The sequence below is a fragment of the Cellulomonas sp. P1_G12_2 genome, from assembly GCF_056405535.1.
In genome coordinates this window covers 112,475-224,649 of sequence record NZ_JBFUBX010000003.1, presented here as the reverse complement: position 1 = coordinate 224,649, position 112,175 = coordinate 112,475, and the positions used below count along the sequence as shown (strand labels likewise).

Genomic DNA, 112,175 nt, shown 5'->3' with positions numbered 1-112,175 from the left:
GACGCCGTCCACGCACTCATCGACTTCTCGGACCGGCACCTGCTGGCCCAGCTGTCCGACGAGGTGGCCTCGCTGTCGATCGAGCTGGGCAGACCGCTCTCCCTGATCGCCGAGTCCGACCTCAACGACCCCGTCTCGGTCACCCCGACCACCGACGGCGGCTGGGGCATGACCGCGCAGTGGGACGACGACGTGCACCACGCGATCCACGCCTTGGTCACGGGCGAACGGCACGGCTACTACGGCGACTTCGGCTCCCCCGAGGTGCTGCACAAGGTCATGACCGGCGTGTTCCTGCACGACGGCGGGCTCTCCACGTTCCGCGGCCGCGACTGGGGCCGACCCGTCCCGCCCGGCACCGACGGCCACCGGTTCGTCGTCGCAGCGTCGACCCACGACCAGGTGGGCAACCGCGCCCTCGGCGACCGCCCGTCCGCCCGCCTCGACCCCGGCCGCCTCGCTGTGGAGGCTGCCCTGGTCCTGCTGTCCCCGTTCAGCCCGATGCTGTTCATGGGCGAGGAGTGGGGCACCCGCACCCCGTGGCAGTTCTTCACCGACCACCCCGAGCCGGAGCTTGCCGCCGCTGTGCGTGACGGCCGCCGGCGCGAGTTCGGTGGCCACGGGTGGGACGTTCTGTACGGCGGCGACATCGAGGTGCCCGACCCGCAGGCGCCGGACACGGTCCGCGGCAGCGTCCTCACGCGCGACGAGCTCGACGACCCGGCGCACCCCGAGCACCGCCGACTGCTGGACTGGTACCGGACGCTGATCTCCGTGCGGCGGACCGTCCCCGACCTGGCGGCCGGCGACCTCGCGGCGACCGACCTGGTCTGGGGCGGAGCGACCGAGGGCGGACCGCAGGACGTCCCGTGGGACGGCTGGATGGTGCTGCACCGCGGCTCGGCGCGCGTGGTGATCAACCTGTCCGGCGAGGAGGTCGCGATCCCCGTGCACGCCGACGGCCCTGTCGACGTGGCGGCGGCGTGGGACCCGGCGACGGTGGAACCGACGCCGGGAGGGGCGCTCGTGCTCACCCGTCCGCGGTCCGTCGTCGTCCTCGCCTAACCGACGAGCGCGGCACCGTCTGCGGCGAGCGAGCCGAGGCGCGAGAGCGCGCGGTAGTACTTCTTGCGGTAGCCGCCGGCGAGCATGTCGGCGGAGAACAGATCGCTCTCCCCCGCGCCGCCCAGCAGCACGGGCACGTCCCGGTCGTACAGCCGGTCCACGAGCACGACCAGCCGCAGCGCCACGTCCTGCGTCGGCACGGCGTGGACTCCCGTGAGCGCCACGAGCCCGACACCGTCCAGCAGGGCGCCGTACCGGCTCGGGTGCACGGTCGCCAGGTGCGCCAGCAGGTCGCCGAAGTCGTCCAGCGTCGCGTCCTCCCGGCCGGCCGCCGCGGCCCGCACCGCGTCGTCCGACAGCCCCTCGGCGTCCGTGACCACCGCGCGGTGCCGGTAGTCGACCCCGTCGATGCGCAGGACCTCGAACCGGTTGGCGAGCGCCTGGATCTCCCGCAGGAAGTCGTCGGCGGCGAACCGGCCCTCTCCGAGCGATCCGGGCAGGGTGTTCGACGTGGCGGCGAGGGCGACCCCGCGGTCGGCGAGCTCGCGCAGCAGGCGGGACATGAGGACGGTGTCGCCGGGGTCGTCGAGCTCGAACTCGTCGATGCAGACGAGTCGGCGCGTGGCCAGCGCCTCGACGGTGGGCAGGAAGCCGAGCGCGCCGACGAGGTTGGTGTACTCGACGAACGTGCCGTAGGCGGCGTCCTCGACCCCCACGGCGTGCGCGAGCGAGGCGATCAGGTGGGTCTTGCCGACGCCGAAGCCGCCGTCGAGGTAGATCGCGACCGGTGTCGGCCTCGCGCGCTTCAGCCACGAGCGGGACGGCCCCCGCTGGATCTCCTCCGCGGCGGCGGAGAGCCGTTCCACGGCCGCGCGCTGCGACGGGTGCGCGGGGTCGGGGCGGTAGGTGGCGAAGGACTCGTCGGCGAAGTGGCGCGGCGGGACGAGCTCGGCCAACAGACGGTCCGGCGGGACGACAGGCCGGCGCTCGGTCAGGCTGGGGGCGCCGCTCAGGGTGTCCGGGGAGGTCACGATCGAGCAGCCTACGTCGCGGTCGCGACGGCCTCGAATCGCTACCGGATTGGTCTGCTTATCGCGTTCTGGACGCGCGTCCCACATTTCGGCCGCACAATCTCATGATCCGGACGCCCTCTCCCGCGTTCCCCATGCGCGTGACAACCTCGTCGGGTGATCGCCCCCGGGTTCCGCCTCTCGTGTCGGTGCATGTGCACCGCCGCCGCGGACCTGTGCGTGTGCTGCTGTCCGCGGAGCAACTGACCCCGCCCCTCGTCCCCCTCGGGCGCGCGGTCTGCGTCCGGAGTACCGCTTCCCCGAGCGGTGGGTGCAGGCGCACGTCCACGTTCTCCCGGAGATATCGCCCCTATGGCGCACACCAGGATCGCACCGCCCGCAGCTCGCCCCGAGGGCCAGTGGGCGTTCGACCAGCGCGAACCCCTCAACGGGAACGAGCAGTTCAAGCAGGACGACGACGGCCTGAACGTCCGCCACCGGATCGAGACGGTCTACTCGCGCGAGGGCTTCGCGAGCATCGCGCCGGAGGATCTGCGCGGGCGGATGCGCTGGTGGGGGCTCTACACGCAGCGCAAGCCCGGCATCGACGGCGGCAAGACGGCCACCCTCGAGCCGCACGAGCTCGACGACGAGTACTTCATGCTCCGGGTCCGCTGCGACGGCGGCGCCCTGAGCCTCGAGCAGCTGCGGGTCATCTCCGAGGTCTCGGTCGAGTTCGGCCGGGGCACCGCGGACATCACCGACCGGCAGAACATCCAGCTGCACTGGATCCGCGTCGAGGACGTCCCGGAGATCTGGCGTCGGCTCGAGGCCACCGGCCTGAGCACGCAGGAGGCGTGCGGCGACACGCCCCGCGTCATCCTCGGCTCCCCCGTCGCCGGGGTCGCGGCCGACGAGATCATCGACGGCACGCCGGCCATCCGCGAGATCGCGGAGCGGTACATCGGCGACCCGGCGTTCTCCAACCTGCCGCGCAAGTTCAAGACCGCGATCAGCGGCTCTCCGCACCATGACGTCGCGCACGAGATCAACGACGTCGCGTTCGTCGGAGTGGTGCACCCCGAGCTCGGTCCGGGCTTCGACGTGTGGGTCGGCGGCGCCCTGTCCACCAACCCCAAGCTCGGCGTCCGGCTCGGCGCGTTCGTCACCCTCGACCAGATCCCCGAGGTCTGGACGGGCGTCGTGGGGATCTTCCGCGACTACGGCTACCGGCGGCTGCGCACGCGCGCACGCCTGAAGTTCCTCGTCGCCGACTGGGGCGCCGAGCTGTTCCGGCAGGTGCTGGAGGCCGAGTACCTGGGCTGGACCCTGACCGACGGCCCCGCTCCTCCCCCGCCGCCCACCGGCCGCCGCGACCACGTCGGCGTGCACCCGCAGAAGGACGGCAACTTCTACGTCGGCGTCGCACCGACCGTCGGACGCATCTCCGGCGAGCTGCTCGGGCAGGTCGCCGACCTGGTCGAGGTGGCCGGCTCCGCCCGGATCCGCCTGACCGTCGAGCAGAAGCTCGTCATCCTCGACGTCTCGCCGGACAAGGTCGACGCCCTGGTCGACGGGCTGGAGGCCGCCGGGCTGCACGTCCGGACGGCGAGCACGTTCCGCCGCGGCACCATGGCCTGCACCGGCATCGAGTTCTGCAAGCTGGCCATCGTCGAGACCAAGGCGCGCGCGACGCACCTGATCGGCGAGCTGGAGAACCGGCTGCCCACGTTCGACCAGCCGATCACCATCAACCTCAACGGCTGCCCCAACTCGTGCGCCCGGATCCAGACCGCCGACATCGGACTCAAGGGCGCGCTGGCGAACGGAGAGGACGGCTACCAGGTCCACCTCGGCGGCGGGCTCGGGCTGACCAGCGGGCTGGGCAAGACGCTGCGCGGTCTGCGCGTGCCGGCCGAGGAGCTGCCGGACTACATCGAGCGCGTCACGCGCAAGTTCGACGAGCAGCGCACCGAGGGCGAGCTGTTCGCGCAGTGGGCACACCGGGCGGACGAGGAGGACCTGCGATGAGCACCAGCAGCTCCGAGCGAGCGGTCCCGTACTACTGCCCGTTCTGCGCGAGCGAGGACCTGTGGCCCGCCGGCGACAAGCACGGCGAGTGGGAGTGCCGCTCCTGCACGCGCGCGTTCGGGCTGCGGTTCGTCGGGCTGGTGGCGCGCTCATGACCACGACCACGGACCTGCAGGAGCTCGCGGAGCAGGCCGGCCGCGACCTGGAGGGTGCGCACCCCGCCGAGATCCTGCGGTGGGCGGCGCAGACGTTCGGCACCGACCTGGTGCTGGCGTCCTCCATGGGCGACGAGGTGCTCGTGCACCTGGCCGCCGAGGCTGTACCCGGCATCGACGTGATCTTCCTCGACACCGGCTACCACTTTGCCGAGACCCTCGGCACGCGCGACTACTACGCCGACTTCACGAACATCGCGCTCCGCACGATCCTGCCGCTGCGCACCGTCTCCGAGCAGGACGCCGAGCACGGCGCGAAGCTGCACGATCGCGACCCGAACCTCTGCTGCGCCCTGCGCAAGGTCGAGCCGCTCGAGCGCGGCCTGGAGCCGTACACCGTGTGGATCACCGGCATGCGCCGCGAGGACGCCCCGACCCGCACCGACATCACGGTCGTGGGCTGGGACGCCAAGCGCGGCAAGGTCAAGCTCAACCCCCTGGCCGCGTGGACGCAGGACGACGTGGACGCGTACGTCGAGGAGCACCACGTGGTGCTCAACCCGCTGCGCCAGGCGGGCTACGCCTCGATCGGCTGCGCCCCCTGCACGCGAGCGGTCGCGCCCGGTGAGGACCCCCGCGCGGGTCGCTGGTCCGGTACCTCCAAGATCGAATGCGGGTTGCACACATGACGACGACCACCCTGACGCAGCTCGACGCCTTGGAGTCCGAGGCCGTCCACGTCATGCGCGAGGTGGCCGGCGAGTTCGAGCGCCCGGTCCTGCTGTTCAGCGGCGGCAAGGACTCGATCGTCATGCTGCACCTGGCACGCAAGGCGTTCTGGCCGGCTCCCGTGCCGTTCGCGCTCATGCACGTGGACACCGGGCACAACTTCCCCGAGGTCATCGAGTACCGCGACCGCGTCGTGGCCGAGCACGGGCTGCGGCTCGTGGTGGCCAGCGTGCAGGACGCCATCGACGACGGCCGCGTGAGCGAGCGGGCCGACGGCTCGCGCAACGCGCTGCAGACCGTGCCGCTGCTCGACGGGATCACCGCGCACAGGTTCGACGCGGTGTTCGGCGGCGGGCGTCGCGACGAGGAGAAGGCCCGCGCCAAGGAGCGGATGTTCTCGCTGCGCGACGAGTTCGGTCAGTGGGACCCGCGGCGGCAGCGCCCCGAGCTGTGGGACCTCTACAACGGCCGGCACAAGCCCGGTGAGCACGTGCGCGTCTTCCCGCTGTCCAACTGGACCGAGCTGGACGTGTGGCGCTACATCGAGCGCGAGCAGATCGAGCTCCCGGCCATCTACTACTCGCACCAGCGCGAGGTCTTCCTGCGCGACGGCATGTGGCTGGCGCCCGGCGGGTGGGGCGGCCCGCGCACCGGCGAGACGCTCGAGGTGCGCACCGTCCGGTACCGCACGGTCGGGGACATGAGCTGCACCGGCGCCGTGGAGTCGACCGCGTCGACCGTTCCCGAGGTCATCGTCGAGGTGGGCGCCAGCCGCCTCACCGAGCGGGGCGCCACGCGCGCCGACGACCGCGCCTCGGAGGCCGCCATGGAGGACCGCAAGCGCGAGGGCTACTTCTGATGGGCGCCGCCTCCAGCACTGCTTCAGCGACGATCGAGGAGACCTCCACGGTGACCGAGCACGCGACGCGGGACCTCCTGCGCCTGGCCACGGCCGGTTCCGTCGACGACGGCAAGAGCACCCTGATCGGCCGCCTGCTGTACGACACCAAGTCGGTGCTCGCCGACCAGCTCAGCGCGGTCGAGGCCGCCACGCTGGCCCGCGGGGGCGGCGACGTCGACCTGGCGCTGCTCACCGACGGCCTGCGCGCCGAGCGCGAGCAGGGCATCACCATCGATGTGGCCTACCGGTACTTCTCGACGGCCACCCGGGCGTTCGTGCTGGCCGACACCCCGGGGCACGTGCAGTACACGCGCAACATGGTGACCGGTGCGTCCACGGCCGAGCTGGCGATCGTGCTGGTCGACGCGCGCAAGGGCGTGCTCGAGCAGACCCGCCGGCACGCGACCATCACGGCCCTCCTGCGGGTGCCGCACGTGGTGCTCGCCGTGAACAAGATGGACCTGGTCGACTTCGACGAGGCCACGTTCCGCGCCATCGCCGACGAGTTCACCGCCTACGCGGTCAGCCTCGGCATCCCGGACGTCACCGCGGTGCCGCTCTCGGCGCTCGCCGGCGACAACGTGGTCGACAGGTCGACGCGGACGCCCTGGTACGACGGGCCGACCCTGCTGGAGCACCTCGAGTCCGTCGAGGTGGGCCGCGACGCCCTGTCGGAGCCGTTCCGGTTCCCCGTGCAGGTGGTCATCCGGCCGCGCACCGCCGAGCACCCCGACTACCGCGGCTACGCGGGCCGGGTGGCGTCCGGGGTGGTGTCCGTCGGCGACGAGGTGACGGTCCTGCCGTCGGGCAAGCGGAGCACGGTCGTCGGCATCGACACCTTCGACGGCACGCTCACCGAGGCGCACGCGCCGCAGTCCGTCACGCTCCGGCTGGCCGACGACGTGGACGTGGCTCGCGGCGACGTCCTCGTGCCCACGGCCGCCGCGGTCACCGTCGGGTCCGACCTGGAGGGCACGGTCTGCTGGCTGGCCGAGAAGCGCAGCGTCCTGGGCGCCCGCCTCCTGGTCCGCGTCGGCACCCGCACGGTCCGGGCGCTGCTGCGCGAGGTGAACGCCCGCCTCGACGTCGACACGCTCACCGTCGAGGCCTGGGACGGCGTCGACACCCTGCACGCGGTCGACGCCACCGACACCTCCTCGGACATCCCGCCGCGCGCGCTGACGCTCAACGCGATCGGCCGGGTCAAGATCCGGCTGGCGGAGCCGATCGTGCTCGACGAGTACGCCACGCACCGACGCACGGGCGGGTTCCTGCTGGTCGACCCCGCGGACGGCACCACGCTGGCCGCGGGCATGATCGGCGCCACGCTGCTCGACCGCCTCGCGCCGACCTCGGCCGCCCAGGACGACGACGACTGGTTTGCGGGGGCGGGCATATGAGCACGCCCCGGCACCCGCTCCTGCTCGACGTCGCCGGCCGGCGCGTCGTCGTCGTCGGCGGGGGCCCTGTCGCGGCCCGGCGGGCGGCGCGGCTGGTGGAGGACGGCGCGGACGTCGTCATCGTCGCGCCGGCACTGTGCGAGGACCTCGCGGAGCACGCCGCCGCGGGCCGCATCACCTGGCGGGCACGCGAGTACCTGGCCACCGACCTCGAGGACGCCTGGCTGGTGCACACCGCGACCGGAGACCGTGCGGTCGACGACGCGGTGGCGGCGGACGCCGAGGCGTCGCGGCTCTGGTGCGTCCGGGCGGATGACGCGAGCGCGTCGAGCGCCTGGACCCCGGCGGTCGCGCGGTCCGGTGACGTCACCGTCGCCGTCGGCACCGGCGGAGACCCGCGCCGGGCCGTCGCGCTCCGGAACGCGATCTCGCTCCTGCTCGACACCGGCGCCCTCCCCCTGCGCCACCACCGCCCGACGACCGGCCGCGTGACCCTCGTCGGCGGCGGCCCCGGCGGCCCCGGCCTCATCACCACCCGGGGACGCCGCGCGCTGGCCGAGGCCGACGTCGTGGTCGTCGACCGCCTGGCCCCGCGCGCGCTGCTGGCCGAGCTGGACCCGGCGGTCGAGATCATCGAGGCCGGCAAGTCACCGCACGCGCACACCCTGACGCAGACCGAGATCAACGCGGTCCTGGTCGAGCGCGCCCAGGCCGGCCACCGCGTCGTGCGGCTCAAGGGCGGCGACTCGTTCGTGCTCGGGCGTGGCGGCGAGGAGGTGCTGGCCTGCCTCTCCGCAGGCGTTCCCGTCGAGGTCGTCCCGGGCGTGACCAGCGCGCTCGCCGTGCCGGCAGCCGCCGGGATCCCCGTCACGCACCGCGGGATGGCCCGCCAGGTCACCATCCTGTCCGCGCACGACACGGCCCCCGACTGGGCCACGCTGGCGCGCCTGGACGGCACGCTCGTCCTGCTCATGGGCGTCGCACAGCTGCCGTCGCACACGCGCGCCCTCCTCGCGCACGGCAAGGACCCGGGCACCCCGGTCGCGATCATCGAGAACGGCACCCTGCCCGCGCAGCGCACCACGGTCGGGACGCTGGCCGACATCGCGGACCGGGCCCGGGAGCGTGGCGTCGGCAACCCGGCCGTCGTCGTCATCGGGGACGTCGCGGCGCTGGCGGACGTCCTGGCCTAGGTTGGCGAACGTGGCCGACCTCCCCGCGCTCGACGTCCTGCTGCCGCTCGACGCCCCCGTGCGCCACCTGGCGCCGCGCAGCGACGAGGCCGAGCTGGTCGCCATGTTCGCGGACGGAGCGACCACCGGGGTGCACGTCCGCGCCAACATGGTGAGCACCGTCGACGGCGCGGCCACCGGTGCCGACCGCGTCAGCGGCTCGATCAACGGCCCCGCCGACTTCCGCGTGTTCCGGGTGCTGCGCGCTCTGGCGGACGTCGTCCTGGTCGGTGCGGGCACCGCCCGTGCGGAGCGCTACCCGCCGCTGGACGTGCCCCCGGAGCTGCGGGCCGCCCGCGCCGCGCTCGGCCGGCCGGACGCCCTCGAGCTCGCGATCGTCACGGCCAGCGGCGAGCTCCCCGACTCGCTGCTCGACACCGACCGGCCCCCGCTCGTGCTCACCACCGGTTCGGCACCGTCGCTGGACGACCTGCGCACGCGGATCGGGGCCGACCGGGTGATCGTCGCGGACGGTGGTGTGCCCGGCGCCGTCGACCCGCGCGCCGTCGTCGCCGCCCTGAGCCGGCGCGGGCTGACGAACATCCTGGCCGAGGGCGGCCCGACGCTCCTGGCCCAGCTGGTGGACGCGGACCTCGTCGACGAGCTCTGCCTCACCTGGAGCCCGCAGCTGGTCGGTGGCCCGGCGGGACGCGTGACGCACCTGCCCACGTGGTTCGAGCCGGCACGCGCGCTGACCCTCCAGCACCTGCTGCACGCGGACGGCGTGCTGCTGGGTCGCTGGCAGGTGGCTAGGCTCGGCGCGTGACCGACACGATCATCGTCCTCACGGAGGACACCCTGGCCAGCGCCGACGTCGAGCAGCTGCTCGCCCTGCACGAGGGCGAGACGTACGCGTACCGCGTCCTCGTCCCGGCGGACACGAACCGGCCGCTCGTCTCGACCATCATCGACAACCTCAGCCTCGGCGAGCTCAAGGAGGCTTGGAACCGCGCGCTCGGCAAGGAGCCGTCCCGCCACGAGGCCAAGGCGACCGCGGACGAGCAGCTGGCCGGGAGCATCGCGGCGTTCACCGCCGCCGGCCGGGAGGCGACCGGCTCCGTGGTCGACGACGACCCGCTGCCCGCCCTCAAGGCCGCTGTCGCGGACGGTGACGTGGTCGAGGTCGCGGTCGTGACCTACCCGCACGCCGTCGAGGACACGTTCCACCGCGACTGGGCGTCCCGCGCGCGTGAGGAGCTCCAGGTCCCCGTGCTGCACCTGTACGCCGGCACCAGCGAGCTCGGCTGACCCACGACGCACCAAGAGGCCGGCACCCCGCGGGGTGCCGGCCTCTCGCACGTGCTCAGAACCCGGTCGAGGTGAGCTCCGGGTAGTACCGGCGGAACTTGCGGACCTGGTTGACCAGCGCCATCCACACGTAGAGGCGCCGGCGCGGCGACAGGTCCCCGCGGTACTGCAGCGGCCGGGCGACCGCCTTCGCCGCGATCAGTCGGCGCACCCGTGCCGCCAGCTCGGGATCGCGCACGTAGCGCAGCAGGAGCCGGTTCGGGACGACCGAGTAGAGGATCTCCTTGTCGACCACCACCGGAGGCACCGAGCGCCCCTCGACCGCGTCCTCGACCACGAACCGCATCGGATTGGCCCCCGCAGCGGTCACGTAGTAGTTGTTCCGGCCGATCCGCGGGTTGACCTCGAAGAACCGGAACGCTCCCGTGCGCGGATCCACCTTGACGTCGAAGTTGGCGAACCCGCGGTACCCGGTGGATGTCAGGAACGTGCGCGCCTGGTCGAGCATCGCGTCGTCGCGGGACGTGATCATGGCCGCGGGATTGCCCAGGCCGGACGGCGTGTGCTCCTCGAGCAGCACGTGCGCCGAGCACAGCAGGGTGATCTCGCCGTGGGTGTCCACGTACGCGGTGATCGAGCGCATCTGCGTGTCGTCGCCGGGCACCAGCTCCTGCACGACGAACCGGCCGCGGAAGCCCGCACCGCGCAGCGCACCCCAGAGCCACGTGAGCTCGTCGGCCGTGGCGATCTCGAAGACCTTCTTCTTGCCCTCGAACTCGACATCCTGGTAGTCCGCGCTGCTGGCCGCCTTCGCGATCAGCGGGTACTCCAGGTCGACGGGGACGGCTTCCCAGGGCTCCGAGCCGAAGTCCTGCACGATCGTCCGCGGCACCGAGATGCCGAGGTCGTCGCAGATCTCCGCGAACGTGGCCTTGTCGGAGATCCGGTCGAGCAGGTGCTCGGACAGGAACGGGACCACGTAGTACTGCTCGAGCAGCGCGCGGTGCTGGACGACCACCCGGACCAGCCAGTCCGAGTTGGCCATGAGCAGCAGCCTGCTGTCGGGCATGGCCTTCGCCACCTCGACGAGCCGGTCCACCAGCTGGCGCGGGTCGTGACCGTCGGCGACGATCTCGTGCCGGACGATGCGCGAGTGCGCGACCGGCCCGAGCGCCGCGCCGGCCACGACCACCGACGTGACGCCGTAGGCCTCGTGGAACGACCGAGCCAGGGCGTACACGCCGATGTCGGCGCCGAGGATGACGGGCTGCAGCGGCGCCCCGCTCACGCGGTCTGCTCGGTACGGTCGCCGGACCACTCGGTGTGGAACGTGCCGTCCTTGTCGGTGCGCTTGTAGGTGTGCGCGCCGAAGAAGTCGCGCTGCGCCTGGATCAGCGCCGCGGGCAGCCGCTGCGCGCGCACCCCGTCGTAGTAGGACAGCGAGGACGAGAACGCCGGCGTCGGCACCCCGTGCAGTGCGGCACCCGCCACGATGCGGCGCCAGGCGGCCACGCCGTTGCCGACCGCGCCGGTGAAGTACTCGTCCGCCAGCAGCAGCGGCAGGTTCTCGTCGCGCTCGTACGCCTCGGTGATCCGGTTGAGGAACCGGGCGCGGATGATGCAGCCGCCGCGCCAGATCCGGGCCATGGCCCCGCGGTCGATGTCCCAGCCGAACTCGGCGCTCGCTGCGGCGATCTGGTCGAACCCCTGCGAGTACGCGACGACCTTGGAGGCGTACAGGGCCAGGCGGACGTCCTCGATGAACGCGTCCCGGTCGGTGACGTCCCACGCGGTCGTGTGCGCCTGCAGGACCCCGACCGCGGCGGAGCGCTGCGGCACGGAGCCGGACAGCGCGCGGGCGAACGTGGCCTCGGCGATCCCGGTGATCGGCACCCCCAGGTCCAGACCGTTCTGCACCGTCCAGCGGCCGGTGCCCTTCTGCTCCGCCTGGTCGAGCACGATGTCGACGAACGCCGACCCCGTCTCGGCGTCCACGTGCTGCAGGACGTCCGCGGTGATCTCGATCAGGAACGACTCCAGGTCCCCGGTGTTCCACTCGGCGAAGATCTGCCCGATCTCCGCGGCCGAGGCACCCAGCCCCTGGCGCAGGAGGTCGTAGGCCTCGGCGATCAGCTGCATGTCGGCGTACTCGATGCCGTTGTGCACCATCTTCACGAAGTGCCCGGCGCCGTCCGGACCGACGTAGGTGCAGCACGGCACGCCGTCGACCTTGGCGGAGATCTTCTCCAGGATCGGGCCGAGCGACTCGTACGACTCCTTGGTGCCCCCAGGCATGATCGACGGGCCGAGCAGCGCGCCCTCCTCGCCGCCCGAGACGCCGGACCCGACGAAGTGCAGGCCCTTCTCGCGCAGCGCGGCCTCGCGGCGGATCGTGTCCGGGAAGTGCGCGTTGCCGGCGTCGACGACGATGTCGCCCTCCTCCAGGAACGGCACGAGCTCGTCGATGACCGCGTCCGTGGGGCCGCCGGCCTTGACCATCACGACGACCTTGCGCGGCCGGGCCAGCGACGCGACGAAGTCCTCGACCGACTCGGACGGCACGAACGCGCCCTCGTCGCCGTGGTCCGCCACCAGCGAGGCGGTCTTCGCGTACGAGCGGTTGTGGATCGCCACCGTGTAGCCGTTGCGCGCGAAGTTCCGGGCCAGGTTGCGGCCCATCACCGCCAACCCGGTGACGCCGATCTGCGCGGTTCCGGTGGCGGTTCCTGAGGCGACCATGCGGGGCGTGCTCCTTCGATCGACGGCCGGCACGGGCCGCGTCCGCGACGGCGGCGAGCAGGTGCGGGGCACGTGCAGGCGCAGGTCGGGTGCGGCGACGTCCGGGGGTGCTGGGTGCGCGAGCCAGCCTAGTCCGGCATGCCCGGGTCGGGATCGGCATGCCGGACACCGAGACGGCCGCCCGACGGCGGCGGCGTGCCGGACACCCGTTCGGGTCACGTCGCCCGTACGCTCCACCACGTGACACCCGCTGGTCCGGAGGACGTCCCCGTCGAGTTCGTCAGCGCGCTGCGTTCGTTGCGCCGGGTGACCGTCCGCCCCGAGGTGATCCTCGACGAGGTGCCCGGCCCGGCGCGCATCGCGCCCTTCTCCGCGGCACTCACCGCCGAGGTGCGCACCGCTCGCCGGTCCGTCGCCGCCTCCGAGCTGGCGTCGGGGCGTTTCGTGGTCCTGTACGACCCCGCCGGCCAGGAGGCGTGGGACGGGCACTTCCGCCTCGTCACGCTGGTGCGGGCGACGCTCGAGGCCGAGGTCGGCGCCGACCCGATGCTCGCCGAGGTGGCGTGGACCTGGTTCACGGACGCGCTCGAGGAGTCCGGTCTCGACGCGCACGCCGCCGGAGGCACGGTGACTCGGGTGCTGTCACAGAGCTTCGGCGCACTGGAGCGCCGGTCCGAGCAGACCGAGCTGGAGATCCGCGCCTCGTGGACCGCCGCCGACGAGGATCTCGGCCCACACCTGCAGGCCTGGGGCACCCTCCTGTGCACCGCGGCCGGCCTCGAACCCCTGCCCGACGGCGTCGTCGCCTTCGGGCCGAGGCGCTGAACACGAGCCCGGGGGGGCACGCGCAACGCAACCGGCTCAAGTCGCCAGGTCATGGTGCCGATGACTCGCCTGTGACCATCGAGCCTCTCCGACGCGACCTGGCCCCGGTGCGACGTCCGGAGCTGCGGCCCGGCGTGCCCGGTTCCCGCACGGTGCCGCCCACCTCCACCCAGCAGATGTGCGTCGTGGTCACCGAGGTGGCCGACGGCGACGCCGCACCCCTCGTGCGCAACCTCCGCCGCCGAGGAGCTCCGCGGGTCGTGGTGCTCACCCGCCGCGCCAGCCGTCCCGAGCTGGGCATCCTGCTGCAGGGCGGCCTGCGCGGGGTCGTCGCCGGTGCCACGGCGCCGAGCCTGCCGCGTTCAGCGGCCGTCACGGCGCCGCCCCCGCCGCTGCCCGACCTGACCGCCCGTGAGGTCAGCGTGCTCAAGCTCGTCGCGGACGGCCGCACCAACCGCCTCATCGGCGAGGACCTCGGCCTCTCGGCACTCACCGTGAAGAGCCACCTGGCCCGCATCTCCCGCAAGCTGGGCACGGGTGACCGCGCCGAGCTGGTCGCCATCTCCATCCGCGGCGGCGTGCTGTCCTGACCTGCGCGTGTACGGATGCCGCACCCGCGGTCGTACGCGCCGCCCGCGCGGCCTGCGCAGATGCGTCCCCGTCGTCGCTTACCGTTGACCCCATGCGACCTGAGGCGATCCCCGGCGCCCCTGCTGGGGCATCCGAGCCTCCGGAGAACCCTGACGACTCCCCCACGGTGGAACCCGGTCCCGAGATCGTCATGCTCACCGAGCCCGCCGAGGGCATCCCGCCCGTCGTCGAGACGCCCGAGGCCCTGGCGGCCGTCGTCGCCGCGTTCGGGGCCGGTACAGGGCCCGTGGCTGTGGACGCGGAACGTGCGTCGGGCTACCGCTACGGTCAGCGCACCTACCTGGTCCAGCTCCGGCGCGAAGGCGCCGGCACCGCCCTGATCGACCCGATCGCGGTGCCCGACCTATCCTCGCTCTCGGACGCCCTGGTGGGTGTCGAGTGGGTCCTGCACGCCGCCTCGCAGGACCTTCCTGGTCTCGCTGAGCAGGGCCTGCGACCGAGCCGCGTGTTCGACACCGAGCTCGGGGCCCGCCTGCTCGGACTCGACCGGGTCGGGCTGGCCGCGGTCGTGGCGGACGCCCTCGGCCTGGGCCTGGCCAAGGAGCACTCGGCGGTCGACTGGTCCACCCGGCCGCTGCCGGCCGAGTGGCTGCGCTATGCCGCGCTCGACGTCGAGGTACTCGTCGAGCTCCGCGAGGTGCTGGCCGAGCGCCTGGCCGTGGCGGGCAAGGCCGAGTGGGCTGCCCAGGAGTTCGAGGCCGTCCGCACCGCGCCCCTGCCGGCGCCCCGGGTCGAGCCGTGGCGGCGGGTCTCGGGCCTCCACGCCATCCGCGACGCCCGCAGGCTCGCCGTCGTCCGTGAGCTGTGGCTCACGCGCGACCAGAACGCCCGCACCCGCGACATCTCTCCCGGCCGGGTCCTGCCCGACCACGCGATCGTCGCGGCGGCGCAGGCGCTGCCCGGCTCTGTCGCCGCACTCACGGCGCTCCCGGCGTTCGCGGGCAAGGGCACCCGCCGACGCGCGGTCCTGTGGCAGCAGGCCATCGATCGCGGCCTCGCGACTCCCGAGGCAGACCTCCCGTCGGTGCGCGGTCCGAAGAGCGACGCGCCGCCGCCGCCCCGAGCCTGGGCCGAGAAGGACCCCCAGGCGGCCGCACGCCTGGTCGCCGCTCGTGACGTGGTCGCGAAGCTCTCGACGACCCACGAGGTGCCGGCGGAGAACCTGCTCCAGCCCGACCTGCTGCGCCGGCTGTGCTGGACGCCTCCCGCGCGTCTCGATGCTGACTCGATCGCCGGATTCCTGCAGGCGGGCGGTGCGCGGCCGTGGCAGATCGGCCTCGTCGCGGACCTGCTGGCCGAGGCGTTCGCGACCCTCCCCCAGGACTAACGTCCCTGTTACTCTTCAGTAACTTATGGCTGGCCACGCCCGGGACACCCGGGTAGCGTCGGCCGTCACGGGCCCGCTCTCGCGTGCTCGTCGGACACCGCCGTCCCGCCCTGGAGGCTCGATGCCCACCACATCTCCGCGACCCGCAGCCCTCGTCCGCCGCGTCGTGTTCGTCGACGGGGTCCGCACCCCGTTCGGCCGCGCGCGCAAGGACGGTCTGTACGCCCACACCCGCGCCGACGACCTCTCGGTCAAGACCGTCCGCGAGCTGCTCCGGCGCCACCCGCAGCTCCCGCCCGAGCGCATCGACGAGGTCGCCATCGCCGCGACCACCCAGCAGGGCGACCAGGGCCTGACGCTCGGTCGCACCGTCGGCGTGCTGGCCGGGCTCCCCCGGTCCGTCCCCGGCTACGCGATCGACCGCATGTGCGCCGGCGCGATGACCGCGGTGACCAACACCGCGGCGGCCATCGGGTTCGGTGCGCAGGACGTCGCCCTGGCCGGCGGCGTCGAGCACATGGGCCACCACCCGATGGGCTTCGACGCGGACCCGAACCCGCGGTTCCTGTCGGAGCGGCTGGTCGCCAACGACGCCCTGAACATGGGCGTCACCGCCGAGAACCTGCACGACAAGTTCCCGGCCCTGACGCGCGAGCGGGCCGACGCGTTCGGCGTCGCCAGCCAGGACAAGTACGCCGCGGCGCTCGCCGCCGGCAAGATCGACCCCGACCTGGTCCCCGTCGCGCTGCGCGACCCGGAGAACGGCTGGGGCCTGGCCACCGCCGACGAGCCGCCGCGCCCGGGCACCACGGTCGAGGCGATCCTGACGCTGCCCACGCCGTTCCGCGCGGGTGGCCGGGTCACCGCCGGGACCGCCGCACCCCTCACCGACGGCGCCGCGTCCTGCCTGCTCGCCGCCGAGGAGACCGCCGCCGAGCTGGGTCTGCCCACGCGCATGCGGATGGTGTCCTTCGCGTACGCCGGGGTCGAGCCCGAGATCATGGGTATCGGCCCGGTGCCGGCCACCGTCAAGGCCCTCGACCGTGCCGGCCTGTCCATCGAGGACATCGGCCTGTTCGAGATCAACGAGGCCTTCGCCGTGCAGGTGCTCTCGTTCCTCGACGCGTTCGGCATCGCCGACGACGACCCCCGCGTCAACCAGTACGGCGGCGCGATCGCGGTCGGCCACCCGCTGGCGTCGTCGGGCGTGCGCCTGATGACCCAGCTGGCCCGCCAGTTCGAGGAGAACCCGGACGTCCGCTACGGCCTGACCACGATGTGCGTCGGCCTGGGCCAGGGCGGCACCGTCATCTGGGAGAACCCGCACCACGCCGACTACGACGCACTCGAGGGGGCCACCAAGTGAGCACCGAGACCACCGCGCGCCCCGAGCGCGTCTCCCACGCGCTCGCCCGCGACGTCGCGCTGCCCGGCGGCGCCGGCACGCTGGCGCTCGTCACCATCGACAACGGCCTCGACCACACCAAGCCGACGACTCTCGGCCCGCTCGGCATGGCCGAGCTGACGGAGACCCTCACGGCTCAGCAGGCGCGTGCCGCGGCGGGCGAGATCGTCGCCGTCGCCGTCACCGGGAAGCCGTACTACCTGGCAGCCGGCGCTGACCTCACCCAGATCGGCTCCGTGCCCGGCCGCGAGGGCGCGCTGCAGCTCGGCCAGAACGGGCACCGCGCGTACGAGCTGCTGCACACCATGGGCGTGCCCACCTTCGCGTTCGTCAACGGTGTCGCCCTGGGCGGCGGCATGGAGCTGGCGCTCAACTGCGACTACCGCACGGTGGCGTCCGACGTCCGCGCCCTCGCGCTGCCCGAGACCGGCCTGGGCCTGGTGCCCGGCTGGGGCGGCGCGTACATCGTGCCCCGGCTGATCGGGGTGGAGAAGGCGCTCGACGTCATCCTCACCCGGCCTGCGGCCAACAAGCCGTTCGCTGCGGTCGAGGCGACGACGCTCGGTCTGATGGACGTCGTGCTGGACCCGGCGGACTTCCTCGAGGAGTCCATCCGCTGGGCCGCCCGCGTGGTGACCGGCGAGGTCGTCGTCGAGCGTCGCGAGCTCGACTCCGCCGAGGTGTGGGACAGCGTCGTCGCGGCCGCCCGCCAGCGCCTCGACGCGGTCATCAACCGCTCGCGTCCGGCCCCGTACCGGGCGCTCGACCTCGTGGCTGCCGCCCGCACGGCCACCCGCGAGGAGGCGTTCGTTGCCGAGGACGAGGCGCTCGCCGACCTGATCATGAGCGACGAGATGCGCGCGTCGGTGTACGCGTTCGGGCTCGTGTCCGGTGGCAAGAAGCCCGTCGGCGCCCCCGACCGCTCGCTCGCGCAGCCGGTCACCCGCGTCGGCATCGTCGGTGCCGGGCTCATGGCCGCGCAGATCGCGATGCTGTTCGCGCAGCGCCTCGGCGTCCCGGTCGTCATGCGGGACCTGGACCAGGAGCGGGTCGACAAGGGCCTGGCCGCCGTGAGGTCGTCCGTGGACCGCCTCACGTCGACCGGTCGGATGAGCGAGTCGGCCGCCAGCAGGCTGCTCGGCTCGATCCAGGGCACGACCGACCTCGCCGAGTTCGCGTCGTGCGACCTCGTCATCGAGGCCGTCACCGAGATCCTCGACCTGAAGAAGCGGGTGTTCGCCGAGCTGGAGACCGTCATCTCCCCGACGACCATCCTGGCGACGAACACCTCGGCGCTGTCCGTCTCCGCGATGGCGGCCGACCTGCAGCACCCCGAGCGCGTCGTCGGGCTGCACTTCTTCAACCCCGTGGCCGCGATGCCGCTGGTGGAGGTCGTGCAGGCCGAGCACACGTCGCTCGAGGCGCTCGCCACCGGGTTCGCGGTGGCGGCCAAGCTGCGCAAGACGGCCGTCCTCGTGGCGGACCGTCCCGGCTTCGTCGTCAACCGGCTGCTGGTCCTGCTGCTCGGCGTGATCGTCGACGCCGTCGAGAAGGGCACGCCGGTCGAGGTCGCGGACCGCGCGCTGCGGCCGCTCGGCCTGCCCATGCCGCCGTTCGAGCTGTTCGACCTGGTCGGACCGGCCGTCGGCCTGCACGTCCTGACCTCGCTGCGCGAGGAGCTGGGCGACCGGTTCCCCCGCTCCCCCGGCCTCGAGAAGCTCGTCGCCGAGGGCACCACGGTCGTGCTGCCGGCGAGGGCCAAGGGGCTGCCGAAGCCGGTCGACCCCGCCATCCAGGCGGTCTTCGACAGCTCGCGCGAGACGACCGGCACCCCGCTCGACGAGGCGGGCGTGCTGGACAGCGTCCTCACCGCCCTCACCGTCGAGGTCGGGCACATGCTGGAGGAGGGCGTCGTCGCCACCCCGCAGCAGATCGACCTCTGCATGATCCTGGGTGCCGGCTGGGGCTTCCACCTCGGTGGGCTCACGCCGTACCTGGACCGCACCGGCTACTCCGAGCGCGTCCTGGGCCGGCGGATCCTCCCCGACGGCGTCGCGAACGTGCCCGCCTAGTAGACGCTCAGCCCTCGGTCCCGGAACGTCGCGCGCACGCGCTCGACGAGCTCCGGGGCCGGGGGCTGCGTCTCGGCCAGCTCATAGCGCATCCCCAGCTCGTCCCACTTGTCGCGGCCCATCTGGTGGAAGGGCAGCACCTCGACGCGCTCGACGACGGAGCCGAGCTTCACGACGTGGTCGGCCACGGCCTCGACGTTCTCCGGGGCGTCGGTCAGCCCGGGGACGAGCACGAACCGCACCCAGGTGCGCTTGCCCGCGGCCCGCAGCCGCGCACCGAAGTCCAGCGTGGGCTGCAGCGCGCGCCCGGTCGCCTTGCGGTACGTGTCCGGCAGGCCGGACTTGATGTCGAGGAGCACCAGGTCGATGTCCTCGAGCATCGCGTCCGTGCACTGGCTGCCCAGGAACCCGGACGTGTCGACCGTGGTGTGCACGTCCATCGCCTTGGCACCGCGCAGCAATCTGGCCAGGAACGCCGGCTGCATCAGGGGCTCACCGCCCGAGATCGTCAGCCCGCCACCCGTCGCCTTGAACACCGGGCGGTAGCGGGCGACCCGCGCGAGGATCTCGTCGGCCGTCACGTCCGTGCCGCGACGCATCTGCATGGTGTCGGGGTTGTGGCAGTACAGGCACTGCAGCGGGCAGCCGGCCAGGAAGACGGTCAGGCGCGTGCCCGGCCCGTCCACCGCCGTGACCAGCTCCCAGGAGTGGACCGAGCCGACCGCGCCCGACCTGACCGCCGCCATCTTGGCCGCGTGGTCCAGCTCGATCGAGGAGAGCCCCGCCGTCCCGGACCGCGCCCGGGGCAGACCCAGGTGCACGGCCGGCCACGGCGCCGCATCGTGCACCTGGGTGGTCATGACCTCGTCAGACCGATCCGTGGAACGTGCGGGACAGCACGTCGAGCTGCTGCTCACGGGTGAGCCGCACGAAGTTCACGGCGTAGCCCGACACCCGGATGGTCAGCTGCGGGTACTCCTCGGGGTGCTCCATGGCATCCAGCAGGGTCTCGCGGTTGAGCACGTTGATGTTCAGGTGGAAGCCCGACGACATCATGAACGCGTCCAGCAGACCGACCAGGTTGGTGACCTGCTCGTCGCGGGTGCGCCCCAGGCCGGTCGGGATGACCGACGAGGTCAGCGAGATGCCGTCCTGCGCCTCGCCGTAGGGGATCTTCGCGACGGACAGTGCGGAGGCGAGCATGCCGTGCGCGTCCCGCCCGTTCATCGGGTTGGCACCCGGAGCGAAGGGCTGGCCGGCGTGACGCCCGTCGGGCGTGGAGCCCGTGGACTTCCCGTAGACCACGTTCGACGTGATGGTCAGGACGGACTGCGTGTGCAGCGCCTTGCGGTACGTCGGCGTCTTGCGCAGCTTGGTCATGAACAGCTCGACGAGCCACACCGCGATGTCGTCGGCACGGTCGTCGTCGTTGCCGTAGGTCGGGAAGTCGCCCTCGACCTCGTACTCGGTGATCAGGCCGTCGACGGTCCGCACCGGGTGCACGGCCGCGTACTTGATGGCCGACAGGGAGTCGGCGACCACCGAGAGCCCGGCGATGCCGCAGGCCATGGTGCGCAGGATCGCGCGGTCGTGCAGGGCCATCTCGAGACGCTCGTACGCGTACTTGTCGTGCATGAAGTGCACGCAGTTGAGCGCGTCCACGTACGTCTCGGCGAGCCAGTCGAGCATCCCGTCGAGCTTGGCCACGACGTCGTCGTAGTCGAGGACGTCACCGGTGACGGCCGGCGCCGAGGGGGCCACCTGCTTGCCCGTCATCTCGTCGCGACCGCCGTTGATGGCGTAGAGCAGCGCCTTGGCCAGGTTGATCCGCGCGCCGAAGAACTGCATCTGCTTGCCCACCCGCATGGGCGAGACGCAGCACGCGATCGCGGCGTCGTCACCCCAGGAGTCGCGGATCAGGTCGTCGGACTCGTACTGCAGCGCGGAGGTGTCGATGGAGACCTGCGTGCAGAAGCGCTTGAAGCCCTCCGGCAGGCGGTCGCTCCAGAGCACCGTCAGGTTGGGCTCGGGCGCCGGGCCCAGGTTGTAGAGCGTCTGCAGGAACCGGAAGGACGTCTTGGTGACCAGGGTGCGGCCGTCCTCGCCGATGCCGCCGATCGACTCGGTCACCCAGGTGGGGTCGCCCGAGAACAGCTCGTCGTACTCCGGGGTGCGCAGGAACCGCACGATGCGCAGCTTGATGACCAGGTCGTCGACGAGCTCCTGGACGTCCTGCTCGGTCAGCCGGCCCGCAGCGAGGTCGCGCTGCATGAAGACGTCGAGGAACGTGGACGTGCGGCCCAGCGACATGGCCGCGCCGTTCTGCTCCTTCACCGCACCGAGGTACGCGAAGTAGAGCCACTGCACGGCCTCCTTGGCCGTCGTCGCCGGACCGGAGATGTCGTAGCCGTACGTGGCGGCCATCGCCTTGAGCTCCTGCAGGGCGCGGATCTGCTCCGCGTTCTCCTCGCGGTCGCGGATGACGTCCTCCGACGAGCGCTCCTTGTCGAGGTCCGCGCGGTCCTCGCGCTTGGCCGCGATCAGGGCGTCGACGCCGTACAGGGCCACGCGGCGGTAGTCGCCGATGATCCGGCCGCGGCCGTAGGCGTCCGGCAGGCCGGTGATCAGGTGCGAGGACCGGGCCGCGCGCACCGAGGGCGGGTAGACGTCGAACACGCCGTCGTTGTGGGTCTTGCGGTACTTGGTGAAGATCTCGCCGACGATCGGGTCGGGCGCGAAGCCGTAGGTCTCGAGCGCCTTCTCGACCATCCGGTAGCCGCCGTTGGGCATGATCGCGCGCTTCAGCGGAGCGTCCGTCTGCAGGCCGACGATGAGCTCGTGGTGGCGGTCGATGTAGCCCGGCTCGTGCGAGGTGATCGTCGAGGGCGTGTGCTGGTCGATGTCGTAGACGCCGCGGGCGCGCTCCGCCGGGAACATCTCGGTCAGCTTGGCCCAGATGCCGGTCGTCCGGGCGGTCGGTCCCGCCAGGAAGGACGCGTCGTCGATGTACGGCGTGTAGTTGCGCTGGATGAAGTCACGGACGTCGATCCGGTCCACCCAGGGGCCGGTGACGAACCCTTCCCAGGCCGGCCTGACGGCGGGCTCGATCCGAGTGTTCGCGGACACGGTGCTCGTGGACATTTGCGCTCCTCCGACGTTGCTGATACCTCGACGTTACGGAGGCGGCGAGGATTCGTCCCAGGACCTAAGGCCCCGTGTGATGCGGGTCATCACGACGACAGGCCGAGCGCCGCGAGCGTATCGCGGGCGACGTCCGCAGGACGCAGGCGCAGCTCGGTCACCAGCTGCTCGCGGGTGGCGTGGTCGAGGAACTCCCGCGGGATGCCGAACGCCTGCACCGGGGTGCCGATACCGGCCTCGCGCGCACGCTGCGCGACCACCGATCCGAGGCCCCCGTCGACCACGCCGTCCTCGATCGTGACCACGTGGTCGTGGTCGCCGACCAGCTTGGTCAGCGCCGCGGCGACCGGCAGGACCCACCGGGGGTCGACGACCGTGACCCTGAGCTTGTGCGCGGCGAGCACCTCCGCCGTCTCGAGCGCGGTCTGCGCCATGGCGCCGTAGCCCACGACGAGCACGTGCGGCGCGTCGACGGGGCCGTCGTGCCGGGCCAGGATGTCGATGCCGTCCAGGTGGTCGATCGCGGGCACCGGGTCCACGAGGGCGCCCTTGGGGTACCGGACGACCGTGGGGGCGTCGTCGACGTCCACGGCGGTGCGCAGGGCGTCGCGCAGCGTCTCCTCGTCGCGCGGAGCCGCCAGCCGGAGCCCCGGGACGACCCCGAGCATCGCCAGGTCCCACATGCCGTTGTGGCTCGCGCCGTCCGACCCCGTGAGGCCGGCGCGGTCGAGCACGAACGTCACGCCGGCCTTGTGCAGGGCGACGTCCATGAGGATCTGGTCGAACGCGCGGTTGAGGAACGTGGCGTACACGGCCACCACCGGGTGCAGACCGCCGAACGCCATCCCCGCCGCGGACGTCGCCGCGTGCTGCTCGGCGATCCCGACGTCGAACACGCGCGAGGGGAACTCCGCGGCGAACGGCGCGAGCCCGACCGGCTGGAGCATCGCCGCGGTGATGGCCACGACGTCCGGCCGCCGGCGCCCGATCCGCACGAGCTCGTCGGCGAACACGCTGGTCCACTCGAACCGCGAGGGCGCCACGGGCAGCCCGGTCTCGGGGTGGATCTTGCCGACCGCGTGGAACCGGTCCGCGACGTCCTGCTCGGCCGGCACGTAGCCGCGGCCCTTCTCGGTGATGACGTGCACGATGACCGGCCCGCCGAACGCCTTGGCGTTGCGCAGCGCCCGCTCGACCACGCGCACGTCGTGCCCGTCCACCGGGCCGACGTACTTGATGCCCAGGTCCTCGAACATGCCCTGCGGCACCAGGACGTCCTTGATGCCCTTCTTCATGCCGTGCAGCGCGTCGTAGGTGGCGCGGCCGGGAGGCCCGGAGCGGCGCAGCGTGCGCTTGCCCCAGGACAGGACGTTCTCGTAGCCGCGCGTGGTGCGCAGGGTGTCGAGGTGGTGGGCGAGGCCGCCGATCGTCGGCGCGTAGGAGCGGCCGTTGTCGTTGACGACGATCACCAGCCGGCGGTCCTGGCCCGCCGCGATGTTGTTCAGCGCCTCCCAGGCCATGCCGCCGGTCAGCGCGCCGTCCCCGATCACCGCGACCACGTGCCGGTCGCCGCGGCCGGTGAGCTCGTTGGCCTTGGCGATGCCGTCCGCCCAGCTGAGCGCGGTCGAGGCGTGCGAGTTCTCGACGACGTCGTGCACGGACTCCGCGCGGCTGGGATAGCCGGACAGGCCACCCTTGCTGCGCAGCTGCGAGAAGTCGCGGCGGCCGGTGAGCAGCTTGTGCACGTACGCCTGGTGGCCGGTGTCGAACACCATGGTGTCCAGCGGCGACTCGAACACGCGGTGCATGGCGATCGTCAGCTCGACGACGCCGAGGTTGGGACCGAGGTGGCCGCCCGTGCGGGACACCCGGTCGACCAGGAAGGTGCGGATCTCGGCGGCGAGGTCGTCCGCCTGGCGCGCGGTGAGCCGGCGCACGTCGTCCGGGGAGCTGATGCGGTCGAGCTGACCCATGGTGGTGCCTCCTCCTCCGGTGTGCGGCGACGATGCCGCACGCTGCGGACGCCGAAAGCTGTGCCCACACTGTAGATGGACCGGAGCCGGACGACGCGCCGAGGCTGGTCAGGAGCCCGTGGAGGCCCCGTGAAGAGGGACGTCCGACCGACTATCATGGATCGGAAAGGGGACACCCATGCGCTTCCTGCCTGGCCACGCGGCCACCTCCGACCTCACCTACGGAGACGTCTTCCTCGTCCCGTCGCGTTCCGAGGTCACCTCCCGCTTCGACGTCGACCTCACCGCCGTCGACGGCACCGGCACCACCGTCCCGATCGTCGTCGCCAACATGACTGCCGTCGCCGGACGTCGGATGGCCGAGACCGTCGCCCGTCGCGGGGGCATCACCGTCCTCCCCCAGGACGTCCCGACGGACGTCGTGGCCGAGGTCGTGGCCTCGGTCAAGGCGCGGCACACCGTCGTGGAGACCGCCGTCGTGGTCAGCCGCCACGACACGGTGCACACGGCCCTCACCCTCATCGGCAAGCGCTCGCACGGCGCCGCGGTCGTGGTCGACGACGGCAAGCCCGTCGGGGTCGTCACCGAGGCCGACTGCCAGGGGGTCGACCGGTTCACGCAGGTGGAGGAGGTCATGACCGCCCACCCGACCACCGTGGACCTCGCGATCATCGAGCAGGGCGGGCTGCGCGGGCTGGAGGCGGCCTTCGAGAAACTGCACGGCTCGCGTCGCAAGTTCTCCCCCGTCGTGCGCGACGGGGAGCTCGTCGGTGTGCTCACCCGGATCGGCGCGCTGCGCTCGTCCATCTACCAGCCCGCCGTGGACGCCCAGGGGCACCTGCGCGTGGCGGCGGCCGTGGGCATCAACGGTGACGTCAAGCAGAAGGCTCTCGAGCTGCTCGATGCCGGGGTCGACGTCCTCGTGGTCGACACCGCGCACGGCCACCAGCGCAAGATGCTCGACGCGCTGGGCGCGGTCCGCTCCCTCGACCCTCACGTGCCGGTGGTCGCGGGGAACGTGGTCACCGCCGAGGGAACGCGCGACCTGATCGCCGCCGGCGCGGACATCGTCAAGGTAGGCGTCGGTCCGGGAGCCATGTGCACCACGCGCATGATGACCGCCGTCGGGCGCCCGCAGTTCTCCGCGGTGCTCGAGTGCGCCGCCGAGGCTCGGCGCCTCGGCAAGCACGTGTGGGCCGACGGCGGCGTGCGGCACCCCCGCGACGTCGCGCTCGCGCTGGCCGCCGGCGCCTCGCAGGTCATGGTCGGGTCCTGGTTCGCCGGCACGCACGAGTCGCCGGGCGACCTGCACGAGGACGGCAACGGCCGGCTGTACAAGGAGAGCTTCGGGATGGCGTCGGCACGTGCCGTCGCGGCCCGCACCAAGGGTGGCTCCGCGTTCGACCGGGCCCGCAAGGCGCTGTACGAGGAGGGCATCTCCTCCTCGCGCATGTTCCTGGACCCCCGCCGCCCGGGCGTCGAGGACCTCATCGACACGATCACCGCCGGCGTGCGCTCGGCCGCGACCTACGTCGGCGCCACGACGATCGACGAGCTGCACGAGCGCGCCGTCGTCGGGATCCAGTCGGCTGCGGGCTACGAGGAGGGGCGCCCGCTGCCCGACGGGTGGTGACCGACATGCGTCCCGTCCTGGTGATCACGCACGCCCCGCACGAGGGCCCCGGGCTGATCGCCCGCGGGCTCGACGCACCGCTGCGCGTGCGCACCGTCCTCGACCTCGAGGACGCGCGGCTGCCTGCTCTCGACGAGGTCTCCGGGGTGGTCGTCATGGGTGGTCCGATGGACGCCGACGACGTGCGTGGCCACCCGGGCCTGGCCGCCGAGCGGGCGCTCCTCGTGGCGGCCGTCGAGGCCGACGTGCCCGTGCTCGGCGTGTGCCTGGGCATGCAGCTGCTCGCGCTGGCGCTCGGCTCGCACCTGCACCTGCGGGCGGCCACCGAGATCGGGTTCGCGCCCGTCGACATCGACGTCGATGACCCCGTGCTCGGCGCGCTCGGCACCCGTCCGACCGTGCTGCACTGGCACTCGGACACCGTCGACCTGCCGCCGGGCGCCACGCTCCTGGCCTCGACCGAGGCGACGCCCGTGCAGGCGTTCCGGGCGGGCAGCGCGCTCGGCCTGCAGTTCCACCCCGAGCTCGACGCCGGGATGCTCGACCTCTGGCTCTCCACGCCGGACATGGTCGGCGAGCTCTCGGACGACGACATCGACGAGATCCGCTCGGCCGGCGCTCGGCACCTGCCCGGGCTCGTCCCGGCCGCGGAGAAGATGTTCGCCGGCTTCGGGGAGCTCGTCCGGGCCCGCGGATGACGCACCCGACGCCGGACGTCAGCGGGGCGCGCGCCGAGCTCGTCGACCTGTGCGCACGAGGGGTCGACTGGCGGGTCGACCCGGCCCGCGTGCTCGAGGACGTCTCGACGGCGCGGCCCGCTGCGGTCCTGGTGCTCTTCGGCGCACTCGACGGCGCACCGGCGCGGACCGGGTCGCCCGTCGTGGCCCGCGACCTCGACGTGCTGCTCCAGCGCCGCTCCCGGACGCTCGGGCACCACGCCGGGCAGATCGCGTTCCCCGGGGGCCGCCTCGAGCCGAGCGACGCCGGACCGCAGGAGGCCGCGCTGCGCGAGGCGGTCGAGGAGGTCGGGCTCGACGCGTCGGGCGTCGAGGTGCTCGGCACCCTCCCGCCCCTGCCGGTGCCGGTGAGCAACCACCTGGTGACGCCGGTGCCGGCGTGGTGGACGCACCCGTCCGAGGTCGCGGCCGTCGACCACGCCGAGACTGTGGACGTGTTCCGGGTGCCCGTCGCCGACCTCCTGGACCCCGACAACCGCGCGAGCGTCGAGCACACCCGGTGGGGTCGGACCGTCCGGACGCCCGCGTTCACGGTGGACGGCAGGCTGGTGTGGGGGTTCACCGGGATCGTGCTGTCCCGGATGTTCGACGCGCTCGGCTGGGCCGTGCCGTACGACGTCCACCGGATCGTCGGGGCTCGCTGACGTGGTCCACCCCCTCCCCGAGATCGAGGTCACCGAGGATCTCGCCCGCTCCCTCCTGCGCGAGCAGCACCCCGACCTCGCCGACCGGCCGCTGACCTGGGCCGGCACCGGCTGGGACAACGCGCTCTGGCGGATCGGTGAGCACGTCGCCGCCCGGTTCCCCGTGCGGGAGGTCTCGGCGCCCCTGGTGGTCCACGAGCAGCGCTGGCTGCCGGTCCTGGCACCCCGGCTGCCGGTCGACGTGCCCGTGCCGGTCCGTGTCGGGATGCCGTCGGCCACCTACCCGTGGGCCTGGAGCGTCGTGCCCTGGTTCGACGCGGTGGCAGCCCACCGCACACCGGTGCCGGGTCGGTCAGCATGGGCGCCGCAGCTGGCGGAGGTGTTCGTCGCGCTGCACCGGCCGGCCGCCGACGACGCACCGGTCAACCCGTTCCGCGGCATCCCCGTCGGCACCCGCGAGCAGCCGCTGCGCGAGCGCCTCGACCAGCTCGGGCTCGCCGACGCCGACCGGATCCTCGAGCGGTGGCGGGACCTGGCCTCGGCGCCTTTGTGGGACGGCCCTGCCCTCTGGCTGCACGGCGACCCGCACCCGGCCAACCTGCTGGTGCACGACGGCCGGCTGCGCGCGGTCATCGACTTCGGGGACGTCACGTCCGGCGACCCCGCCTCGGACCTGTCGACCGCCTGGCTCACGTTCGACGCCGAGGGCCGGGCGGCGTTCCGGGCGCGGCTGGCCTACGACGACGCGACCTGGCGGCGCGCCCAGGCCTGGGCGCTGCACATGGCGGTCGTCCTGCAGATGCACCCCGTCGACCATCCCCACCTCGCCGAGATCGGACGGCACGGGATCGCCCAGGCGCTCGCGGACTGACCCGGCGCCATACTGGCGGGATGGCGCACGAGCCCAACAAGACCGTCCCCACCGGCGCCGACGTCGAGGCGTTCATCGAGCGGGTGGAGCACCCGGTCCGTCGTCGGGACGCCGAGCGCCTGATCGCCCTCATGAGCCGCGTCACGGGCGAGCAGCCGCGGATGTGGGGGCCGACCATCGTCGGGTTCGGGACGTACCACTACCGGTACCCCTCGGGTCGTGAGGGCGACATGGGCGCGGCGGGCTTCTCCCCGCGCAAGACCGCGACCACGGTCTACCTGCCGGACGGCGTCGACGCGCACGCCGAGCTGCTCGAGTCCCTCGGCCCGCACACGCTGGGCAAGGGGTGCCTTTACCTCAAGGACCTGGACTCCGTGGACCTCGGCGTCCTCGAGGAGGTCGTTCGCCGCTCGTTCGCGACGGTGACCGCGGGGACGTTCGGCACCCGGTTGTCCGGTCCCGGCGCCGGCTGACCGTCAGGATGCCGGTCCCTCGCGGACCATGCCTCGCACCGCGTCCAGGCGCAGCGTCGCGGGGTCGACGTCGGTGAGGACCCACGTGGCGCCGGCCGCGACCCAGGGATCCGGATCGGCCCCGAGGGTGAGGTCGATCGCGACGTCGAAGGCTCGCACCGGGTCGGTCCGCAGGTCACCCACCCGTGACACGGCCTCCGCCAGCTGGTCCGGGGACGTGAGGTTGACCGGGAAGAACCCGTCATGGCGGGCCGCGCGCCGCAGGGGGCGCAGGTTGCCGGGGAACGCGGCGACCCAGACGGGGATGTGACCGCGCACCGGGGTGGGCGAGAAGGTCATGCCGTCGACGAGGTGGTGCCGCCCGTGATGGTGCACAGCCTCACCGGTCCACGCCGAGCGCAGGATCTCGAGGGACTCGTCGAGCATCTCGGCGCGGGTCCGGTCCTGGACGGGCTCGCCCGTGCGTGAGTACTCGCCGGCGAACGAGTCGCTGCCGACACCGACGCCGAGGACGAGTCGCCCGTCGCTGAGCCGGTCGAGGGACACCGTCTCCCGCGCGACCTTGGTGGGACGACGCCGCGCCAGGGGGCTCACCATGGGTCCGAGCGCGATGCGGCTGGTCAGCGCAGCTGCGGCAGCGAGGCTGACCCACGGGTCGGCCACCGCCGTCACCGGCGCCCGCCAGGCGATCTGGTCCCACACGAAGAACCCGTCCCACCCCGCGGCCTCGGCCTCGACGGCAAGCTCGGCGACCACCCGGGGGTCGGCGAGCTCGTCGAACAGCGGCAGCCACACCGCGGACCTCATCGCGCACCCCGGGGTGCGGTGTGCTCCAGCAGCGCCGCGGTGAACTCGTCCCAGCGGGCCGGTGGCAGCTCGTGACCGGCACCCTCGAGCACCACCAGCCTCGCCCCCGGTATCGCGTTCCTCAGCGCGTACGCGTGGGACAGCGGGAAGACCGGGTCCAGCTCGCCATGGACGACGAGCGCGGGCACACCGACGTCGCCGAACCCTCCGTGCACCGGTCCCGGGGTGTCGATGGCGAAGTGGTTGCTCGCGGCGCTCGGGTCCGTGGAGCGCGCCAGCTCGAGCTCGACGAGCCGGCGCACGTGTGCCTCGTCGACGAGGGTGGACTCGCCGTGGTAGGCCCGGATCACCGCGACCGTGTGGTCGACCCACGCGTCGCGGTCGTCGAGAGCCGGGGCGGGCGCCCCGACGGCCTCCCGGAAGGCGGAGGTCGGGCCGGGCAGTCCGGCGTCACCCGTCGTCGTCGACAGGAACGTCACGCTCGCGACGCGGTCGGGGTGGTCGACGGCCAGGATGAGCGCCGTCCCGCCCGACATCGAGCGGCCGACCACGTGGACCTCGTCGAGGCCGAGCGCGTCGACGATCCCGAGGGCGTCGTCGGCCAGGTCCCTCATGTCGTACGCCGGGTGCCCGCCGCGGGAGACCGTCGACCGTCCCGTGTCGCGCTGGTCGTAGCGGATGACGAACCGGCCGCCGGCGGCGAGCCGGTCGCACAGCTCCTCCTCCCACCCGACCATCGACGCGGCCGCGCCGTGGATGAGGAGGATGGCGGGGTCGCCGCGGTCACCGGCGGTCTGGACGCAGAGCTCGACGTCGCCGACCTGGATCAGGGTCTCGGGGTTCATGGGAGCGACGCTAGGACGGCTCCGTCACCGCGCAAAGCGATTGTTCCTGATGCTGATGATCGGTTGGTGCGATACTGCGGCATGCTCGACCTGCGCCTTCTCGCCGCCCTCGACGCCGTGGCCCGCACGGGCACCTTCGGGGCCGCCGCCGTCGAGCTGGGCTACACGCAGTCGACGCTGAGCCAGCAGGTCGCCGCCCTGGAGCGACGTGTGGGCGGCGCCGTGTTCGACCGTCCCGGTGGAGCCCGTCGACCCCGGATCACGCCGCTCGGTCGCCTCGTCCTCACGCAGGCACGGACCCTGCTCGAGGCCGACGTGGTCGCCCGGGACGCCATCGACCGCTTCCACGCCGGTGCCGGGCGCGTCGACGTCGGCACCTTCCAGACGGTGACCAACGTGCTCCTCCCCCTGGTTCTCGACCGGCTCCGGGTCGAGCACCCGGACGCGGACGTCCGACTGTTCGAGGACGAGACCGAGGAACCGCCGCTCGAGCTGCTCGACCTCGCGTTCCTCGACGTCCCCGGCCCGGACGACGCCGACCACGTCGAGGTGTTCCGGGACGAGCACGTCCTGGTGTCCAGGCCTTCCGCCTTCCCGCCCGGACCCGTCCCGCTGGCCGAGCTCGACGGCCGCCCGATGGTGGCCCTCCCGCCGATCTGCGACCAGGCGGTGGTCGAGGCCGCCTTCGCCCGGGCAGCGGTCGCGCCCGACATCGTCTTCCGGACGGTGGACAACCAGGGCATCACCTCGATGGTGCGCGCGGGACTCGGCTCGGCCGTCATGCCTGTGCTCTCCGTGTGGGGTCAGCGCCACGACGACGCCCTGTCGTTCCACCGACTCGAGCCGGCGGTCCCGGACCGCGTCGTGCGGGTGGTGTCACGGGGCACCCTGTCGCCGCTCGCGGCACGACTGCGGGAGCTGTCCGTCGACGCCGGTCAGCAGCTGGTGCGCGACCTCGCAGCCGGCGGACCCGTGCCCTGAGGGCTCGTCGCTCCGCCACTGCGGGTCGTGTCCGCACCCGACCGCCGGGCGCGTCATGATGTCCGGCGTGACCGACTCACCGACCCTGTCCCGAGCACCGCGCGCCGGACTGCGTGCGTGGCTGAGCGACCTCGGTGCCGTCGTGGGGCAGGGCATCCGGCTGTGGGTGCGCACCTGGCCGCTCCTGCTCGTGATCGCGCTGCTCGCCGTCGCGGGGCGGCACGCGGCCGGCTGGGCCGCCGTGAACGCGGCGACCGTGAACAACACGCTCGGCTGGGCGGTGCTCGTGCTCGCGCCTCTGAGCATGGTCGCGGGGATCGTGGCGATGCTGCACGTGCTGCGTCGCGACCTGCCCGCGCTCGACGCCATCGGCCGCACGCGCGGACCCGACGATGCCGCGTCCGGGCACGAGCGCGGCCTGGTCGACGTGCTGGCCTCGGTGTTCGTGCCGTTCCTCGCGCTGTACACCTCCTACGGACTGCTGGACGAGGACCGGGCGCGGTTCCTCAACACGGCCGCGTACCGGGAGTTCATGGAGGGCTTCTCGCTCTCGGGGGACGGCCCCGACGGGTCGTTCGTCGACCTCGCGACCGGTTGGGGGCTCGTCGCCCTCGTCGTGGTGGCGGTCGTGCTCCGCTGGCTGCTCGGCCGGTGGGAGGGGCGCAGCCACCGGCGCGCGCTCGCGTTCGCGGGCGCGTACGTCGAGGCGTTCTGGCTGCTCGCGGTCGCGGCGTTCGCCACCCAGCTGCTCGACGGCGTGTGGACATGGATCGAGTCCCGGCGCGCCGTGGCGATCGTGCTCGAGTGGTGGCTCACGGTCCTCGACGCGCTCGGCCCGGTGGCCGGACCGGTCGACGCGGCGGTGAACGCGGTCGCCGGCGTGCTGGGCAACCTCGACGACCTCGTGGTCATCCCGCTGGCGTGGCTCACCGTCGGCGCGGTCGTCTACGGGCACAAGCTCGCGGCACCGCCCAAGCCCGAGCCGCGCGTGCGCCTGGCCGCGTGGCAGCGGGTGCCGGCGCCGGTGCGTCGCTGGACGACCGAGGCCGCGGCGCCCGTCGTCGGCGACGTGCGGGGGCGGTTCACCGCGCTCGTCGACGGGCTGCGACGGCTCGCGATCGCCGGGCTGGGCCCGATGCTCGTGTTCGCGCTGGCGTTCCTGGTGGCGACCCGGCTCGAGGAGGGCATCCTGCTGCTCTTCCGGGCGATCAGCGGCCCGCAGGACGTCGACACCTGGCTCGCGTTCGCTCCGATGGTCTCGTCCGTCGCGACGGCCGTCGGCCTGACCGTGACGATGGCGCTCCTCGCCGCAGGCGTGGACCGGATCCTCGCGGGCCAGGCGGCGGTCGCGGCGCGGGCACCCGAGCCGGTCGGGGCCTCGGAGGCCTAGCTCGCGACCTCGAGGAGCACGTACTGGGGCATCTGCCACCAGAGGGCGACATCGGTGATCTCCACGCCGTCAGGGACGACGACGACGGGCGACACGGACCACGTGCCCGGTCGGGGCGGGGCGTCCGGGTCGCCGAGCGAGTCCTCGAGGTCGCCCAGCGGCGGCCACGGGCCCGGGGCGTCCTCCGGGACGCACGGCATCGCGGACTGCAGCGCACCCCAGCCGCTCGCCACGTACCCGTAGCGTGTCCCGGCCGCGTCCCGCACGGCGAGCGAGCAGCCCGTGAGCACGGTGTCGGGATCCGCGCTCAGGGTCAGGTCGACCTGCACCGCGCGGGTGCCGTCGGGCAGCACCATGTCCTCGGGCAGGGTCGGCGCGTCGCCCACGCCGTCGAGTCGTACCTCGACATCCACGGGCAGGGTTCCGCCCGCGCCGTCGTAGACGCGCTGGTGGAACGGAGCGGTCTCGCCCGCCTCGACGGTGGTCGGGCGGCGCAGGTCCTGCTCCCACCACAGGGTGCGGACCCGGTCGCCCGCCGCGACGAGCGCGAGCGCCAGCGCGACGGGCAGCGCGACCAGGGCCCAGCGGTTGCGTCGCCACCAGGACCGGGAGGTCGGCGGCGAGTCGGTCGTCGTGCTCAAGGCTGCTCCGGAGGCTCGTCGGACCACGCGCCGGCGAGGACGGGAGTGTCGTCCGCCGCCCACGCGTCCGCGTCGGCCTGCGTGAGGCCCAGGTCGATGTCGGCGACGTCGTCGCGGCGCTGGTCCTTCTGCTCCGACCCGATGCGCAGGTGCGCCCCCGGCACAGCCTCGGGCGGGAGCTCGACGCGCACCGTCGCGTAGCGAGGGACCCCCGGCTGCGCGGTGCCCGGGAGGAACCATGAGCGTCCGCCCGTGAACACGGTGTAAGTGCGACCGTCGCCGCCGAGAAGCTCCGCGAAGCTCAGCGCGCGCGGCTGGCCGACGACCTCGATCGTCAGGGGCACGGTGAGCCACACGCCAGGCGTCGCGAGCAGCGTCCCGTCGTCGTTGTCGAGGACCGTCGAGCCCGCGGGCTCGCCCGCCGTCAGGCGCGCGTACCGGAGCTCGACGGGCTCACCGACGACCGCGGACCGCACGAACGACGCCTGCACGCGCTCGTCGACGGGGAAGGCGGTGACGACGACGTGGCCCACGGCGAGGGCGGCGAGGACGGCCGCACCGGCGCCGAGCGTCTGCCTTCGGGGACGACGTGCGACCGGCTCGGGCACGGTCACTCGTCGACCTCCTCGTCCTCGTCGGACACGGCCTCGCGCACGTCGAGCTCGCCCCGCAGGGTCGTCGTCGGGTCCCACCACGCCACGGTCGGATCGAGGCTGCCGCTGCGCCAGGTGTGCCGCTGCACCAGGACGGTCGCGCTGGTGGGCGGTGCGACGGAGCCGTCCTGCTCGAACAGGAACGCGGCCTCGTACGTCAGGCCCGGCTGCACGGGGCTCAGCGACGAGCCGTCCTCGAGCAGCGCGATCGACGTGGACGTCACCCCCGGGACGATCGGTTTGTGCGCCTTCACCAGCCCGTCGACGTCGGTGAGCGTGAGCGCGTCCCGAAGCGTGCCGCCCAGAAGACCCGCGTCGCTCGTGTTGCGCACCGTCGCGACGACGCCGATCCACCGGTTGCCGGCCTCGGAGAGGTACTGGCCCGGCAGGGCGGTGGTCCACACGACACGGTGGACGGTCAGCTCGAACGGGGCGACCTCGACCGGGGTGTCGACGGCGAGCATCTCGGGGCCGTCCTGCGCCTGCTCCTGCAGACCGCCGAACGCCGCCGTGACCGCGAGGAGTGCGACCGCACCGCCGATGCCGATGCGTCGCAGCGGCTGATCGAGCACGCGACGCGCGACGATGCTACCGCTCTGCCGCGCTCGGGAGCGCAGGTCAGGAGGGGCGGCGGGTCCGGGCACGCGGCCGAGTGTAGGTGCGCCCCAGGGTCAGGGGCGTCAGGTGACCGGTGTCAGTCCGGGACGCGCGCCAGGGCGATCCCGAACCCTGGCAGGAGGTCGTACCACCGCACGTCGACGAACCCGGCACCCTCGAGCAGCACGCGGAACTGCTCGGGCGTGTGGAAGCCGATCCACCCCGGGTCGCCGGCCAGGGAGAGTGCCGACGCCAGCCGGACGAACCACTCCGGGCCCGGGTCGATGATCGCGTAGTGGCCGCCCGGCCGCAGGCACCGCCTGATGCCCGCCGCCGCGGCCGCCGGATCCGGGTAGTGATGGTGCGCGAGGCAGTTGTAGACGAGGTCGAACGCGCCGTCGAGGTCCCGCGGCAGGTCCCCGACGTCGGACTGCACGAACGCCGTGTTGTCCAGGCCTGCTGCCCAGGCCGCCCGGTGCGCGCCCACGACCATCCCGGCGGCCAGGTCGACGCCCACGACCTCTCCGTCGGGGACCCGGCGCGCGACGGCCCGCAGCTCCCGCCCGGGGCCGCACCCGGCGTCGAGCACACGGGCGTCGGGCGTGAGCAGGGGCGCGAGCATGTCGAGGGCCTCGGAGAAGAGCGGGACGGAGAACGGGCGCACGTAGAAGTCGTAGGCCTCGGCCAGGCGGTCGAACTCCTCGACCAGCCCGTCGTTCTTGGTCGGCGCGTCCAGCAGCCGCGGACCCCGCTGCGTCCGGCTGAGCAGCGGTCCCCCGCCGGGGGTCGGCGGGGCGGCGTCCACGACCAGGCGATCGCCACGGGCGCGAGCGTTCTGGCGTGTCGCGCGGGCCGGGTCGGAGACCAGCGCAGCCCACGACCACATCGATGCGGCGAGCACCCCGCTGGCGGTCTCGCTCATGCGTCGGTGCGCCGCAGCACGACGGCGATCGTGCCGGCCGGGATCCCCTCCACGCGCACGGTGCTGCGATGGTCGACGCCGGCCACGACCGAGTCCGGCACGGTGGCCCGCAACGAGACGACGACCGACTCCTTGGCGGCCAGGTCGAGGGTCGAGGGCGTGACGGTGACCTCGACGTCGACCGGCTGGCCGGACGGGTCGCGGAACGGGTCCACGACGACGACGCCCGCCGCCGCGGCGTCCAGCACGTTCTCGACCTCGAACGCCCCGGCGGCCTGCGCGCCCGCCGGCCCCTCCAGCACGAGCGACGCCGCGGCGGGCGCCGGCGCGTCGTCGGCCGTGTGCTGGTGCGCGACGGGCGCGTCGGCGTGGCTGTGCGTCGCCGGCCGGCCGGGCGTCTGGAGCGACACCACGCGGGGGGCCTCCTTGGCCACCGCGGTGACCTCGGCGAGCCAGTCGGTGACGAGGCTTCCCCAGGCCTTGTAGTAGGCGACGTTCGCGTCGACGATCCGGCGCACCAGGTCGTCCGCGCCTGCGGTGGGTGGCGGCTCAGCCATGGACGACCGGGACCCGGCCCTGGCGCGGCTGCGGGCGGCAGCAGGGCTCCTTGTAGAAGTGGTCGTACCAGTGGTGCACCGTGTCGGGCTCGTCCAGGACCGCGACCTCGTGGACGCAGGAACAGCCGCCGTCGGACGACGACACCTCCCACCGCACGACGTGGTCGCGGCAGCCGCGTACCCACAGGAGGGCCGACAGCGACTCGGAGCCGTCGTCGGGGAGGTGCACGGTGGCGGTGAACGTCGCGGTCTCGTACGGCCCGATCTGCTGCTGCACGGGCGTGACCGTCACCGAGCCGGCGTCAGGCCCGGTCACCCGGACGGCGACGAACCGGCTGGCGGGCCACTCGTTGGTCACGACGAGCCGCAGCGTCATCGTGGCGCCCGGGCAGCCGTGCGCCGTGACGGTGGGCAGCTTCTCGGGCAGGAAGCACGCGTCGGGGATCGCGCAGCCGCACGGCTGCGTGCCCAGCGACACCTGCGGCAGGCGCAGGCCGCTCGTGTCGACCTTGCCGGCTGCCGCGACGACGTCCGACACGGGTGTGGACGACCGCATCGCGTCCAGCATCGACCGGCCGAGCTTCAGGCCGGCGCCGACCACCGCGTCGAGCGCGGCCGTCGTCTGGTCGGTCATGCTCTGCTGAGTGCTCACGACGGCTCCTTCGCTCGTGTGCTGCGCTTCCGCGGGGTGGGCACCGGGGCGGTGACCTGGACCTCGACCCGCACGCGCACCCCGGCAACCACCCAGGTCCCCGCGTGCTCGGCGGGCGGGAGGCCGGCCGGGACGTGCACCTCGGCCGCCACGAGCGTGTCGGCGCCCGGCGCGAGGATCCCGGCGCCGTCCGTGACGACCACCCGGGCGGCCTCGGACTGACGGGCGGCCACGGTGTCGGCGACCACCGCCCACCGGTCCAGACCCCGAGCCTTGCCGCTCAGCCCGGCGGCGATCGCGTGCTCGAGCGTCTCCCGCTCCTCGAACGCCAGCACGGCGACCTTGCCGATCTCGACGGGGAGGTTCCCCCGGTTCACCACGTGCACCGACACGGGCACGATCGCGCCGGCCGGTCCGGAGACCGGGACGACGAGCGGCCGGACCTCGGCCGCCTGGGACCCGAGCACCTCGATCCGCACGTCGATGGCCCCGCCGTCCCAGAGCAGCTGCGCCGCCCGCTCCCCCGAGGGTGCGTCGTCGGCCAGCAGCAGCCGGACCTCGGTCCGCGCCGGACCGGCGGGGGCCGTGAGCACCCGCGCGGTCGACAGGACCTCGTCGGGCTCCTTCGACGCCGGCGGCACCAGCACGATCGAGGTGCGCTGGTCGGGGGGGACGTCGACCACTCCGACCACCGCGCCGGGCGGGCCGACGAGCCGCGCGACCCGGACGTCGTCCGCCGCTGCCCGGGTGGCACGAGCCACGGTGTCAGCCGTCCTTCGGGTCGAGGTCGTCGTCGCGGTCCGTGTACCCGCAGCGCTCGCAGGGTCCGGCCTTGTACGCCTCGGAGATCATCTGCGCCTCACCGCACAGCCGGATGCTCAGCAGGTCCATCCCCAGCAGGCTCAGCCCGACCGTGAAGTCGGCGGGCAGGTGGGCGCGCGTCTCGGGGAGCTCGGTCACGGCGAGGTTGAGGTTGACCGGGTTGAGCGTGACGGGGTTGAGGGTGATGGTCGCGTTCAGGGGGTTCAGGGTGACGGGGTCGATGCCCATCTGGATCTTGGGGATCGGCTCGTGGATCGTGATGCCGAACTCGTTGGGGATGCCGGCGACCGTGACGGGACCGATGGCACCGATGTGGTCGACCACCACCGGGTTCATCGAGACGGGTCCGATCGAGCCGAGATGCCCGTCGAGGTGGACGTCGGAGCCCATGGCTACCCCCAGGTTGCCGTGCGGGATGTCGTCACCAAGCAGGATCGACCCGGACAAAGTCGGGCGTCAACCAGCAACGCCGCCCAGTTCGTCGGCCAGCAGGTCCAGCTCGCCCAGCAGCACCATCTCCTCGGGACTGGTCTCCGAGGGGTACCACGCCACCTGCGCGGTCGACGACGGTGCCACAGCGGCGCCCGTGAGGAGCTCGTCCGCGAGCGCCTGCAGCGCCGGCAGCCGCACGGAGGACGCGAGCAGCACCTCGACCACCGCGAAGATCGCCGCCACGTCCTCCACCGTGCCGACGACCTCGATCCGGCCGGTCAGCACGGCGTCCCGCACCTCGAGCCGGGCCTCGAGCAGGTCGACCACGGTCCCCCGGTCCGTGCGGCCCCAGCAGGCCGGTCCGTGGGCGGCGGCCGACGTCACGCGCAGCGCGCCCGCACCGTCGAACCGCACGTCGACCGCCTCGTCGTCCAGGCCGATCCGCGCCTCACGCGCACCGGCGAGCCTCCGCACCCGCGCGCCCGCGTCGGGGTCTCCGGCGTCCAGACCCGCCACGAGCGCCGCCACGAAGGCCGCGAGCCCCCTATCCGGCACGCTCGACCACCCCCAGCCCGACGGAGTCCACCCGCGTCCCGGCGATCAGCCCGACGCAGCGGAACGCCCCGACGAGCTCGTGCAGGAAGGCGGAGCCGGGCTGCGCGGGCTCCGCCATCACCAGCTGTGCCACGTCCCGCACGTCGAACTCGAGGTCCAGCCCGTCGAAGCCGTTGCTCGCGTGCACCACGACGCGCGACGGGAGCCGCTCGGTCGCACGGTCGGTGTGCAGTGCGGCGAGCGCGCCGGGCAGGCGACGCGACGGCCACGTGCGCCCCGTCGTCTCGACGAGCACCTGGTCGTCGACGAACCGGACCACCCGACCGCGGACCTCCACGGTGAGCAGCACCAGGCCGGACCTCGTGTGCGCGCGGTTCGTCATGCGCGAGAACACCACCAGCAGCCCGTCAGGGGCGTGCCAGCAGGCCCAGTCCCAGCCGGCGTCGTCGCCCCACCACCACCGACCCCAGTTGTGGTCCGCATAGCCTCCGGCGCCGTCCAGCGTGACCGTGCGACCGGGGAGGTCGAGGGTGCCGTCGACGCGCAGCCTCGGGTAGACGGCCCAGCCGAGGTACCCGGAGCCGAACGGCATCGTGGACTCCACGCTGAGCTCCGGACCGACCGGCACCCCCTCGAGCGAGAGGTCCAGCCCGTCCCGGGGCAGGCGGGCACGCGCGGCCACCCGGGTGCCGGACGGATCCGCGGCGACCGCGACGCCCGCGGTGGCCAGGGCGAGCACCCCCGTCTCGACCGAGCCGCCCGACACCACCTCCGCGTTCCCCGCCCAGCCGGTCCCCGGCTCGTGCACCAGCGCCGCGCCGACCGCGCGGGACGCCGGCGCGGCGGGGTCGCCGTGCACCGACACGTTGACCAGCGCGATCAGCCCGGTCTCGTGGTCGAACGCGTTGACGTGCAGCCACTCCTTGTACGCACCACGCGCAGGATCGTCCGCCGACGGGCGTCGCAGGTGGTCGCGCACGGTCAGCGCAGGACGCCGCCGTCGACCCGCGCGGGTGCGGGGCGACCGGGCAGCACGGTGGCAGGCGGGAGGCCGGAGCTGTCCGCGAGCGCCTGCACGAGGTCGACCGTGTCCTTGGCCAGCACCCACATCCCCACCATCAGGTCCAGCGGGTCGATGCGTTCGGGGTCGGTCGGCCGGTCCGCGCCCGTGGGCTCCGCGACCAGCGGCGGCAGCTCGAACGTCTCGGCGAGGTCGTCCACCAGGAGCAGGGCGGCGTCGTTGCGCAGCTGGTCGAGGACCCGGCTCGGCGGCATCGTCGAGAGCCACCGCTCGATGCCCAGCTGCTTCCAGAGCAGCGCGGCATTCGTCGCCGGGCGTCCGTGCGCCAACCCCTCCCGGAGCCGGCGGCCCTCGGTCGTCTCCGCCGTCTGCCGCCCGAGCGCCGCCACACCGGCCGCCAGTGCTCCGACGACGTCGGCCCCTGACACCAGGGAGAGCGCCGCCAGCCGGCCGGAGAGCGAGGCGACGAGTGCCGCCGTCGTCCGGCCCGCCCGGTCGGGCTCGTCGACCAGCCGGACCTCGGCGCGCGCCGTCACGCGACGACCTCCGTCACGGTGACCTCGAGCGGCACCCCCGCCGGGTGGAGCCCGCGCAGGGTCACCAGGCCGCGGTAGAGCCCGGGTGGGACGTCGCCCGGGACGCGGAGCCGGACCGTGACGCGCGCCTGCTCGGCGGGGGCGAGGAGCCGGAACGCCGGTCGTGCGTCGGCGTCGACGAACCACGTCGTGCCGTCGTCGCCGACCAGCGGGGTGAGGACGGCCGCGAGGGCTGTGTGCACCCGCTGCCGATTCTCGACGTCCAGCTGGACCTGGGCCCGGCCGCCCAGCGGCGCGGTCACCGCCAGCGCGTCCGGGGCGTCCGGTCGCAGCACCGTGCCGGGGCTGTGCGGCTCGAACATGCCTTGCACCCGCCGCAGGTACCGGAGCGTCTCGTCGACCATCCGACCCTGGAACTCGGTCTGCAGGCGCAGGATCTCGCTCAGTGCGTCGCCGGCTCCGTGCGGTGGCTCCGTCATCGACTCCCCCAGCTACAGCGTCCGGTCGATCACGTAGTGCAGCATCTCGCGCAGAAAGTGACGATAGTCCGCCGAGTCGTCGTCGCGGGAGGGGCCCAGCACGCGGGACTCGAGCTCGAGGGCCTTGCGCGAGTACCGCTGCGCCAGCGCGCGCCCGTGGTCGATCGACCCGCCCCGCCCCATGGCGCCCGCCAGCCACGCCACCTCGTCACCGTCCTTGTCCGGCCGGGGGACGGTCAGCAGGCGCAGCGCGCGCTCGCGATCCGGCGTGGGGGCCGTCCGCAGGAAGTGCAGGAGCATGACCGTGCGCTTGCCCTCCCAGAGGTCGCCGGCGGACTCCTTGCCGTAGGCGCCCTCGTCGGCCACGAGGTTGAGCACGTCGTCGGTGATCTGGAACGCGACGCCGGCGTGGAACCCGAGGGAGACGAGCGCGAGGAGCTCCTGCTCGGTGGGCCGGCCCTCCCCCGGCGGGCTGCCGCAGATCACGCCGATGCGCAGCGGCGCGATCACCGTGTACCAGCAGGTCTTCTTGTAGACCATGCGCACGTAGTCGCGGTCCTGCAGGTCGAACGTTCCGGCGGCTATCCAGTCGAGCTCGATCGCCTGACCCTCCACCGACTCGCGTGCCATCCGCTCGAACTCCCGCAGCACCAGGAGCGCCTTGCGGACGCCGATGCCCGACACGTTCTCCAGCAGCACGCCGACCGAGAGGATGTTCGTCGCGTCCCCCACGTTGATCGCCACCGGGACGCCACGGTCCGCGAACAGGGTGGCGCGGCCGCGCCGGAACGTGGAGGCGTCCTCGATGTCGTCGTGCACCAGGAAGCCGTTGTGCAGGAGCTCCAGGGCCGTCGCCGAGCCGAGCGCCTGTTCCGTGCGGCCACCCGCGGCGATGGCCGCGCTCAGGCAGATGGCAGGACGCAGACCCTTGCCCTCCCGGAGCGGGTAGTCCGCGACGAGGTCGTACAGGGGGCCGTAGCCCGTGGCCCGACGACGCGCGACGAGCTCCGCGATCTCTCCGCGCACGAGGTCGCGCGCGTCGGCGAGGACGCGCGCGACCAGTCGTTCGTCGTGGGCCATGGGCCCGTCCTACCGCACGACGACGGCCCCCGACCACCGCGGGGGTGGTCGGGGGCCGTCGGTCGCGCTGGTCAGGCCTTGACGAGCGAGCGCAGGACGTACTGCAGGATGCCGCCGTTGCGGTAGTAGTCCGCCTCGCCGGGGGTGTCGATCCGCAGCACCGCGTCGAACGCGACGACCGTGCCGTCGGTCTTCGTCGCGGTCACGGCCAGGGTGCGCGGCGTGGTGCCCTCGTTCAGCGCCGTGACGCCCGTGATGTCGAACGTCTCGGTGCCGTCCAGGCCAAGCGAGTCGGCCGACTCCCCCTCCGGGAACTGCAGCGGCAGCACGCCCATCCCGATGAGGTTGGAGCGGTGGATCCGCTCGAAGCTCTCGGTGATGACCGCCTTGACGCCCAGCAGGCTGGTGCCCTTGGCGGCCCAGTCGCGCGACGAGCCGGAGCCGTACTCCTTGCCACCGAGCACCACGAGCGGGATGCCGGCCGCCTGGTAGGCCTGCGCGGCGTCGTAGATCGACGACTGCTCACCGGTCAGCAGGTTCTGCGTGAACCCACCCTCGACCCCGGGGACCAGCTGGTTGCGCAGCCGGATGTTGGCGAACGTGCCGCGGATCATGACCTCGTGGTTGCCGCGGCGCGAGCCGTAGGAGTTGAAGTCGCGACGGCCCACGCCGTGCTCGGCCAGGTACAGGCCGGCCGGGCTGTCGGCCTTGATCGAGCCGGCCGGGCTGATGTGGTCGGTGGTCACCGAGTCGCCCAGCTTGGCCAGGACGCGGGCGCCGTGGAAGTCGACGACCGGCGCCGGAGCAGCCTGCATCCCGTCGAAGTACGGGGGCTTGCGGACGTAGGTGGACTCCTGGTCCCACTCGAACGTGTCGCCCTCGGGCGTGGGCAGCGAGCGCCACCGCTCGTCGCCCGAGAAGACGTCGGCGTAGTCCTTGGTGAACATCGCGCGGTCGATCGAGGCGTCGATCGTGGACTGCACCTCGTCGGGCGTCGGCCAGATGTCCGCCAGGAAGATCGGCTGACCGGCCTCGTCGCGGCCCAGCGGGTCGGACGCGAAGTCGAAGTCCATGGTCCCGGCCAGCGCGTACGCGATGACCAACGGCGGCGACGCCAGGTAGTTCATCTTGATGTCGGGGTTGATGCGCCCCTCGAAGTTCCGGTTGCCCGACAGGACCGCGGCCACGGCGAGGTCGTGCTCCTGCACGGTCTCCGAGACCTTCTCGTCGAGGGGGCCGGAGTTGCCGATGCAGGTGGCGCAGCCGTAGCCGACCAGGTGGAAGCCCAGCTTCTCGAGGTACGGCCACAGGCCGGCCTTCTCGTAGTAGTTGGTCACCACCTGCGAGCCGGGCGCCATGGACGTCTTGACCCAGGGCTTGGCGACGAGGCCCTTCTCGACCGCCTTCTTGGCGACGAGGGCCGCGGCGATCATCACCGACGGGTTCGACGTGTTGGTGCAGCTGGTGATCGACGCGATCGCGACCGCGCCGTGGAACAGGTCGAACGACCGACCCTGCGTGTCGGTGGTCGGGTACACCCGCATGGCCGACGACGTGATCGCGGGCGAGTCGGACGCCGGGAACGACTCGCGCTCGGCCTCGTCGACCCCGTTGGTGACCTCGGGCGCGTAGGTCGGCAGGTCGCGCTGGAACTGCTCCTTGGCCCGCGACAGCTCGATGCGGTCCTGCGGTCGCTTCGGGCCGGCGATCGACGGCACCACGGTGGACAGGTCGAGCTCGAGGTACTCGGAGAACAGCGGCTGGACGTAGCCCTCCGACGTGGGGTCGAGCCACATCCCCTGCTCCTTGGCGTACGCCTCGACGAGTGCGAGCTGCTCCTCGGAGCGCCCGGTCAGGCGCAGGTACTCGATCGTCACGGAGTCGATCGGGAAGATCGCGGCGGTCGAGCCGAACTCCGGGCTCATGTTGCCGATGGTCGCGCGGTTGGCCAGCGGCACGGCCGCGACACCCTCGCCGTAGAACTCGACGAACTTGCCGACGACGCCGTGCTGACGCAGCTTCTGCGTGATCGTAAGCACGATGTCGGTGGCGGTGACGCCCAGCGGGATCGTGCCCGTGAGCTTGAAGCCGACGACGCGCGGGATGAGCATCGACACCGGCTGGCCGAGCATGGCCGCCTCGGCCTCGATGCCGCCGACGCCCCAGCCGAGCACGCCCAGGCCGTTGACCATCGTGGTGTGGGAGTCGGTGCCGACGCAGGTGTCGGGGTAGGCCTTGCCGTCACGCACCATCACGACGCGCGCCAGGTACTCGATGTTCACCTGGTGCACGATGCCGGTGCCCGGCGGGACGACCTTGAAGTCGTCGAACGCGGTCTGGCCCCAGCGCAGGAACTGGTAGCGCTCGCGGTTGCGCTCGTACTCGAGCTCCACGTTGCGCTCGAACGCGTCGGCGCGGCCGGCCACGTCGATCTGCACGGAGTGGTCGATGACCAGCTCGGCCGGAGCCAGCGGGTTGATCCGGCTGGCGTCGCCACCGAGCTCGACGACGGCCTCGCGCATGGTGGCCAGGTCGACGACGCAGGGCACGCCGGTGAAGTCCTGCATGATCACGCGGGCGGGCGTGAACTGGATCTCGGTGTCGGGCTGGGCGTCCGGGTCCCACTCGGCGAGCGCCCGCACGTGGTCGGCGGTGATGTTGGCGCCGTCCTCGGTGCGCAGGAGGTTCTCCGCGAGCACCTTCAGGCTGAACGGCAGGCGCTCCACCCCCGGCACGGCCGAGAGCCGGTAGACCTCGTACGAGGCGTCACCGACCTCGAGTGTTCCCTTCGAACCGAAGCTGTCGACGCTGCTCACGGGGGCTCCTTCGCTGGCGAGTCTGCCGGTGTTCCTGCCGGGGATGAAAGTCACCCGGACCGCTGGGCGGTGCGACCTCCCAGCCTAGGTGGCCGCCGGGGTCGCGATTTATCTCGACATCAAGATACATGCTTGCGGGCCTCCGCGCACACGCGTCCACGTCGGCGTGGCGCGTGCGCGCGAAGGCCCGTCAGCGCCTCGGTCAGCTCTTCGCGGCCCGCTCCGCGTCCACCGCGTCCTGCGCCTTACGCTCCGCCTCGATCGCCCGCTCGTGCGAGCGCGGGTCGTACTCGGGAGTGCCCTGCTTGTGCAGCTCCTGGGTGACCAGTCGCTTCGCCTCCGCCAGCCGGCTGACCGCGTCCTTCTCGCTCACCGTGCTCCCCTCCGCCGGGCCGCTCCGGTCCGGCTCTCGCGTTCCACGCTAGTCCGGAGCCCCGCGGCGTGCACCCACTCAGCGCGTGAGGACGGCGACGGCCTCGAGGTGGTGCGTCATGGGGAACAGGTCGTACGCCTGCAGGTCAGCCAGCGCGTACCCGGCGTCGGCGAACAGGGCGATGTCCCTGGCCAGCGCGGCCGGGTCGCACGCGACGTAGACCACGCGCTCCGGGCGCAGCTCGGTGATCCCGGCGACGACCTTGCGGCCGGCCCCCGTCCGGGGCGGGTCCAGCACGACCGCGTCCGCGTGCACGACGTCGGAGTCCGAGTCCACCCGGCCGGTGAGCACCTGGGCGACGTCACCGGCGTGCAGCTCGACGTTCGAGCGGGCGTGCAGGTTGCGTCGCGCGTCCTTGACCGCACGGGCGTCGCCCTCGATCGAGATGACCTCGCCCGTCTCGCCGACCGCGTCCGACAGGGGTGCCGTGAACAGCCCGGACCCGGAGTAGAGGTCCAGGACCGCGGCGCCGTCGACGTCGCCGAGACCGGCGAGCACCGCGCTGACCAGCAGGTCGGGCGCCTCGCGGTGGACCTGCCAGAAGCCTGCACCCGCCACGCGGAACTCGTACCCGACCTCGCCGTGCTGGACGTGCTCCTTGACGGCCGTGCGTGCGTTCGGGCGTCCGTCCATGCGTCCGCGGCCGAGGTCGAAGGGCGCACCGTCGACCAGGACGAGGGGCGCGTCGCCGCTGGACGGGGCGACCGCCTCCACCCGCGCGCCACCGGTCCAGCGCCGGCCGAACAGGTCGAGGGCCGCGATCGCCTCGTTGGCCAGGGGCATCGAGTCGAGCAGGTGCACGTCGTGGGAGCGGAAGCCGTGCATGCCCGCCCGGCCCTCGGCATCCGTCACCAGCTCGATCCGGGTACGCCAGCCGAGGCCCCCGCGCTCCTCGTCGCCCGGCGCAGCCTGCACGGGGACGTCGAGGTCGAGCTTCGCCAGCCGGTGCAGCTGCTCGGCGAGGACCGCGGTCTTCCAGGCCCGCTGGGCCGGCAGGGACACGTGCGCGAGCTCTCCTCCGCCCACCCCACCCGGACCGGCGGCCGGCCAGGCCGACTCGACGCGGTCGGGGGACGCCTCCAGCACCTCGACGGCGTCGGCGCGCCAGAACTTGGCGGTCTCCCCCGCGTCGGTCAGTCGTGCCCGGACCCGCTCGCCGGGCAGCGTGTGCCGGACGAAGATCACGCGCCCGTCGTGCCGGGCGACACAGTGACCACCGTGCGCCACCGGGCCGATCTCGAGCTCGACGAGCCCGTCGATGCGGTCGGTTGCAGAGTCAGTAGCCACGCGGAACGGTACCCCGGACCGGCTCCTCGAGCCCCGTCTGCCCCTCGGTGGACGCCAGCTGCCACGGCACCGAGGCCACGACGACGCCCGGGGTGAACAGCAGCCGCCCCTTCAGGCGCAGGGCGCTCTGGTTGTGCAGCAGGTGCTCCCACCAGTGCCCGACGACGTACTCGGGGATGTAGACGACGACGAGGTCGCGCGGGCTGTCGCGCCGGATGGCGCGGACGTAGGTCAGCACCGGGCGGGTGATCTCCCGGAACGGGGAGTCGAGAACGCGGAGCGGAACCGGGATGCTCWGGGCCTCCCACTCGGCACGCAGGACCTCGACGTCCTCCGGGTCGACGCCGACGGTCAGCGCCTCCAGGACCTGCGGGCGCGAGGCGCGCGCGTAGGCCAGCGCGCGCATCGTCGGACGGTGCAGGTGCGAGACCAGCACGATCGCATGCACCCGGCTGGGCAGCGCGCGAGCCGCCTCGGCGTCGGTGCCCAGCGCCAGCTCCTTGCGCACCAGCGCGTAGTGCCGGTGGATGGACTGCATGAGCACGTAGACGACCGCCATCGCCAGGATCGCGATCCACGCTCCGTGCGTGAACTTGGTGATCAGCACGACGACGAGCACCGTCGCGGTCATCGCCAGACCGACCGAGTTGATGATCCGCGAGCGCTTCATCCGAGCGCGCACGTTCGGATCGGGCTCCGTGCGCAGGTGCCGCGTCCAGTGTCGGACCATACCCAGCTGGCTCACCGTGAACGACACGAAGACGCCCACGATGTACAGCTGGATCAGGCGAGTGACCTGCGCGTCGAACGCCCAGATCAGCACGATCGCCGCAAGTGCCAGGGTGACGATCCCGTTGGAGAACGCCAGCCGGTCGCCGCGGGTGTGCAGCTGGCGGGGCAGGTAGCCGTCACGCGCCAGGATCGAGCCCAGCACCGGGAACCCGTTGAACGCGGTGTTCGCCGCGAAGAACAGGATCAGCCCGGTGACCACCGCGATGAGGACCGCCACGACCGGCACGCTCTGGAACACCGCGGCCGACAGCTGGCTGATCACGGGGTGCTGGTCGTAGCCCTCGCCCACGGGCACGCCATCGCGCAGCAGCTGGGTCTGGGGGTCGTCGGCGAAGATCACGCCTGTGGCACGGGAGAGCAGCAGGATCGACATGATCATGACGATCGAGAGGCTGCCCAGCAGCGCCAGGGTGGTCGCGGCGTTCTTGGACTTCGGCTTCTTGAACGCGGGGACGCCGTTGCTGATGGCCTCCACGCCCGTGAGGGCGGCGCAGCCGGAGGAGAAGGCGCGCAGGATGAGGAAGAAGCCCGCGAGGCCGGTGAGCCCCTGGTCGAACGCCGCGTCGGGCGCGAGCTCGAACCCGGAGCTCTCCGCCATCGCCAGGTTGCCGGTGAGCAGCTGGACCGATCCCACGACCGCCAGAGCGCCGATCGCGAGCATGAACATGTAGACCGGGATGGCGAACAGGCTCCCGGACTCCTTGACGCCGCGCAGGTTGGCCACCGTCAGCAGCACGACGAGCCCGACCGCGAACGCCGCCTCGTGCCCCCGCAGCGCGGGGAGGGCGGTCGCGGCGTACTGCGCGGCCGACGAGATGGACACCGCGACGGTCAGCACGTAGTCGACCAGCAGCGCACTGGCGACGGTGACGCCGGCGTTCTTGCCCAGGTTCGTCGTCGCGACCTCGTAGTCACCTCCCCCAGAGGGGTAGGCGTGCACGTTCTGCCTGTAGGAGGCGACGACGACGATCATCACCGCGACGACCGCCAGACCGACCCAGGGCGAGACGACCAGCGCCGCCATCCCCGCGAGCGAGAGCGTCAGCAGGATCTCGTCGGGCGCGTAGGCCACCGACGAGAGCGCGTCCGACGCGAAGACCGGCAGCGCGATGCGCTTAGGCAGGAGCGTGTGGCCGAGCCTGTCGCTGCGGACGGGACGTCCGAGCAACAGGCGTTTGGCGGCATCCGAGAGGTCCGACACGATCCGCAATGCTAGGCCCGCGCGCGGCCGTCCACACCACCCGTCCCGGCGCGCCGGGAGAGGCGGACGGTATAGCGTGCCCCACTGTGCACTTCGTGATCATGGGATGCGGCCGGGTGGGAGCGACTCTCGCCAAGAGCCTCGAGGACAACGGCCACTCGGTGTCCGTCATCGACCAGAACCCTGAGGCCTTCCGGCGACTCGACCCGGAGTTCGGCGGCAACAAGGTCACGGGGCTCGGTTTCGACCGGGACACCCTGACGCAGGCGGGGATCGAGGACGCGTTCGCGTTCGCCGCGGTGTCCGACGGGGACAACTCGAACATCCTCGCCGCGCGCGTGGTGCGGGAGACCTTCGGCGTCGAGAACGTCGTCGCCCGCATCTACGACCCGCACCGCGCGGAGATCTACCAGCGGCTCGGCATCCCCACGGTCGCCACCGTGCGCTGGACCGCCCACCAGGTGCTCCGACGGCTGCTGCCCATGGGCGCCACGGACGAGTACCGCGACTCCTCCGGCCAGATCCAGCTCTCGCAGGTGGACGTCCACGAGGGGTGGGTGGGCAAGCCTCTGCGCGTCCTGGAGGAGGCCACCGGGGCCCGGATCGCGTACGTCACCCGCTACGGCGACGGCCTGCTGCCGACGCCGACCACCGTCCTGCAGGAGAACGACACCGTGCACGTGCTCATGCGGGCGGACACCTCCGCCCTCGTCGAACGCATCCTCACCAGCGCCCCGGCGGTGACCGCGTGAGGGTCGTCATCGCCGGCGCCGGCTCCGTCGGGCGCTCCATCGCACGCGAGCTCCTCGGGCACGGCCACGAGGTCACGCTCATCGACCGTCAGCCGTCCGCCATGCGCGTCTCGCAGGTCGCGGACGCCGACTGGCTGCTCGCCGACGCCTGCGAGCTGCCCACCCTGCGCCAGGTCAAGGCCGACGAGTGCGACGTGGTCGTGGCCGCGACCGGCGACGACAAGGCGAACCTCGTCATCTCGCTGCTGGCCAAGACCGAGTTCGGCGTCCCCCGCACGGTCGCCCGGGTGAACAACCCGAAGAACGAGTGGATGTTCGACGAGGCCTGGGGCGTCGACGTGGCCGTGTCCACGCCGCGGATCATGACCGCGATGGTCGAGGAGGCCGTCACGGTCGGTGACCTGGTGCGCATCTTCACGTTCCACCAGTCGCGCGCGGACATCCTCGAGCTCACGCTCCCGGACGACTCCCCGCTGGCCGGCGTGCGCGTGGGTCAGATCCAGTGGCCGGCCGACACCGTGCTCGCGTGCATCGTGCGGGACGCGCGACCGATCGCCCCGAGCCCCGACGACACGCTCGAGGGCCGGGACGAGCTGCTCTTCGTCACCGCTCGGGAAGCGGACGAGGCTGAGCTGGAAGCGCTGCTGACCCACGGACCAGCGACCAGCTGAGCCAGAGGGTCAGCGCGGTCAGCGGCAGGCCCATGGCCAGCTTGGCCGTGCCCAGCCACGCGACCTGGTCCGCCAGGTACAGCGGCACCTGGACCGCGAGCCGGACGGCGAACATGGCGACCCACGGCCACGTGGCGAGCGCGTAGCGGCGCCGCAGCATCGGATCGGCGCGCCACGCCACCGCGGCACCCCAGGAGCCGTTGCTCGACAGCGGCCCCTCGGCCCGGAAGAGGCCCATGACAAGTCCGACCAACGGCCAGCCGGCGAGGATCGAGACCAGCGTCGCGAGCAGGTAGGCGACGTTGACCCAGAGCCCGTAGGCGAAGTAGTCGGAGGCGTCGCCGGAGCGCCACGCCCAGATCACGCCGATGCCGACGCCGACGAGTCCCGAGAACGCCTGCGTGACGGGCGTGCGCTGCACGAGCCGCACCACCACCGCGACCACGGCCGCGCCCGCCGCCGCCACCAGGGCGGGGGTGAGCTGCTGGCCCGACGCGAGGTACACGACCACGAACAGCAGGCCGGGGGCCACGGACTCGACGACCCCGCGCACTCCCCCGACCGCGTCGGCGGCCGAGAACTGCTCGGCCGTGAGCGCGCGCATCCCGCGCAGGCCACCTTCCTCGGGCGGCACGACGTCGTCGATCGCGTCCATCCCCCGCAGGGGATCGGCCGCGTGGTCGTCACTCACCGGGACGCGGCCGCAGCTCGTAGCGCGGGTTGAACACGGTGCGGCGACCGTCGATCAGACACACGAGGCCCTCGATCTTCAACCGACGACCGGGGGTGATGCCGGAGATCTCCCGGCGGCCCAGCCAGACGAGGTCGAGCGACCCGCTCCCGTCGTACAGCTCCGCCTCCAGCGCGGGCACGCCCTCGCGCGGCCGCAGCGTGACGGACCGGATGACGCCGGAGACGCTCGCGCGCGACCTGTCCTGCAGCTGGTCGACGGGCGTGCACCCGACCGAGCGGTGGGCGTCGGCGCGCTCCTCGTCGGCCTCGATCTCGGCCTGGGACGCGACCGCCTTCTTCAGGCGCTCCTTGAGGCTCATCGGATCTCCGTGATCTCCGGACCGCGGGTCATCGGGTCGAAGTCGGGCGTCGCCGGCCGGTCCTGGTCGGCGGCCGGCTGGTCGGACTGCAGGTTCGGCGTGCCCGGTCCGGGCAGCCGCAGGGTCAGCAGGTCGCGGGGCGGTCGGGCGTCCTGGCCGCGGACCACGACGATCCCGGCGAAGAGCTGCTCCAGGGCGGTGGCCGCGGACGGGTCCACCGCAGCGCGACCGGTGATCACGCCGCGCACGAACCAGCGCGGACCGTCGGCGCCGACGAAGCGGGCGGGCCGGTGACCGGTACGGCCCTCCGGCGTCCGGATGGGCAGCCGGGCCAGCAGCTCGCGGCCGAACGGACCGGGAAGGTCGTCGGCCGAGCCGCCCTGCTGCGTCACGGACTCCGCGATCTCCGCGCGGATCTCGTCCCAGATGCCCTCCGTGCGCGGCGCGGCGAACGCCTGCACCTGCAGCGACGAGCCGTCCAGGAGGATCGACGCCGCGGAGACGACGTCCGTCGCCTTGTCGATCTCCATGCGCAGCTCCATGCCCGGGACACCGGGCAGGAGGATCGCTCCGAGATCGACGCGCGGGAGGTCGTCGTCCACCTGGGAGGCGTCCCAGGGGCCGCCGGTGCGCTGGACGGGGGCGGGAGACGCGTCGTCACCCGGCTGGTCGTCGACGACGGGCGACTCCTCGACCTCGGTCTCGACCGTGTCGTCTGGTGCGGAATCCTTGCCACCACGCCGGAACAGCGCCACGTGCTCACTCCTCTTTCGACGCGCTCGCGCGCATCAGTTGCTGACAGATCGACAGTAGTCCCGACCTAGGCGGTCGGCGCAGCCTTCCAGCCGCCGCTGGACCCGAAGCCGCCGTCCCCGCGGTGCGAGCCGGGCAGCTGCTCGGCCTCCACGAAGCGCACGCGCTCGACCCGCTGCACGACCAGCTGCGCGATTCGGTCGCCCCGGTGCAGCTCGAGCGGGTGCTCGACGTCCGTGTTCAGCAGGGTGACGGCGATCTCGCCCCGGTAGCCGGCGTCGACGGTCCCCGGAGCGTTGACGATGGTCAGCCCGTGGCGCATGGCCAGGCCGGAACGCGGGTGCACGAACGCCGCGAAGCCGTCCGGCAGCGCGATGGCCACGCCGGTCGGCACGGTCACGCGTCCCTGCGGCGGGATGACCACGTCGATCCGGGAGACCAGGTCCGCGCCGGCGTCGCCGGGGTGCGCGTACGCGGGTGCGGGAAGGTCGGGGTCGAGGCGCAGGAGGAGCACCTCGGTGCTGGGGTCGGCCGTCACGGGGCCCGACCCTACCTGCCGGATGGGATGCTGGGTGCATGTCCGACGCGCCCCGTGGCACCCCGCTGTCCTCGTCCCGGGCCGCCGCGCCCACGTACGTCGAGAGGCTCTGGCTCGGTCCGCTCGGGTGGGTGCTCCTGGTGGCCTTCGCGACCATGGTGTTCGTGGCGTTCGTCCCCGTCGACCTGCGCGTCGCCGGAGCCGTCGGCGTCGCGGTGCTGGCCGCGGGTGCGGCCGTGCTCGCCGGTGCGGCGCCGCGGGTCGAGGTGCGGGACGGGACGTTCCGGGCCGGCGGTGCGCACATCCCCCTGACGGTCCTCGGGACCGCCGTCCCGCTCGACGCCGTCGCGACGCGGTCCGAGCTGGGTCCCCGGCTGGATGCCCGCGCCCACCTGTGCCTGCGCGGCTGGATCCACACGGCGGTGCGGGTCGAGGTCAGCGACCCGCTGGACCCGACCCCCTACTGGATCGTCTCCACCCGCCGTCCGGCTGAGCTGGCCGCCTCGTTGAACGGCTGAAGGCCCGCCGCCCGGTACTCCGGGTGACGGGCCCTCAGGTCGGTCGTCAGGCGTGGGCGGAGGCGATCAGGCCGCGCACTCCGAGCAGACGGGTCGTCCGTCGCGCTCGTAGGCGAGCTGGCTGCGGTGATGCACGAGGAAGCAGCTCGAGCACGTGAACTCGTCCGCCTGCCTGGGCAGCACGCGTACCGAGAGCTCTTCGCCGGAGAGGTCCGCGCCCGGGAGCTCGAACCCTTCGGCTGCTTCGGTCTCGTCCTCGTCCACCACGCCCGAGTTCTTGTCGGAGCGCCGAGCCTGGAGCTCCTGGAGCGAGTCCTCGCTCAGGTCCTCCTCGGTCTTGCGCGGGGCGTCGTAGTCGGTAGCCATGTGTGGCGTCACACTCCGTGTCTGGATGGAATCTCGTACGCGGGATCAATGCACGCGACGTGCTTTTTGTTCCCGCGCGCGGTGGGATTCTGCACCACTTTCGAGCCTCGAGCGAACCAGACGCCTGACCAATTTCGCCGCGAGCGCGGTGGGAGCGTTTTCAGGCGTCCGAGTCGGCGCCGAGCTCCTCGAGGAAGGACCGCAGCTCCTCGAAGGCCCCCGGTACGCCCCCGACCGTCATCGCCTCCTGCGCCTGTCCACCCCGCAGACCCGTGACCTGCGCACCTGCCTCCTGGGCGATCAGCGCACCGGCGGCCAGGTCCCACGGCTGCAGCCCACGCTCGTAGTAGAGGTCGAGGCCTCCGGCGGCGAGAGCGCACAGATCCAGCGACGCACAACCAGCGCGACGAATATCACGTACCCGCGGCAACAGTTCTGCCACGATTCGGCCCTGCGCCCGCCGTCTCGAGGCCACGTAGCCGAACCCCGTGCCCACCAGCGAGTCGATCAAGGGGCGTGCAGAGTTCACCCGCAGCACACCCCCGTCGAGCGTCGCGCCGAGCCCGAGCCCGGCGGTGAACGACCGCCCGTCCTCCGGGGAGAAGACGCACCCGGCGAGCGCGGTCCACGTGGCCGGGTCGGGCGCGACCGTCGGGTCCGGTCCCCGCACCGCCGCCACGGAGACCGCGTAGGGCGAGTGCCCGTAGAGGTAGTTGACCGTGCCGTCGATCGGGTCCACCACCCAGGTGATGCCCGACGTGCCCGGGTGGAACGCCTCCTCCTCACCGAGGACGGCGTCGTGCGGCCGCAGCTCGGAGAGCCGGCGGCGCAACAGCGCCTCCGAGGCCAGGTCCATCGCCGTCACCACGTCCTGGGCGCTCGACTTCGTGGCGGACACCGTGACGTCCCGACGACCCGCCCGGACCAGGGCGCCGGCCTCCCGGGCGATCGCCTCGGCGACGTCGACGAGCTCGCGGACCTGGTCAGGGGTGTCGGGGTTCACCCGACCATCCTCTCAGCGCACGGTCCCCCGCCACGGCCCGGGCGCCTTGAGCTGGAACCGCAGCGCACCCACCCGCAGGGCGAACACCGCGATCACGACCGTCACGCTGGTCGCGGTGGTGACGGCCCCCTGCCACCACAGCACGGCGGTCGCGGTGGACCCCAGCAGCGCGGGGATGGCGTAGAGCTGCCGGTGGTGCAGCACGACCGGGACCTCGCCCGACAGGAGATCGCGCAGCACCCCGCCACCGACGCCGGTCATCACCCCGACCACCACGGCTGCCGTGAGCGTCGTGCCGTACTCGAGCCCCTTGATCGTCCCGACGACGCTGAACAGGGCGAGCGCCCCCGCGTCGAGCACCACGATGAACCGGCGCGCACGCTCCAGCCGGGGGTGGAAGAAGTAGATGACGGTCGCGCCGACGACGGCCGTCATGATGAACCGCCAGTTGGAGATCCCGACCGGCGGCACCGCGCCGATGAGGACGTCGCGCAGGATGCCGCCGCCGAGGCCGGCCGCCCAGGCGAGCACCATGATGCCGAACACGTCGAACTGCTTGCGGACCGCAGCGAGCGCACCCGACATCGCGCCGACGAAGACCCCGATCAGCTCGAGGATGGGCTCGAAGGGGATGTCCGTGTCCACGCGGCAGATCATCGCAGCGTCGGCCGCGTGCGGCGCGATCCCGCGCCGCACCGACCCGGGTGCGCGCCGTGGGGCCGGATCGGTGGCAGGCTCGTGCCCGAGGTACCGGGAGGTCGCATGGGTGAGCTGGAGCTGGTGGGTCTGCACGAGGACGGGGAGCACCTCGTCCTGGTGGCCCCGGACGGCGCACGCTTCCGCGTGCGCATCGACGAACCGCTGCGTGCCGCCGTGCGACGCGACCGACCGCAGCTCGAGCAGCTGCGCGCGGAGAGCGCCGGTACGCTGAGCCCGCGGGAGATCCAGGCGCGGATCCGCGCCGGTGCGACGACGCAGGAGGTCGCGGACTCCGCGGGACTGCCTGTGGAGCGCGTCCGTCGGTACGAGGGACCGGTGCTCGCCGAGCGGGAGCACATCGCCGAGCAGGCCCGCGGCACGCGTGTCGGTCGGGAGACCGGTGCGCCGACCCTCGGCGACCTGGTGACGGACCGGCTCGCCGCGCGCGGCGTGGAGCTGGCGTCGCTCGCGTGGGACGCCGCCCGTGAGTCGTCCGGACCGTGGGTCGTCCTCGCCCGGTTCGCCGTCGACGAGACCGAGCACGAGGCCCGCTGGACGTTCGACCCGGCGAAGCGCACGGTCGTCGCCGACGAGGACGAGGCACGCTGGCTGTCCGAGACCGAGCTCCCCGACGAGCCGGTGTCACGGCGCCACCTCGCGGCGGTGCGTGACGTGGTGTTCGACTTCCAGGGCGACGGCGCCACCCTGCGCGGGGCGCACGACGCGCCCGAGCCGGTCGAGCCCGAACCCGTCCCGGACCCGCAGGAGCAGACGGCCTCGCTCCTGGACGACCTGCGCAGCCGTCGCGGCGTGCGGCAGGCGGTGGAGCTCGGCGACGAGGACGACTCGGAGGAGTTCGAGGGCTTCGGACCCCAGCACGCGTTCGACTTCGGTCGGCTGGACGCCTCCGTGCCCGGTGCTCACCCCGTGGACGCCGACGACGACGCGGAGGCGCAGGTCTACCCGGCGCCCGTCGCGGTCCCGGAGCCGGTCACCACGCCCGCAGCTGCGGCCGACCACGACGAGATCGAGCGTCCGCGGTCCCGCCGCGGACGCGCCAAGGTACCCAGCTGGGACGAGATCGTCTTCGGCGCGAAGCCAGAATGACCGGCGGTCGCTGACCGGCGTCAGATGGTGAGCTCGTCCACGGACGCGAGCGTCTGCGGGCTGGGCGAGGACGCCCGGGCGGCAGCCGCGGTCATGTGCCGCATGTGGTGCCGTCGGCACAGGACCTCGTAGCCGACCTCGTCGGCGCCGGCCTCGACGTCGCCGACCACCACCTGCGCGCCCTCGACCACCATGGTCCCGCCGATGGTGCGTGCGTTGTGCGTCGCGCGCGCCCCGCACCAGCACAGCGCGCGGACCTGCAGGATCTCCACGCGGTCGGCCAGCTCGACCAGCCGGGCGGCGCCGGGGAACAGGCGTGCGCGGAAGTCGGTGGAGATGCCGAAGACGTAGACGTCGACACCGAGCTCGTCCACCACCCGGGCCAGCTGCTCCACCTGCGCGGCGGTGTAGAACTGCGCCTCGTCACCGATCAGGTAGTCGACCGGCCGCCCGTGCGTGCGACGCGCGATGACGTCCGACCAGAAGTCCGTCGAGTCGTCCACCTCGTGCGCGCGCTGGGTCAGGCCGAGCCGCGACGAGATGGTCGCCGCCCCCGCCCGGTCCTGCCGCGTGAACAGCACCCCGTCGCGCCCGCGCGCCGCGTGGTTGTGGTGCATCTGGAGCGCGAGCGTCGACTTGCCGCTGTCCATCGTGCCGGAGAAGAACACCAGCTCGGCCATCAGGCGACCACCAGGCACGGGACGAGCATCTCGAAGCGGGTCAGAGAGCCGTGCACCCCGACGATGTCGAGCGACGCGGGCGTCTGGGTGCGCGAGTCGACGACGGTGGCACGCCCGGTCATGGCCACCACCACGTCGCCGATCACCGGGAGCACGTGCGGGGAGATGTCGCCGAACCAGGAGTCCTCCGCGGCCTCGGTGCGCGTCGCCACGACCGCCGCCTCGCCGAGCACGCCCCGCCACCGGTCCGCCACCTGGTCGGCGTCGACCTCGGGCTCGAGGTGCAGGTGCAGCGCGCGCGGCTCCCCCGCCACGAGCTCGACGCCGTCGCCCAGCACGGGGTGGGTCGCCGCGTCCCAGCGCAGGGACCGGTCGACGTCGACCATCCCGTGGTCGGCCGTGATGACCAGAACCGTGTCGCGCGGCAGCGACCGGGCGAGCCGGCCGAGCTCCGCGTCGACCTCGGCGAGCGCGTCGCCCCACTGCCACGACCCCCAGCCGTGGCGGTGCCCGGCCTTGTCGACGTCGCCCCAGTACAGGTAGGCGACGCCCGGCCGGCGGAGCACGTCGAGCGTGGCGTCGACCCGCGCGGCGAGCGACTCGGCCGCCTTGTACGTGGGGCCACGCAGCGCGGCCTCCGTGAGCCCGGAGCCCGAGAACCGCGCAGGGCCGATGCTGGTCACGTTCGTGCCGGCGTCGACGAGCCGCTCGAAGACCGTCGTCTCGCGCTGCCACTCGCGGGCGGGCGGCAGCCCGGTCCAGCTGACGAGGTTGCCCAGCTCACCGGTGGCGGGGTCGCGGACCGTGTACCCGAGCATCCCCGTGCGACCCGGGGGGAGCGCCACCCCGAAGGTGCCCATCGCGGTCGCGGTCGTCGAGGGGAACGTGCTGGTCAGGGGCGAGGAGTCGGCGAGACGCCGGCGCAGGAACGGCGCGTGCCCGGCGCGCTCCGCGAGGTTCGCGTGCCCGAGGCCGTCGACGAGCACCACGCAGACGCGCGACGCGTCGGGCAGTCCGAGCAGCCGCTGCGAGAGGTCCGCCTCCGGGACGTCCGTGACGCCGATCGCTGCGGCGACGGCCGGCAGCACGCGCCCGAGGCACGGGAACAGCGATCCCGGGGCCACCAGGTCCGCCGCGTCGAGCGCGTCCTGGAGCCGTGACGGCGTCGCCGGCGCCTCGAGGTCGGTCATCGCGCGCGCGCGCTCGCGGCGGAGAGCTGCCGCGCGAACGCCGTGGCGGCACGCACGGAGTCGAGCCCCTCCGCGGCGGCGCTCACGCGGACCACGACGTCGTCGGGTGCGAGCGTGCCGGTGAGGCCGTGGTCGGCGTCGCAGCTCGGGTCCCCGCAGGTCGCGGGCTCGAGGTCCACCCGGGAGACCGCACCCCAGCCGATCACCAGGGTCAGCTCCTGCGCGAGCTGTCCGCGCTCGTGCTTCTCCGGGAGAGGCACCACGTGCGTGAGCGCCACCGACGTCAGCTCGGCGAGCGGCACGGCCTCGGTGGTCGCCGAGGCGGACGCCGACGGGTGCTCGGAATCGGCCGGGTGGTCGTCGACGTGCGCGACCACGAGGCGGGTCGGGGTCAGCACCAGCACGGTGACGTGGCGGCGGACCTCGGCGGCGTCGAACGTGGTCTCGGGGTGGACCAGGTGGGCCACGACCTCCTCGTCGGCGAGGGCCACGTCGAGCACGTCGACGACGAGCTCCGGGTAGTAGCCGGCACGGTGGAGATCATGGTGCAGGGCGGGAGCAGCAGCAGGCACCCGCCCATCCTCCCACCTCGACGGCCGTGGCCTGCGACCAGGCACCGTCACACCCTCGACAGTCGACGGGTGGCGTCCGCGCGGTCGGCCCGCGACACCGCGACCCGCGCGCCGAGCACCACCGCGCCGTGCTCCGAGACCACGACCGGGTTGAGCTCGAGCGAGCGCAGCTCGGGCAGGTCGTCCGCGAGCACCGCGACGCGGGCGATGAGGTCCTCGAGCGCGGCGACGTCGAGCGCGGGCAGACCGCGGTAGCCGAACAGCCGGGGAGCCGCCCGCGCCGTCCGGACCAGCTCGGCGACGTCGACGTCGGTGAGCGGCGGGACGCCGTAGGCGATGTCACCGAGCAGGTCCGACGCGTCTCCGGCCAGCCCGAAGCTGATGATCGGGCCGAACAGGGGGTCCTCCACCGAGCGCACCACGCACGCCGACCCGTGCGGGGCCATGGCCTGGACCTCGAGCGGCGCGTCGACGTCCCCCTGCTCGTGGCTCGCGGCGAGGGCGAGCACCTGCTCCACGTCGGCGCGCAGCTCGGTCTCGTCGGCGACGTCGAGCCGCACGCCGCCGAGGTCCGCGCGGTGCCGCAGGGCGGGGACCGTGGTCTTGATCGCCACCGGCCACCCGATGCGCTCCGCGGCGGCCACCGCCTCGTCCGCGTCCTGCACCTGGAAGGACGGCAGGACGCTCAGACCGACCGTGGCGAGCAGCTCGGAGATCCGGTCCGGTCCCAGTGCCAGGACCGCGTCGCCCGACGCCTCCGCCTCCAGCCACCCCGCGACGAGCCGGCGGGCGGCGCGCGTCTCGACACCGTCGGGGTGCAGGGGCCGTCCCCGGTCCCCCGCCCGCCACTGCGCGTACCGGGCGGCGTGCCCCAGAGCCAGGGCGGCGTCCTCCGGCGTGCTGTACGCGGGCACGGTCCACTCCCGGCCGTCGTCGTCCGCCGCGGTCAGCTCGGCCGTGAGCCCGTGCAGGTCGTAGATGCAGGCCACCGTCGTGCGCCCGGAGCGTGCGGCGCCACGCGCGACGGCCTCCTGCAGCACGGTGTCCGGTCCCCCCACCGTCGGGATGCGGACGACCACCACGACGTCGCTGTCGGGGTCGGCGTACAGCTCGTCGACGGCCGCACCGACCTGCTCCGCGGGGGCGTCCTCGGGCAGCAGCTGCACGTGGCCGCTGACCACGAGCCCCGCCGCCGCCACGGCCTCGGCGACGAGCGCGGCGACCGAGGCGGAGCTCGCGAGGATCGCGGTGCGTCGTCCCGTGGGCAGCGGCTGGTGCGCGAGGACCTGGGCGACGTCGAGCATCTGGTGCGTGTTCTCGACGCGGACCACGCCGGACTGCCGGAGCATCTCGGCCAGGGTGCGCGGCGGCGCGTGCGTCGGCCGGACCGCGTGGCCCGGCGGCACCACCTGCCCGGACCGGCCGGCCGTCACGACGATGACCGGCTTGAGCAGCGAGAGGCGCCGGGCCACGCGCGAGAACTTGCGCGGGTTCCCCAGGGACTCCAGGTAGAGACCGACCACGTCCGTGTCGACGTCGTCCGCCCAGAACTGCATGAGGTCGTTGCCGGACACGTCCGCCCGGTGCCCGGCGGAGACGAACTGCGAGATCCCGATCCCCCTGCGGCGGACCGCCGAGAGCAGCGCGACGGACAGCGGTGCGGACTGGCAGAAGAGCCCGATCCGGCCGGTCGGCGGGGGCTCGGCCGACAGCGACGCGTTGAGCTGGAGACCGCCGGCGCGCGTGGAGATCACCCCGTAGGACCCCGGGCCGACCACGCGCATCCCCGCCCCGTGGGCGACGCGCAGCAGCGCACGCTGCCGGTCCAGGCCGTCAGGACCCTCCTCGGCGAAACCCGCCGTGACGAGCACGACGCCGTGCACCCCGAGGCGGGCCAGGGCCCGGACCACGTCGGCGGCCTCGTCCGAGGGCACCGCGACGACCGCGAGCTCCACCGGCGCGGGCACGTCCGCCACCTGCGCATGCAGCGGGAGGGCTGGGTCGCCGGGGACGCCGACGGCGTGCACCAGCACCGACGGGTCCCCGAGCAGGAGGTCCGCCAGCACGCGCGACGCCAGGCGGCCGGCGAGGGTCTCCCCCGCGTCCACCCCGGGGCCGACCACCACCACCGAGCCGGCGTGGAGCAGGTCCCGCATGGATCGCGCCTCGGCGCGGTGCTCCCGGTCGGCCATCACGGCAAGCGACCGGTCCGTGGGGTCGATGTCGAACCCGACCGCGACGATGCCGTCCTCGGTGCGCTGGCGGACCTCGTAGCCGGCGTCCTTGAACACCGAGATCATCCGGCCGTTCTGCGGCAGGACCTCGGCGACGAACCGCCGCACGCCCCGCTCCCGGGCCGCCGCGGCGAGGTGCTCGAGCAGCACGGACCCGAGCCCGCGCCCCTGGTGGGCGTCCGCGATGTTGAACGCGACCTCGGCCTCGTCGGTGCCGATCCGGTCGTAGCGCGCGACGCCGATGATCTGGTCATCGTCCTCGGGCTCCGTAGCACTCGACACCGCGACGAGCGCGACGCGGTCGACGTGGTCGACGCTCACCAGCCGCGCGAGGTCCCGCTCGGGAAGCCGCTCCAGCGGGGCGAAGAACCGCATGTACGTCGAGCGCTCCGACTGACCGATGTGGAAGGCCTGCAGGGCGTCGGCGTCCTGCGGCCGCAGGGGGCGCACGTGCGTGGTGGATCCGTCGTGCAGCACGACGTCGGCCTCCCATGCGGCCGGGTAGTCGGGACCCGGTCGCGGGGTGTCGTCAGCCGTGACGTCTGCCATGACCGTCACGGTAGTGCTGCCAGCCGCGCGCCGCGGCCCGTCCGACTGCCGCGACGGTCCACAATGGTCGCCGCACCGCAGACCGGCACCGAGGAGCAACACCCATGGCGCGTCGCCCCGCGACTCCCGAACTCCCGCCCGAGGACCTCGTCGAGCGCATCGTCGACATCGACGTCGCGACCGAGATGGAGGGCTCGTTCCTGGAGTACGCCTACTCGGTCATCTACTCGCGCGCCCTCCCGGACGCCCGGGACGGGCTCAAGCCGGTGCAGCGCCGGATCCTCTACCAGATGTCCGACATGGGCCTGCGCCCCGACCGCCCGTACGTGAAGTCCGCGCGCGTGGTCGGCGAGGTCATGGGCAAGCTGCACCCGCACGGCGACGCCGCGATCTACGACGCCATGGTCCGTCTGGCGCAGCCGTTCTCGTTGCGTCTGCCCCTGGTGGACGGCCACGGGAACTTCGGCTCGCTCGACGACGGGCCGGCCGCGCCGCGCTACACGGAGGCGCGCATGGCGCCGGCCGCGCTGGCCATGACGACCGGGCTGGACGAGGACGTCGTCGACTTCGTGCCCAACTACGACAACAAGCTCACCCAGCCCGAGGTGCTCCCCGCGGCGATCCCGAACCTGCTGGTCAACGGCGCGGCCGGCATCGCGGTCGGCATGGCCACCAACATGGCGCCGCACAACCTGGTCGAGGTGGTCGCGGCCGCCCGGCACCTGGTGCTCCACCCCGACGCCACGCTCGAGGACCTCCTGCGGTTCGTCCCGGGACCCGACCTGCCGTCGGGCGGCAAGATCGTCGGTCTGGAGGGCGTCCGCGAGGCCTACCGGACGGGACGCGGCGCCTTCCGCACCCGCGCGACGGCCCGGATCGAGAACGTCACCGCGAAGCGCAAGGGCATCGTCATCACCGAGCTGCCGTACACGGTGGGCCCGGAGAAGGTCATCGAGAAGATCAAGGAGGGCGTCCAGAGCAAGAAGCTCTCGGGCATCTCCGACGCGGTCGACCTCACCGACCGCCAGCACGGCCTGCGCCTGGTGATCGAGATCAAGACCGGCTTCCACCCCGAGGCGGTGCTCGAGCAGCTCTACCGGTACACGCCGCTCGAGGACTCGTTCTCGATCAACAACGTCGCGCTCGTCGACGGCCAGCCGCGCACGCTCGGCCTGCGCGAGCTGCTCGTCGTCTGGGTGGAGCACCGGATCGTCGTGGTCCGCCGCCGGTCCCAGTTCCGGCTGGCGAAGCGGCTCGAGCGGCTGCATCTGGTGGAGGGTCTGCTCGTCGCGATCCTCGACATCGACGAGGTCATCCAGGTCATCCGGACGTCCGACGACGCGGACACCGCCCGCGCCCGGCTGCGCAGCGTGTTCGACCTGTCCGAGCCGCAGGCGGAGTACATCCTCGAGCTGCGGCTGAGGCGCCTCACCAAGTTCTCGCGGATCGAGCTCGAGAAGGAGCAGCAGCAGCTCGAGCAGGAGATCGCCGAGCTGCGCGAGATCCTCGGCGACGAGGCCCGCCTCCGGACCCTCGTCTCCGCGGAGATGGCCGAGGTCGCCGCCACCTACGGCACCCCGCGCCGGACCATCCTGCTCGAGTCGGCGGGCGGGACCTCGATCACCGGTGCCCCGGCAGCCCGTGGCACGGCCGCTCCGCTGGAGATCGCCGACACCCCGTGCTGGGTGCTCCTGTCCGGTACCGGCCTCCTGGCCCGCACCGCGTCGGAGGACCTGCCGTCGAGGGTCGAGGGCGCCCGACGGTCCAAGCACGACGTCGTGACCGCCGCAGTGCCGACGACGGCGCGCGCCGAGGTGGGCGTGGTGACGTCGCAAGGACGGATCGTCAAGGTGTCGGTCCTCGACCTGCCCGGGCTGCCCCCCACCGACGGCGCACCCTCCCTGTCCGGCGGCGTCCCGCTGGGCGAGGTGGTGACGCTCCTGCCGCGCGAGCGCGTCGTCGGCCTCACGTCGCTCGCCGCCGACGCCCCGACGCTCGCCCTGGCCACCGTCCAGGGCACCGTCAAGCGCGTCACCGCCGGCGACGTCCCCGGGAACCGCGACGCGTGGGAGGCGATCTCGCTCAAGGACGGCGACGAGGTGGTCGGCGCCGCCGCGGTGACCGACACCGACGAGCTCGTGCTCCTGTCCTCCGACGCCTCCCTGCTGCACTTCCCCGCATCGGCCGTCCGGCCGCAGGGTCGTGCCGCGGGCGGCATGGCCGGCATCAAGCTCGCCGCGGGCCAGCGGGTCGTGGCCTTCGGGTCCGTCGCGGCCGACGAGGCGTCGAACGCGGTCGTCGTGACGATCGCCGGGGCTTCCGGCGCGCTGCCCGGCACGCAGGCAGGCTCCGCGAAGGTCACCCCGTTCGACGCCTACCCGGGCAAGGGGCGCGCGACCGGAGGGGTCCGTGCGCACCGATTCCTGCGGAACGAGGACGCTCTGCTGCTCGCCTGGGTGGGCACCGCGCCCGCGTGGGCGACGGGCTCGGGCGGTCAGCCGATCGAGCTGCCGGCCCTCGACCCGCGCCGCGACATGTCCGGCACGGCGCTCACCTCACCGGTGCACGCGATCGGCTGACGCCGCTCAGACGAAGGCGACCACGTTGTCCCGCACCGGGGGGTGCTGGACGAACGTGCGGGCCGGGGCAGGCTCGGGCGCCCTCCGCTCGGCGACGTTGCGGGCCACGACAGCGGCCGCGATGAGGCCCTGCCCGACCGAGTAGGTGAGCATGACCCAGAACCCCTGGCCGGCGAGCTCCCACGAGGGCACGAAGGCCTCCAGCGCGATCAGGGCGTCGCTCACGAGGAAGACGGCGCCGCCGATCCCCGCGACCCGGCCGAGGCCGGTGGAGAGCACGGCCATCGCGGTCAGCACGCCGCCGTACACCGCGACCGGCACGAGCAGGCTGTCCGCACCCGGCGCGCACAGGGCGACGAGCGCGACGAGCACCGCGGCGTACGGCACGAGCAGGACGGGTCGGCGGTAGACGATCGACGCGCGGACCGACGGGGCGAACGCGACGACGTAGGCCGTCTGCGCGAGCAGGAAGAACCCGACCATCACGAGGAACGCGGCATCCTCCCCGACCAGCGACGGGACCAGGTCACCGAGCCAGGAGAACCCGAGCGCGACCAGCACCCACGTGACCAGGCGTCCGCGCGGCCAGCGGGTCGCGGTGAGGACGACCGCCGCGAGGGCCGGCATGAGCAGCCACTGGCTCACACGCTCGAACCCCTCCGGGCCGGTCAGCTGCGCGACCAGGTGCACCAGCACGAGCACGACGAACACCGCGACCCACGCGCGCGCGGCCCTGGACAGCGAGCGTCCCACGACGACCTCCTCGAGGCCGGACGCCTTCGTCCGGCGACAGAAACGGCCGGACGTCGTCGTCCCGCCGCGCCGATGCTAACCCGCGGGCGCGGGCGCGCGGCACGGTTCGACGCTGCCGCTCAGAGCTCGATGGAGAACATCGTCGAACTGTGGAACACCGCGTAGCCCAGGCCCTCGTACAGGCGGTGCGCGCCGGACTGGTTCGCGGTGTCCACACCGAGCTCGGCCATGTCCATCCCGTCCGCCCGGTACGCCGCCATCACCGTGGCGAGGAGAGCCGCAGCGAGCCGGCGGCCACGCCACGCTCGCCGCACACCGAGCAGGTCGGTGTAGCCGGCCTTGTAGCCGATCACGGGCCAGTCGTGCTCGTACCGCCCCGACAGCAGGTAGCCCGCGACCTCCCCGGTCGCGTCGTCCACCGCCACGAAGCTCCACGCCGGGGCGAACATGCTGCGGCCCTGTACCCACTCCTCGGCGGTACGCGGCTCGCTCCCCCAGTGGTCGGCGAACGCCTCGTTGTGCGCGAGCCGCACCTGGTCGTCCAGCTCGGTGGTCCACGGGACGATGCTCAGCCCGTCGGGCACGTCGACCGGGGGGAGCTCGACGTCCAGCGGGCGCCGCATCTCCGCGTAGAACCGCACCGGGGTGAAGCCGCCCGCACGAGCCAGCCGGACCGTCGCCTCGGCCTCGTCCTGGGTGAACACGGCGAGCCTGCCCGGCAGCTCCTTGCCCGAGGCCGCCAGCAGCTGCCGCCCACGAGCCGTCTGCCACGCGAGGACCTCGCGGCCGATCCCCCGCCCGCGCCACAGCGGGTCGACGGCGCCGTCGAGGAAGGCCCGGACCACCCGCGCGTCGCCCGGGGGCTGGTTCACGCGCGCGTAGGCGCGCATCACCCCGTCGGCGTCGACGCCCGCGAGCGAGTCGCGGGCGTGGTCCTTCCAGTCGCCGTCGAACTCGTCCTCGACCTCCTCCGCCGACGTCCTGAACGGAGCGGCGTCGGCCTCCTCGACGACGTTGAGCAGCCGCGTGAGCGCGGGCACGTCGTCACGGGTCAGCGGCCGCCACGAGAGCCCGTGGGTGTCGGAGGGCAGCGGAACGTCGGCGGGAGCGGCGGCGCGCTCGGCGATGGGCGCGAGGTCGGTGGAGGTCACGCCCACCACGATCCCCGGCCCGGAGCCGCCACGGCAACCGAAATGCCGGTCAGGCGTCGATGCGGCTGCGGTCCAGGCCTTCGGCGCCGGCGACGATGAAGTCCTTGCGCGGCGCGACGTCCGACCCCATGAGCAGCTCGAAGATCTCCTCGGCCCGCTGGGCACCCTCGACGGTGACCCGGCGCAGCGTGCGGTGCCGCGGGTCCATCGTCGTCTCCGCCAGCTGGTCCGCGTCCATCTCGCCGAGGCCCTTGTAGCGCTGGATGTCGTCCTTGTAGCGCTTGCCGGCGCGGTCGAGCTTCTTCAGCGTCGCCGCCAGCTCCGCCTCGGAGTACGTGTACACGTACTCGTTCTTGCGACCGCCGCCCCCGATGACCTCGATGCGGTGCAGCGGCGGCACGGCGGCGAAGACACGACCCGCCTCGACCAGCGGTCGCATGTACCGGAACAGGAGGGTGAGCAGCAGGGTGCGGATGTGCGCGCCGTCCACGTCGGCGTCCGTCATCAGCACGATCTTCCCGTAGCGCGCCGCCTCCAGGTCGAACGAGCGACCCGACCCCGCTCCGACCACCTGGATGATCGCGGCGCACTCGGCGTTCTTCAGCATGTCCGTGATGGACGCCTTCTGGACGTTGAGGATCTTGCCGCGGATGGGCAGCAGGGCCTGGAAGTCGGAGCTGCGGGCCAGCTTGGCGGTGCCGAGCGCGCTGTCGCCCTCGACGATGAACAGCTCGCTGCGCTCGACGTCGTCGCTGCGGCAGTCGGCCAGCTTGGCGGGCAGCGAGGACGTCTCGAGCGCGTTCTTGCGCCGCGAGATCTCCTTCTGCTTGCGCGCGGAGAGCCGCGCGCGCATCTCGCCGACCACCTTGTCCAGCAGCAACGACGACTGCGCCTTGTGGTCGCGCTTCGGAGAGCTGAAGATCGCCGCGAGCTCGGTGTCGATGACCTTGCCGACGATGGCGCGGACCGGCCCGGTGCCGAGGACCTCCTTGGTCTGCCCCTCGAACTGGGGCTCGGCCAGCCGGACGGTCACGACCGCGGTCATCCCCGCGAGCACGTCCTCCTTCTCGATGCGCTCCGAGGTGTCCCGCGACGAGATCTTCAGGCGCCGCGCGTTGGCGTCGACCGCCTTGCGCATCGTGCGCAGGAGCCCGGCCTCGAAGCCGGCCAGATGCGTGCCGCCCTTGGGCGTCGAGATGATGTTGACGAAGCTGCGGACCTCGGTCTCGTACCCGGTGCCCCACCGCAGCGCGATGTCCACGTCGCAGGTGCGCGAGACCTCCTGCGCGGTCATGTGCCCGCGGTCGTCCAGCACGGGGACGGTCTCCGTGAACGACGCCGACCCAGTCAGGTGCCAGGTGTCCGTCACCGCGGTGTCCGGCGCCAGGTGGTCCACGAAGTCGACGACGCCGCCGCTGTGCAGGAAGGTCTCCTCGTGCGGCCCGTCGGCACCGGGTGTCCCCGCGATGCCGCGCTCGTCGCGCACCGTCAGGGTCAGACCGGGGACCAGGAAGCTCGTCTGCCGCGCGCGGGTGACCAGCTCGTCGTACGCGAAGACGGCCGTCTTGGGGAAGATCTGCGGGTCCGCCCAGTAGCGGACGCGCGTGCCGGTCCGCGCACGGGCGACCTTGCCGCCGACCGCGAGCTCGGAGCCGGAGACGAACGGCTCGAACGGGTTGTCGGGGCCGACCCCGGCGCGGTCGTCGAACGTGCCCGGCTCGCCCCGGTGGAACGTCATGCGGTGGGTGCGGCCGCCACGGTCGACCTCGACGTCGAGGCGCGCCGACAGGGCGTTGACCACGGACGCACCGACCCCGTGCAGACCGCCCGACGCACCGTACGAGCCACCGCCGAACTTGCCGCCCGCGTGCAGCTTGGTGAACACGACCTCGACGCCGGTCAGCCCGGTCTTGGGCTCGATGTCCACGGGGACGCCGCGCCCGTTGTCCCGCACCTCGACCGAGGAGTCCGCGTGCAGCACGATCTCGATGCGGTCGCCGTGGCCGCCCAGGGCCTCGTCCACCGAGTTGTCGATGATCTCCCAGAGGCAGTGCATGAGACCGCGGCTGTCGGTGGTCCCGATGTACATGCCGGGGCGCTTGCGGACGGCCTCCAGGCCTTCCAGCACGGACAGGTGCCGGGCGGTGTAGCCGGACTGCGGGGAGGTCGTCGTCACGGGCCCGATGGTAGTCGTCGGGGCCCGGAGCACCGCGGCACCATGCCGCCGGCCACGGCTGTGTTGCAGGCTGGTTACAGTCCACTACGCGGTGAGCGAACCACCCGCTCCCGGTGCGAGGGATCGGCGACCGGGATGGTTCTATGGACTCGTGACCGGGACCATGACGCATCCACTGACCGCGGCCGACCGCTGCGACCGCTGCGGCGCACAGGCCTATGTCCGAGTTGTTCTTCCCGTGGGAGAGCTCCTCTTCTGTGCGCACCACGCGCGCGAGCACGCGCCCAAGTTCGCCGAGCTGGCCACCCACGTGCAGGACGAGACCGACCGCCTGCTCGCCGAGCACGGAGCGGGAGCCGGCGCCGCGACCTGACGTCTCGGCACCACGCAGACGATCGCACGAGGCCCGGACCCGCTGGTCCGGGCCTCGTTCGTATACCCCCGGCCGCCGTGTCTCCTAGGCTCGGGGCGTCCGGCACCGACGCCGGTCCCGACCGAGCAGGAGACGCACCATGAGCGAGCCCGACGTCGACAAGGCCGAGCAGCTCGAGCTCGTCCGCCGCGGTCTGCTGGAGGGTGAGGAGGTGCTCGCCGTCTACGACTGCATCGGCACGGGTACCGGCTTCCTCGGGATCACGACCCTGCGCGTCGTCATCCAGGACAAGAGCTTCGTCGGGAAGCGCGTCGCGATCACCTCGATCCCGTACCGCCACGTGCGGTCGGTCTCGATCGTCAGCAACACGTCCTTCGCGGGCAAGTTCGCCTCGAACAGCAGCATCGCCATCGACATCGGTGGCACGGTCCACGAGGCCGACTTCCGCGGCGTCGAGAAGGCGCACCGCGCCCACGACCTCATCCTCTGGTACCTCACCCGCTGAGGTCAGGCCAGCACGTTGGTCCAGGCCAGCACCCGGTAGGACCGCACCACACCGTGGACGACGAACGGGTCCGCCGCGGCGAACTCCTCCGCGGCCTCGCGCGTGGTCAGCACGCACATCGACCCGTTCACCTCGGGCTGCTCGAACGTGCCGATCGCCACCAGCAGGCCGCGCTGCGCGAAGTCCTCGTAGTGGGCGACGTGCGCGTCCATGTGCACGGGAGCCAGCTTCAGCACGTCGGGCCCGGACTCGTACAGGACGACGTGCCGGACCTGCCTCACGACGGGCCGCCCTCGGCGTACGCCACCAGCCGGGCCAGGATCATGCCCCAGCCCCGCACGTACGACCCGCCGCGGTAGCCCTCCGGCAGCGCGCAGGCGCCACCCAGCTGCTCCTCGGTCATCCGCTCCCAGCCGCGGTGCTCCACGGAGACGCGAGTGAGCGCAGCGCCCAGAGGCCGGAAGCTCAGCTCGACCTCGGTGGGCTCGGGCGTGAGCAGCCATGACATGGTGAACCCGTGCGGCGGGTCCCACGCGACGAGCTCGCCCCAGACGTGCACGGTGCCGTCGTCCCAGGTCTCGACGACGTTCCCGCCGAGCCGCCGCTCCATCGTCACGTCCCGCACGCGGTCGCCGCCGGACGAGAACGGTTCGACCGGCCACCACACGCCGATCTCGCGCACGAAGACGTCGAACGTCCTGGTCACGTCCGCCCGCACGGTCGTCGCCTGGTGGACGGGAGGTGCGGCCAGCGTCGTGACCTCACGCGGTGGCACGGTCGTCCCTCTCGCTGCCGTCGGGCTCGAGCACCCCGACCTCGATCTCGACCAGGCGCCGCGCGGTGTCCAGCGAGGACGCCCAGGTCTCGTCGAGGTACGCGCGCAGCCCGGCGAGCCCCTCCGGTCGGGACCGGTAGAAGTTGCGGGTCCCCTCGGTCCGGCGGGTCACCAGGCCGGCGTCCTCGAGCACCCTGAGGTGCTGGCTCACCGCGCTGCGCGTCACGTCGACCTCCTCGGCCAGCCGCCCGACCGGGACCTCGTCCAGGGCGAGCAGCGAGAGGATCTCGCGGCGTCGCGGCTCCGCGAGCGCCCGCAGCACGGCGTCGGTGTCGCTCACGCCCACAGTCCTACCGCGTGGCCGTCGGGGTCGGCCAGGACGGCGACGCTCCCGCTGTCCGCCGGGAGCGCGGTGGGCGGCTGCAGGGTGGACCCGCCGAGCTCCTCGGCCCGCGCGAGCGTCGCTGCCAGGTCCTCGACCCGCACGTACAGCAGGATCCCCGGGGGCAGACCCTCAGGGTCGGCCGCACCGATCCCCCCGCCGACGGTCTCGGCCGGTGCGCCGGTGTCGATCAGCGTGTAGCCGCCCAGCTCGGGCGGTGCGTCCGCCGACCAGTCGAACAGCTGCGTGTAGAACTCGCGCGCCCGCGCGGGATCCGTGCTGTTGATCTCGAACCACATGACGGGACTGCCCATGACCCACCTCCGGCTGATCCGACTGACCCGTCTATGGTCAGTGATCACTAACCGTTAGTCAAGACTGTCGGAACGACAGAACCCCGCCCCACCGAGGTGGGACGGGGTTCTGATCGGGACCTGTCAGTCCAGGTAGTCGCGCAGCACCTGCGAGCGCGACGGGTGCCGCAGCTTCGACATGGTCTTCGACTCGATCTGCCGGATCCGCTCGCGCGTCACGCCGTAGACCTTGCCGATCTCGTCGAGCGTCTTCGGCTGGCCGTCGGTCAGGCCGAACCGCATCGAGACCACGCCGGCCTCACGCTCGGAAAGCGTGTCGAGCACCTGGTGGAGCTGCTCCTGCAGGAGCGTGAAGCTCACGGCGTCCGCGGGCACGACGGCCTCGGAGTCCTCGATGAGGTCACCGAACTCGCTGTCACCGTCCTCGCCGAGCGGCGTGTGCAGCGAGATGGGCTCGCGGCCGTACTTCTGGACCTCGACGACCTTCTCGGGGGTCATGTCGAGCTCCTTGGCGAGCTCCTCGGGCGTGGGCTCGCGGCCCAGGTCCTGGAGCATCTGCCGCTGGACGCGTGCGAGCTTGTTGATGACCTCGACCATGTGCACCGGGATGCGGATGGTGCGCGCCTGGTCGGCCATGGCGCGGGTGATCGCCTGGCGGATCCACCAGGTGGCGTAGGTCGAGAACTTGTAGCCCTTGGTGTAGTCGAACTTCTCGACCGCGCGGATCAGACCGAGGTTGCCCTCCTGGATCAGGTCCAGGAACAGCATGCCGCGGCCGGTGTAGCGCTTGGCGAGCGAGACGACGAGGCGCAGGTTGGCCTCGAGCAGGTGGTTCTTGGCGCGTCGACCGTCGTTCGCGATCCACTCGAGCTCGCGCTTGATCTTGGCTTCCATCGTGATGCCCGCGTTGAGACGCTCCTCGGCGAACAGGCCCGCCTCGATGCGCTTGGCGAGGTCGACCTCCTGCTCCGCGTTCAGCAGAGCGACCTTGCCGATCTGCTTCAGGTAGTCCTTGACCGGGTCCGCCGTCGCGCCGGCCGTGACGACCTGCTGAGCGGGGGCGTCGTCGTCGTCCGCGTCGGAGTAGACGAAGCCGCTGTCCTCGCTCTCCTCCTCCTTGGCGGCAGGCTTCTTCTCGCCGTCCTCGTCCTCGTCGTCGGTCTCGGCGGCGTCCTCGACCACCTCGACCACCTCGACGGCCTCCACGACGACCTCCTCGATCGACGCGATGTCGGGCTCGTCGCCCTCCACCACCTCGACGTCGGGGTCGACCGGCTCGGTCGTCGCCTTCTTGGCGGCAGCGGTCTTCGCGGCCGCGGGCTTGGCGGCCGTGGCCTTCGCTGCAGCGGTCGTCTTGGCGCGGGTCGTCTTGGCGGGTGCGGCGGCGCCCTCCTCGGGCGGCACCACCGCCTTGGCGGACGGGCGCGCCTTGGCGCTGGTGGCGGCGACGGCACGAGCAGGGGCAGCGGGCTCGCGGACGCCGATTCCGGCGGTGGCGAGCCCACGGACGACGGCGCGAAGACGCTTGGCGTCCTGGACGTCCGCCTGCTCGCACGCGGTGCGCAACTCCTCGGCGCCCACGGTGCCGTGGGTGCGCCCACGCAGGACAAGGTCCTGGAGAGCAGGGTGCTCGAACTCACGCGGAAGAGCGGGATGCGGGGTCTGGGACGACACGAACGACCTTTCGGCAGCGCGACACCCGGAACGGGGCCGGGAGGTAGATAGATATTGTACCGACCTCACGGGCCGGTCGGCGCTATCACGGCACGACGACACGGCCGTCGAGGACGGCGGTCGGAGGGTTCTCGTTCACAACGAACGACACGAGCAAGAGATTCCCGAGATGACGGGCTGCTGCGTGAGCCGGGCTGGTGCCGGGTCAGCCCGGACCAGGCTTGACGGTGAGCACGGGGCACGGCGCGTCGAAGAGCACCCGCTGCGCGTTGGCGCCGAGGATCAGCTTGCCCACCGGGCTCCGTCGACGCAGACCGAGGACCACGAGCTGGGCACCGACCTCCTCCGCCGTCGCGATGAGGTCGTCCGCGACGTCACCGCCCGTGAGCAGTCGCACCTCGTGGTCGACGTCAGCCGCCGCGAGCTCGGTCCGCACCTTCTCCAGCTCCGCCTCGACGGCTGCGCGCTGCTCCTCCGGTTCGTCCGGGCGTGCGCTCACGACGACCACGACGCGCGTCTCACGCTGCCGTGCTTCCTCGATCGCCGCCCCGAGGGCCGCCCGACCTTCCGGAGTGGCCAGATAGCCGACCACGATGCCCATCGGTCCTCCCCTCGTCCGCGGCAACACCGCCGTGTGCGTGACGCTACCGGAGCGGAGGGGTCGCCACGAGCGCTCCGGTCGCATCTCGGCGCAGGTCAGTCGGTGTGGCGCACCCACCCGGGCGGCACCGCCGCGCTCAGCGCGTCGTCGAGGAGCTCCGCCAACCGGTAGCCCGGCTCGGCGTCGAGCGCCCCGTCCAGCAGCACGCGCGAGCGCGCGCCGTCCCCACGCCACCAGGCCAGCAGGGCCAGGAGCGTCAGCGCCGGTGCCTGTGCGCCGGTCCGGCCGCGGGCGACGACGGCCTCCAGGACCGCCTCGTGCACCGCGGTCGCTCGCTCCGGGGGCACGACGCCACGCACGGGGTCGATGATCATCGCCATCGCCCGGCCGAGCGCGGCATCGAGCTCCGGCGTCGACTCCGCGCCCCGGACGCACCGCTCGGCCAGGTCCGCGGTGCCGGGCACCAGCGCGACCAGCACACCGTCCCGCACCCGCCGGTCGGCCAGTCCCGCCTCGAGCCGACCCCACGGCGCTCCCCCGGTGCCTGCTCCGTCCGACTCGACCAAGGACACCGCGCAGCGCCACGCCACGAGCGACTCCACTCGCCACCGGGACACCGCGTCGGTCCCGGCGACGAGGGCCTCCTCCCACCTGCGCTCCCACCGACGCCGGACGCGGGCGACCGATCGGCGGACCTCGCCCTGCTCCGGACGGATCCGGGCGACGTCGTCCCGTGAGTCCGCCACCGCCGAGCCGGCCAGCACCAGCGTGGCGCCCACCTGGGTGGAGTCCAGGTCGCGCAGCGGCCGGCCACCGGGCGGGCAGCAGTCCTGCGCGCAGTCGAGCGCCAGGTAGCCGCTCGGCGTGACCACCCAGACCTGCACGTCCCCGAGCGCAGCCGCGGCGGCGTCCCGGAAGTGTCGCGCCGCGGCGTGCGCGGGGCCGTCCCCGCCGCGGGGGTCACGATCGGTGTAGAGCACGAGGATGCCCCGACGGGCGCCGTCCCGACCCAGGTGGGCGACGAGCGTGCGGGCGAGCAGCGGGCCGTCCGAGACGTCGGCGAGGTGCGGCAGGTCCACGCGGACGACGAGGCCCACCGCCCCCCGCGGCGGACGCAGGCTCACGGCGACAGCACTGTCCGCGGGGCGGAACCCGAGCCGGTGCGGGACGAGAGCGAGGATCTCCTGGGGTTCGCTCACCCGGAGCGTGGTGGTCTGCATGCCGTCAGCCCACCCGACGCGCCGGGTCCACGGGCCCGCCTCACCGGATCTGTGCACCGGGCCACAGCTCCAGGGGCATGTGGGCGTCTCGATGCAGGGCGTGGGCCGCTAACCTGTCGCGATGCCCCGTCCTGCGCCTCTGCCTGCGCGCGCCCGGTCCGGCGTCACGGCCGTCGCGGTCGCGCTCGCGGTCGCCGCCTCGACCGTGGCGTGCACGACCAGCGGCCCCGGACGCGAGACCCCGACCGGGAGCGCCCTCGCCCTGGCCACTCCCACGCCCGGCCCCACCGAGACGCTGCTCCCCGACGACGACGGTTCCCACTCGGCGGTCGGCGAGGTGGTCGACGGCTTCCCCGTGGACCTCGTCCCCGTCCCCGACGGCGCGGAGGTCCTGCTCTCGTCCGCCGCACCGGTCGACGGCACCGACCTCACCGAGATCAGCCTGAACCTGCGCTCGGACCAGGACGCAGCGGGGCTGCTCGCGGCGGTGCGCGCGCCCCTGGTGGCCGCCGGGTTCACGGAGGGCACACCACCGGCCGCCGAGGCCGGGCTGGCCGCGCAGTCCACCTTCGCCAGGAGCGCCGGCTCCGAGCTCTTGGTCGTCGGCATCCTCGACCGCGACGACCAGCGCACCCTCACGCTGGGCGGGCGGGTCCGCGCGGCCGCGCCGTAGGCTGCCCCGCGTGAGCACAGCGACCCCGTCCCTCGTCGACGTCGAGGACGTCCGACCGCGTATCGACGCCGTCCTGACCAGCCACGTCGCGCAGCTGCGCACCGTCCTCGCGGCGGCGAGCGGTGACGCGGACGTGCTCGCCGACGCGGTGGCGCAGATCCTCACCGGCGGCAAGCGCCTGCGGGCCGCGTTCTGCTACTGGTCCTGGCGCGCCCACGGCGGGGTCCCCGGCACACCGGAGGCCGACGCCGTGCTCCGCGTGGGCGCCGCGCTCGAGCTGTTCCAGGCGGCCGCGCTGTTCCACGACGACGTGATGGACGACTCGGACACCCGTCGCGGGTTCCCCGCCGCGCACCGGGCGTTCGCCCTCCTGCACGCCCGGCACGGGCTGACCGGCGACGCGGAGCGGTTCGGCATGTCAGCCGCGATCCTGCTGGGCGACCTCACGCTCATCGCGAGCGAGCAGGAGTTCGCCGGCGCCCTGGCGATGCAGCCGCGACCGCGCGCCGAGCGCGCACGGGCCGTGTTCGACCTGATGCGCACCGAGGTCACGGTGGGCCAGTACCTCGACGTGCTGGCTCAGGCCATCCCGTGGGGCGACGACCCCGTCGGCGACGAGGCACGGGCGCGGGAGGTCATCCGGGCGAAGGCGGCGCGCTACAGCGTCGAGCACCCGATCGTGCTCGGTGCCGCGCTCGCGGACGCCGGCGAGGACGCGCTGGACGCCTGCCGCTCGCTCGGCCTGCCTCTCGGCGAGGCGTTCCAGCTGCGCGACGACCTGCTCGGCGTGTTCGGCGACCCGCAGACCACGGGCAAGCCTGCGGGCGACGACCTCCGCGAGGGCAAGCGGACGGTCCTGGCTGCCCGTGCGGTCGCCCGCGCCCGGGCGCGTTCCGACGACGCCACGGTGCGGCTGCTGCGCGAGCGGCTCGGCGACCGCTCGCTCACCGAGGCCGACGTGACGGTCCTCGCCGACGCCATCCGGAGCACCGGGGCGCCCGACGACGTCGAGACCCTCATCGAGGACCTCGCCGGCCGCGCGTTCACTCTCATGGACCAGCGGCCGTGGGCCGAGCCGGCTCGCTCCCAGCTGGTCGGTCTGGCGCACGCGGCGGTCGACCGGCGCGCCTGAGTCCTCAGAGCTCCGCGGCTGCCCGCCGGCGGATCTCCGTCTTGCGCCCGGCGCGCAGTGCGTCGATGGGCGTGCCCGGCAGCGACTCGTCCGGCGTGAAGAGCCACTCGATGGCTGCCTCGTCCGTGAACCCGGCGTCGGACAGCACCGTGAGCGTGCCCTGGAGCGAGGCGAGCACCGCCCACGGCTGGTCCGGGTCGCGGTTGGTCGGCTGCGACGGGTTGGCGAGGTGCCCCGGCACGAGGAACGCGCCCGGCACGGAGAACACCCGCGGGTCGCCGCGGCGGACACCGATGATCCGGCGCTCCTGCACGATCCGGCGCACCCTCGAGGCGTCGAGGCCGAGCCGGTCGGCAACATCAGGGACGGTGAGCCACTCGTCGACCAGCCGGTCGAGGGTCTCTGCAGAATCGTTCACCCGACAAGAGTACGCATCTACGAATTACACCCGCGCAATTCCCCCGTGCGCTTTCCCCGCGTGCCGTATTCGGATACGTTCGCATTCTGTCACTCCAGTCACACAGGCACCATCCGTTCACTTCCGCACCATGAGGTAGGCCCCATGTCGCACCACGCCACCGCCCGCAGAGTGGCCAGCGGGACCGGCGCGACCCTCGCGCTGGCCGTCGTCGGCGTGACCGCGACCGGGGGCGCGGCGCATGCCGACGACGCCTACAAGGTCCGCTCCGGGGACACCGTCAGCCACATCGCCACCCGCACCGGCACCACCGTCGCGGCCATCGCGCGCGCCAACGCCCTGGCGGACGTGTCGCGCATCCGGATCGGGCAGGTGCTGACGATCCCGACGTCGTCCTCCGCAGCCGCGTCCGCACCGGCCGCCGTGGCGACACCGGCCGCGGGGTCGTACACGGTCGCCTCGGGCGACACGGTCAGCCACATCGCCGCGAAGCTCGGGACCTCGGTGCAGGCGATCGTGGCAGCGAACGGGCTCGACGCACGCGCCTTCATCCGCGTCGGCCAGACACTGGCGGTCCCGGGGTCCACCGCAGGCGCCGCAGCCGCACCCGCCCCGGCCGCTGCCGCTCAGGCGGCGAGCACCGTCTCCCACACCGTGCGGTCCGGCGAGACGGTCACCGCCATCGCCGCCAAGCACGGCGCCACCGTCGCCGCGATCGTCGCTGCCAACGGCCTCGACTCCCGCGCGCTGATCCGCATCGGGCAGACCCTCACCGTGCCGGTCCCGGCCGCCGCACCTGCATCCGCAGCCGTCGGCAACACGTTCGCCGGACGCACCTACTCCGACTCCGTCGTCGCCGCCGCCAACGCGAACCTCGCCACCCTGCGCAGCACCGGGACGCCGTCGAAGGCCGAGATGCAGGCCAAGGTCGCCGCGACGGCCCGCGCGATGGGCGTGGACCCGGCGCTCGCCCAGGCTGTCGCGTTCCAGGAGTCCGGGTTCAAGCACGCGGTGGTCTCCCCCGCCAACGCCATCGGCACCATGCAGGTGATCCCCACGTCGGGCCAGTGGGCGTCGGACCTCGTCGGTCGTCGGCTCAACCTCGTGAACCCGGACGACAACGTCACCGCGGGCGTCGCCATCCTGCGCGCGCTCGTCGGCAACGCCCCCGACCTGCCCACGGCGATCGCCGGCTACTACCAGGGCGCGGCGTCGGTGAAGAAGAACGGGATGTTCGCGGACACGCGGCGCTACGTCGCCAACGTCCAGACGCACATGACGCGCTTCCGCTGAGGTCGCGCCTGCCGCACCGGCGGGGCTCGCGACCGTAGACTCCCTGCCGTGGGAGCCACCATCACCGATCCGTTCGTCGGCCGCCTGGTCGACAGCAGGTACGAGGTCGTGTCCCGCATCGCCCGCGGGGGCATGGCGACCGTCTACCTGGCCGTCGACCGGCGGCTCGACCGCGACGTCGCGCTCAAGGTGATGCACGCCCACCTGGCCGAGGGCACGTCCGGGTCGGACTTCGTCGCACGGTTCCGTCGCGAGGCCCGCACCGCCGCCCGCCTCACGCACCCCGGCCTCGTCGGGGTGTACGACCAGGGTGTCGACGGCGAGACCAGCTACCTGACGATGGAGTACATCGACGGCAGCAACCTGCGTCGGCACATCGGCGAGCGTGGCGCCCTGACCGTCGCCGACGCGCTGCGCATCGGTGAGAGCGTCCTCGACGCGCTGGCCGCGGCCCACCGCGTCGGCCTGGTGCACCGCGACATCAAGCCCGAGAACGTGCTGCTCGCCTCCGACGGGCGCGTGAAGCTCGCGGACTTCGGCCTGGCGCGCGCGGTCACGGAGGTCACCTCGACCACCACCGGGACGGTGCTCGGCACGGTCGCCTACCTGGCCCCGGAGCTGGTCACCCGCGGGGTCAGCGACGCACGCACCGACGTGTACGCGATCGGGATCCTGCTCTTCGAGATGCTCACCGGACGGCAGCCCTTCACGGGCGAGACGCCGATCCAGGTCGCGTTCCAGCACGTCAACAACGACGTCCCCGCGCCGTCGGAGCTCGTCGACTGGCTACCCATCGAGATCGACGACGCCGTCCGGGCGCTCGCCTCCCGCGACCCCGACGACCGGCCTGTCGACGCCGCAGCCGCCCTCACCCTCCTGCGCCGCACGCGCGCCGCGCTGGACGACGAGACGCTCGCCCGGCACGCGGACGTCAGCCCGTCGATCGTGCTCCCCGCGGCGACGGACCCGGCCGAAACCGACCTGGACGCCGAGACGGACGAGGACGCTGCCGACGAGGGGCAGGACCTCGACGAGCCGGACTCCGACCCGGACGAGACCACCCTCATCGAGGTCAACGACGCCCGCGGGACCACCGTCGCGCTGCCCATCGGGCTCGGCGTCGCCGCGGAGCTGCTCACCGGCCGGCCGCCCGAGCCGACCCGGAAGGGTCATCGCGCCCGCTGGATCATCGTGCTCACCATCCTTGCGGCGCTGGTCGGCGGCGGCACCTGGTGGTACCTCCAGCAGGGCCCGGGCGCTTACACGACCGTCCCGACGATCATCGGGCAGGACGCCGAGGAGGCGACCGCGATCCTTGCGCGGGCCGGTCTCGGCGCCGACCCGACGTCCGCCTTCGACGCCGAGGCGCCCGTCGACACGGTCTTCCGCACCGACCCCGGCCAGGGTGACCGGATCCGCAAGGACGGCACCGTGGCGTTCACCGTCTCCAAGGGCCCCGACTACGTGCTCGTGCCCGCGGGTGTCATCGGCGAGGCGCAGGCGAAGGCGGAGGCCGCTCTGGCGGCCGCCGACTTCGAGGTCGCCTACACGGAGCCGGAGTTCAGCGACTCGGAGGGCCTCGGCGAGGTCATCAGCGCGACGCTTCCCGACGGCACGCCCGCCGCGCCCGACACTCAGACGATCCGCGGTACGACCGTGACGCTGACGCTCTCCGACGGACCCGCGCCGGTCACGATCACCTCCGTGGTCGGGATGAGCGTCGAGGACGCGACCGCCGAGCTCGTGACCGACAACCTCAAGCTCGCACCGACCGAGGCGTTCAGCGACACCGTGGCGGCAGGCCTGATCATCGACCAGAACCCCGCAGCCGGAGCCGAGGGCCACCGAGGCGACACCATCGCGGTGAACGTCTCCAAGGGCCCGGAGAACGTCGAGATGCCCAACGTCGTCAGCAAGCAGTTCGACGCCGCCAAGGCCCAGCTCGAGAAGCTCGGCCTCACGGTGAAGCGCGAGAACGTGCTGGGCGGCTTCTTCGGGACGGTCCGTGACCAGAGCGCGCCCGCGGGTCAGCCGGTCAAGGTCGGTACGGAGATCGTCCTCACCGTGGTCTGAGACGACGAAGCCCGGCACCGCGCAGGCGGGACCGGGCTTCGTCGTTCACGACCTCAGGACGCGCGGAGCAGCTCCACGACCTGGAACGCCATCTCCAGCGACTGCTGGTGGTTCAGACGCGGGTCGACGAGCGTCTCGTACCGCCGCGCCAGGCCCTCGTCGTCGATCTCCTCGGACCCGCCCAGCACCTCGGTGACGTCGTCGCCGGTGAGCTCGATGTGCAGGCCACCGGGCACCGTGCCGAGGCCGCGGTGCACCTCGAAGAAGCCGGCGACCTCGTCCATGACGTCGGAGAACCGGCGCGTCTTGTAGCCGGACGCCGACGTGATCCCGTTGCCGTGCATCGGGTCGCAGACCCACGTCACGGGACGACCGTCGGCCGTCACCTTCTCGACGAGCGCGGGCAGCAGGTCACGGACCTTGCCGGCCCCCATGCGGGTGATGAACGTGATGCGCCCGGCCTCGCCCTGCGGGTTCAGCTTGTCGATGAGCGCCAGCGCGTCGTCACCGGTGGTCGTCGGGCCCAGCTTGATGCCCAGCGGGTTCTGCACGCGCGAGAAGTAGTCCACGTGCGCGCCGCCGAGCTGGCGGGTGCGCTCACCGATCCACACGAAGTGCGCCGAGCAGTCGTACGGGAGCCCGGTCCGCGAGTCGATGCGGGTCAGCGGGCGCTCGTAGTCGAGCAGCAGGCCCTCGTGGCTGGAGAAGAAGTCGACGGAGCGCAGCGCGTCGAAGTCGGCACCGCAGGCCGCCATGAACCGGATGGCCCGGTCGATCTCCGCCGCGATCTCCTCGTAGCGCGAGTACGACGGGTTGGCCATGAAGCCGCGGTTCCACTCGTGCACGCGCAGCAACGAGGCGAACCCGCCGGTGGTGAACGCCCGGATGAGGTTCAGCGTCGACGCGGAGGTGTGGTACGCCTCGAGCAGCCGCTGCGGGTCCGGCGTGCGGGCCTCGGTGGTGAACTCGTAGTCGTTGATGATGTCGCCGCGGAACGCCGGCAGCGTCACGCCGTCGCGGGTCTCCGTGTCGGAGCTGCGGGGCTTGGCGTACTGCCCGGCCATCCGGCCCATCTTGATGACCGGCAGGCTGGCGCCGTACGTGAGCACGACGGCCATCTGCAGGATCGTCTTGATCTTGTTGCGGATGTTGTCCGCCGTCGCCGTGCTGAACGTCTCCGCGCAGTCACCGCCCTGGAGCAGGAACGCCTCGCCACGCCCGGCGGCCGCCAGCTGCGCGCGCAGGTGGTCCGCCTCGCCCGCGAACACGAGCGGCGGGAGCGTCGACAGCCGAGCCGTCACCGCGTCGAGGGCGGTCGCGTCCGGCCACTGCGGCTGCTGGAGCGCGCCCATCGACCGCCAGGCGTCGAGCCCCGCGACGACCTGCGGGTCCGGCTCGACACTCATGAGTGGCTCGCCGGGACCAGGGACTGTCCGATGTCCTCCAGCAGCGCACCGAACCAGGGCTGCGACACGTCGAACGCCTTGCCGCCCGCGATGCGCGGGAACTCGATGGCGCGCAGCACGTCGCCCTGCTCCTCGTCGTGACCGATGACGCCGGACTCGCCGCGCAGCGCGGACTCCACGGCCAGGTCGGTCATCGACTTGATGAGGCGCAGGTCCTCGGCGTTCGCCGCCGCGGCGCGCGAGTAGTACCCGGACTTCTGCACCATCGTCTTCTCGGCGCCCAGCTTCTCGCCGAACTGCTTGGCGAACCACTGGCCCGGGTTCACGGTGTCGAGCTTGACGTGACCGAACGGGTCGCGCTCCACGGGCGTGCCGGCGGCCTCGAGCTGCTCGACGATCTCGTGCATGCCGGCGCCCTCGGACAGGAAGATGTTGACGTTGCCCTGCTCGTCCATGATCGCCTTGAGGCGCGCGGCCTCGGCGTCGATGTCGAGCGCCAGCTCCGGCACGAACACGGCGTGGATGTCCCAGCGCTCGCGCGTCAGGCCGATGCCCGGGACCCACTCCTGCGTGTCGAGCCACTTGCGGTACTCGGCGGCCGCGGCGGCGGTGAGCCACCCGCAGTGCCGGCCCATGACCTCGTGCACGATGAGCATGCGCGGGCCGGAGCGGTGCTCGCCGATGATGTTCGCGGCGAACCCGGCGGCCTCCTCGGCGGCGGTCCAGGCGCCCAGCGACTGCTTGATGGGCACCACGTCGTTGTCGATCGTCTTGGGCAGGCCGACGACGGTCAGGTCGTAGCCGTTCTCGTGCAGGTACGCGGCGAGGTCGGCAGCCGTCGTGTTGGTGTCGTCGCCACCGATGGTGTGCAGGACGTCCACGCCGTCGGCCTTGAGCTGCTCGGCGGCCACCTTCAGCGGGTCCTGCCCCTCCTGCACGAGGCCGCGCTTGACGCAGTCCTTCGCGTTGGTGAGCTTGACGCGCGAGTTGCCGATGGGCGAGCCGCCGAACTTGTGCAGGATGCCGGCCTTGGCACGCGTGTCCGCGTCGACGACGATCTTGTCGCCGCGCAGGAGGCCGTAGTACCCGTGCTGGTACGCGATGATCTCGATGTCGGGAGCGATCTCCGTGTACCGCTCGATGAGCCCACCGACGGCGGACGACAGGCACGGAGCGAAGCCACCTGCGGTCAGGAGGGCGACGCGACGAACCGACATGAGAAACACCTCTCGTAGACATTGCCTTCGACGCGCACGATCTGTCGGGCGCGCCCACGGTGCCGACGCTCAGGCCGACCGCGTCATCCTACTGACGTCCCGGACCCGTCCTGCGGGGGGACCGGCACCTGGACGTCCGGCACGGGACGTCCTCCCGGCGCGGCGGGAAGATGGTCGGCCGCGTCGCCCGCGACGGCCGGGTGGCCGGTGGCGATGCGCGCCTTCTGGGTGGCCGCGTAGACGTCCACGTACTCCTGGCCGGACAGGCTCATGATCGCGTACATGATCTCGTCGGTCACCGAGCGCAGGATGAACCGGTCGTTCTCCATGCCCTGGTAGCGGCTGAAGTCGAGGGGTTCGCCGATGACCGTGCCGATGCGCATGACCTTCGGGATCCTGCGACCGGCAGGCTGCGCCTCGTCGGTGCCGACCATCGCGACCGGGATCACGGGGGCGCCGGACTCGAGCGCCAGGCGCGCGATGCCGGTCTTGCCGCGGTACAGCCGGCCGTCGGGGCTGCGGGTGCCCTCGGGGTAGATGCCGAACAGGTCGCCGTCGTTCAGGCGTCGCAGCCCGGTGCGCAGGGCCGCCTCGCTCGCCTTGCCGCCCCCGCGGTCCACGGGGATCGTGCCGACGCCGCGCATGAAGCCCGCCGTGAGGCGACCTTTGATCCCCGAGCCGGTGAAGTACTCCTGCTTGCCGATGAACACGAGCTCACGGTCGAGCACGAGCGGCAGGAAGAACGAGTCGATCACCGCGAGGTGGTTGCTCGCCAGGATCGCGGCACCCTCCTCCGGCACGTTCTCGGCGCCGCGCACCCACGGCCGGTAGACCAGGTGCAGCAGCGGACCGACGAAGACCCGCTTCATCAACCAGTAGAACAACGGTTCACCTCTCGACCCGACTCACGGACTGACCGCCCACCCGAGCCCTGCGCTCGCCCCCCGACGACTCCCTGCGGAAGCCGGGGCCGAGCACCTGCCACCCCGACTACCCGGTCCGACTCTAGAGTGCTCCTATGGCACCTCGCCCCGACGACCCCGACGAGGGGGTCCAGCCGACGGGCGCCGACGAACCGCCGGCTGCCGGTCTGCCTGCCGGCCCGCCCGACGGGCCGCCTGATCATGCCGCACCACCGCCGCTCTCGGACGACGAGGTGTGGGCCGCCATCGTGGCCGACCTCGGTGAGCTCGACGGGTTCGACGAGGACCAGGAGCCCCCCACGACCCCCACGCCCCCACCGGGAGCGACGACCGCCGAGCCCGCGACCGGCCTGTCGTTCCCCGTCGCGCCGTGGGTCGCCGACCGACGCGTCGTGCGGCCCGCCCAGGAGCCGACGCGTGAGCCCGAGCTGTCCGGGCGCGACTGGGACGGGACCTCGCAGATCGACGATGCCGAGAGCGCCGTCGACGCCGAGGAGCACTTCGTGCCGCCCGATCCCGGGCCGATCCTCGGGGGTGACCCGCTGCTCACGATGGCATGGTTCGCCGCCGCGGGCGTGCCGCTCTTCCTGCTGGTGGTCCTGGTGGCGTGGCGCGACGCACCGCCCGCGCTCGTGCAGGCGGCCGCCGCCCTCTTCGTCGTGGGCGTCGGCGTGCTCCTGTGGCGGATGCCGCACCGCCGTGACCCCGACGACGACGACACCGGCGCGGTGGTCTGACCCGGTCGCACCCGTCCTCAGAGGCGGGCGAGGTCGGCCGCGCCGACCATCCCCGCGTCGTTGCCCATCGACGCGACCACGATCTTCGCCTCGGGCCGGTGCCCACGTCCGGACAGCTGCTCCGCGAAGCCCTTGCGGGCGGGAACCAGGAGCAGATCTCCCGCGTCCGCCACGCCTCCCCCGACGACGATCAGCGCCGGGTCGAGCAGCGCAGTGGCCGACGCCGCGCCCTCGCCCACCCAGCGTCCGAGCTCGGCGAGCAGCTCGACCGCCAGCGGGTCACCCTCCTGGGCCGCCTGCGTGACCTGCGGACCGTTGAGCTTGTCGACGTCTCCGCCGGCCAGCTCCAGGAGCCGCTTGGCGCGGTCGGGCTCGATGATCACGGTGGCCTGCGCGTCGCGCACCAGGGCGCTCCCCGAGGCGTACTGCTCCCAGCAGCCCTCGTGGCCGCAACCGCAGTAGTGGCCCCCGGGGACCACGCGCATGTGCCCGATCTCCGCGGCGACACCCCACGCCCCGCGCACGAGCTCGCCGTTGGACACGATGGCGCCGCCCAGGCCGGTGCCGACGGTGAGCATGAGCATGTCGTCGACGTCGCGGCCCGCACCGAACCGGAACTCGGCCCAGCCGGCGGCGTTGGCGTCGTTCTCGACGACGACCAGCACGTCGTCGTTCTGGAGGATCGCCTGGACCCGCTGGCGCAGGGGGTAGTCGCGCCACGCGATGTTCGGGGCGAACAGGACGGACGAACGGTCGGCCGAGACGAACCCGGCGGCGGCGACGCCCATGGCGCTGACCTCGTAGGAACCGCTCAGCTCGAGGTAGACCTCGGCGATGGCCTTGTCGATCCCCGCGACGTCGTCGGGCGACGTCTCCCGGCGCGTCTGCGCGAGGATCGTGCCCTCCTCGTCGACGACTCCCGCCGCGATCTTGGTCCCGCCGATGTCCACACCGATGGCGTGCATGTTCGTGTGTGCTCCTACGCGCTCGTACCGTGCTCGCTACCGTCCGGTGCGGGCTTCCACGCTATCCGCCTGCGCGGCCCCCGGCCCACGTGCCCGGAAGACCCCGCGACCAGGCCCGCCGCAGAGCGTACCCATTCGGCTGCTGCCCACAGGGCGACCGAAGTCCCGTATCGTCGGGGCCACACTTCGCCCCCCTGTCACTGGAGCCAGCATGGACGAGTTCCACATCCCTTTGCGCGTCGAGGTCGATCCCTCGAAGAACCTCAACGACCTGCTCGCCGCCCGGGTCGCGAGCACGCCCGACGGCGTCCTCGTCGAGCACAAGACGCACGAGGGCGGCCCGTGGATCCCCCTGACCTCGCGGGAGTTCGACGCGGAGATCGTCGCCGTGGCCAAGGGTCTCGTCGCACGAGGCGTGCAGCCCGGTGACCGCGTCGGCATCATGTCGCGCACGCGGTACGAGTGGTCGCTGATCGACTGGGCCGTCTGGGCCGCGGGCGCCGTGCCGGTCCCCCTGTACGAGACGTCGTCGGCCGAGCAGGTCCTGTGGATCCTCACCGACGCGGACGTCTCGCTGCTCGTCGTCGAGACCGCAGCGCACGCCGCGGTCGTCGACGAGGTCCGCGCCGATGCGCACACCCTGCGCGAGGTCCTGATCCTCGACGACGGTGCGATCGACACCATCGTCACCGGCGGAGCGAGCACGTCCGACGAGGAGATCACCCGTCGCCGCGGCCTCGCGGTGCTCGACGACGTCGCCACCATCATCTATACGTCGGGGACGACGGGCCGGCCGAAGGGTGTCGAGCTCACGCACGGCAACTTCTACCTGCTCACCGTGAACGCGGTCGAGGACATCAACGAGGTGTTCGCCGAGCCCGGCGCGCGCACGCTGCTCTTCATGCCGCTCGCGCACGTGTTCGCCCGGTTCATCGAGGTGCTCTGCATCCCCGCCGGCGCCGTCCTGGGCCACAGCCCCAGCACCGCCACCCTCATCGACGACCTCGGCTCCTTCCGGCCGACGTTCATCCTCGCGGTCCCCCGGGTGTTCGAGAAGGTCTACAACTCCGCCGAGCAGAAGGCTGCCGCGGGCGGCAAGGGGTCGATCTTCCAGCGGGCCGCGAAGACGTCGATCGTCTACTCGCGCGCGCTCGACAACCCGCACGGCCCGAGCCTCTGGCTGCGCCTGCAGCACAAGGTGGCGGACGTGCTGGTGCTGCACCGCCTGCGCAACGCGCTGGGCGGCAACGCGCGGTGGGCCGTCTCGGGCGGCGCTCCGTTGGGCGAGCGGCTCGGTCACTTCTACCGCGGTCTCGGCCTCAACGTGCTCGAGGGCTACGGACTGACCGAGACCACCGCACCCGCGACCGTGAACCGCCCCGGACGCGGCACCAAGATCGGCACGGTCGGCATCCCCCTGCCGGGCAGCGGCGTGCGCATCGCCGAGGACGGCGAGGTGGAGCTCCAGGGCATCCAGGTGTTCCGCGGCTACCACAACAACGAGGCGGCGACCGCGGAGGCCATGCACGACGGGTGGTTCCGCACGGGCGACCTCGGGTCCCTGGACGACGACGGCTACCTGCGGATCACGGGTCGCAAGAAGGAGATCATCGTCACGGCCGGCGGCAAGAACGTGGCCCCCGCCGTGCTCGAGGACCGTATCCGCGCGCACCCGCTCATCAGCCAGGTGGTCGTGGTCGGTGACCAGCGCCCCTTCATCGGCGCGCTCATCACCCTCGACCCCGAGGGCGTCCCCGGCTGGCTGTCCGCGCACGGCAAGCCGGCGATGACGCTCGCCGAGGCGGCCAAGGACGCGGACGTCCTGGCATCCCTGGACAAGGCGGTCGAGAAGGCGAACAAGGCGGTCTCCCGGGCGGAGTCGGTGCGCAAGTACCGGATCCTCGAGTCGGACCTCACCATCGCCAACGGCTACCTCACGCCGAAGCTGAGCATCCGTCGCAACGAGGTGCTCAAGGACTACGCCGGCGAGATCGACGCCCTCTACGAGGGCCCGGCGGGAGACTGACGGCTCACACCGCGCGCACCAGACGCAGGGGCGGGACGAGACCCGACGCCGCGAGCACGCCGATGGCGTGCTGCTCCGCTGCATCGAGCTCGACCGCCCCTGCGGCGGTCGCGACAGGCATCGCCTCGGGCGTCGTGGTGCGCACCGGGATGGTCAGGAAGGTCACGACGCAGTCCGCGCACGCGGCCCCGCGCTCCGTGCAGGTGTCGCAGTCGATGATCATGCCGGGGACGCTAGCCACGACCACCGACACACTCGCGGTCAGAGGCGCTGCAGGCGCGCGACCAGCGTGCTGGACGGCACCACCCAGGCGCCCGCGGCCTCGACGTCGCGCACGACCTCCTGGTCGCTGGTCACGACGACGAGCACCCGGCCGGGAGGCTCGGCGTGCACGAGGCGTCGGATGAGGTCGTCGGCGATCTCCCCCACCGCGAAGAGCACCCGGACACCGCGCGCGTACCCGCCGGGCGGGTGCTGCTGACCCTCCTGGCCGTCGAAGCAGCACGTGACCTCGGCGCCGGTCCGGGCGGCCACCTGCGCGAGCCCGTCGACGAGCCGACGCCTCTGGTCGGCCAGCGACAGCTCCCCGAACCCGGACTTCGAGACGTTGTACCCGTCGACCATCAGGTGCGCCCACGGCTGACGCAACAGCTCGTCCAGCAGCTCCGGGTCCTCGACCGACCGCCCGCGCGAGCCCGGCCGCACCGCCGTGCGCTCCGTGGGCGGACTGACGAGGTCGGCCGGCAGGTCCGCGACCGGCGGCAGCGCGAGCTCGGAGCGCAGCCCGCTCGCGGCGTCGACGATCGTGTCGAGGAGGAGGCGGACGCGGACGTCGGCGAGCTTGCGGGCCGCCCGCAGCTCCGCCCGGGCCGCCGTGCGCTCGGCCTGCGCCGCCCGACGTTCCTCGACGGCCCGCCGGAGGTCGTCGGCGGCGCGTGCGTGGGCGAGCTCCGCCGCGTCCTGGGACGCGCGCGCCTCCTCGGCCGCGCGGCGCCCCTCGCTGCGCGCTCGGTCCGCGTCGGATCGCAGCCGTCGCAGCTCGCGCTGCAGCGCTCCGAGCTGCTCCTCGGCGGCTCGCGCCTCGTCGCGGGCCGCCGCGGCGTCCGCCCGGACCCGCTCCACCTCCGCCTGGGCGCGCGCCAGCCTGGCCTGCGCCTCCGCACTCACGGCGCCGACCGGCGACTCCTCCGCAGGCATCAGCTCCTGCCACCCCGAGCCCAGGAGCCACGCGCCGACCGCGGCCTGTACCGACGGCTCAGCCGGCTCCGGGGCGTCCGGAGCCACCTGGGCGGCCAGCTCGGGGTTCGCCTGCGTCCACACGCGCGCCACCCGTGCCCGGTACGCGTCGTCCTGCAGAGCGCTCCACAGCGGCCCCGCCCCCGCGGTCGCGCGTCGACGTGGGGCGAACCGGTGGACGGCGCGCAGCGAGGGGGGGACCTCGACGGGCTCCGTCGTCCCCAGGACGTCGGCTGCCACCTGCACCAGCGCCGTCCGCAACGTCGTCGGCACCTCGGTGGCGTCGTCGCCGGTCCCGCGTTCGCCGCTCATGACCAGCACCCTAGGTGCCGCGGGCAGTCGACGCCGGGACCCGGCCCGGCGGCCACCGGATGAGGGGTGACCGCCAGGCCGGGTCCGCCGCGACGTCAGGGGGTCGTGACCCCCAGGACGTACGCGCCGGAGCCGGAGTACGCGTCGACGACGTACCGGTAGGTGCCGGCGGTGCCGGAGTAGGTGAACGCCTCGTTGGGCGACGACGTCGTCCCCCGTGCGACCGTCGACCAGGCGGTCCCGCTCCGCTTCTGCAGGTAGAGGTCGAAGTCGGCGCCGGTCGGACCTGCGAGGCAGAGCCGGAACGTGCCGCTGCGGGTCACGCTCACCGAGCCACCCGAGGGCTGGGCCACGGCGGAGCCGGAGGAGAGGGTGCCCTGGTAGGTGGCCGCGTAGCCCGAGCAGGACGTCGTCGGGGGCGGGGTGGTGCCGCCTCCCCCGGTGGTCAGCGTGAGCCCGTAGGCGGACAGGATCTCGTTCACCGGCTGGAAGTAGGTGGTGCCGCCGGAGGAGCAGTTCCCGGACCCGCCGGACGTCACGCCCTGCGCCTGGTTGCCGGCGATGAGGGAGCCTCCGGAGTCGCCGGGCTCGGCGCACACGTTGGTACGGATGAGCCCGCTCACCGTGCCCTCGGCGTAGGTCACGCTGGCGCCACGGGACTGGATCGTCCCGCAGTGCCAGCCGGTGGTCGATCCCGACCGGCAGACCGAGGCGCCCACCGCGGCGTCGGTGGACCCGGCGACGGAGACCCGGCTGCCGTTGTACTGGTTGACCGCGCCGATCGGGGTGTTGCCGGCGGCGGCGCCGATCCACGAGTAGTCGTTGCCCGGGAAACTGGAGCCCCGGAACGTCCCGGTCGGCGTCGCGGTCGTCGCCCCGGTCTGACCGCAGTGGCCCGCGGACACGAACCCGCCCGTGACGGAGAAGCCGACGGAGCAGCGGCTGGTCCCGCCGATCGTGTAGGCGTTGCCGCCGACGATGTCGATGAAGGTCCTCGGCGCCTCGGCCGTCGGCTGGAACGTCACCGAGTCCGCCGGCACCCCGGCCCGCTCGACGAGCCGGCGTGCGGCGGTCTCGCCGCCTGCGCGCACCGACACGACGACCGAGTTGGTCGTGACGTCGACGTACCAGCTCGGCACGGCCGCGGCAGCCTCGGCGGTGGTCGCGTCGAGCGAGGACTGCCACTGCTCGAGGTCGGCGAGCGTGTGGTCGACGACGACGGCCTGCGCACCGGCCGCCTGCACGGTCGAGGCGGCACCTCCGTCGGCGACGCCGACGTACAGCACGTTCTTCGTGGGGTCGATCCAGGCGCCGGCGTACGTGGCTCCCAGTCGTGCCTTGAGCACGCGCTGCTTCCCGGCGGCGTCCGCCTGGAAGGTGAGCCGCTTGGCGGCAGCGGACGGGCTGAGCCCGAGGTCGCGCTCGAGCGCCTTCTGGATCGCGGGGTCGACCTTCTGCTGGATGCCGAGCTCCTGCGGGCTCGTGGATCCGGGGTCGGATGGTGCGGCAGTCGATCCGACCGCCAGCGGTCCGGCGAGGAGCGCGCCGGCCGCACAGGCCGTCACCGCCGCCCTCCAGGTGTGTCGCGTCATGTCCGTCGTCCCTCCGTCGTCACATCGGCCGGTAGGCCGTCAGTCACACTAGGCGTGACGGGAGTCGAAGAACAGATCACTCGGTGGGCATAGCACCGCGGTTATGCCCTGGAGGCGGCCAGCCAGTCGAGGAACCGGGGGCTGCTGCGGCTCACGGCCTCGGCGTGGGCGCGGACGGCGGCCTCCACGATGCCGTCGACCGGCAGCGGGGGCGCCTCGTCGTGCCAGCCCACGTGGTGCGCCCACTGCAGCGGCACGCCCGCCAGGGGGACCACGCAGACCCCGGGGGTGTCGGGGAACGTCGGTTGCACCAGGGCGACACCGTGACCCGCCCGGACCAGGTCGACGCACGCCGCCCGGTCGGCCTCGCTCACCTTGCCCGGAGTGAACCCGGCCCGCGCGCAGGCGGTGACGAAGCAGCGCTGGAAGCACCCGGCGCCGGACACCCCGAGCCAGTCGGCGTCCGCGAGGTCCGTGAGCGCGACGACCGCCCGGGTGGCCAGCGGGTGGTCGTCCGGGACGAGCACGAACACCGGGTCCGTGCTCACCCGCCACCACCGGACACCGCCCGCCGTCGGCGGTGACGCGTTCCCGCACATGCCGACCAGGGCGATGTCGAGCGTCCGCGCCGCCAGCTGCGCCGAGACGCCGTCGACGTCCGGCAGCGTGACGCTGGTGACCTCGGCGTGCAGTCCGGACACCAGGTGGTTGACGAAGAGCCCACCCAACGCCGTGGCCGCCGTGCCGACCCGCACCGACCGCGCCTGCTTGTCCCGGCCGGCCACGATCCGGTGCGCGTCCTCGACCAGCGCGGACATCGCCGGGAGCAGCACCTTGGCGCGGCTGAGCACGAACTCTCCGAGGGCGGTCGGCCGCGCGCCCCTCTGGTCACGCGTGAACACCGCCGCTCCGAACGTGCGGTCGATCCGGTTGAGCTGGGCCGTGAGGGCGGGCTGGGTGAGTCCGAGGGTCGCGGCCGCGCGGGTCACCGAGCCCTGTTCCGCGACGGTGACGATCAGACGGAGGTGGCGCAGCTCGAGCTCCATCCGGCGAAACTATCGACCCGCCACCGTCGTGGGGAGACATACGGCCAGGTCGCGACGCACCGGGGCAGGAGCCGAGTCGTGTCGGTGCCCGTGGGTAGCGTCCCAGCCATGTCGTCCGTCCGCCGCCTGCGCCCCGTCTGGGCGGACGCCACCCCGGACCCGGCCGCGCGTCCGGTGCAGCAGACGCTGGACGACCTGGGCACCCCGTTGTCGGACGTCACGTTCGTCGTCGTGGACCTCGAGACCACGGGCGGCACCCCGGCGGACTGCGCGATCACCGAGATCGGTGCCGTCAAGGTGCGCGGCGGCGAGGTGATCGGCGAGTTCCAGACGCTCGTGGACCCGGGCGGTCCCGTGCCGGCCTTCATCCAGGTGCTCACGGGCATCACCACGACGATGCTCATCGGGGCGCCGCCGATCGAGGAGGTGCTGCCCAGCTTCCTCGAGTTCTCGCGCGGGTCCGTGCTCGTCGCGCACAACGCCCCGTTCGACATCGGCTTCCTCAAGGCAGCCGCCGCCCGGACGGGTCACGCCTGGCCGGGCAACAAGGTGGTGGACACCGTCCGGCTCGCGCGCCGGGTGGTCACGCGCGACGAGGCCCCGAACCACAAGCTGTCCACCCTCGCCTACCTGTTCCACGCCACGGTCACGCCCAACCACCGGGCCCTCTCCGACGCCCGCGCGACGGTCGACGTGCTGCACGCGCTGCTGGCGCGCCTGGCTCCCCTGGGCATCACCCACCTCGAGGACCTCGCCACCGCCACGGACCCCGTGCCGGAGGACGTGCGCCGCAAGCGCACCCTCGCGGACGGCCTGCCGGACGGGCCGGGCGTCTACCTGTTCCGGGGACCCGGCGACGAGGTGCTCTACGTCGGCACGTCCACGACGTCGCTGCGCCAGCGCGTCCGCTCCTACTTCACGTCGGCGGAGAAGCGCAGCCGGATGATCGAGATGGTCCGCGTCGCGCAGCGCGTCGACCCGATCCCGTGCGCGACCCCCTTGGAGGCGCGCGTCCGAGAGCTCCGCCTCATCGCCGCCCACTCCCCCCGGTACAACCGCAGGTCCCGGTTCCCCGAGCGCATGCCGTGGGTCCGCCTCACCTCCGAGCCCTACCCGCGCCTGTCGGTGGTCCGGGAGGTCAAGGACGGCGACGGCACGACCTACATCGGACCGTTCTCCTCCGCGTCGACGGCCCAGCTGGCCGTGGAGGCCCTGCACGAGACGTTCCCCATCCGGCAGTGCACCCGCAAGCTCCCCCTCGTGGCCGCGCCCGGCTCGTCGGCGTGCGTGCTGGTCGAGATGGGCAAGTGCGGAGCCCCGTGCACCGGTCACCAGGGACCGGCCGGCTATGCGGAGGTCGTCGACCGCGTCCGGCACGCGATGGTCGCCGACGCCGCCCCCGTGGTCGAGGCGCACGCCGACCGGATCGCGTGGCTGGTGGCGCAGGAGCGGTTCGAGGAGGCCGCGACCGTCCGGGACCGCCTCGGCGGCTTCCTGCGTGGCGCGTCACGAGCCCAGCGGTTCGCCCCGCTCGCCACCTGCGCCGAGCTGGTGGCCGCTCGACGTGCCGACGACGGCGGGTGGGAGCTGGTGCTCGTGCGGTTCGGACGTCTCGCAGGGACCGCACGGGTGGACCGGCGAACCGACCCGCGGCCCGCCATCGCCACCCTCCAGGCCACCGGCGAGCAGGTCGAGCCCGCCGTCGCTCCTGCCACGGCCGCGCACCCGGAGGAGACCGACCTGATCCTCGCCTGGCTGGAGAAGCCGGGGGTCCGCCTCGTCGCGGTCGACGTGCCGTGGGCGTGCCCCGTGCGATCGGCCGAGGCGCTGGGAGACCCGGCGACCGCCGTCGCGACGCTGGTCAGACCGCGACTCGCCCCCGAGCCGGACGGCCTCGTGGTCCACCTGCCCCGGGTGGGCGCGGAACGCGAGCTCGACGTCGTCGAGGCGCGGCCGGTCAGGCTGGAGCTCGACGACGCGCAGGTCATCCCGTTCAGCATCCACCCGCCGCGCACGGCATGATGACGAGCATGCTGACCGCCATCGTGCTCATCGACTCGGACGCCGCGAGGATCCCGGAGGTCGCCGCCGCGATCGCCGAGCTCCCCGGAGTCAGCGAGGTCTACTCCGTCACCGGAGAGGTCGACCTCATCGCCATGGTGCGTGTCCGCGAGCACGACGACCTGGCCGACGTCATCGCGGACAAGGTGAGCAAGATCGAGGGCGTCATCCGCACGCAGACGTACATCGCGTTCCGGACCTACAGCCAGCACGACCTCGAGCAGGCGTTCGCCCTCGGTCTGGAGGACTGACGTGGAGCGCAGCGGAGGCTGAGGGCGCGGGAGCGTCACTCGGCCGGAGCGAGCGCGAGGTCAGCACGAGGACTAGCTCAGCGCGCGCTCGCCGCCCTCCAGCGCGCCAGGACGTCCGCCGCAGCCCCGCTGTCCAGCGACTGCCGCGCGTGCCCGCTCGCTGCGACCAGACGCTCCACGAGCGTCCCGACGCCGGTGCCGGGCAGCGTGCCGTCGGCGACGAGCGCCGCGGCCGTGTTCAGCACGACGGTCTCGCGCACCGGGCCGGTCTCCCCGCCGAGCAGACGCCGCGCGACGTCGGCGTTGTAGTCGGCCTTCGCGCCCCGCAACGAGTCGAGCGCGATGCGAGGCACGCCGAGGTCGGCCTCCCAGTCGATGACGGACTCCGTCACGTCGCCGCCGCGGACCTCCCACAGCCGGGTGGGACCCGTCGGAGCGATCTCGTCGAGACCGTCCTCCCCGCGGAAGACCATCGCGCTGACCCCGCGCTGGGCCAGGACACCCGCCATCAGCGGCGCCATCCGTGCGTCCGCCACGCCGATCGCCGCGGATCCGGGCTGCGCCGGGTTGGTGAGCGGGCCGAGGAAGTTGAACGCCGTGCCGACGCCGAGCTCGGTGCGCGCGGCCGCGGTGTGGCGGAACGACGGGTGGAACACCTGCGCGAAGCAGAAGGTGATCCCCACCTCCGTGGCGAGCTCGGCGACGCGCGCCGGCGGGTGGTCGAGCCGGATGCCGAGCGCTTCGAGCACGTCGGCCGACCCGGACGACGACGAGGCCGCCCGGTTGCCGTGCTTGACGACGGTGATGCCCGCCCCCGCGATGACGAGGGCCGACATGGTCGAGATGTTCACGGTGTGCGATCGGTCGCCGCCGGTGCCGACGATGTCCAGCGTGCGCCCGGGCACCTCGATCCGGACGGCGTGCGCCAGCATCGTGTCGGCGAGGCCCGTGAGCTCGTCGACCGACTCGCCCTTGGTCTTCAGACCGATGAGGAACGCGGCGACCTTGGGGGTCGAGGCCGCGCCGCTCATGATCTCGGACATCGCCCACGACGTCTGGTCGATCGTGAGGTCCCGCCGGGCCGTGAGCGTCGCGAACAGGTCCGGCCAGGTCGGGGCGTCGGTCATCGGATGACGGCCTGCGCCTCGACGATCGCCGCGACCGCGCCGTGCAGCTCGACCGGGTCGAGCGGCCGGCTGACCACGGCGTCGGCGTTCGACCAGGACGCCAGCCACGCGTCCTGCGGGCGACCGGTGAGCACGAGGGTCGGCGGGCACCGGAAGATCTCGTCCTTGAGCTGCCGCGCCAGGCCGAGGCCGCCCACCTTGTCCGCCTCGCCGTCCAGGATCAGCAGGTCCAGCCCACCCGACTCGGTCTGCGCGATGACTGCGGCGGCGGTGGCCACCTCGACCCACTCGATGTCGGGCGCGCCGCGCCGGAGCCGCCGGCCGACGGCGAGCCGCACCTGCGCGCGGGCGTCGACGTCGTCGCTGTACAGGAGGATCCGCGGGCCGGTGGTGGCTGCGTTGTCGGGGTGCGCCGTGCTCATGGAAGTCCCTCACTCGTCGTCGACGTGCGTCCGTCCGGAATTCTGGCACGGGTGGTCCCGCCTCGGTGGTCAGGCCCGCCACAGCACGTCCGGGACGCATAGCACGGAGGCCACGACGCGCCGCGCGTCGAGACGCGTCCAGGGCGCTGCGCGCGGCCGTCGACGCACGCCAGATCCGCGTGATCTCCGGCCGTGGGCTCGCGCGCGACTCCTCGGATCCTGACGGTGTGACATTTACCTGTGGCCACGCTGAGGGCCTAACGTCCCATGCGGGGGCGTCATCAGCCATAATGACGATCGTGTCGACCGCAACGGCTGCCCCGCGCACCAGCCCCCACGTGAGCGTCAACCGACCGAACCCCGTGTCGGTAGGGACGATCGTCTGGCTGGCCAGCGAGCTCATGTTCTTCGCCGGCCTCTTCGCCATGTACTTCACGCTGCGTGGCGCAGCGCCGGAGGCCTGGGCGGAGAACACCCCGAAGCTCAACATCACCTTCGCCGCGATCAACACCACGGTGCTGGTCCTGTCGTCGGTGACGTGCCAGATGGGTGTGTGGGCCGCGGAGCGGTTCCAGCCCGTGCGCACCGGCTCCCTGCTCCAGGTGAACCGCTGGGGCATGAACGAGTGGATGGCCCTGACGTACCTCATGGGCGCCTTCTTCATCGGCGGCCAGATCTTCGAGTACGCCGAGCTGGTGCACGAGGGGCTGACCATCGCGTCGAGCCCGTACGGATCTGTCTTCTACCTGACGACCGGGTTCCACGGTCTGCACGTCGTCGGCGGCCTGCTCGCCTTCCTCTTCCTGCTCGGTCGCTCGTTCAGCGCCAAGCGGTTCGGCCACCACGAGGCCACCTCCGCGATCGTCACGTCGTACTACTGGCACTTCGTCGACGTCGTGTGGATCGCGCTCTTCGCGGTGATCTACCTCCTGAAGTAGCCGGCGCCGGGCTCACGGGCCCGTCGCTCCCAGACCCCCATCCCCCACGTGCGAGACGAGGATCGATCCGTGAAGGCACTCGCAGCCCGCAGGCAGGATCGGCGTGCGCCGATCGTGCTGCTCCTGCTGGCGCTGCTGCTCACCGGTGGCCTGTACGCGGTGCTGGCACCGACGTCGGCCGATGCCGCGCCTGTGAAGGCGAGCACCAACGACATCGCGACCGGCGAGAAGCTGTTCCAGGCCAACTGCGCCACCTGCCACGGACCGTCCGCGTCCGGCACGGAGAGCGGCCCGTCCCTCATCGGCGTGGGCGCCGCGGCTGTCGACTTCCAGGTCGGCACGGGTCGCATGCCCATGCAGATGAACGGGCCGCAGGCCCAGGTCAAGCCCGTGCAGTTCGACCAGGAGCAGATCAACCAGCTCGCCGCGTTCGTCGCGTCGCTGGGTGTCGGTCCGGCCATCCCCACCGCGGAGCAGGTCGACCCGGCCCTCGGTGACGTCGCCAACGGCATGCTGATCTTCCGCACCAACTGCGCGATGTGCCACAACGCCGTGGGTGCGGGCGGCGCGCTCTCGCAGGGCAAGTTCGCACCGAACCTCTGGGCGACCACGCCCACCCACCTGTACGAGGCCATGCTGACCGGCCCGCAGTCGATGCCCGTGTTCAACGACGCGAACATCACGCCCGAGGAGAAGCGCGACATCATCGCGTTCATCGACCAGCAGGGCGGCACCTCCCCCGGCGGGCTCGACCTCGGCGCCCTCGGCCCGGTGAGCGAGGGCCTCTGGGCCTGGGTCGTCGGCATGGGCCTGCTCATCGGCGCAGCAGTCTGGATCGGAGCGAAGTCCTCGTGAGCAACCACGACACTGGCCACGAGGCCGGCAACGAGCTCGTCACGCACGCGCCCGGCGCGCTGCCCGACAAGTTCGAGGACCCGGGTCACCCGGCGCACCACGATCGTCTGGGCGACAACGACCCGAAGGCGAACAAGAAGGCGGAGCGCCAGGTCGTCGTGCTCTTCGCCGTCTCCGTGCTCGCCACGCTCGGCTTCCTGGTCGCCTACTTCACGCTCCCCCCGGGCGAGACGCCGGAGTCGATGCTGCGCTCGAACCTGGCCCTCGGGCTCGGTCTCGCCCTGTCCCTGCTGGGCATCGGCCTCGCCGCCGTCCACTGGGCCAAGGCGCTCATGAACGACCACGAGAAGTCCGAGGAGCGGCACGTCCAGCGCAGCTCCGACGAGAACCGGGCCGGCGCGGTCACCGCCCTCAAGGACGGCGCTGCGGACTCGGCCATCGGTCGGCGCGGCGTGCTCCAGGGCGCCATGATCTCGGCGCTCGCCCTGTTCCCGCTGGCGATCATCGTGCCCATCGTCGGCAACGTCGGTGGTGACTGGAACGTCTCGAAGTTCCGGCACACGATGTGGAAGAAGGGCACCAAGCTCGCGACGGACCCGACCGGCCGGCCCATCAAGGCCGCGGACGTGACCATCGGCTCGGTGTTCCACGTCATCCCCGAGGACCTCGACGAGGCGGAGCACCCGCTGGACGAGAAGGCCAAGGCCGTCGTCCTGCTGGTCCGGCTCGACCCGGCCGACCTGAACGAGGCCGAGGACCGCAAGGGCTGGTCCTACGACGGGATCGTTGCCTACTCCAAGATCTGCACCCACGTGGGTTGTCCGGTCGCGCTGTACGAGCAGCAGACCCACCACCTCCTGTGCCCGTGCCACCAGTCGACGTTCGACGTGGCCAACGGAGCGAAGGTCGTGTTCGGACCGGCGAAGCGGCCTCTGCCGCAGCTGCCGATCACCGTCGACGACGAGGGCTACCTGATCGCGCAGAGCGACTTCACGGAGCCCGTCGGCCCGAGCTACTGGGAGCGTCTCAAGTGACGACCACAGCCACCCCGACCCCGGTCGAAAAGCTTGCCGCGGGAACTGCGGACTACCTGGACCAGCGCACCGGCGTCGGCACGTTCGTCAAGACGTTCGCGCGCAAGATCTTCCCCGACCACTGGTCGTTCCTGCTGGGCGAGATCGCGCTGTTCAGCTTCATCACGATCCTGATCTCCGGCGTCTTCCTCACGCTCTTCTTCGTGCCCAGCATGAACGAGGTGCACTACGACGGGCCGTGGGAGGCGATGCAGGGCGTCCAGATGTCCGAGGCGTTCGCCTCGACGTTGCGCCTCTCGTTCGAGGTGCGCGGTGGCCTGCTCATGCGGCAGATCCACCACTGGGCCGCCCTGATCTTCATGGCCGCGATCGTCACGCACATGATGCGCGTGTTCTTCACCGGGGCGTTCCGCAAGCCGCGCGAGGTCAACTGGGTGGTCGGCTTCACGCTGCTCATCCTCGGCCTGGCAGCCGGCTTCTCCGGGTACTCGCTCCCGGACGACGTGCTCTCCGGCAACGGCCTGCGCATCACCGACGGTGTGGTCCGGTCCATCCCGATCATCGGCAGCTACACGTCGTACTTCCTGTTCGGCGGCGAGTTCCCCGGCCAGGCGCTCATCCCCCGCCTGTTCACGGTGCACATCCTGCTGGTGCCCGGGATCATCCTGGCGCTCATCGGCCTGCACCTGTTCTTCGTCGTCCTGCACAAGCACACGCAGTACCCGGGCTCGGGGCGGTCGGACAAGAACGTCGTCGGCTACCCGCTGTTCCCGATCTACGTGGCGAAGGCCGGCGGCTACTTCTTCACCGTGTTCGGCGTCATCGCGCTGATGGCGGCGACGATGTCGATCAACCCCGTCTGGAACTACGGCCCGTACGACCCCTCACCGGTGTCCGCGGGAGCCCAACCCGACTGGTACATGCTGTTCCTCGAGGGATCCCTGCGTCTGATGCCAGGGTTCACCGAGTTCGTCGTGCTCGGGTTCACGGTGTCGCTCAACGTGCTGATCCCGGCCATGGTGGTGCCGGGCATCCTGTTCACGCTGCTGGCCGCGTACCCGTTCATCGAGGCGTTCGCGACCGGTGACAAGCGCGAGCACCACGTGCTCGACCGCCCGCGCAACCGACCGTTCCGGACGGCGTTCGGCGTCTCGCTGCTGACCGCGTTCTTCATCCTCGTGCTGGCCGGGTCCAACGACCTGATCGCGACGCACTTCCGCCTGTCGATCAACGACATCACGTGGGTGTTCCGCGTGCTGATCTTCGTCGGGCCGGCGTTCGCGTTCTGGGTGACCAAGCGGATCTGCCTCGGCCTGCAGCGCAAGGACCGCGAGCTCGTCCTGCACGGTCACGAGACCGGCCGCATCGTCCGGTTCGCCAACGGTGAGTACATCGAGGTGCACAAGCCGCTGGACGCCCACGAGCGCTGGCTGCGGGTGCAGCACGACGCCATCCGTCCGCTGGAGATCGAGCCGGCCGAGGACTCCCGCGGCGTGCGGCGCAAGGGCTACGCGCTCGACCGGATGCGCCAGCGCCTCTCGCAGACGTTCTACGAGGACCGCATCGAGCCCGTCACGCCCGCCGAGCTGGCCGCGTCGCACTCGCACGGCGAGCACGACGCCGTGGGTCCGGCCGACGAGCACGCACCGGCCGCCCTGACCGGTGCCGTCGGTGGCGGGCAGCACCTGGTGGATCCGCAGGATGAGACGACGCCCGACGGGCGGAATCGCTGATCCTGAGCAAGAGTTGACCGTGGAGTCGGGCGGCTCGCCGTAACGGCGGGCCGCCCGTTCCTCTGTACAGAGCGGACCGCGGCATGCGGTCCCAGACCGACGCAGGAGAGGTGTACTCACGCATGGCTGACTACTCGCTTCCGGATCTGCCCTACGACTACGCGGCCCTCGAGCCGCACATCTCGGGCCGGATCATGGAGCTGCACCATGACAAGCACCACGCCGCGTACGTGACCGGCGCCAACACCGCGCTGGAGAAGCTCGCCGCCGCCCGCGCGGCCGACGACTTCGCCGCCGTGAACCTGCACGAGAAGAACCTCGCGTTCAACCTCGGTGGTCACGTCAACCACTCCGTGTTCTGGCAGAACCTCTCCCCCGACGGCGGCGACAAGCCCACCGGGGAGCTGGGCGCCGCGGTCGACGAGTTCTTCGGCTCGTTCGAGGCGTTCCAGAAGCACTTCGCCGCCAACGCCCTCGGCATCCAGGGGTCGGGCTGGTCGATCCTCGCGTGGGACTCGATCGGTCAGAAGCTCGTGATCGTGCAGCTGTACGACCAGCAGAGCAACATCGCCCTCGGCCTGGTCCCCGTCGTCGTCCTCGACATGTGGGAGCACGCGTTCTACCTCGACTACGTCAACGTCAAGGCGGACTATGTCAAGGCGTGGTGGAACATCGTGAACTGGGCTGACGCCGCCGCGCGGTTCGACCGCGCGCGCACCCAGACCGCGGGGCTCATCGTCGCCGTCTGACGACCTGCAGCAACGGCTGAGGGCCGCCCCCGTCCGCGGAGGTGGCCCTCAGCCGTGTCGTTCAGGAGTTTGGCTGGAGCGTGCCGATCTCGATGCCGTTCTCGTCGACGAAGACGAGGTTCTCGCCCTCGAGCGTCGCCTTCACCGCCAGGGACAGCCAGGTGTCGACGCTCTGGCAGGCCATCCGTGTCGTGGCCCACTCCCCGAACGCCACCTGGGTGTCGTTCTGCTCCCAGGTCCCGACCATCCGGTTGCACCCGTCGGTGCCGGTGGCGGTGCCGTCCTCGGCCAGCTCGAGCGAGGCGATCCCCTCGGTGTCCTGCATGCCCCACACGCCTGCGACGTCCTCGACAGGAGCGCTGCCCGCGGAGCCGTCGGCACAGGCCGCCAGCGCCGCACCCGCGAGCGTGACGGCGATGATCGACGCGGTCGCCCGGGATCGGTTCACTCAGACTTCTCCAGCGTCCCGATCTCCTTGCCGCCGTCGCCGAGGATCGTCATCTCGTCGCCGTCGACGGTCGCCGACGCGGCACCCGAGAGCCACGTGTCGACGTCCTCACAGGCCATCATCGTCGCTCCCAGGTCCCCGAAGTCGACCCCGGTCCCGTCGACCTCCCAGGACCCCGTGAGCTGGTTGCAGCCGTCACTGCCGGTGAGACCGCCGTCTTCGGCGAGCTCGAGGTAGACCGGTGGCTTGGAGTCCGTCTGCGTCCACTTCCCCTCGACGTCGGTCCCCGAGAGCTCGGCACCCGAGCCGGAGCTGCTCGCACATCCCGCGAGCGCACCCCCAGCGACGACGACGAGCACGAGGAAACGGGCCGCAGGTCTACGCGAATGCCTCATACCGCCGACGCTAGCGCAGCACGCGCAGGAAAGGCCCCCACTGGCGGTGAGGGCCTTTCCGGGGGCAGATCAGTGCGCGTGCTGGCCGCGGGAGAACTCGAACACCCAGCCGACCAGGCCGATGACGCCGAACGCGATGCCGATGTACGAGAGCCACCAGCCGACCGCGAGGCCGGCGAACGTGAGCGCGCCGGACACGCCGAGCACCAGCGGCCACCAGCTCCACGGGCTGAACACACCCTGGTCGCCGGCGCCCTGCTCGATCTCGCCGAGCGGGTCGTCCTCCGGGCGGTCGTCGATGCGGCGGGACAGGAGCGCGAAGTAGGCGCCGATCATGCCCACCAGGCCGCCGACGAGCGGGATGCCCACGGTGCCGACCGGCTCGCCCTTGCTCCACGCGGCGTAGATCAGCCCGACGGGGACGAAGAACAGCACCCCGTAGAGGAAGAGCTTGGTCTCGAGCTTCATCGGGTGCCCTCCTCGTCGGTGCGCGGCCGGTCGTCGACGATGGTCGCGGACGACTGCTCCTGCTCACCCTTGTCGTTCACCACGCGGTCGGTCGCGACCTCGCTCTCGCCACGCCTGTCGGCCTCCCAGTCCAGCGGGCCCGGGTTGGGCTCGACGTGGTCCATGGCGGCGACCTCGGGGTGGTGCAGGTCGAAGGCGGGGCGCTCGGAGCGGATCCGCGGCAGCGACGTGAAGTTGTGCCGCGGCGGCGGGCAGCTGGTGGCCCACTCGAGCGACGCGCCGTACCCCCAGGGGTCGTCGACCGTGACCAGCGGGGCGTTGCGCCAGGTCGTGTAGACGTTCCAGAGGAACGGCAGCGTCGAGGCGGCGAGGATGACCGCACCGACGGTCGACAGCTGGTTCATCCACGTGAAGCCGTCGTCCGGTGAGTAGTCCGCGTACCGACGCGGCATGCCCTTGACGCCCAGCCAGTGCTGGATGAGGAACGTCGTGTGGAAGCCGATGAACAGCATCCAGAAGTGGATCTTGCCCAGCTTCTCGTCGAGCATCCGGCCCGTCATCTTGGGCCACCAGAAGTAGAAGCCCGCGAACATGGCGAACACCACGGTGCCGAACACGACGTAGTGGAAGTGCGCGACCACGAAGTACGAGTCCGAGAGCGAGAAGTCGAGCGCGGGGCTGGACAGGATGACGCCGGTCAGACCACCAAAGAGGAACGTGACGAGGAAGCCGATGGTCCAGAGCATCGGCGTCTCGAACGTGAGCTTGCCGCGCCACATCGTGCCGATCCAGTTGAAGAACTTCACACCGGTCGGCACCGCGATGAGCATCGTCATGAAGGCGAAGAACGGCAGGAGCACCGAGCCCGTCACGTACATGTGGTGGGCCCACACGGTCACGGACAGGGCGGCGATCGCGATCGTCGCGTAGACCAGACCCTTGTAGCCGAAGATCGGCTTGCGGCTGAACACCGGCAGGATCTCGGTGACGATGCCGAAGAACGGCAGCGCGATGATGTAGACCTCGGGGTGCCCGAAGAACCAGAACAGGTGTTGCCAGAGGATGGCCCCACCGTTCTCGGGGTTGAACACCTGCGCGCCGAGGCGGCGGTCGGCACCGAGGGCGAACAGCGCGGCGGCCAGCGGCGGGAACGCCATGAGTACCAGGAGCGACGTCACCAGGGTGTTCCAGGTGAAGATCGGCATCCGGAACATCGTCATGCCGGGCGCGCGCATGGTGACGATCGTGGTGATGAAGTTGACGGCACCGAGGATGGTGCCGAAGCCGGCGAACGCGAGGCCGAAGACCCAGAGGTCACCACCGAGTCCCGGCGAGTACACGGTGTTCGAGAGCGGTGCGTACGCGAACCACCCGAACGAGGCCGCGCCCTGCGGCGTGAAGAACCCGGCGCCGGCGATCGTTCCGCCGAAGAAGAACATCCAGTACGCGAGCATGTTGAGCCGCGGGAACGCGACGTCGGGCGCGCCGATCTGCAGCGGCATGATCACGTTGGCGAAGCCCGCGAACAGGGGCGTCGCGAACAGCAGCAGCATGATCGTGCCGTGCATGGTGAACGCCTGGTTGTACTGCTCGCGCGACTGGAAGATGTCCATGCCGGGCGCGAACAGCTCGGCGCGGATGAGCAGCGCCAGGATGCCGCCGATGGCGAACCAGACGAACGACGTGATCAGGTACAGGTACCCGATGGTCTTGTGGTCGGTCGAGGTGATCCACTTGATCACCGTGCGCCCGAGGGTCTGGCGCGACGGCGCCAGGCCGGGGATGTGCTCCGCGACGGCGGCCATCAGTTCTCGCCTTCCTTCGGAGCGCTGTCCAGGTCCTGCTGGCGGCTGTACTCGAGACCGAGCGAGCCTTCCTGACCCTGGGCCTTGAGCTCCTCGATGTGCGCGTCGTACTCCTCGCGCGTCACGACCTTCACGTTGAACAGCATCGACGAGTGGTACTCGCCGCAGAGCTCGGCGCACTTGCCCAGGTAGGTGCCCTCCTCGGTGGGGGTGACCTGGAACGTGTTCGTCTTGCCCGGGATCATGTCCATCTTGAACAGGAAGGCGGGGACCCAGAACGAGTGGATGACGTCGCGGGAGTCGAGGGTGAACTCGACCCGCTCGTCGACCGGGAGGTACAGGGTGACCTGGTCCTTCAGCACGCCGGTGCCGGCGGAGCCGACGTTCTGCGCGTGCTGACCGGTGTCGAACGCGTCGTCGTCGAGGTAGTTGAAGTCCCAGCTCCACTGCTTGCCGATGACCTGCACGTGGAGGTCCGGCTCGGCGGAGGTGTCGACGATCGCCGAGGTGTCCCGGTTCGTGTAGTAGAAGAGCACCCCGACCATGATGATCGGCAGGATCACGTACATGACCTCGAGCGGCACGTGGTACCGCAGCTGCACGGGGAGGGTGTCGTCACCCTTGCGCTTCCGGTAGACCGCGACGCACCAGAGCATCAGGCCCCAGGTGATCAGGCCGACGATCAGGGCGGCGATCCACGACCCGACCCACAGGTTGGCGATGCGGCCTGTCTGATCGGTGATCTCGGCGTCCGAGCTGCCGGGCAGGAAGCCTCGCTGCACCTCGGCGGAACAACCGCTGAGGACGACGGCGGCGACGCCAAGCAGGCCGGCCAGCAACAGGGCTGGTCGCCGCGTGCGACGGGGGGTGTCCGGGTGCAACGGGGGACCTCTCACTCGCGTCCCGTCGACGCCCTCGAGCACTGCTGGAGGGAGCCACCCGGGACCTTCGTCCTCGACCCGTGCAGCCTAGCGCGCCGACCACATCCTTTCGTGCTGACGACACCCTTTCGCGACACGGTGTCAGCACCATCACACCGCGAGACCTCCACCGCGTCCGACGATCGCCTGCGACCCGGAAGCCGGTCGTCCCGCGCCTGGTCACGCCTCCGCGGGGTTACGGTGCCCCCGTGAGCAGCAGTCGCGACCTCGAGCCCGACACGTCCGCGGGACCGGGCGCTGTGACGCACGCCACTGCCCGGCGGGCAGTCCTCGACGCCGGCGGCCGGGCGCCGCTGCTGCCGGAGGCCCGGACCGCGTTCCTCGAGGCGCTGGACCAGGGCTGGGCCGATCCGCGACGGCTGCACGCTGAGGGCCGGCGCGCGCGCATGCTGCTCGACGGCGCGCGCGAGGCGATCGCCTCCGTGGTCGGCGCGCGGACCGAGGAGGTCGACCTCGCTCCCTCCCACACGGCCGCTCTGCACGGGGCGGTCCGAGCGGTGGCCCGCGGTCGGCGCCGCACCGGGACGCAGGTCGTCGTCGGTGCGGTCGAGCGGGCGGCCGTGCTGAACGCCGCGGACTTCGTCGGTGCCCGGGTGACGGTCGGCGTGGACCGCGACGGCCGGGTCGACGCCGACGCGTTCAGCGACGCCCTCGCGCAGCCGGGTGTCGCGCTCGCCGCGCTGCAGCACGCGAACGGTGAGGTGGGCACCCTCCAGCCCGTCGACGCGGTGCACGCCGCCGCCCGTGCCGCGGGTGTGCCCCTCCTCGTCGACGCGGGTGCCAGCCTGGGTCACGTGGACGTCGGAGCCACCTGGGACCTGCTCGCCGCCGACGCGGGCGACTGGGGCGGCCCGGCGGGGCTCGGCGTGCTGGTGACCCGCTCCGGGGTCCGGCGCTCGCCCGACTGGCCCGAGGACGAGGACCGCTGGTTCCCCGGCGGCGTGAGCGTGCCCGCTGCGCTCGCCGCGGCGGTCGCGCTGCAGGTGGCCGTCTCGACGCGGTCGGCCGACGACGCCTCCCGACGCCTCCTCGTGGAGACGATCCGGACGCGCGTGGCCGCCGAGGTCCCCGACGTCGAGGTCGTCGGGCACCCGGTCGATCGCCTGCCCCACGTCGTCACGTTCTCGTGCCTCTACGTCGAGGGCGAGGCGTTGCTGTCCGCGCTGGACGCACGCGGGTTCGCGGTCGGTTCGGGGTCCGCCTGCACGTCGAGCGCCCTCGAGCCGAGCCACGTGCTCGCGGCCATGGGCGCCCTGACGCACGGCAACATCCGGCTGGCGCTCCCCCGTGGCACCCAGGAGGAGGACGTCGAGCGGTTCCTCGCCGAGCTGCCGGGGATCGTCGCCGGAGTGCGGGAGGCCTGGGGGGTCGGCGGCCTGTGATCACGGTGGACGCCCGCGGGCTGCGCTGCCCGGCGCCGGTGATCCGGCTGGCCCGTGCGGCGGCCGACGCCCCACCAGGTTCGGAGCTCACCGTGCTCGCCACGGATCCCGCCGCGGTGCACGACGTGCCCGCGTGGGCGCGGATGCGCGGGCACGCGATGGTCGGCGCCACCGAGCACGACGGCGTCCACACGCTCACCGTGCGGACGCACGCATGACGACGGCCCGGTCCCCGAGGGGATCCGGGCCGTCGCCGGTTGCTCAGCTCAGCTGAACGAGCCGCCGCACGCGCAGGCGCTGCCGGCGTTCGGGTTGTCGATCGTGAAGCCCTGCTTCTCGATCGAGTCGGCGAAGTCGATCGTCGCGCCCTCGAGGTACGGGACGCTCATGCGGTCGACGACGACCTCGACACCGTCGTAGTCCTTGACGACGTCGCCGTCGAGGACACGCTCGTCGAAGTACAGCTGGTAGATCAGGCCGGAGCAGCCACCGGGCTGGACGGCGACACGGAGACGGAGGTCGTCGCGGCCTTCCTGCTCGAGGAGGCTGCGGACCTTCGAGGCGGCGAAGTCGGTGAGGAGGACGCCGTGCGTCTCGGTCGCGGTCTCGGTCGCGGTGGTCTCGCTCATGGTCTCTCCTGGGTGCTCGCTGGACAGCACTTCTGTTGCGTCAACCTCTGGCAACAGAGCCGGCCCCGAGGTTGTTCCCCTCCAGGGTACGACCCCGACGACGACATCCCGCTCAACGTGACCAGGTTCTCGCCACGCGGGCCGCGCGGGCCGCGAGGGTCTCCGCGGGCGCGGCCAGCGCGGCGGCGACCTGCTCGGGGCTCTCACCGACCGCGTAGGCGGCCGTGATCCCCGCGGCCGACAGCTCGCGGCGGCCGACCAGCACCTCCCCCGCGACGACGACGGTCGGGACGGCGTGGGCCAGCGCACGCGACGCCACCTCGGACGCGACCTTCCCGTGCAGGGACTGCCAGTCGAAGCGGCCTTCCCCGGTGACGACGACGTCGTGGTCCGCGATGAGCGTGTCGAGCCCCACGGCGTCGGCGACGAACACGGAACCGGGTACCAGCCGCGCGCCGAGCAGCGCCAGCCCGAACCCGAGCCCGCCCGCAGCCCCCGCGCCGGGTGCCGCCGCCAGACGTGAGGTCGCCGAGGTGGCACGCGCGCCGGCGAGCAGGTCGGGGCGGACCGCATCCCCCAGGGCGGCTGTCGCGGCGTGCGCGAAGTGTCCGAGCGCGCGCTCCAGGTCTTGCGCCTGCTCCGGCGTCGCACCCTTCTGCGGGGCGAAGCCGGCGCTCGCACCGTGCAGTCCGAGCAGCGGGACGTCGACGTCCGTCGCCACCACCAGCTCGACGCCGCGCAGCCGGGCGCGCAGGTCGCGCAGCCCGGCCAGGTCGTCCGGCGTCACCGACCCGAGCGACCCGCCCCCGGAGTCCAGCAGGTCGCCGGGCCCGTCGAGGCCGAGGGCGCGGGCGAGCCCGACGAGGGCGCCCGCTCCGCCGTCGTTGGTCGCGGAGCCGCCGAGACCGACGACGACGCGGCGGGCCCCGAGGTCGAGCGCGGCTGCCACCAGCTCACCGGCGCCGCGGCTCGAGGTGCGCGTCGGGTCGCGGAGCTCGGCCGGCACCAGCGGCAGGCCGATCGCCTGAGCGGACTCGAGGTAGACCGTCGTCCCCACCCGCAGGATCACGGCGGGCACCGGCACACCGACCGGCGAGGTCACGGTCACCGCGACCAGCTCGCCGCCGAGGGACGCGTGCAGGACCGCGACGAACCCCGGTCCGCCGTCCGACAGCGGGCACACCGTGACCTCGTCGCGCGGCGCCGTCGATCGCCACGCCCCGGCGATGGCCTGGGCGGCCTCGTCGGCCGTGAGGCTCGAGCCGAAGCTGTCGGGGGCGATGAGCACGCGCACGCCGTGCATCGTGGCACGGCGGCCGACCGCGAACGCACCGTCACCGTGTGGGAAGATCGCGACGTGAGCGTGAGCACCTTCTCCGAGCCGGCTCCGTCGGCCCTCCTGCTGCTGGGACGCGGCGTCGACCTCGACTCCGAACGTGGCGTCGAGTGCGTCGGCGGCCTGCCCGCACCGAGCGACCCCGACCTGGTCGAGCGCGCCCGCGCGGCCCGTGCGGCCCTCGGCAGCCGCGCCTTCGTCCTCGGGCACCACTACCAGCGCGACGAGGTCATCGAGTTCGCCGACGTCACCGGCGACTCCTTCAAGCTCGCGCGCGAGGCCGCGGCCCGGCCCGAGGCCGAGTTCATCATCTTCTGCGGCGTGCACTTCATGGCCGAGTCCGCCGACATCCTCACGTCCGACCAGCAGCAGGTGATCCTCCCGGACCTCGCGGCGGGCTGCTCCATGGCGGACATGGCGGCCATCGACCAGGTCGAGGACGCGTGGGACGTGCTGATCGACGCCGGCGTCGCCGAGTCGACCGTGCCCGTGACCTACATGAACTCCGCGGCGTCGATCAAGGCGTTCACCGGCCGCCACGGCGGGACGATCTGCACGTCGTCCAACGCGCACGTCGCTCTGCGCTGGGCGTTCGACAAGGTCGGCGGCGTGGCCGGCACCGGCAAGGTGCTGTTCATGCCCGACCAGCACCTCGGCCGCAACACCGCGGTCCAGCAGCTGGGCCTGTCGCTCGACGACTGCGTCGTGTTCGACCCGCGCAAGCCGGGCGGCGGTCTGACCACCCAGCAGCTGCGCGACGCGCGGATGATCCTGTGGCGCGGCCACTGCTCGGTGCACGGCCGGTTCTCGGTCCGGAACGTCACCGACATGCGGGCGGCGGTGCCCGACGTCACCGTGATCGTGCACCCCGAGTGCCAGCACGAGGTGGTCCTCGCGGCGGACCTGGTGGGCTCGACCGAGTACATCGTCAAGGCGCTCGACGCCGCCGCGCCGGGCAGCTCCTGGGCCGTCGGCACCGAGCTCAACCTGGTGCGCCGGCTCGCCGCCGCGCACCCGGACAAGAACATCCACTACCTCGACTCCACGGTCTGCTTCTGCTCGACCATGAACCGCATCGACCTGCCGCACCTGGTGTGGGCGATGGAGTCGCTGGTGGCGGGCCGGCCGGTCAACCGGATCGTCGTGGACGCCGACGACGCGCACTGGGCACGCGTGGCACTCGACCAGATGCTCGCGCTGCCGGGCTACTGAGCATGCCGACGGGGCACCACCTGCGGGTGGGCATCTTCGTGTTCGACGACGCCGAGGAGCTGGACGTCGTCGGGCCGTACGAGGTCCTGTCCGCCTGGGCGAACGTCTCCGAGCTGCGGCCCGAGGTGGTGACCTTCTCGCGGGACGGCAGCGGGATCCGCTGCGCCAAGGGACTGCGGCTCGTCCCGGACACCGGCGCGGACGACGTCGGCCCCCTGCACGTCCTGGTGTACCCGGGAGGCTTCGGCACTCGTGCGCTGCTGCGCGACGCCGCTCATCTCGACTGGGTGCGCGCGACGCGTGCCACCACTGCCCTGATGGCCAGCGTCTGCACCGGAGCGCTCGTGTACGCGGCCGCGGGCCTGCTCTCGGGCCGCCCGGCGACCACGCACTGGAGCGCGTTCGACGAGCTCGCCGTGATCGACCCCAGCGTGCTGCTGGACACCGAGGCCCGGTTCGTCGACGACGGTGACGTGGTCACCTCGGCAGGCGTGTCCGCGGGGATCGACATGGCCCTGCACCTGGTCGCCCGGCTCGAGTCGGTCGACGTCGCGCGCGCCGTGCGCCGCGAGATCCAGTACGACCCCGAGCCGCCGGTCTGACCGGGACCTACCGTTCCCGTCGTACCTACCCGCGGGTAACATCCGGCGGATGACCCGGATGATCCAGCTCGCCCTGGCCACGACCCGCCCCCGCCGTGCCATCCCCGGGCAGGGTCTGTTCGACCCCTCCCTCACGCGCCTGCGGGTGCGCCTGGGCGACCTCGACTTCTACCGGCACGTGAACAACGGCGTCTACCTGCAGATGATGGACGTGGCACGCAGCAACTTCCTCGCCGACCTCGGCGCGTTCCCGCTGCTCAACAACCGCGGCTGGTACCCCGTCGTCGCGTCGTCGACCATCTCCTACCGCCGCTCCCTCACGCTGGGCCAGCGCTTCGAGATCAGCACCCGGCTGCTCGGCTGGGACCCTCGCTGCGCGTACCTCGAGCAGACCTTCACCCGCCGGGGCGAGCATGTGGCCCGCGGCGTGATCGCCGGCCGGTTCCTCGCCCGGGACGGGTCCCGCGTGCCGGCCCCGGACGTCATCGACCTGCTGGGCACGCACGACGGCCCCTCGCCCGAGCTCCCCGCGGAGGTGCAGGCGTGGGCCGAGGCCGTCGGCGTCGCCCACCGCGAGACCGCCTGACGCTCAGCCGGCCGCGAGCCGCTCCAGCAGCAGCGCCTCGGCCAGCACGACCTTCTCCAGCTCCCCCAGGTGCACCGACTCGTTGGCGCCGTGGGCGCGGGAGTCGGGGTCCTCGACGCCGGTGACCAGGATCGCCGCGTCCGGGTAGACGTCCAGCAGGTCGGCGATGAACGGGATGGACCCGCCCACGCCGATGTCCACGGGCTCGGTCCCCCACGACTGCGCGAACGCCCAGCGCGCGGCCTGCATCGCGCTGGAGTCGGCCGGCGCCTGGAACGGCTTGCCCTGCTCGCCGTCGGTCACGGTGACCCGTGCACCGAACGGGGCATGACCCTCCAGGTGGGCACGCAGGGCAGCCATCGCCTCCGACGGGTCCTGCCCCGGAGCGATGCGGACCGAGAGCTTGGCCGACGCCCGTGGGGTGATGGTGTTCGACGCGCTGGCGACGCGGGGGGCGTCGAAGCCGATGACGCCGATCGCCGGACGCGTCCACAGCCGGGCGGTGATCGGTCCGGTGCCCGCCAGCCGGACCCCGTCCAGCAGGCTGGTGTCGGCGCGGAACGCCGCCTCGTCGTAGTCGACCGAGGGGTCGGGGGCGTGCACGAGGCCCTCGACCGCGACGTTGCCGTCGTCGTCGTGCAGGGTCGTGATCAGGCGGGCGAGCAGGGTCGGCGCGTCGAGGACCGGGCCGCCGAACATCCCGGAGTGGATGGCGTGCTCGAGCACGGCGACCTCGACGACGCAGTCGACCAGACCGCGCAGCGACGTGGTCAGGCCCGGCACCCCGACGGCCCAGTTGGACGAGTCGGCGACGACGATGACGTCCGCCTCGAGCAGGTCGCGGTAGGTGTGCAGGAAGCCGGCGAAGGTCGGCGAACCGATCTCCTCCTCGCCCTCGATGAAGACGGTCACGCCCACGCCGAGCTCGTCGCCGAGCACGCGCAGCGCGCCGACGTGCGCGATGACACCGGCCTTGTCGTCGGCGGCGCCCCGGCCGAACAGCCGTCCGCCGCGCTCGGTCGGCTCGAACGGCGGGCTGTCCCAGTCGGCGTCGTCGCCGGGCGGCTGGACGTCGTGGTGCGCGTACAGCAGGACGGTCGGTGCGCCCTCGGGGGCGGGTCGGCGGCCGACGACCGCCGGCGCACCACCCGGGACGGAGAGCACCTGCACGTCGTCGATGCCGGCGCCGCGCAGGAGCGCCACGACGGCGTCCGCGCTCGCCGCGACGTGCGCCTGGTCGAACTCGGCGTTGGACACGCTCGGGATCCGGACGAGGTCCTCGAGGTCGGCGCGCAGTGCGCCGAACGCGGAGGCGGTCCTGGACCGCAGGGCGTCCGTGCGGTCGCCGGGGAGGACGGAGGAGAGGGGGGAGGCGTCGGTCACGGACAGGCACGCTACTCGACTACCCTGGCGGGGTGTTCGGACGCAGCAACGACCCCCAGCCCGTGACTCCCGCCCTGACGGAGAGCACCCCGCCCTCGGACGCGGGCAAGGGCCGCCCGACACCGAAGCGCAAGGTCTCCGAGGCCGCGAACAAGCGCCCGCTGGTGGCTCCGACCACCAAGAAGGCCGGCCGCGAGCAGGCCAAGGCACAGCGCGACATCGAGTACCGCGCGATGCAGACCGGCGACGAGCGCAACATGCCGCTCAAGGACCGCGGGCCCGTGCGCCGGTACATCCGCGACGCCGTCGACGCCCGCTGGAACCTCGGCGAGTTCTTCCTGCCGGTGGCGGCGGTGTTCCTCGTCATCCAGTTCGCGCTCGCCAAGACCGGCTTCGCGGTGTTCGCGATCCTGGCCCTGTACATCTACATCATCGCGGCGGTCATCGACGGCTGGCTGATGTGGCGCAGCGTGAAGAAGCGGCTGATCGCCAAGTTCGGGATCGAGCAGATCCCCCGCGGCGCGGCGATGTACGGCGTCCTGCGGGCGTTCCAGATCCGCCCGTCGCGCATGCCCAAGCCGCAGGTCAAGCACGGGCAGCGACCCGCCTGACGCCGCCGTAGGGTGGCGGCCATGGTTTCCTACCGCTACCTGGGCCGTTCCGGCCTGAAGATCACCGAGATCACCTACGGCAACTGGCTCACGCACGGCTCGCAGGTGGAGAACGACACCGCGAAGGCCTGTGTGCGCGCCGCGCTCGACGCGGGCATCACCAGCTTCGACACCGCCGACGTCTACGCCAACACCAAGGCCGAGACCGTCCTCGGCGAGGCGCTGAAGGGCGAGCGGCGCCAGTCGCTCGAGATCTTCACCAAGGTCTACTGGCCCACCGGCCCCGGCGGCGCCAACGACAGCGGGCTGTCGCGCAAGCACATCCTCGAGTCGATCGACGGCTCCCTGCAGCGCCTCCAGACCGACTACGTGGACCTCTACCAGGCACACCGGTACGACGAGTCGACGCCGCTCGAGGAGACGATGCAGGCGTTCGCCGACGTCGTGCGCGCCGGCAAGGCCCTGTACATCGGCGTCTCGGAGTGGACCGCCCCGCAGATCCGCGCCGGGCACGCGCTGGCCAAGGACCTCGGCGTCCAGCTCATCTCGAACCAGCCGCAGTACTCCGCGCTGTGGCGGGTCATCGAGGGCGAGGTCGTCCCCACGTCGGCCGAGCTCGGCGTCTCCCAGATCGTCTGGTCCCCCGTCGCCCAGGGCGTGCTCACCGGCAAGTACAAGCCGGGTCAGGCACCGCCCGCCGGGTCGCGGGCGACCGACGACAAGGGCGGGGCCCGGATGATCGGGCGCTTCCTGGAGAAGCCGGACGTGCTGCAGCGGGTGCAGGACCTCACGCCCGTGGCCGACGAGCTCGGCCTGTCGCTGGCGCAGCTGGCCGTGGCGTGGGTGCTGCAGAACGAGAACGTCGCCGCCGCGATCATCGGCGCGTCGCGCCCGGAGCAGGTCACCGAGAACGTCAAGGCGTCCGGGGTGACCATCCCGGCGGAGCTGCTGGCGCGGATCGACACGATCCTGGGCGACTCGGTGGTCTCCGACCCTGCCGAGACCGCGAGGAACGCACCGCCCGCCCGCTGACCGGCGAGCCGGCCCCGGACTCTGTCCGGGGCCGGCTCCCGCTCACACCGCGACCGGCTCCTCGACCCGGACCTCGGCCACGGTGAGCCACGCCAGGAACACGTGCACGAGCGGGCCGATCGCGAGCGCGTAGGCCAGCGTCGCGAACCCGACCGTCCCGCCCAGCACCCAGCCGACC

At 72.6% G+C, this 112,175-nt stretch carries 114 protein-coding genes (2 of these 114 running past the window's edge); 48 read left to right on the top strand and 66 right to left on the bottom strand.

Annotated elements, in window-relative coordinates; genetic code table 11:
• A protein-coding gene (gene treZ / locus AC1DXT_RS13565; protein ID WP_477061832.1) for a malto-oligosyltrehalose trehalohydrolase crosses the window boundary here: on the top strand, positions 1-1,065 show its 3' portion. The gene continues 723 nt to the left of window position 1, outside the view; 1,065 of the gene's 1,788 nt are visible here — the last part of the coding sequence; its start codon lies beyond the left edge, outside the window; it ends in the stop codon at positions 1,063-1,065.
• Here the strand turns inward: treZ and zapE are convergent.
• A complete protein-coding gene (zapE, locus tag AC1DXT_RS13560) occupies positions 1,062-2,096 on the bottom strand; it encodes a cell division protein ZapE (RefSeq protein ID WP_477061831.1) in 1,035 nt (344 codons plus the stop codon). The genes treZ and zapE overlap by 4 nt on opposite strands.
• A gap of 351 nt (positions 2,097-2,447) precedes the next feature.
• Here zapE and AC1DXT_RS13555 point away from each other — a divergent pair, with 351 nt between their 5' ends.
• From AC1DXT_RS13555 to AC1DXT_RS13520, 8 genes are read left to right on the top strand one after another with little or no spacing between them, the layout of a single operon-like run.
• On the top strand, positions 2,448-4,106 hold the full coding sequence (locus tag AC1DXT_RS13555; RefSeq protein ID WP_477061830.1) for a nitrite/sulfite reductase: 1,659 nt from the start codon (positions 2,448-2,450) through the stop codon (positions 4,104-4,106).
• On the top strand, positions 4,103-4,261 hold the full coding sequence (locus AC1DXT_RS13550; protein ID WP_477061829.1) for a hypothetical protein: 159 nt from the start codon (positions 4,103-4,105) through the stop codon (positions 4,259-4,261). Before AC1DXT_RS13555 ends, AC1DXT_RS13550 begins: the two co-directional genes overlap by 4 nt.
• Complete coding sequence (locus AC1DXT_RS13545) at positions 4,258-4,950, top strand: phosphoadenylyl-sulfate reductase (protein WP_477061828.1); 693 nt, start codon at positions 4,258-4,260, stop codon at positions 4,948-4,950. Before AC1DXT_RS13550 ends, AC1DXT_RS13545 begins: the two co-directional genes overlap by 4 nt.
• The gene (gene cysD, locus AC1DXT_RS13540) at positions 4,947-5,849 is read left to right on the top strand and encodes a sulfate adenylyltransferase subunit CysD (protein ID WP_477061827.1); all 903 of its coding nucleotides are present in this window, start codon (positions 4,947-4,949) and stop codon (positions 5,847-5,849) included. The genes AC1DXT_RS13545 and cysD overlap by 4 nt, the downstream gene beginning before the upstream one ends.
• Complete coding sequence (locus tag AC1DXT_RS13535) at positions 5,849-7,291, top strand: sulfate adenylyltransferase subunit 1 (RefSeq protein WP_477061826.1); 1,443 nt, start codon at positions 5,849-5,851, stop codon at positions 7,289-7,291. Before cysD ends, AC1DXT_RS13535 begins: the two co-directional genes overlap by 1 nt.
• Positions 7,288-8,484: a uroporphyrinogen-III C-methyltransferase gene (cobA, locus tag AC1DXT_RS13530; RefSeq protein WP_477061825.1), complete on the top strand. Its 1,197-nt coding sequence runs from the start codon at positions 7,288-7,290 to the stop codon at positions 8,482-8,484. The genes AC1DXT_RS13535 and cobA overlap by 4 nt, the downstream gene beginning before the upstream one ends.
• Positions 8,485-8,494: 10 nt before the next feature.
• Complete coding sequence (locus AC1DXT_RS13525; protein WP_477061824.1) at positions 8,495-9,289, top strand: dihydrofolate reductase family protein; 795 nt, start codon at positions 8,495-8,497, stop codon at positions 9,287-9,289.
• A complete protein-coding gene (locus AC1DXT_RS13520) occupies positions 9,286-9,771 on the top strand; it encodes a hypothetical protein (protein ID WP_477061823.1) in 486 nt (161 codons plus the stop codon). Before AC1DXT_RS13525 ends, AC1DXT_RS13520 begins: the two co-directional genes overlap by 4 nt.
• Before the next feature lie 55 nt (positions 9,772-9,826).
• Here AC1DXT_RS13520 and AC1DXT_RS13515 read toward each other — a convergent pair whose 3' ends face one another.
• Positions 9,827-11,059: a carboxylate--amine ligase gene (locus AC1DXT_RS13515; protein ID WP_477061822.1), complete on the bottom strand. Its 1,233-nt coding sequence runs from the start codon at positions 11,057-11,059 to the stop codon at positions 9,827-9,829.
• The gene (gene gndA, locus AC1DXT_RS13510; protein WP_477061821.1) at positions 11,056-12,510 is read right to left on the bottom strand and encodes an NADP-dependent phosphogluconate dehydrogenase; all 1,455 of its coding nucleotides are present in this window, start codon (positions 12,508-12,510) and stop codon (positions 11,056-11,058) included. The genes AC1DXT_RS13515 and gndA overlap by 4 nt, the downstream gene beginning before the upstream one ends.
• A gap of 240 nt (positions 12,511-12,750) precedes the next feature.
• Here gndA and AC1DXT_RS13505 point away from each other — a divergent pair, with 240 nt between their 5' ends.
• From AC1DXT_RS13505 to AC1DXT_RS13485, 5 genes are all read left to right on the top strand, one after another.
• Positions 12,751-13,335 (top strand): DUF3000 domain-containing protein, encoded by a 585-nt coding sequence (locus AC1DXT_RS13505; RefSeq protein WP_056092118.1) that lies wholly within the window; start codon positions 12,751-12,753, stop codon positions 13,333-13,335.
• 71 nt (positions 13,336-13,406) lie between these two features.
• Entirely contained in the window at positions 13,407-13,925 is a 519-nt protein-coding gene (locus AC1DXT_RS13500) for a helix-turn-helix transcriptional regulator (protein WP_477061820.1), read from the top strand.
• Between the two features lie 92 nt (positions 13,926-14,017).
• Positions 14,018-15,313: an HRDC domain-containing protein gene (locus AC1DXT_RS13495; RefSeq protein ID WP_477061819.1), complete on the top strand. Its 1,296-nt coding sequence runs from the start codon at positions 14,018-14,020 to the stop codon at positions 15,311-15,313.
• 121 nt (positions 15,314-15,434) lie between these two features.
• Positions 15,435-16,679 (top strand): thiolase family protein, encoded by a 1,245-nt coding sequence (locus AC1DXT_RS13490; protein WP_477061818.1) that lies wholly within the window; start codon positions 15,435-15,437, stop codon positions 16,677-16,679.
• Positions 16,676-18,790 (top strand): 3-hydroxyacyl-CoA dehydrogenase NAD-binding domain-containing protein, encoded by a 2,115-nt coding sequence (locus AC1DXT_RS13485; RefSeq protein ID WP_477061817.1) that lies wholly within the window; start codon positions 16,676-16,678, stop codon positions 18,788-18,790. Before AC1DXT_RS13490 ends, AC1DXT_RS13485 begins: the two co-directional genes overlap by 4 nt.
• Here the strand turns inward: AC1DXT_RS13485 and pflA are convergent.
• The 3 genes from pflA to dxs all read right to left on the bottom strand — a co-directional run bounded on the left by pflA (position 18,787) and on the right by dxs (position 23,904).
• The gene (pflA, locus tag AC1DXT_RS13480) at positions 18,787-19,650 is read right to left on the bottom strand and encodes a pyruvate formate-lyase-activating protein (protein WP_477061816.1); all 864 of its coding nucleotides are present in this window, start codon (positions 19,648-19,650) and stop codon (positions 18,787-18,789) included. The genes AC1DXT_RS13485 and pflA overlap by 4 nt on opposite strands.
• A gap of 7 nt (positions 19,651-19,657) precedes the next feature.
• Positions 19,658-21,931 (bottom strand): formate C-acetyltransferase, encoded by a 2,274-nt coding sequence (pflB, locus tag AC1DXT_RS13475; protein WP_477061815.1) that lies wholly within the window; start codon positions 21,929-21,931, stop codon positions 19,658-19,660.
• Positions 21,932-22,020: 89 nt separating this feature from the next.
• On the bottom strand, positions 22,021-23,904 hold the full coding sequence (gene dxs, locus AC1DXT_RS13470; protein WP_477061814.1) for a 1-deoxy-D-xylulose-5-phosphate synthase: 1,884 nt from the start codon (positions 23,902-23,904) through the stop codon (positions 22,021-22,023).
• A 178-nt stretch (positions 23,905-24,082) separates the two neighbouring features.
• Here dxs and AC1DXT_RS13465 point away from each other — a divergent pair, with 178 nt between their 5' ends.
• The 5 genes from AC1DXT_RS13465 to AC1DXT_RS13445 are packed head-to-tail and all read left to right on the top strand — an operon-like array spanning position 24,083 to position 28,262.
• Positions 24,083-25,537: a GuaB1 family IMP dehydrogenase-related protein gene (locus tag AC1DXT_RS13465; protein ID WP_477061813.1), complete on the top strand. Its 1,455-nt coding sequence runs from the start codon at positions 24,083-24,085 to the stop codon at positions 25,535-25,537.
• A 5-nt stretch (positions 25,538-25,542) separates the two neighbouring features.
• On the top strand, positions 25,543-26,235 hold the full coding sequence (locus AC1DXT_RS13460; protein WP_477061812.1) for a type 1 glutamine amidotransferase: 693 nt from the start codon (positions 25,543-25,545) through the stop codon (positions 26,233-26,235).
• Positions 26,232-26,918: an NUDIX hydrolase gene (locus AC1DXT_RS13455; protein WP_477061811.1), complete on the top strand. Its 687-nt coding sequence runs from the start codon at positions 26,232-26,234 to the stop codon at positions 26,916-26,918. The genes AC1DXT_RS13460 and AC1DXT_RS13455 overlap by 4 nt, the downstream gene beginning before the upstream one ends.
• 1 nt (position 26,919) lies before the next feature.
• Entirely contained in the window at positions 26,920-27,789 is an 870-nt protein-coding gene (locus tag AC1DXT_RS13450) for an aminoglycoside phosphotransferase family protein (protein WP_477061810.1), read from the top strand.
• A gap of 20 nt (positions 27,790-27,809) precedes the next feature.
• Positions 27,810-28,262 (top strand): DUF1801 domain-containing protein, encoded by a 453-nt coding sequence (locus AC1DXT_RS13445; protein WP_477061809.1) that lies wholly within the window; start codon positions 27,810-27,812, stop codon positions 28,260-28,262.
• Between the two features lie 3 nt (positions 28,263-28,265).
• On the opposite strand, the gene AC1DXT_RS13440 is transcribed toward AC1DXT_RS13445, so the two are convergent.
• Entirely contained in the window at positions 28,266-29,069 is an 804-nt protein-coding gene (locus AC1DXT_RS13440) for an LLM class flavin-dependent oxidoreductase (protein WP_477061808.1), read from the bottom strand.
• Positions 29,066-29,914 (bottom strand): alpha/beta fold hydrolase, encoded by an 849-nt coding sequence (locus AC1DXT_RS13435; protein ID WP_477061807.1) that lies wholly within the window; start codon positions 29,912-29,914, stop codon positions 29,066-29,068. Before AC1DXT_RS13435 ends, AC1DXT_RS13440 begins: the two co-directional genes overlap by 4 nt.
• Before the next feature lie 81 nt (positions 29,915-29,995).
• Between AC1DXT_RS13435 and AC1DXT_RS13430 the strand changes: the two genes are divergently transcribed.
• Entirely contained in the window at positions 29,996-30,895 is a 900-nt protein-coding gene (locus AC1DXT_RS13430; protein WP_477061806.1) for a LysR family transcriptional regulator, read from the top strand.
• A gap of 67 nt (positions 30,896-30,962) precedes the next feature.
• Complete coding sequence (locus AC1DXT_RS13425) at positions 30,963-32,285, top strand: hypothetical protein (protein ID WP_477061805.1); 1,323 nt, start codon at positions 30,963-30,965, stop codon at positions 32,283-32,285.
• Here the strand turns inward: AC1DXT_RS13425 and AC1DXT_RS13420 are convergent.
• From AC1DXT_RS13420 to AC1DXT_RS13340, 17 genes are all read right to left on the bottom strand, one after another.
• On the bottom strand, positions 32,282-32,926 hold the full coding sequence (locus AC1DXT_RS13420; RefSeq protein ID WP_477061804.1) for a hypothetical protein: 645 nt from the start codon (positions 32,924-32,926) through the stop codon (positions 32,282-32,284). The genes AC1DXT_RS13425 and AC1DXT_RS13420 overlap by 4 nt on opposite strands.
• The gene (locus AC1DXT_RS13415) at positions 32,923-33,540 is read right to left on the bottom strand and encodes a hypothetical protein (RefSeq protein WP_477061803.1); all 618 of its coding nucleotides are present in this window, start codon (positions 33,538-33,540) and stop codon (positions 32,923-32,925) included. The genes AC1DXT_RS13420 and AC1DXT_RS13415 overlap by 4 nt, the downstream gene beginning before the upstream one ends.
• Positions 33,537-34,151 carry a hypothetical protein gene (locus AC1DXT_RS13410; RefSeq protein ID WP_477061802.1) on the bottom strand — a complete coding sequence of 205 codons (615 nt, stop codon included), beginning with the start codon at positions 34,149-34,151 and terminating at the stop codon, positions 33,537-33,539. Before AC1DXT_RS13410 ends, AC1DXT_RS13415 begins: the two co-directional genes overlap by 4 nt.
• Positions 34,152-34,273: 122 nt before the next feature.
• Positions 34,274-35,098: a class I SAM-dependent methyltransferase gene (locus AC1DXT_RS13405; RefSeq protein ID WP_477061801.1), complete on the bottom strand. Its 825-nt coding sequence runs from the start codon at positions 35,096-35,098 to the stop codon at positions 34,274-34,276.
• On the bottom strand, positions 35,095-35,655 hold the full coding sequence (locus AC1DXT_RS13400; RefSeq protein WP_477061800.1) for a hypothetical protein: 561 nt from the start codon (positions 35,653-35,655) through the stop codon (positions 35,095-35,097). Before AC1DXT_RS13400 ends, AC1DXT_RS13405 begins: the two co-directional genes overlap by 4 nt.
• Positions 35,648-36,307, bottom strand: coding sequence for a hypothetical protein (locus tag AC1DXT_RS13395; protein WP_477061799.1), 660 nt, complete (start codon positions 36,305-36,307; stop codon positions 35,648-35,650). Before AC1DXT_RS13395 ends, AC1DXT_RS13400 begins: the two co-directional genes overlap by 8 nt.
• Positions 36,304-37,068, bottom strand: coding sequence for a hypothetical protein (locus AC1DXT_RS13390; protein WP_477061798.1), 765 nt, complete (start codon positions 37,066-37,068; stop codon positions 36,304-36,306). Before AC1DXT_RS13390 ends, AC1DXT_RS13395 begins: the two co-directional genes overlap by 4 nt.
• Before the next feature lie 4 nt (positions 37,069-37,072).
• On the bottom strand, positions 37,073-37,519 hold the full coding sequence (locus tag AC1DXT_RS13385) for a hypothetical protein (protein WP_056090752.1): 447 nt from the start codon (positions 37,517-37,519) through the stop codon (positions 37,073-37,075).
• 66 nt (positions 37,520-37,585) lie between these two features.
• A complete protein-coding gene (locus tag AC1DXT_RS13380) occupies positions 37,586-38,116 on the bottom strand; it encodes a hypothetical protein (protein ID WP_477061797.1) in 531 nt (176 codons plus the stop codon).
• Positions 38,106-39,095 carry a hypothetical protein gene (locus AC1DXT_RS13375; protein ID WP_477061796.1) on the bottom strand — a complete coding sequence of 330 codons (990 nt, stop codon included), beginning with the start codon at positions 39,093-39,095 and terminating at the stop codon, positions 38,106-38,108. The genes AC1DXT_RS13380 and AC1DXT_RS13375 overlap by 11 nt, the downstream gene beginning before the upstream one ends.
• A gap of 2 nt (positions 39,096-39,097) precedes the next feature.
• The gene (locus tag AC1DXT_RS13370; RefSeq protein ID WP_477061795.1) at positions 39,098-39,673 is read right to left on the bottom strand and encodes a hypothetical protein; all 576 of its coding nucleotides are present in this window, start codon (positions 39,671-39,673) and stop codon (positions 39,098-39,100) included.
• On the bottom strand, positions 39,670-40,152 hold the full coding sequence (locus AC1DXT_RS13365; protein ID WP_477061794.1) for a hypothetical protein: 483 nt from the start codon (positions 40,150-40,152) through the stop codon (positions 39,670-39,672). The genes AC1DXT_RS13370 and AC1DXT_RS13365 overlap by 4 nt, the downstream gene beginning before the upstream one ends.
• 12 nt (positions 40,153-40,164) lie before the next feature.
• Entirely contained in the window at positions 40,165-41,232 is a 1,068-nt protein-coding gene (locus AC1DXT_RS13360; RefSeq protein WP_477061793.1) for a polyprenyl synthetase family protein, read from the bottom strand.
• A 71-nt stretch (positions 41,233-41,303) separates the two neighbouring features.
• Positions 41,304-44,048, bottom strand: a complete 2,745-nt coding sequence (acnA, locus tag AC1DXT_RS13355) for an aconitate hydratase AcnA (RefSeq protein ID WP_477061792.1) — start codon at positions 44,046-44,048, stop codon at positions 41,304-41,306.
• Between the two features lie 202 nt (positions 44,049-44,250).
• Complete coding sequence (locus AC1DXT_RS13350; RefSeq protein WP_477061791.1) at positions 44,251-44,421, bottom strand: translation initiation factor 2; 171 nt, start codon at positions 44,419-44,421, stop codon at positions 44,251-44,253.
• Positions 44,422-44,499: 78 nt separating this feature from the next.
• Positions 44,500-45,768: a class I SAM-dependent RNA methyltransferase gene (locus AC1DXT_RS13345; RefSeq protein ID WP_477061790.1), complete on the bottom strand. Its 1,269-nt coding sequence runs from the start codon at positions 45,766-45,768 to the stop codon at positions 44,500-44,502.
• Positions 45,758-47,761, bottom strand: coding sequence for an APC family permease (locus tag AC1DXT_RS13340; protein ID WP_477061789.1), 2,004 nt, complete (start codon positions 47,759-47,761; stop codon positions 45,758-45,760). Before AC1DXT_RS13340 ends, AC1DXT_RS13345 begins: the two co-directional genes overlap by 11 nt.
• Before the next feature lie 101 nt (positions 47,762-47,862).
• On the opposite strand from AC1DXT_RS13340, the gene AC1DXT_RS13335 reads away from it, so the two are divergent.
• Positions 47,863-48,513: a potassium channel family protein gene (locus AC1DXT_RS13335; RefSeq protein WP_477061909.1), complete on the top strand. Its 651-nt coding sequence runs from the start codon at positions 47,863-47,865 to the stop codon at positions 48,511-48,513.
• The gene (locus AC1DXT_RS13330; RefSeq protein ID WP_477061788.1) at positions 48,510-49,184 is read left to right on the top strand and encodes a potassium channel family protein; all 675 of its coding nucleotides are present in this window, start codon (positions 48,510-48,512) and stop codon (positions 49,182-49,184) included. Before AC1DXT_RS13335 ends, AC1DXT_RS13330 begins: the two co-directional genes overlap by 4 nt.
• Here the strand turns inward: AC1DXT_RS13330 and AC1DXT_RS13325 are convergent.
• The 4 genes from AC1DXT_RS13325 to dut form a co-directional block, all read right to left on the bottom strand.
• Positions 49,117-49,839, bottom strand: coding sequence for a DUF3159 domain-containing protein (locus AC1DXT_RS13325; protein WP_477061787.1), 723 nt, complete (start codon positions 49,837-49,839; stop codon positions 49,117-49,119). The two genes, AC1DXT_RS13330 and AC1DXT_RS13325, sit on opposite strands and share 68 nt — an antisense overlap.
• A gap of 28 nt (positions 49,840-49,867) precedes the next feature.
• Complete coding sequence (locus tag AC1DXT_RS13320; RefSeq protein WP_477061786.1) at positions 49,868-50,236, bottom strand: OB-fold nucleic acid binding domain-containing protein; 369 nt, start codon at positions 50,234-50,236, stop codon at positions 49,868-49,870.
• Positions 50,233-50,991 carry a DUF3710 domain-containing protein gene (locus tag AC1DXT_RS13315; RefSeq protein WP_477061785.1) on the bottom strand — a complete coding sequence of 253 codons (759 nt, stop codon included), beginning with the start codon at positions 50,989-50,991 and terminating at the stop codon, positions 50,233-50,235. The genes AC1DXT_RS13320 and AC1DXT_RS13315 overlap by 4 nt, the downstream gene beginning before the upstream one ends.
• Positions 50,992-51,056: 65 nt before the next feature.
• Positions 51,057-51,527: a dUTP diphosphatase gene (gene dut, locus AC1DXT_RS13310; protein WP_057210982.1), complete on the bottom strand. Its 471-nt coding sequence runs from the start codon at positions 51,525-51,527 to the stop codon at positions 51,057-51,059.
• Positions 51,528-51,565: 38 nt separating this feature from the next.
• Between dut and AC1DXT_RS13305 the strand changes: the two genes are divergently transcribed.
• Complete coding sequence (locus tag AC1DXT_RS13305; protein WP_477061784.1) at positions 51,566-52,045, top strand: DUF3093 domain-containing protein; 480 nt, start codon at positions 51,566-51,568, stop codon at positions 52,043-52,045.
• A gap of 66 nt (positions 52,046-52,111) precedes the next feature.
• Here AC1DXT_RS13305 and AC1DXT_RS13300 read toward each other — a convergent pair whose 3' ends face one another.
• The 3 genes from AC1DXT_RS13300 to AC1DXT_RS13290 all read right to left on the bottom strand — a co-directional run bounded on the left by AC1DXT_RS13300 (position 52,112) and on the right by AC1DXT_RS13290 (position 54,059).
• On the bottom strand, positions 52,112-52,411 hold the full coding sequence (locus AC1DXT_RS13300) for a DUF4193 domain-containing protein (RefSeq protein ID WP_056090713.1): 300 nt from the start codon (positions 52,409-52,411) through the stop codon (positions 52,112-52,114).
• A 160-nt stretch (positions 52,412-52,571) separates the two neighbouring features.
• A complete protein-coding gene (locus AC1DXT_RS13295) occupies positions 52,572-53,414 on the bottom strand; it encodes an inositol monophosphatase family protein (RefSeq protein WP_477061783.1) in 843 nt (280 codons plus the stop codon).
• A gap of 12 nt (positions 53,415-53,426) precedes the next feature.
• Positions 53,427-54,059: a trimeric intracellular cation channel family protein gene (locus AC1DXT_RS13290; RefSeq protein WP_477061782.1), complete on the bottom strand. Its 633-nt coding sequence runs from the start codon at positions 54,057-54,059 to the stop codon at positions 53,427-53,429.
• A gap of 117 nt (positions 54,060-54,176) precedes the next feature.
• Between AC1DXT_RS13290 and sepH the strand changes: the two genes are divergently transcribed.
• Positions 54,177-55,220 carry a septation protein SepH gene (gene sepH / locus AC1DXT_RS13285; RefSeq protein ID WP_477061781.1) on the top strand — a complete coding sequence of 348 codons (1,044 nt, stop codon included), beginning with the start codon at positions 54,177-54,179 and terminating at the stop codon, positions 55,218-55,220.
• 20 nt (positions 55,221-55,240) lie between these two features.
• Here sepH and AC1DXT_RS13280 read toward each other — a convergent pair whose 3' ends face one another.
• The 4 genes from AC1DXT_RS13280 to AC1DXT_RS13265 are packed head-to-tail and all read right to left on the bottom strand — an operon-like array spanning position 55,241 to position 60,445.
• Positions 55,241-55,900, bottom strand: a complete 660-nt coding sequence (locus tag AC1DXT_RS13280; protein WP_477061908.1) for a thymidine kinase — start codon at positions 55,898-55,900, stop codon at positions 55,241-55,243.
• Entirely contained in the window at positions 55,900-57,090 is a 1,191-nt protein-coding gene (locus tag AC1DXT_RS13275; RefSeq protein ID WP_477061780.1) for an alkaline phosphatase family protein, read from the bottom strand. Before AC1DXT_RS13275 ends, AC1DXT_RS13280 begins: the two co-directional genes overlap by 1 nt.
• Positions 57,087-57,662 (bottom strand): DUF5998 family protein, encoded by a 576-nt coding sequence (locus AC1DXT_RS13270; protein WP_057210977.1) that lies wholly within the window; start codon positions 57,660-57,662, stop codon positions 57,087-57,089. The genes AC1DXT_RS13275 and AC1DXT_RS13270 overlap by 4 nt, the downstream gene beginning before the upstream one ends.
• Positions 57,663-57,709: 47 nt before the next feature.
• Entirely contained in the window at positions 57,710-60,445 is a 2,736-nt protein-coding gene (locus tag AC1DXT_RS13265) for a bifunctional acetate--CoA ligase family protein/GNAT family N-acetyltransferase (protein WP_477061779.1), read from the bottom strand.
• 104 nt (positions 60,446-60,549) lie between these two features.
• On the opposite strand from AC1DXT_RS13265, the gene AC1DXT_RS13260 reads away from it, so the two are divergent.
• A complete protein-coding gene (locus tag AC1DXT_RS13260; RefSeq protein WP_477061778.1) occupies positions 60,550-63,024 on the top strand; it encodes a DNA gyrase/topoisomerase IV subunit A in 2,475 nt (824 codons plus the stop codon).
• Between the two features lie 6 nt (positions 63,025-63,030).
• On the opposite strand, the gene AC1DXT_RS13255 is transcribed toward AC1DXT_RS13260, so the two are convergent.
• The 3 genes from AC1DXT_RS13255 to AC1DXT_RS13245 form a co-directional block, all read right to left on the bottom strand.
• Positions 63,031-63,777: a lysoplasmalogenase gene (locus AC1DXT_RS13255; RefSeq protein WP_477061777.1), complete on the bottom strand. Its 747-nt coding sequence runs from the start codon at positions 63,775-63,777 to the stop codon at positions 63,031-63,033.
• 119 nt (positions 63,778-63,896) lie between these two features.
• Positions 63,897-64,928 (bottom strand): N-acetyltransferase family protein, encoded by a 1,032-nt coding sequence (locus tag AC1DXT_RS13250; RefSeq protein ID WP_477061776.1) that lies wholly within the window; start codon positions 64,926-64,928, stop codon positions 63,897-63,899.
• Positions 64,929-64,977: 49 nt separating this feature from the next.
• Positions 64,978-67,104 (bottom strand): DNA gyrase/topoisomerase IV subunit B, encoded by a 2,127-nt coding sequence (locus tag AC1DXT_RS13245; protein WP_477061775.1) that lies wholly within the window; start codon positions 67,102-67,104, stop codon positions 64,978-64,980.
• 163 nt (positions 67,105-67,267) lie between these two features.
• Between AC1DXT_RS13245 and AC1DXT_RS13240 the strand changes: the two genes are divergently transcribed.
• Positions 67,268-67,477: a DUF7455 domain-containing protein gene (locus AC1DXT_RS13240; RefSeq protein ID WP_056092095.1), complete on the top strand. Its 210-nt coding sequence runs from the start codon at positions 67,268-67,270 to the stop codon at positions 67,475-67,477.
• Positions 67,478-67,616: 139 nt separating this feature from the next.
• On the top strand, positions 67,617-67,982 hold the full coding sequence (locus AC1DXT_RS13235) for a hypothetical protein (RefSeq protein ID WP_477061774.1): 366 nt from the start codon (positions 67,617-67,619) through the stop codon (positions 67,980-67,982).
• A gap of 2 nt (positions 67,983-67,984) precedes the next feature.
• Here the strand turns inward: AC1DXT_RS13235 and AC1DXT_RS13230 are convergent, their stop codons facing one another.
• The 7 genes from AC1DXT_RS13230 to AC1DXT_RS13200 form a co-directional block, all read right to left on the bottom strand.
• Positions 67,985-68,263: a YciI family protein gene (locus tag AC1DXT_RS13230; protein ID WP_477061773.1), complete on the bottom strand. Its 279-nt coding sequence runs from the start codon at positions 68,261-68,263 to the stop codon at positions 67,985-67,987.
• Positions 68,260-68,757, bottom strand: coding sequence for an SRPBCC domain-containing protein (locus AC1DXT_RS13225; RefSeq protein WP_477061772.1), 498 nt, complete (start codon positions 68,755-68,757; stop codon positions 68,260-68,262). The genes AC1DXT_RS13230 and AC1DXT_RS13225 overlap by 4 nt, the downstream gene beginning before the upstream one ends.
• Positions 68,744-69,097, bottom strand: a complete 354-nt coding sequence (locus AC1DXT_RS13220; RefSeq protein WP_477061771.1) for an ArsR/SmtB family transcription factor — start codon at positions 69,095-69,097, stop codon at positions 68,744-68,746. The genes AC1DXT_RS13225 and AC1DXT_RS13220 overlap by 14 nt, the downstream gene beginning before the upstream one ends.
• A complete protein-coding gene (locus AC1DXT_RS13215; RefSeq protein ID WP_477061770.1) occupies positions 69,094-69,453 on the bottom strand; it encodes a VOC family protein in 360 nt (119 codons plus the stop codon). Before AC1DXT_RS13215 ends, AC1DXT_RS13220 begins: the two co-directional genes overlap by 4 nt.
• Positions 69,454-69,576: 123 nt before the next feature.
• Positions 69,577-71,127: an RNA polymerase sigma factor gene (locus AC1DXT_RS13210; protein ID WP_477061769.1), complete on the bottom strand. Its 1,551-nt coding sequence runs from the start codon at positions 71,125-71,127 to the stop codon at positions 69,577-69,579.
• A 205-nt stretch (positions 71,128-71,332) separates the two neighbouring features.
• Complete coding sequence (locus AC1DXT_RS13205) at positions 71,333-71,728, bottom strand: universal stress protein (protein WP_477061768.1); 396 nt, start codon at positions 71,726-71,728, stop codon at positions 71,333-71,335.
• A gap of 95 nt (positions 71,729-71,823) precedes the next feature.
• Positions 71,824-72,948, bottom strand: a complete 1,125-nt coding sequence (locus AC1DXT_RS13200; protein WP_477061767.1) for a DUF4192 domain-containing protein — start codon at positions 72,946-72,948, stop codon at positions 71,824-71,826.
• Positions 72,949-73,069: 121 nt separating this feature from the next.
• Between AC1DXT_RS13200 and AC1DXT_RS13195 the strand changes: the two genes are divergently transcribed.
• Positions 73,070-73,621, top strand: a complete 552-nt coding sequence (locus tag AC1DXT_RS13195; protein WP_477061766.1) for a hypothetical protein — start codon at positions 73,070-73,072, stop codon at positions 73,619-73,621.
• A 10-nt stretch (positions 73,622-73,631) separates the two neighbouring features.
• Complete coding sequence (locus AC1DXT_RS13190; RefSeq protein ID WP_477061765.1) at positions 73,632-74,753, top strand: polyprenyl synthetase family protein; 1,122 nt, start codon at positions 73,632-73,634, stop codon at positions 74,751-74,753.
• Between the two features lie 4 nt (positions 74,754-74,757).
• Here the strand turns inward: AC1DXT_RS13190 and AC1DXT_RS13185 are convergent, their stop codons facing one another.
• Entirely contained in the window at positions 74,758-75,171 is a 414-nt protein-coding gene (locus AC1DXT_RS13185) for an Rv2175c family DNA-binding protein (RefSeq protein WP_477061764.1), read from the bottom strand.
• Between the two features lie 144 nt (positions 75,172-75,315).
• Here AC1DXT_RS13185 and AC1DXT_RS13180 point away from each other — a divergent pair, with 144 nt between their 5' ends.
• On the top strand, positions 75,316-76,464 hold the full coding sequence (locus AC1DXT_RS13180; protein WP_477061763.1) for a LysM peptidoglycan-binding domain-containing protein: 1,149 nt from the start codon (positions 75,316-75,318) through the stop codon (positions 76,462-76,464).
• A 48-nt stretch (positions 76,465-76,512) separates the two neighbouring features.
• On the top strand, positions 76,513-78,537 hold the full coding sequence (pknB, locus tag AC1DXT_RS13175; RefSeq protein WP_477061762.1) for a Stk1 family PASTA domain-containing Ser/Thr kinase: 2,025 nt from the start codon (positions 76,513-76,515) through the stop codon (positions 78,535-78,537).
• A 53-nt stretch (positions 78,538-78,590) separates the two neighbouring features.
• Here the strand turns inward: pknB and AC1DXT_RS13170 are convergent, their stop codons facing one another.
• The 3 genes from AC1DXT_RS13170 to AC1DXT_RS13160 form a co-directional block, all read right to left on the bottom strand.
• Positions 78,591-79,943 carry a class II 3-deoxy-7-phosphoheptulonate synthase gene (locus AC1DXT_RS13170; protein ID WP_477061761.1) on the bottom strand — a complete coding sequence of 451 codons (1,353 nt, stop codon included), beginning with the start codon at positions 79,941-79,943 and terminating at the stop codon, positions 78,591-78,593.
• Positions 79,940-81,160 carry a pyrophosphate--fructose-6-phosphate 1-phosphotransferase gene (locus tag AC1DXT_RS13165; protein WP_477061760.1) on the bottom strand — a complete coding sequence of 407 codons (1,221 nt, stop codon included), beginning with the start codon at positions 81,158-81,160 and terminating at the stop codon, positions 79,940-79,942. The genes AC1DXT_RS13170 and AC1DXT_RS13165 overlap by 4 nt, the downstream gene beginning before the upstream one ends.
• Positions 81,161-81,243: 83 nt before the next feature.
• Positions 81,244-82,029, bottom strand: coding sequence for a lysophospholipid acyltransferase family protein (locus tag AC1DXT_RS13160; protein WP_477061759.1), 786 nt, complete (start codon positions 82,027-82,029; stop codon positions 81,244-81,246).
• Positions 82,030-82,178: 149 nt separating this feature from the next.
• On the opposite strand from AC1DXT_RS13160, the gene AC1DXT_RS13155 reads away from it, so the two are divergent.
• Complete coding sequence (locus tag AC1DXT_RS13155; protein WP_477061758.1) at positions 82,179-82,820, top strand: hypothetical protein; 642 nt, start codon at positions 82,179-82,181, stop codon at positions 82,818-82,820.
• A 17-nt stretch (positions 82,821-82,837) separates the two neighbouring features.
• On the opposite strand, the gene AC1DXT_RS13150 is transcribed toward AC1DXT_RS13155, so the two are convergent.
• Positions 82,838-83,785, bottom strand: a complete 948-nt coding sequence (locus AC1DXT_RS13150) for an ROK family glucokinase (RefSeq protein WP_477061757.1) — start codon at positions 83,783-83,785, stop codon at positions 82,838-82,840.
• 211 nt (positions 83,786-83,996) lie between these two features.
• Here AC1DXT_RS13150 and AC1DXT_RS13145 point away from each other — a divergent pair, with 211 nt between their 5' ends.
• Complete coding sequence (locus AC1DXT_RS13145) at positions 83,997-85,811, top strand: AMP-dependent synthetase/ligase (RefSeq protein WP_477061756.1); 1,815 nt, start codon at positions 83,997-83,999, stop codon at positions 85,809-85,811.
• Between the two features lie 4 nt (positions 85,812-85,815).
• On the opposite strand, the gene AC1DXT_RS13140 is transcribed toward AC1DXT_RS13145, so the two are convergent.
• The 4 genes from AC1DXT_RS13140 to AC1DXT_RS13125 form a co-directional block, all read right to left on the bottom strand.
• Positions 85,816-86,034 (bottom strand): hypothetical protein, encoded by a 219-nt coding sequence (locus AC1DXT_RS13140; protein WP_477061755.1) that lies wholly within the window; start codon positions 86,032-86,034, stop codon positions 85,816-85,818.
• Between the two features lie 38 nt (positions 86,035-86,072).
• On the bottom strand, positions 86,073-87,359 hold the full coding sequence (locus tag AC1DXT_RS13135) for an NYN domain-containing protein (protein WP_477061754.1): 1,287 nt from the start codon (positions 87,357-87,359) through the stop codon (positions 86,073-86,075).
• Between the two features lie 95 nt (positions 87,360-87,454).
• Positions 87,455-88,951, bottom strand: coding sequence for a S1 family peptidase (locus tag AC1DXT_RS13130; protein WP_477061753.1), 1,497 nt, complete (start codon positions 88,949-88,951; stop codon positions 87,455-87,457).
• A 101-nt stretch (positions 88,952-89,052) separates the two neighbouring features.
• Positions 89,053-89,997 carry a LysR family transcriptional regulator gene (locus tag AC1DXT_RS13125; protein ID WP_477061752.1) on the bottom strand — a complete coding sequence of 315 codons (945 nt, stop codon included), beginning with the start codon at positions 89,995-89,997 and terminating at the stop codon, positions 89,053-89,055.
• A 108-nt stretch (positions 89,998-90,105) separates the two neighbouring features.
• On the opposite strand from AC1DXT_RS13125, the gene AC1DXT_RS13120 reads away from it, so the two are divergent.
• Positions 90,106-92,019 (top strand): DEDD exonuclease domain-containing protein, encoded by a 1,914-nt coding sequence (locus AC1DXT_RS13120; protein ID WP_477061751.1) that lies wholly within the window; start codon positions 90,106-90,108, stop codon positions 92,017-92,019.
• Between the two features lie 8 nt (positions 92,020-92,027).
• Entirely contained in the window at positions 92,028-92,309 is a 282-nt protein-coding gene (locus tag AC1DXT_RS13115) for an Lrp/AsnC family transcriptional regulator (RefSeq protein ID WP_056090625.1), read from the top strand.
• Positions 92,310-92,386: 77 nt separating this feature from the next.
• Here the strand turns inward: AC1DXT_RS13115 and trpD are convergent, their stop codons facing one another.
• Entirely contained in the window at positions 92,387-93,436 is a 1,050-nt protein-coding gene (trpD, locus tag AC1DXT_RS13110; protein WP_477061750.1) for an anthranilate phosphoribosyltransferase, read from the bottom strand.
• Positions 93,433-93,858 carry a hypothetical protein gene (locus tag AC1DXT_RS13105; protein WP_477061749.1) on the bottom strand — a complete coding sequence of 142 codons (426 nt, stop codon included), beginning with the start codon at positions 93,856-93,858 and terminating at the stop codon, positions 93,433-93,435. Before AC1DXT_RS13105 ends, trpD begins: the two co-directional genes overlap by 4 nt.
• A gap of 290 nt (positions 93,859-94,148) precedes the next feature.
• Here AC1DXT_RS13105 and ctaE point away from each other — a divergent pair, with 290 nt between their 5' ends.
• The 5 genes from ctaE (at position 94,149) to AC1DXT_RS13080 (ending at position 99,167) form a co-directional block, all read left to right on the top strand.
• The gene (ctaE, locus tag AC1DXT_RS13100; RefSeq protein WP_477061748.1) at positions 94,149-94,796 is read left to right on the top strand and encodes an aa3-type cytochrome oxidase subunit III; all 648 of its coding nucleotides are present in this window, start codon (positions 94,149-94,151) and stop codon (positions 94,794-94,796) included.
• A gap of 69 nt (positions 94,797-94,865) precedes the next feature.
• Positions 94,866-95,651, top strand: a complete 786-nt coding sequence (gene qcrC, locus AC1DXT_RS13095; protein ID WP_477061747.1) for a cytochrome bc1 complex diheme cytochrome c subunit — start codon at positions 94,866-94,868, stop codon at positions 95,649-95,651.
• Positions 95,648-96,685, top strand: coding sequence for a cytochrome bc1 complex Rieske iron-sulfur subunit (gene qcrA, locus AC1DXT_RS13090; RefSeq protein ID WP_477061746.1), 1,038 nt, complete (start codon positions 95,648-95,650; stop codon positions 96,683-96,685). The genes qcrC and qcrA overlap by 4 nt, the downstream gene beginning before the upstream one ends.
• Positions 96,682-98,418 carry a cytochrome bc1 complex cytochrome b subunit gene (gene qcrB, locus AC1DXT_RS13085; RefSeq protein WP_477061745.1) on the top strand — a complete coding sequence of 579 codons (1,737 nt, stop codon included), beginning with the start codon at positions 96,682-96,684 and terminating at the stop codon, positions 98,416-98,418. The genes qcrA and qcrB overlap by 4 nt, the downstream gene beginning before the upstream one ends.
• 122 nt (positions 98,419-98,540) lie before the next feature.
• Positions 98,541-99,167, top strand: coding sequence for a superoxide dismutase (locus AC1DXT_RS13080; RefSeq protein ID WP_421734079.1), 627 nt, complete (start codon positions 98,541-98,543; stop codon positions 99,165-99,167).
• Between the two features lie 61 nt (positions 99,168-99,228).
• Here AC1DXT_RS13080 and AC1DXT_RS13075 read toward each other — a convergent pair whose 3' ends face one another.
• The 5 genes from AC1DXT_RS13075 to ctaC all read right to left on the bottom strand — a co-directional run bounded on the left by AC1DXT_RS13075 (position 99,229) and on the right by ctaC (position 103,164).
• Entirely contained in the window at positions 99,229-99,615 is a 387-nt protein-coding gene (locus tag AC1DXT_RS13075) for an META domain-containing protein (protein WP_421741214.1), read from the bottom strand.
• The gene (locus AC1DXT_RS13070) at positions 99,612-100,010 is read right to left on the bottom strand and encodes an META domain-containing protein (RefSeq protein WP_477061744.1); all 399 of its coding nucleotides are present in this window, start codon (positions 100,008-100,010) and stop codon (positions 99,612-99,614) included. The genes AC1DXT_RS13075 and AC1DXT_RS13070 overlap by 4 nt, the downstream gene beginning before the upstream one ends.
• A 69-nt stretch (positions 100,011-100,079) precedes the next feature.
• On the bottom strand, positions 100,080-100,478 hold the full coding sequence (locus AC1DXT_RS13065; RefSeq protein WP_477061743.1) for a cytochrome c oxidase subunit 4: 399 nt from the start codon (positions 100,476-100,478) through the stop codon (positions 100,080-100,082).
• Positions 100,475-102,283: an aa3-type cytochrome oxidase subunit I gene (ctaD, locus tag AC1DXT_RS13060; protein WP_057210931.1), complete on the bottom strand. Its 1,809-nt coding sequence runs from the start codon at positions 102,281-102,283 to the stop codon at positions 100,475-100,477. The genes AC1DXT_RS13065 and ctaD overlap by 4 nt, the downstream gene beginning before the upstream one ends.
• Complete coding sequence (ctaC, locus tag AC1DXT_RS13055) at positions 102,283-103,164, bottom strand: aa3-type cytochrome oxidase subunit II (RefSeq protein ID WP_477061907.1); 882 nt, start codon at positions 103,162-103,164, stop codon at positions 102,283-102,285. The genes ctaD and ctaC overlap by 1 nt, the downstream gene beginning before the upstream one ends.
• A 248-nt stretch (positions 103,165-103,412) precedes the next feature.
• Here ctaC and AC1DXT_RS13050 point away from each other — a divergent pair, with 248 nt between their 5' ends.
• A complete protein-coding gene (locus tag AC1DXT_RS13050) occupies positions 103,413-104,606 on the top strand; it encodes a cysteine desulfurase family protein (protein ID WP_477061742.1) in 1,194 nt (397 codons plus the stop codon).
• Complete coding sequence (locus AC1DXT_RS13045; RefSeq protein WP_477061906.1) at positions 104,606-104,824, top strand: sulfurtransferase TusA family protein; 219 nt, start codon at positions 104,606-104,608, stop codon at positions 104,822-104,824. Before AC1DXT_RS13050 ends, AC1DXT_RS13045 begins: the two co-directional genes overlap by 1 nt.
• Before the next feature lie 48 nt (positions 104,825-104,872).
• Here AC1DXT_RS13045 and erpA read toward each other — a convergent pair whose 3' ends face one another.
• Both erpA and AC1DXT_RS13035 read right to left on the bottom strand, forming a co-directional pair.
• Entirely contained in the window at positions 104,873-105,235 is a 363-nt protein-coding gene (gene erpA / locus AC1DXT_RS13040) for an iron-sulfur cluster insertion protein ErpA (protein WP_056090589.1), read from the bottom strand.
• Positions 105,236-105,347: 112 nt separating this feature from the next.
• Positions 105,348-106,538 (bottom strand): glycerate kinase family protein, encoded by a 1,191-nt coding sequence (locus AC1DXT_RS13035; protein ID WP_477061741.1) that lies wholly within the window; start codon positions 106,536-106,538, stop codon positions 105,348-105,350.
• Positions 106,539-106,592: 54 nt separating this feature from the next.
• Here AC1DXT_RS13035 and nadA point away from each other — a divergent pair, with 54 nt between their 5' ends.
• From nadA to AC1DXT_RS13020, 3 genes are read left to right on the top strand one after another with little or no spacing between them, the layout of a single operon-like run.
• Positions 106,593-107,783: a quinolinate synthase NadA gene (gene nadA / locus AC1DXT_RS13030; RefSeq protein ID WP_477061740.1), complete on the top strand. Its 1,191-nt coding sequence runs from the start codon at positions 106,593-106,595 to the stop codon at positions 107,781-107,783.
• Between the two features lie 2 nt (positions 107,784-107,785).
• Positions 107,786-108,385, top strand: coding sequence for a DJ-1/PfpI family protein (locus AC1DXT_RS13025; protein ID WP_477061739.1), 600 nt, complete (start codon positions 107,786-107,788; stop codon positions 108,383-108,385).
• Between the two features lie 49 nt (positions 108,386-108,434).
• A complete protein-coding gene (locus AC1DXT_RS13020) occupies positions 108,435-108,971 on the top strand; it encodes an acyl-CoA thioesterase (RefSeq protein ID WP_477061738.1) in 537 nt (178 codons plus the stop codon).
• A 3-nt stretch (positions 108,972-108,974) separates the two neighbouring features.
• Here AC1DXT_RS13020 and AC1DXT_RS13015 read toward each other — a convergent pair whose 3' ends face one another.
• A complete protein-coding gene (locus AC1DXT_RS13015) occupies positions 108,975-110,360 on the bottom strand; it encodes a M20/M25/M40 family metallo-hydrolase (protein ID WP_477061905.1) in 1,386 nt (461 codons plus the stop codon).
• Between the two features lie 26 nt (positions 110,361-110,386).
• Here AC1DXT_RS13015 and AC1DXT_RS13010 point away from each other — a divergent pair, with 26 nt between their 5' ends.
• Positions 110,387-110,965: a DUF3043 domain-containing protein gene (locus tag AC1DXT_RS13010; RefSeq protein ID WP_477061737.1), complete on the top strand. Its 579-nt coding sequence runs from the start codon at positions 110,387-110,389 to the stop codon at positions 110,963-110,965.
• Positions 110,966-110,986: 21 nt separating this feature from the next.
• Positions 110,987-111,997 (top strand): aldo/keto reductase family protein, encoded by a 1,011-nt coding sequence (locus AC1DXT_RS13005; protein WP_477061736.1) that lies wholly within the window; start codon positions 110,987-110,989, stop codon positions 111,995-111,997.
• A gap of 42 nt (positions 111,998-112,039) precedes the next feature.
• On the opposite strand, the gene yczE is transcribed toward AC1DXT_RS13005, so the two are convergent.
• Positions 112,040-112,175 carry the final stretch of a membrane protein YczE gene (yczE, locus tag AC1DXT_RS13000; RefSeq protein WP_477061735.1) on the bottom strand. It continues 536 nt past the right edge of the window, so 136 of the gene's 672 nt are visible here — the last part of the coding sequence; its start codon lies off the right edge, out of view; it ends in the stop codon at positions 112,040-112,042.

Bases quoted from the DNA above. Each gene is read 5' to 3' on its own strand.
- AC1DXT_RS13555 (WP_477061830.1), top strand. From the start codon at position 2,448: ATGGCGCACACCAGGATCGCACCGCCCGCAGCTCGCCCCGAGGGCCAG.
- AC1DXT_RS13550 (WP_477061829.1), top strand. From the start codon at position 4,103: ATGAGCACCAGCAGCTCCGAGCGAGCGGTCCCGTACTACTGCCCGTTC.
- AC1DXT_RS13545 (WP_477061828.1), top strand. From the start codon at position 4,258: ATGACCACGACCACGGACCTGCAGGAGCTCGCGGAGCAGGCCGGCCGC.
- cysD (WP_477061827.1), top strand. From the start codon at position 4,947: ATGACGACGACCACCCTGACGCAGCTCGACGCCTTGGAGTCCGAGGCC.
- AC1DXT_RS13535 (WP_477061826.1), top strand. From the start codon at position 5,849: ATGGGCGCCGCCTCCAGCACTGCTTCAGCGACGATCGAGGAGACCTCC.
- cobA (WP_477061825.1), top strand. From the start codon at position 7,288: ATGAGCACGCCCCGGCACCCGCTCCTGCTCGACGTCGCCGGCCGGCGC.
- gndA (WP_477061821.1), bottom strand. From the start codon at position 12,510: ATGGTCGCCTCAGGAACCGCCACCGGAACCGCGCAGATCGGCGTCACC.
- AC1DXT_RS13495 (WP_477061819.1), top strand. From the start codon at position 14,018: ATGCGACCTGAGGCGATCCCCGGCGCCCCTGCTGGGGCATCCGAGCCT.
- AC1DXT_RS13490 (WP_477061818.1), top strand. From the start codon at position 15,435: ATGCCCACCACATCTCCGCGACCCGCAGCCCTCGTCCGCCGCGTCGTG.
- pflA (WP_477061816.1), bottom strand. From the start codon at position 19,650: ATGACCACCCAGGTGCACGATGCGGCGCCGTGGCCGGCCGTGCACCTG.
- pflB (WP_477061815.1), bottom strand. From the start codon at position 21,931: ATGTCCACGAGCACCGTGTCCGCGAACACTCGGATCGAGCCCGCCGTC.
- dxs (WP_477061814.1), bottom strand. From the start codon at position 23,904: ATGGGTCAGCTCGACCGCATCAGCTCCCCGGACGACGTGCGCCGGCTC.
- AC1DXT_RS13465 (WP_477061813.1), top strand. From the start codon at position 24,083: ATGCGCTTCCTGCCTGGCCACGCGGCCACCTCCGACCTCACCTACGGA.
- AC1DXT_RS13460 (WP_477061812.1), top strand. From the start codon at position 25,543: ATGCGTCCCGTCCTGGTGATCACGCACGCCCCGCACGAGGGCCCCGGG.
- AC1DXT_RS13455 (WP_477061811.1), top strand. From the start codon at position 26,232: ATGACGCACCCGACGCCGGACGTCAGCGGGGCGCGCGCCGAGCTCGTC.
- AC1DXT_RS13445 (WP_477061809.1), top strand. From the start codon at position 27,810: ATGGCGCACGAGCCCAACAAGACCGTCCCCACCGGCGCCGACGTCGAG.
- AC1DXT_RS13440 (WP_477061808.1), bottom strand. From the start codon at position 29,069: ATGAGGTCCGCGGTGTGGCTGCCGCTGTTCGACGAGCTCGCCGACCCC.
- AC1DXT_RS13435 (WP_477061807.1), bottom strand. From the start codon at position 29,914: ATGAACCCCGAGACCCTGATCCAGGTCGGCGACGTCGAGCTCTGCGTC.
- AC1DXT_RS13430 (WP_477061806.1), top strand. From the start codon at position 29,996: ATGCTCGACCTGCGCCTTCTCGCCGCCCTCGACGCCGTGGCCCGCACG.
- AC1DXT_RS13405 (WP_477061801.1), bottom strand. From the start codon at position 35,098: ATGAGCGAGACCGCCAGCGGGGTGCTCGCCGCATCGATGTGGTCGTGG.
- AC1DXT_RS13400 (WP_477061800.1), bottom strand. From the start codon at position 35,655: ATGGCTGAGCCGCCACCCACCGCAGGCGCGGACGACCTGGTGCGCCGG.
- AC1DXT_RS13385 (WP_056090752.1), bottom strand. From the start codon at position 37,519: ATGGGCTCCGACGTCCACCTCGACGGGCATCTCGGCTCGATCGGACCC.
- AC1DXT_RS13365 (WP_477061794.1), bottom strand. From the start codon at position 40,152: ATGACGGAGCCACCGCACGGAGCCGGCGACGCACTGAGCGAGATCCTG.
- AC1DXT_RS13360 (WP_477061793.1), bottom strand. From the start codon at position 41,232: ATGGCCCACGACGAACGACTGGTCGCGCGCGTCCTCGCCGACGCGCGC.
- AC1DXT_RS13335 (WP_477061909.1), top strand. From the start codon at position 47,863: ATGGGATGCGGCCGGGTGGGAGCGACTCTCGCCAAGAGCCTCGAGGAC.
- AC1DXT_RS13325 (WP_477061787.1), bottom strand. From the start codon at position 49,839: ATGGACGCGATCGACGACGTCGTGCCGCCCGAGGAAGGTGGCCTGCGC.
- AC1DXT_RS13320 (WP_477061786.1), bottom strand. From the start codon at position 50,236: ATGAGCCTCAAGGAGCGCCTGAAGAAGGCGGTCGCGTCCCAGGCCGAG.
- AC1DXT_RS13305 (WP_477061784.1), top strand. From the start codon at position 51,566: ATGTCCGACGCGCCCCGTGGCACCCCGCTGTCCTCGTCCCGGGCCGCC.
- AC1DXT_RS13300 (WP_056090713.1), bottom strand. From the start codon at position 52,411: ATGGCTACCGACTACGACGCCCCGCGCAAGACCGAGGAGGACCTGAGC.
- sepH (WP_477061781.1), top strand. From the start codon at position 54,177: ATGGGTGAGCTGGAGCTGGTGGGTCTGCACGAGGACGGGGAGCACCTC.
- AC1DXT_RS13280 (WP_477061908.1), bottom strand. From the start codon at position 55,900: ATGGCCGAGCTGGTGTTCTTCTCCGGCACGATGGACAGCGGCAAGTCG.
- AC1DXT_RS13275 (WP_477061780.1), bottom strand. From the start codon at position 57,090: ATGACCGACCTCGAGGCGCCGGCGACGCCGTCACGGCTCCAGGACGCG.
- AC1DXT_RS13265 (WP_477061779.1), bottom strand. From the start codon at position 60,445: ATGGCAGACGTCACGGCTGACGACACCCCGCGACCGGGTCCCGACTAC.
- AC1DXT_RS13260 (WP_477061778.1), top strand. From the start codon at position 60,550: ATGGCGCGTCGCCCCGCGACTCCCGAACTCCCGCCCGAGGACCTCGTC.
- AC1DXT_RS13240 (WP_056092095.1), top strand. From the start codon at position 67,268: ATGACGCATCCACTGACCGCGGCCGACCGCTGCGACCGCTGCGGCGCA.
- AC1DXT_RS13235 (WP_477061774.1), top strand. From the start codon at position 67,617: ATGAGCGAGCCCGACGTCGACAAGGCCGAGCAGCTCGAGCTCGTCCGC.
- AC1DXT_RS13215 (WP_477061770.1), bottom strand. From the start codon at position 69,453: ATGGGCAGTCCCGTCATGTGGTTCGAGATCAACAGCACGGATCCCGCG.
- AC1DXT_RS13205 (WP_477061768.1), bottom strand. From the start codon at position 71,728: ATGGGCATCGTGGTCGGCTATCTGGCCACTCCGGAAGGTCGGGCGGCC.
- AC1DXT_RS13200 (WP_477061767.1), bottom strand. From the start codon at position 72,948: ATGCAGACCACCACGCTCCGGGTGAGCGAACCCCAGGAGATCCTCGCT.
- AC1DXT_RS13195 (WP_477061766.1), top strand. From the start codon at position 73,070: ATGCCCCGTCCTGCGCCTCTGCCTGCGCGCGCCCGGTCCGGCGTCACG.
- AC1DXT_RS13180 (WP_477061763.1), top strand. From the start codon at position 75,316: ATGTCGCACCACGCCACCGCCCGCAGAGTGGCCAGCGGGACCGGCGCG.
- AC1DXT_RS13170 (WP_477061761.1), bottom strand. From the start codon at position 79,943: ATGAGTGTCGAGCCGGACCCGCAGGTCGTCGCGGGGCTCGACGCCTGG.
- AC1DXT_RS13165 (WP_477061760.1), bottom strand. From the start codon at position 81,160: ATGTCGGTTCGTCGCGTCGCCCTCCTGACCGCAGGTGGCTTCGCTCCG.
- AC1DXT_RS13160 (WP_477061759.1), bottom strand. From the start codon at position 82,029: ATGAAGCGGGTCTTCGTCGGTCCGCTGCTGCACCTGGTCTACCGGCCG.
- AC1DXT_RS13155 (WP_477061758.1), top strand. From the start codon at position 82,179: ATGGCACCTCGCCCCGACGACCCCGACGAGGGGGTCCAGCCGACGGGC.
- AC1DXT_RS13150 (WP_477061757.1), bottom strand. From the start codon at position 83,785: ATGCACGCCATCGGTGTGGACATCGGCGGGACCAAGATCGCGGCGGGA.
- AC1DXT_RS13145 (WP_477061756.1), top strand. From the start codon at position 83,997: ATGGACGAGTTCCACATCCCTTTGCGCGTCGAGGTCGATCCCTCGAAG.
- AC1DXT_RS13140 (WP_477061755.1), bottom strand. From the start codon at position 86,034: ATGATCATCGACTGCGACACCTGCACGGAGCGCGGGGCCGCGTGCGCG.
- AC1DXT_RS13135 (WP_477061754.1), bottom strand. From the start codon at position 87,359: ATGAGCGGCGAACGCGGGACCGGCGACGACGCCACCGAGGTGCCGACG.
- AC1DXT_RS13130 (WP_477061753.1), bottom strand. From the start codon at position 88,951: ATGACGCGACACACCTGGAGGGCGGCGGTGACGGCCTGTGCGGCCGGC.
- AC1DXT_RS13125 (WP_477061752.1), bottom strand. From the start codon at position 89,997: ATGGAGCTCGAGCTGCGCCACCTCCGTCTGATCGTCACCGTCGCGGAA.
- AC1DXT_RS13120 (WP_477061751.1), top strand. From the start codon at position 90,106: ATGTCGTCCGTCCGCCGCCTGCGCCCCGTCTGGGCGGACGCCACCCCG.
- AC1DXT_RS13115 (WP_056090625.1), top strand. From the start codon at position 92,028: ATGCTGACCGCCATCGTGCTCATCGACTCGGACGCCGCGAGGATCCCG.
- trpD (WP_477061750.1), bottom strand. From the start codon at position 93,436: ATGACCGACGCCCCGACCTGGCCGGACCTGTTCGCGACGCTCACGGCC.
- AC1DXT_RS13105 (WP_477061749.1), bottom strand. From the start codon at position 93,858: ATGAGCACGGCGCACCCCGACAACGCAGCCACCACCGGCCCGCGGATC.
- ctaE (WP_477061748.1), top strand. From the start codon at position 94,149: ATGACGATCGTGTCGACCGCAACGGCTGCCCCGCGCACCAGCCCCCAC.
- AC1DXT_RS13080 (WP_421734079.1), top strand. From the start codon at position 98,541: ATGGCTGACTACTCGCTTCCGGATCTGCCCTACGACTACGCGGCCCTC.
- AC1DXT_RS13070 (WP_477061744.1), bottom strand. From the start codon at position 100,010: ATGAGGCATTCGCGTAGACCTGCGGCCCGTTTCCTCGTGCTCGTCGTC.
- AC1DXT_RS13065 (WP_477061743.1), bottom strand. From the start codon at position 100,478: ATGAAGCTCGAGACCAAGCTCTTCCTCTACGGGGTGCTGTTCTTCGTC.
- ctaD (WP_057210931.1), bottom strand. From the start codon at position 102,283: ATGGCCGCCGTCGCGGAGCACATCCCCGGCCTGGCGCCGTCGCGCCAG.
- erpA (WP_056090589.1), bottom strand. From the start codon at position 105,235: ATGAGCGAGACCACCGCGACCGAGACCGCGACCGAGACGCACGGCGTC.
- AC1DXT_RS13035 (WP_477061741.1), bottom strand. From the start codon at position 106,538: ATGCACGGCGTGCGCGTGCTCATCGCCCCCGACAGCTTCGGCTCGAGC.
- AC1DXT_RS13025 (WP_477061739.1), top strand. From the start codon at position 107,786: ATGCCGACGGGGCACCACCTGCGGGTGGGCATCTTCGTGTTCGACGAC.
- AC1DXT_RS13020 (WP_477061738.1), top strand. From the start codon at position 108,435: ATGACCCGGATGATCCAGCTCGCCCTGGCCACGACCCGCCCCCGCCGT.
- AC1DXT_RS13005 (WP_477061736.1), top strand. From the start codon at position 110,987: ATGGTTTCCTACCGCTACCTGGGCCGTTCCGGCCTGAAGATCACCGAG.